A 111,303-nucleotide genomic window follows, 5' to 3' on the forward strand; every position below is an offset into this window, starting at 1 on the left:
GGCGCCTGCCGCGCCCGCTCCGGCTGCCCAGGCGGCCCCCGCCGCTCCGGCACGCACGGCGACGCTGACTGCGGAACGTCCGCAGGCGGAAGCCCCTGCTCCGCGTCCGCGCGAGACCGCCCAGCGGACTCCGCAGGGCGGCTGGGTGCGCGATCTCCTGTCCAACGCCTCCCGCGAGGAAGCGGCGCCCGTGGCGGTCGCCGAGGCCCCGCGCCCGGCGCCGGCGCCGACCCAGCGTTCGCCGTTGCAGGTGGTGGAGTCGCTGAACTCGCTGTCGGTCGACATCGCCCGGGCGATCGACCATGACGCGTCGATCGAGCTGTGGGACCGATACCGGCGCGGCGAGCGCGACGTCTTCACGCGCCGCCTCTACACGCTGAAGGGCCAGCAGACCTTCGACGACATCCGCCGCAAATATCAGTCGGACGGCGAATTCCGCGCCGCGGTCGACCGCTATTGCGAGGATTTCGAACGGCTGTTGAAGGACGTCGCCCGCAGCGACCGTGACAACGTCATGACGCAGACCTACCTGACGTCGGATACCGGCAAGGTCTACACCATGCTGGCCCACGCCGCGGGCCGCCTGCGCTAGACCGCAGAGCACAGGATAGAGAAAGGGCGGGGTCATCCCCGCCCTTTCTGCTTTTACGGGTGTCGCGTGTCACCCCTGCAACACTCACGCAGAACTGATGGCCATGGGACCAAACGCTTGGTGGCGCGCCGTCGTTTTCTTGCCTATGGGTTCTTTCCGAATCGCCCGCCGAGGCGGTGAATTCTCGAGACAATGCAAAGACATGCCTGAATCCAGAAGCCGGACACTGACGCGCCGGGCCTTCCTCTCCATCTCCGCCTCTATCTTCGTCGCCGGCTGCGAGACCACGTCAGGTCCGAACGCGCCGCCGCCCTCGCCCGCCAGGCCGAGCCGGCAGTTGCCGCTGGGCTTGGCGTCCGATGCGGAACTGGAGGCGCGCTACGCTGCGGTCGAGGATAGCGGCCACCTCATCCCCGCGGTTCCTTTCCGGGACATGGATCCGAAAAACTATCGCCAGCGCGTCGTCGATCCGACCGGCGAGAAGCCGGGAACCGTCATCGTCGACACCGCGAACCGGTTTCTCTACCTGACCGAGCCGGGCGGTACGGCGATGCGATACGGCGTCGGTATCGGCCGCGATGGCTTCGCCTGGCAGGGCGAAGGCATCGTTCACTGGCGACAGCCCTGGCCGCGCTGGAAGCCTCCGGCGGAGATGATCGCGCGCCAGCCCTCGCTGGAGAAATATTCCGTGGCGAACGGCGGCATGGCCCCGGGCATCGCCAACCCGCTTGGCGCGAGGGCGCTCTACATCTTCCAGAACAACCAGGACACGCTCTATCGCCTGCACGGAACGGCGGAATGGCGCTCCATAGGCAAGGCCGCGTCCGCCGGATGCGTCCGCCTGGTCAACCAGGACGTCATCGACCTTTATCGGCGCGTGCCCCATCACGCCCGCATCGTCGTGCATCAGTCGCCGCTGGCGGTATGAGAGGTCGTTAGAGGCCACATCGGCGCGGGCGATTTCAGCGCCCTCGCCGCGATACCCGACCGGCAGGCGGTCACAAACGCCAGGCCGGCAGCCCTTTTTGTGGCATTGTCGCCACAGGTCCGGCCTTTTGCACGCGCAACCCGGCGCTTCTGGCGTTGTGTTGTCACCGCATGCGCGTATGTTTTTTGGAATCATCCGGCTCGTCGATGCCAGTCTCGCCGGAGGGACTTGGGGCATCGCGCTGGCTGCGCCTGCCTGAAACGGGGGCCGAAGGAGGCCATATGCACGGCGCTGACCGTGCCGGCTTCTTGCCGCAGTCGGTCCCGGCCTGAGGGGGGCGGGTGCATGACGAAATTTCGGGGGGCCTTGTCCTGCGGCGTCGCGCTCGGCGCGCTGTTGGCGGCGGGCGGCGCATTGGCCGGCGATTTCACCGTAGAAAGCGGCGATACGGAAACCTCCACCCAGGAAATGCTCGACCCTGATGATGTCGGCTTGATCGAAGCCGGAGGCGCAATCAGCACTATTGATGGCAACGAACTCGGCGTCTCGATGGAGAACGCCAATCAAACCGTTACCAACGATGGCGATGTCACGACATTGGGAACGAGTGCCTTCGGCATCTCGTCCCAGGGAGCCGACGCCCGCATCAACAACAACGGTGACATCACGACGTCGGGCTTCGCGGCCGATGGCATCTTTTCCCTGGGAGCCGACGCCCGGATAGCTAACAGCGGCAACATTACGACGTCGAACGTTAGTGCCGACGGTATCAACACTGCTGGCGAAAACGCACAAATCAACAACAGCGGCGCAATCACCACTTCTGATGGCACCAGTCGCGGCATCGTATCCACAGGCGGCTACGTCCAGATTGCCAACACCGGCGACATCACAACGTCGGGGAGTTCAAGCTATGGCATTGTTTCCTCCGGGACCGACGCACAGATTAACAATAGCGGCGACATCGTCACTTCGGGGCTTAATGGGTTCGGCATTCACTCCTTCGGGGAAGACGCCCAAATCGCAAACAGCGGAAACATTACGACGTCGGGAACGGATGGCTACGGCATATACTCCCGCACCACCGCAACCAACGCCCAGATCGACAACAGCGGCGACATCACCACCTCGGGTGCTACCGCCTACGGCATCTTTTCCGCAGGGGCCGACGCCCTGATCACCAACAGCGGCGACATCACCACATCGGGTAGCGGAGCGCACGCCATCCAATCCACCGGGCAAGGCGTCCGCATCACCAACAGCGGCATCGTCTCTGCGGCTAGCGGCAATGGCATGTTCATCAGCGGCGCCGACGGCCGGATCACCAACAGCGGCAACATCTCGGGGACAGGCGGTGCCGGCATTTATGTCTATGACTCAGCCACCAACATCCAGATCACCAACAGCGGCGGCATCTGGGGGACGTACACCGGCATACACGCCCAAGGTAACGACGCCCGGATCACCAACAGCGGCGGCATCTCGGGCAACGTCGGCGTTTGGGTCTATGGTTTTGCCGACAATGTCCGAATCGCCAACAGCGGCAGGATCTCGGGAAATGAATACGGCGTCTTGGTCGATGCCAACACCACCGACGCCCTGATCATCAACAGCGGCACCATCATGACACCCGATGGACAAGGCATCGTGTCCCTCGGCGCAGCGCCCACCGTGACCAACTCCGGAAGGATCATCTCCAGCCTAAACACCTACGCGATTTTCTTCGCCCAGCAGAACGCCACGCTGAACCTGTTGGCCGGCAGCGTCATCCAGGGCGGCATCGGCTTCAGCAACGCCGAAGTCTCGGCCACGCTCAACATCGGCCCCGGCCTGAACATGGTGATGAGCTTTGCGGACGTTCCAGGGACCATCAATACCTTCGGCGCGCCCATGGCGGTCCAGGGGCCGCTGGTAGCAGTCGTCGATCCGACCGGCTTCTCGGCGCAGGACGAGATGCTGACCGATTTGACGCGGGCGATCGCCAATGCCGTCGACGGGCGCATCAACGCCGCCCGCTTCGGTTATGTGCCACCCGCCACCCCCCTTCTCTCCTATGCCGAGGCCGACGGCCCGGCGGACGCGGCAACCACCGCATTCGGCTATCCGGCGGGGACCGCCGGCGCGGCATCGCCGGGCCACGGTTTCTGGGCGGCCGGCATCGGCGCCTACCGCAACCAGGACGCCGATGGCCCTGACGTCGGCTTCGACACCGGCCTCGGCGGCCTGCTGGTCGGCTATGATGTGCAAGTGTCCGGCGGCACGCGCGTCGGCGGCTTCCTCGGCGCGTCGGCCTCCCGCTTCGAGACCGACGCCAACTCGCAGGAGATCGACGCCGACAGCTATTTCGGCGGCGTCTATGGCAGCTATTCCGGCCAGACCTATTTCCTCGACGCATCGCTGACCGGCGGCGTCACCCAACAGTCGAGCGACCGGACCGTCGCCAACAATCTTGTCATCGGCGGCATCGAGCACGCCAAGGCGGATTACGACGGCGTCTTCGTCAGCCCGTCGGCCACAATCGGCACCACCTATGCGATGTCAGGCGGCACGCTGATTCCGAGTTTCCGCGCCCGCTATGCCGGCCTGTTCCTCGACGGCTACGAGGAGCACGGCTCGGCAGCCGACATGACGGTCGACGACCGCGACGTCAACGTCTTCGATTTCCGCGCCCAGCTTGCCTATGCGCTTGCCGCAAGACCGCTGAACGGCGGCGTGCTGCACACCGCGTTCCGCTTCGGCGCCGACGCCACCTTCGCCGACAATGACGACGTAGAGGCCGTGCTGCTCGGCACGGGGCTCAACTTCAGCGTCAACGGCGGCGACACGCTGCGCGGCTTCGCCGGCGTCGACCTCTCCTGGCAGGCAGCCGGCGGCGCCGACTTCTTCCTCGGCGCCGAAGCCGGCTACGACAGCGGCGACGCCTTCACACTCGACGTGCTGGGCGGCCTGCGCATACCGCTTTGAGCTCTCGTGACGGGCGACGTCCCAGGCAGCGCTGCTCGGGTCGGAACGGCAGGGCCTGACCTGCGGCCCCATCGTCCCGAACGATGTAGTCGGCCGGCGCTGACGGCGGTTCAGATGATCTTGCCGGTCCAGTCGACGATCTCGACCGCCGCCTGCCCGAAGGCGGCGTCCAGCGCGCCGACATAGGCGTCGTTGCCTTCACCTCTGACGGGAGCCGTGGCCATGAAGGTCTTTTCGGCACGCACCGTGCCGTTGCGGTCGTTGAGCAGCCGCACGAACAGTTCCACGTCGGCGCGTGAGGCGCCGTCGACGCGCACCTGGAAGGCGCGGATCTCGACGATCACCTGGTAGTCGATCGCCAGCCCCTCGCCCGGCCTGCCCACGCCCTTGAATTCGCCCGAGCGCTGGAACGTCTCGGCCAGCCGCGCCTGCACGACCCTGGGCAGCCGGTCGGCCCATTGCGCGCCCTTGAGGTACTGGATGTTGCCCGGCGCAGGCGAGATCACGATGTTCTGCCCATCGAGCGCCTTCAGCGCGGAAGGCTCGGCAATCAGGATCTGGCGATGGCTGCGGCCGCGCCCGTCGCCGGCGGCAGGCGCGGTCAGCTCATAGGTGTCGAGCGGCGTCGAGCCGCCGCCAAGCAGTGCGCAGCCCGAAAGCAGGATCGACAGTGAAACGACCCCCGATATCAGTCCGACTGCTCTCAAAATGCGTCCCCGCATTGACGCCGTGCCGGAGCCGGCAATCCCTCTACCGGTTTCTTGCGGGTCACGGCCATCAATGTCAACGCCGGAGGCGGCCGTCATACTGCCGTACCGTGCCGTCCCCGCCGGTGATGATGCGCTGCGGGTTGCGTTCGAGGTCGCTGATCGCCTGCTCGATCCGGTTGACCGACCGGCGGCTGTCCTGCACCAGCGCCTCGACGTCGCGCAGGCCCTGCCCCGAGAATCGGCCGAGCCCTTCCATGATCGTGCCGAGCCTGGAATTCAGCGTGTCGGCGACCTGCCGGAACGCCTTCAGCGTCTCGCTGGCGTCGGCCATCACGCCTTCCGCCTCGCCGGAACCGAGCAGCTTGTCGACCTTGACCAGTATGCCGTCCACCCGCGTCGACGCCTGGTTCAGCCGGCCCGAGATCTCGCGGGCGTCGCTGATCACCTTGTCGATGTCGTCGGCGCGCGGGCTGAGCTTGCCGGTGAATTTCGATATGTCGGCTGCCGCCGCTTCCGCGCTGGCGCTTGCCTTCTCTATGTTGGCCAGCGCCTTGCGCACCGTTTCCGCGTCGACCCCTTCCAGCACGCCGTCCACCTTGGTCAGCGTCTGCTCGGCCTGCTGCGCGAAGTCGTTGATCGATCCCACCGCCTTGTCGACCCCGCCGACGATCTGGTCGAAGCGGGCGCTCTGCTCCTTCAGGCTGTTGGTGAACGTCTCGACATTGCCGACGATATTCTCGATCTTCTGGCGATCGACCGAATTCAGCAGCTCCTCGGCCGCCTTCAGCGTGCCGTCGAGCTTGCCGGAAACGCCAGCGAGCTCTTCGGACAGCGCCGACACGCTCGACAGGAACTTGTCGATCCCGTCCGCATTCGCCGCCAGCGCATCGGAGAATTTCTGCGCATTCTGGGCCGTCTGCGTCAGCGGCCCGCGCACGTCGCGCGTGAACCCCTCGAGGTCGGAGAGCACGTTGTCGGCGCGCTGGAAGATGTCCTGCGCCGTCTGCAGGAGGTTCGTCACCGCCGACGGATTGGCGGTGATCTCCGCGACGGTCTCGTCCCGCTCGGCCTCGTCGAGCAGGTTTGGCTCCCTGATATCGGCGCCCTTCAGCTCGATGTTCGACTGCCCCGTCAGGCCGGCGATGCCGATGTCGGCCTGCGTCGACTTGGTGATCGGGGTCAGCCGGTCGATCTCCGCATCGGCGATGGCGACGGTCGGATTGAGCACGTCGATATAGACGCGGCGGACATCGCCGACCCTGACGCCGTTGAAGAGCACGGCGCTGCCGCGCCCGAGACCCGACGCGGAGCCCGGGATGCGGACGCGCAGCAGGGCCGTCTCGCCGCGGTCGCCGATCGCCGCCGTCCAGTAGACGAAAATGAAGGCGGCGACGATTGCGACCAGCGTGAAAATGCCGACGATGACGTAATTGGCTCTGGTTTCCATTCCGGCCCTTGTTCTTCAGTCTCCGGCTCTTTCAGCCCTGCTTGCGCCCCGCAAGGTCGAGCTGGCGTGCCCGCTTGCCCCGGAAATAGGATTTCACCCACGGCTCCTCGCTGGCGAGCATATCCTCGATGGTCCCCTCGATCAGTACCTTCTTCTTGCCCAGCACCGCCACGCGGTCGCATGTCGAGAACAGGCTGTCGAGGTCGTGCGTCACCATGTAGACGGTCAGGCCCATCGTGTCGCGCAGCTTGACCACGAGTTCGTCGAACTCGGCCGCGCCGATCGGGTCAAGGCCCGATGTCGGCTCGTCGAGGAACACGATCTCCGGATCGAGCGCCAGCGCCCTGGCCAGAGCGGCGCGCTTGATCATGCCGCCGGAAAGCTCGCTCGGATATTTCCGCGCCGCGTCCGAAGGCAGGCCGACAAGCTCGATCTTGAGCAGCGCAAGCTCGTTCATCAGCGCCCGCGGCAGGTCGAGATATTCCCGCATCGGCACCTGTATGTTCTCCAGCACCGTCAGCGCCGAGAACAGCGCGCCGTGCTGGAACAGCACGCCGACGCGCATATCGAGCCGCAGCCGCTCCGCTTCGGTCGCCTTGTCGAGATCGACGCCGAACAGCTCGATCGTGCCCGAGCGTTTCTTGTTCAGCCCGAGCACGGTGCGCAGCAGCACCGACTTGCCGGCGCCCGATGCGCCGACGAAGCCGAGAATCTCGCCGCGCCGCACGTCGAGCGAGAGGTTCTCGAGCACGACATTGTCGCCGAAGGCGACCGTCACGTCGCGCACCGAGAGCACCACCTCCGATCCGGCCGTGGCCGGCCGGTCGTTGCGCGTCTCGATCTGGGCTGCTTCGCTCATGCCGCTTTCCCTAGAAATCGATCGCGGCGTAGAAAATGGCGAAGGCGCCGTCGAGGATGATCACCACGAAGATCGACTTCACCACCGAGGCGGTGACGTGGCTTCCGAGCGATTCGGCGCTGCCGCCGACCTTCAGCCCCTCCACTGCCCCGATGATGCCGATGATCAGCGCCATGAACGGCGCCTTGATCAGCCCGGCGAAGATGGTCGAGGTGTCTATGGCGATCCGCAGACGGTCGATGAACTGCACCGGCGCTATGTCGCTGTACAGCCACGAGACGAGGATGCCGCCGCCCAGCGCCGCGAAATTGGCGAGGATCGACAGGCAGGGCAGCGCCACGACCAGCGCCACCAGCCTCGGGAACACCAGCACGCCGATCGGGTTCAGCCCGATCACGGTCAGTGCATCGACCTCCTCGCGCATCTTCATCGAGCCGATCTCGGCGGTGATGGCGCTGCCCGAGCGGCCGGCGATCATGATCGCCGTCATCAGCACGCCGAGTTCGCGCAGCACCAGGATGCCGACCAGGTCGACGACGAAGATGTCGGCGCCGAAATAGGAAAGCTGGTAGGCGCCCTGTTGCGCCACGATCGCCCCGACGATGCCCGACATCAGCACCACCACAGGGATGGCGCCGACGCCCATGCGGTCGATCTGCGAAAAGATCGCCGCCATGTTGATGCTGTGGCCACGGCCGAGCTTCATCTGGCCGCCGCGAATGGTGGCGCCGAGTATGTTCATCGCGGCAAGGAAGTCGTCGCGCATCTCGTAGACGCGCTCGCCGATTCTCGCCAGGAAGCGGATGATGAGGCCAGGCTCTCCCTCCGCGCCGCGCCCGCCCGTCCTACCGGCAGCGTCGCCCACCGCGCCGAGCAGGATCTCCGAGACTTTGGTCTGCCCGTCGATGCGCGTCTCCAGGCCCTGGGCGCGCGCCGACGACAGCAGGCGCTCGATCAGCCAGGCGCCGGCCGTATCCATCCTTCCCACCTTGGAAAGGTCGACGACCAGCGTGCGGAATCCGTTGCGGGTCGGAATGGCGCGCATCGCCTTGTCGACCGCCGCCACCCGCCTGGTCGTCCAGTTGCCGGCCAGCCGGCAGGTCAGCACGTCGCCCTCGACGCTGCTTTCCACGCTCGGATCGAGGTTGGGCGCTTCGCCGCCGGCCGTCTCCGTTTTCCCTTTGGCGTTGATAAGCATGATGAATCGTCTTAACCCGTCGCGCCACCGCTGTCGATTTGACGGCCATCCCTTCGGGCCGCTCCGGAGCAGATAAACATGAACCGTGTCCTTTCGGTCGCCGAGGAACGTTTTCCTATCGCCGGAACCTTCACCATTTCACGGGGATCGAAGACAGAAGCCGAGGTTGTCGCCTGCACGATCGCCGAGGGCGGAAACTCCGGCCGGGGTGAATGCGTTCCCTACCGCCGCTACGGCGAGACGGTTGCAGGCGTCCGCGCCGAGATCGAGGCCGCCGCGGCCGCGGTTTCCGGCGGCATCACCCGCCGGGACCTGCTGAAGATCATGAAGCCTGGCGCGGCCCGCAACGCCGTCGACTGCGCGCTCTGGGACCTGGAAGCCAAGCTTTCCGGCGTCCGTGTCGCCGAAACGCTCGGCATTGCCTCCCCCGCGCCGCTCGAAACCGCCTTCACCCTCTCGCTCGCTTCGCCGGACGCGATGGCCGCGCAGGCCCGCGAAAACGCCGCGCGGCCCCTGCTCAAGGTCAAGATCGGCGGCGACGGCGACATCGCCCGCATCCGCGCCGTGCGCGATGCCGCGCCGAAGAGCCGGCTGATCCTCGACGCCAACGAAGGCTGGACCGGCGACAACATCCGCGAAAACCTCGCCGCCGCCGCCGAACTCGGCGTTTCGCTGGTCGAGCAGCCCCTGCCGGCCGGCAGGGACGCGATCCTGGCCCAGATCGACCGTCCCGTGCGCGTCTGCGCCGATGAGAGCGTGCACACCGCCGAGGGCCTGGAAACGCTCGTCGGCCTCTACGACGCGGTCAACATCAAGCTCGACAAGACCGGCGGGCTCACCGCGGCCCTCGAACTGCGCGACCGCGCCAGGGAATTGGGTTTCGGCATCATGATCGGCTGCATGGTCGGCACCTCGCTCGCCATGGCGCCGGCCGTCCTGCTCGCGCAGGGCGCCGATTTCGTCGATCTCGACGGGCCGTTGCTCCTGGCGCGCGACCGCGAGCCGGGCCTCATCTATCGCGGCTCGCTGGTATCCCCGCCGGAGCCCGCGCTCTGGGGCTAAGCGCTGCAGCAATAATTAGCCCGAGCCCCAGCACGGCGATAACCGCCATCACATAAAACCCGTCGCCACCGAGCCGCTCATAGAGCGGCCCGCAGGCCAGCGTCACCACGCCGGTCGAAAAGCCGTTGGCGAAATAGGCCACGCCCTGCGCGGCGCCGGTGCGCGCCTCCGGCACGGTCTCGCCGATCATCTTCTGCAGGCCGATCAGGAGCAGCCCCGTCGACAGCGCATGCAGCGTCTGCACCGCGAAGAAGCCCGGCACGCCGAGCCCGAGCGGCTCGATCATCGGAAAGGCTACCCAGCGCAGGACGGCGGCAGCACCCGCGATCATCAGCACCGCATTCGCCGAAACCCTGCCGAAAACCCGGTTGAACACCAGGAATACGCAGACTTCCGCCACCACCGACCAGGCCCAGAGGAAGCCGATCGTCGAATCGCTGATGCCGATATCCTTCCAGTAGATCGACGCGAAGCCGTAGAGCAGCCCGTGGCTGGCGACGATCACCCCGGTGCCGCTGACGAAGAAGAGAAAATACCGGTTGAAAAGCCTCGGCGCCGCCTCCTGCAGCCCGGCTGCCGACAGCGGCGAGGCGACGCGCGGCCTGCCCATGCGCGGCGTCACCAGCGCCGCCGCGAGTGCGGCGAACAGTCCGAAGGCGATCATATAGGGCACCGCGTCGGCGCTGGTCGCGGCAAGGATGATGCCGCCGAAGAAATTGCCGCCGAGGAAGGTCAGAGACCCCCAGATGCGCATCTTCGGATAGTTCGATCCGAAGCGCCTGACGCCCGACAGCGCCAACGAATCGGCCAGCGGCGATTGCGGCGTCCAGAACACGTTGAGCGCCAGCGTCACCGCCAGCACCACCGCATAGGTCGGCGACAGGAAATAACCGAGCGACAGCAGGAAGGCGGCCACCGAGATCGCGATCAGCACGTTGGCCCGGTCGCTTGCCCGGTCGGCCAGGCTGGAGATGATCGGCGTCGTGACGACGCGCAGGAAGATCGGCGCCGACAGTATGATCGCTATCTCTTCCGGCCCGAATCCCTTGGCCGCCAGCCAGAGCGGGAAATACGGCACGTTCACGCCGAGCGACAGGAACACTGCCGCGAAGATCAGCGATATCCTGAGTTCGAAATGGCGCGGCTTGACGAGCTGTTCAGGCTGGAGAGACGGCAAGGACATGGGGGACGGACGGTCCGGCTGGCGCTGCTCGGACCGGGCGCCGAGAGTCGAGCCCCCTTATCATGCAAGGCTTGCCGGCGGAACTGGCTGGACCAATCGTCGCGGGCGGCGGCACGGGCAGAGGTGCTGAGCCGAGCACGCCGAGCTTCGCCGCGTGGCGGTCGGCGGCCCGGTGGGGCCGGGCCACCGTCTCCATGAAACGGCGGGACGACTCGACGGCCGCCTTGCGATGTCCAGGCATCGTGGCGCCTCTCAGGCGGCTTCGACCGACCGTTCGATCAGCCGTGCGTCGATCGTCACCGGCACCAGCCTGTCCGGCGAGAGCGACGGCGTCGCCCTGATGTACGGCCAGTGGATGATCTCCATCGTGCCGTCGAAATGCTCGACCACGGCCGTGCAGCTTTCCACCCAGTCGCCGGTGTTGATGTAGCGGACATCGCCGAATGTCTCGATCGCCGCGTGGTGGATGTGGCCGCAGATGACGCCGTCCACGTCGGAGCGTCTGGCTTCCTCGGTCAGCACGTCCTGGAAAGCGCCGATGAAGTTCACCGCCTGCTTCACCTTGATCTTGGCCCAGGATGAGAACGACCAGTAAGGCAGCCCCATCCCCCGCCGCACGCGCGCCACCAGCCGGTTGGTCAGCATGGCGAATTCGTAGGCGCGGTCGCCCAGATAGGCGAGCCAGCGCACGTTCATCACCACGGTGTCGAACTGGTCGCCATGGATGACCAGATATCGCTTGCCGTCGGCGGCGATGTGGACCGCGCGGTCGGCGACCACGATGCCGCCGAAATGCGTGCCCTGGAACATGCGCAGGAACTCGTCGTGATTGCCGGCGAGATAGGTGATGCTGGTGCCCTTGCGCGCCTGGCGCAGCAGCTTCTGCACCACGTCGTTGTGCGTCTGCGGCCAGTGCCAGGACCGGCGCAGCCGCCAGCCGTCGACGATATCGCCAACCAGGAAGATCGTCTCCGCCTCGTGGTGCCTGAGGAAGTCGATCAGGAAATCCGCCTTCGCGGCTCTCGATCCGAGATGCACGTCGGAGATGAAAAGGGTGCGGAACTGCTTGGTGGCCTGGCCCTGCATGGTCGTCCAACCGTTGCGTTTTGAGGTGCCTATGCCCCGATTCATGCAACAGGCGTGTGACGGTTCCCCTTGAGAGGAGAGTGGTCGGTTGTGCATTCGGCCGAAGGCCGCAAGCTCGACCGTGCGTCGCGCGTTATGATGCGCCCCCGCGGAGGGCCAGCCGCCGGCAGGCGGCGAAAGGACGACACACCCCGTGAGCGCAAGACAGACGGTTGCGGCATCCACCGGCCACGGCTAGCTTCCGGGCCAAACACAGGAGAAGAAAAATGGACCTCGGCATTCGCGGAAAGAAAGCCATCGTCTGCGCATCGAGCCGCGGGCTGGGCAAGGGTTGCGCCGAAGCGCTGGCGGAAGCCGGCTGCGACCTCGTCGTCAACGGCCGCGACGAGGCCGTGCTTGCCCGCACCGCAACCGAGATTCGCGACCGTTTCGGCGTCGCCGTCACCGAGGTGCCGGGCGACGTCGCCGATCCGGCGATCCAGAAGCGGCTCCTCGCCGCCGCTCCGCAGCCCGACATACTGGTGAACAACAATGGCGGCCCGCCCTACCGGCCGTTCAGCGAGCTCGACCGCGAGGCGATCCTGAAGGGCGTCACCAACAACATGGTGGCGCCGCTGGAGCTCATCCAGGCGGTCATGGGCGGCATGGCGGAGCGCGGTTTCGGCCGCATCGTCAACATCACTTCGCTCTCCGTCTACATGCCGATCCCCGGCCTCGACCTCTCCTCCGGCGCGCGCGCCGGCCTGACCTCCTTCCTCGCCGGGGTGGGACGGACCGTTGCCGACAGAAACGTCACCATCAACCATATCCTGCCCGGCAAGCTCGACACCGACCGCCTGCGTGGCCCGCATGAGCCGGGCTCGGTCGAGGATCCGGCCGCCGCCGCCAAGCGAAAGGCCGAGCAGGCCGTCGGCATACCGGCCAAGCGTCTCGGCACGCCGCAGGAGTTCGGCCAGGTCTGCGCTTTTCTCTGTTCGGTGCACGCCGGCTACCTGACCGGCCAGAACATCCGCGTCGACGGCGGGCTTTATGTCAGCGCCTTCTGACCCCTGGCCTGAATCGATCTCGCAGCCGGCCCCACCAAACTGTTGGAATCGGCGGGTTTTTACCGGCCGCGTCCGATCGCCGCTTTTTGCTCCGACGGCCTCGCAAATCCGCCCGTGCATGATAGAACGCCATTGACGTGCCCAAGGGATGGAGCGGATCGGGATGGAGACGGACAAACAGAAAATCGCGCGCTTCGACCTCGACCAGGCCGCGCTTTTCTTCCACAAATACCCAAAACCCGGAAAGCTGGAGATCCAGGCGACCAAGCCGTTAGGCAACCAGCGCGACCTCGCGCTCGCCTATTCGCCCGGCGTCGCCGCGCCTTGCCTTGCGATCCGCGACGAGCCTGACCTCGCCGCCGACTACACCGGCCGCGCCAATCTCGTCGGCGTCGTCTCCAACGGCACGGCCGTGCTCGGCCTCGGCAATATCGGCCCGCTGGCCTCAAAGCCGGTGATGGAGGGCAAGGCCGTCCTGTTCAAGAAATTCGCCGACATCGACGTCTTCGACATCGAGATCGACGCACCCGACATCGAGCGCATGGTCAGCACGATCTCTGCGCTGGAGCCGACCTTTGGCGGCATCAACCTCGAGGACATCAAGGCACCCGAATGCTTCGAGGTCGAGGAACGCCTGAAGGCGGCGATGAGCATTCCCGTGTTCCACGACGATCAGCACGGCACCGCGATCATCGTCGCCGCCGCCGTCCTCAACGGGCTGGAACTCGCCGGCAAGAACCTCTCCGAGGTCAAGATCGTCACCTCGGGCGCGGGAGCGGCCGCCCTCGCCTGCCTGAACCTCCTCGTCTCGCTCGGCGCAAAGGTCGAGAACATCTGGGTCACCGACCGTTTCGGCGTCGCCTACAAGGGCCGCGTCGATGAGATGGATCGCTGGAAGGACCCCTTCGTCAAGGACACCCCGCACCGCACGCTTGCCGACGTCATTTCCGGCGCCGATGTCTTCCTCGGCCTTTCCGCCGCCGGCGTGCTCGGCCCCGATCTCCTGAAGGACATGGCGTCGAAGCCGCTGGTTCTGGCGCTTGCCAACCCCACCCCTGAAATCATGCCGGACGTGGCGCGCGCCGCCCGCCCCGACGCGATGATCTGCACCGGCCGCTCGGACTTCCCCAACCAGGTCAACAACGTGCTGTGCTTCCCCTACATCTTCCGGGGAGCGCTCGACTGCGGCGCGCGCGCCATCAACGAGGAGATGAAGATGGCGGCGGTGCGCGCCATTGCCGCCCTCGCCCGCGAGGAGCCCTCCGACGTCGCCGCCCGCGCCTACGCCGAGGAGACGCCGACCTTCGGCCCGGATTTCCTCATCCCCTCGCCCTTCGACCCGCGCCTCATCCTGCGCATCGCGCCCGCCGTCGCCAGGGCCGCCTGCCAGAGCGGCGTCGCCGCGCGCCCGATCGAGGATTTCGACGCCTATGTCGACAGGCTGAACCGCTTCGTCTTCCGCTCCGGACTGGTCATGAAGCCGGTCTTCTCCATCGCCAAGAGCGCACAGTCCAAGCGCGTCATCTATGCCGACGGCGAGGACGAGCGCGTGCTGCGCGCCGCCCAGGTGGTGCTCGAGGAAGGCATCGCCGAGCCGATCCTCGTCGGCCGCCCCAACGTCGTCGACGTCAGGCTCAAGCGCTACGGGCTGCGCATCCGCCCGGGCGTCGACTTCGAGCTCATCAATCCCGAGGACGATCCGCGCTACCGCGCCTATGTCGATCTCCTCATCGAGCTGATGGGTCGGCGCGGCGTCACCCAGGAGGCGGCCCGCCTCATGGTCCGCGGCAATCCGACAGTGATTGCGGCGCTGACCGTCAAGCGCGGCGATGCCGACGCCATGATCTGCGGGCTGGAGGGCCGTTTCGAGCGCCATCTGCGCAACGTCACGCTGATCATCGGCCGCCGCCCCTCGATCCAGGACCGCGACCTCTCCACGCTCTCCATGCTGATCGCCCAGCGCGGGGTGATCTTCCTCACCGACACCTATGTCACCATCGATCCCACCGCGGAGGAGGTCGCCGAGATGACGGTGCTCGCCGCCGAGGAGATCCGGCGCTTCGGCATCGAGCCGAAGGCCGCGCTGCTGTCGTTCTCCGACTTCGGTTCGCGCGACGCGCCGAGTTCGCGCAAGATGCGCCGCGCCGGCGAGATCCTGCGGGAGATCGCCCCCGACCTGGAGTTCGACGGCGAGATGCATGCCGACAGCGCGATGTCGGAACTGCTGCGCCAGCGCGTGTTTCCGCATTCGAGGCTGAAGGGCGAGGCGAATCTGCTCGTCTTCCCGAACCTCGACGCGGCGAACATCACCCTCAATGCTCTCAAGCAGATGTTGGATGCGCTGCATGTCGGGCCGATCCTGCTCGGCACCGCCAAGCCGGCCCATATCCTGACGCCCTCGGTCACCTCGCGCGGCATCGTCAACATGACGGCGCTGGCCATCGCCGAGGGTGCTCACAAGACGCAGGAGGCCGCGCAGGCGTGATCTCGCGCGCGGACGCGGGCGGCGACACGATCCGAACGAAGGATTAACCTCGCCGTCGCTAGATTTGCCAATCATCGATTCATGCGGCGGGAATGCAACGAATGGCGGTAAGACCGCAAAGTCTTGGCCGGCTTGCCGCATTGATTGCAGCGACCTTTGTCCTGGCATCTTTGTCCTTCGAGGCTATGGCGGCCAGTTCCCGCGTCTGCCGCCAGTTGGAAGCCGAGCTCGCTTCCGGCGGTGGCGGTGGCCGCTCCTCGGCGCAGTTGCGCAAGCAGGACGCATCGATCGCCCGGCAGCGCGAGCAGTTGCAGATCGCCAAGCGGGAAGCCCGCCGCGCCGGCTGCGGTTTCCGGCTCTTCGGCGGCTCCAATTCATGCAGTTCGGTCAATCTCAAGATCGAGAAGATGGAGCGCAACCTCCAGGCGCTTCAGCGCCGCCGCTCGGCCGATGCGGGCTCGGGGAGGTCGCGCTCCCAGATCATGGCGGCGCTGCGCGCAAACGGTTGCCGCGACGATGCCGCCGCCGAACGCCGCCCGCCGCAGATCCTGGACGGCCCGCGCAACCTTCTCGACCAGATTTTTGGAGGCGGCGTCCGCCAGCGCGGGTCGATAGAGGAGCTTGGCGAACCACCAGGCCGGCGAGATGACAACAGGAACGTCCGCCGTGCCCCGCGAGAGCCCGAGGGCGGCTGGGTGAACGATGGCGGCCGCATCCGCTATTCGGCGCCGCCCGGCAGCTACCGCACGCTCTGCGTGCGCACCTGCGACGGCTATTATTTCCCGATGTCGAGCGCTTCGTCCCCATCCGACTTCGAGCGCGACCAGGCCAACTGCCAGACGAGCTGTCCCGGGACGGATGTGCAGATCTACTACCACCGCCAGGGCCAGGAATCGGAAGCCATGGTCTCCGGGCTCTCCGGCCGGCCCTATGCCGACCTTCCCGCTGCCTGGCTCTACAAGCAGGCCGGGACGCCGAGCCCGGCCGGCTGCGGTTGCAATGTACCGAGAAATGGCGAGGCGAAGAACTACAGCATCATCGCCGGCAATCCGCCGGCCACACCACCCGCCGAAGAACCTGTCACGCCCCGCCCGACCGGCCGCCCCGATCCCGCCGCCGACCCCGAGACGCTGGACAACCTCGAAGGCGGGCTCGACGCCGAGGCCTTGCGGCGTGCGGCGCTGGCGCCGAAGGTCAACAGATCGAAGTCTCCGGCGGAAGAGCGCAGGATCAGGGTCGTCGGGCCTGTATTCCTGCCCGACCCAAAAGAGGCAGCAGATCCGCAAGCTCCGGGCCTGAATCCAATCCGGTGAGCGCGAGGCGGAGCGGAGCGTAGAGCATCTTGCCCTTGCGGCGCGTCTCTTCCTTCACCGTGTCGATCCAGCTCTTCCAGGTATCGCCGTCCCAAGGCTCCTGCGGCAGCAGGTCGAAGGCCTTCTGGACGAACTCCCGGTCGTTCTCCGAAAAGTCGGGCGGCACGTCGGGTCCCCGCTGCACGATGCGCCACCAGTTGGTGGCGTCCGAAAGCTTGTCGAGATTGCCGCGGACGGCGAGCCAGAACGGCTCCGCGTGGTCGCCCATGATGCCGAACGCCGCCAGCCGATCGCGCGCCTCGTCGAACGGCATCTGACGCAGCAGATCGCGATTGAGCGCATTCAGGTCTTCCGGGTCGAACTTGGCCGCCGATTTCGAGGTCGCGCCGAGCTCGAAACGCTGCGCCAGATCGGACATGGACGGCGCCGCCACCACGTTTTCGGAGGTTCCGGTGAGCACGGCGAGCGAGGCGACGGTCATTGGCTCCATGCCTGCTTCGCGCAGGCCGGCGATCGACAGCGCGCCCGTGCGTTTCGACAGCGCTTCGCCGGTCGATGTCGTCAGCAGATTGTGATGGCCGAAGGTCGGCGGCTCGGCGCCCAGCGCCTTGAACAGGGCGATCTGCACGCCGGTGTTGGTGACGTGATCATCGCCGCGGATGACGTGGGTGATGTCCAGGTCGATGTCGTCGACGACCGAAGGCAGCGTGTAGAGATAGGTGCCGTCCTCGCGGATCAGGATCGGGTCGGACAGCGAGGCCAGGTCGATCGTCTCCTCGCCGCGTACGAGATCGTTCCACTCGACCTCCGTCCGTTCGGGCTCCATCGGATCGTTGCGGAAGTTCGGCAGCAGGAAACGCCAGTGCGGCCTGCGCCCATCCGATTCATATTCGGCGATCTGGGCGTGCGTGAGCTGCAACGCCTCGCGTCCATAGACCGGCGGCAGTCCCCGTGTGCGGCGTATCTTGCGCCTGAGGTCCAGTTCCTCCGGCGTCTCGTAGCAGGCATAGAGCACCCCTGCCCGCTTCAGCCTGTCTACCGCGCCCTCATAGATTTCGAAGCGCCGCGACTGGTACTCGGTCGCGTCCTGGAAGATGCCGAGCCAATGCAGGTCGTAGAGGATTGCGTCGGCATATTCCTGCCGGGAGCGCGCCACATCGGTATCGTCGAAACGCTGGACGAAGTTGCCGCCGTTCTTCATGGCGAACAGCCAGTTGAACAGCGCCGTGCGGGCATTGCCGATATGGATATGGCCGGTGGGCGACGGGGCGAAGCGAACGGTAACGGTCATTGGCGGGCCGTAAACAAAGGTTCCGGAAGTTACAACACAAATCGCCTCTGCACCCGCCGGCGAGACATAAAGCATGCGGTCCGGCTTGGGAAGTGCCGGCTAACCTACGGGTACGGAAGAACTGCCCGGCTGCATATGGCAGCCGGGCAGCATGTCAGGCCAGGCCCTTGGTCAGCTCGAGGGCCTGCCGCTCGAACAGCCGGCGATAGATGCCATTCTCCTTGCGCACCAGCGCCTCGTGCCTGCCCTCCTCGACGATCTTGCCGCGGTCGAAAACCAGCAGCCGGTCGAGAGCTTTCACGGTCGACAGCCGGTGCGCGATTACCAGCGTCGTGCGGCCGGTCATCAGCCGTTCCATCGCCTGCTGGATCAGCACCTCCGATTCCGAATCGAGGCTCGACGTGGCCTCGTCGAGGATCAGGATCGGCGAGTCGGCCAGGAAGGCGCGTGCGATCGCCACGCGCTGGCGCTCGCCCCCCGACAGTTTTACGCCGCGCTCGCCGACCAGCGTCGAATAGCCCTTCGGCAGCCGCACGATGAAGTCGTGCGCGCTGGCGAGCTTCGCCGCATGTTCGATCTCCGCCTGGCTGGCGCCGGGCCTCCCATAGGCGATGTTCTCGGCCAGGGAGCGGTGGAACAGGATCGGCTCCTGCTGCACGATGGCGATCTGCGACCTCAGCGACGCCTGCTTGGCATCGGCGATGTCCTGCCCGTCGATCAGGATGCGGCCCTGGTTCACGTCGTACAGCCGCTGGATCAGCTTGACGAAGGTGGTCTTGCCGGATCCCGAATGGCCGACGAGGCCGACGCGTTCGCCGGGGCGGATCGACACCGAGAAGTCACGATAGAGCGGCGTCAGGTGACTGCCGTAGTGAAACGTGACGTTCTCGAACTCGATGCCGCCGGCGCCGATGCGAATCGGACGCGCGCCGGGCCGATCGGCGACGCCGTGTGGCTGCGCCTGCATGTCGACCAGCTCCTCCATGTCGTTCACCGAACGCTGCAGGTTGCGGATGTGCTGGCCGATGTCGCGCAGGTAGCCCTGCAGCAGGAAGAACGAGGTCAGCACGAAGGTGATGTCGCCCGCGCTCGCCTGCCCGCTAGACCACAGGAACAGCGCAAAGCCGATGATCGCCGCGCGCATGACGAGCAGCGTCGCGCCCTGGGTGGTGCCGTTGATTGTGCCGCGCGCCCAGGTGCGCCTCGTGCGGCCGCGCCATTTGGCGACCACCTTGGCGAAGCGCGTGTCCTCGCGGGTTTCCCCACCGAACGCCTTCACCACGGCATTGCAGCTGACGGCGTCGGCGAGAGAGCCGCCGAGCTTCGTGTCCCACGTATTGGCGAGCCGCGCCGCCGGCGCGACATAATACAGCGACAGCGCGGCCGTCAGCCCGATATAGGCGAGCGAGCCCGCCGCCACGATCAGGCCCATCGTCGGCCATGAGACGGCGAACAGCACCGTCGAGCCGATCAGCATGACCAGCGAAGGCAGCAACGCTATCAGGATCGTGTCGTTCAGCAGGTCGAGCGCCCACATGCCGCGTGTGATCTTGCGCACCGTCGATCCGGCGAAGCTGTTGGCATGCCAGTCGGTCGAGAAGCGCTGCACGCGGTGGAAGGCATCGGCGCCGATGTCGGCCATCATCTTCAGCGTCAGCTCGATGATGGCCATGAAGCCCATATGCCTGAGCAGCAGCGCCCCGATCGCAAGCCCTATCAGGGCCGTGAAGGCGGCGATGGCCGCATTCCAAGCGACAGGGTCGGACGCGCTGCCGCTCGCCACCGCATCGACGAGCCGGCCGGCATAGAGCGGCGTCAGCACGTCGGCGACGGTTGCGGCCAGGAACGCGGCAGTGATCAGCGAGAGCCGCACCGGCTGCCGCCGCCAGTGGGTCCAGGTGAATCCAAGAACGCTGCGGAAGGCGCCGCCGCGCAAATCGATGCGAAAACGAGACATGATGTGCTGGCGTCCGGTCGGGACGCCATCCTCGAAAAATCAGGCTGTGCAGGTCCGCGATGTCGCTGAAAACAGGCTTGATCGCGATGTGGAAGCGCCGCAAAGGCGCTTTTCAACCGTGCGGGATCAGTTCCCGGCGGTCAGGGAGGCGACGTCAAATTCCAGCATTCAGACCTCCCTGTTCGAGTCACGCGAGCGGCGCTTATAACCAGACGAGGCTGTCCCGCCAAGAGCGAAAACGCGAATTATGATCCGTCGGCAGCTGTCACCGGCCGGTCGAGCCGCATCTCGTTGCCGTCTGTCGTCGGCCTGAACCCGAAGCGCGCGTAAAGGCCGTGCGCATCGGAGGTGTTGAGCATCCAGGCGGACACCAACCTCAATTCGGGATGGTCGAGCAGCGCCTCGATGAGCGCCTTGCCGACGCCCTTGCCGCGATGCTCGGGCCAGACGATCACGTCGGATATACGCGCGAACACGGCGCGGTCGCCCGACGCGCGGGCGAAGCCGACTTGCCGTCCGTCGATCAGCGCTATGGCGCAGACCGAATTCTCGAAAGCACGCCGGTTCACCGCGTCCGTCCGCTGGCCGCCCCAATAGCTCGCCTTCAGCAGGTCGGAGGTCGCCTGGAAGTCGAGCCGCGCAAGATCGTGCGAGATTTCCATGGTCGGCCGGCGATGCGCTACTGCCCGTCGCGGAACCGGTTGGTGATCGGATAGCGCCGGTCGCGGCCGAAATTCTTCTTGGTGATCTTCACGCCGGGGGCCGCCTGCCGCCTTTTGTATTCGGCGATGTAGAGCAGGTGCTCGACACGCGCCACGGTCGCGCGGTCGTGGCCGCGCTCGACGATCTCGTCGATGCCCATCTCGTTCTCGACCAGGCACTCGAGGATATTGTCGAGGACAGGATAGGGCGGCAGCGAATCCTGGTCGGTCTGGTCGGGGCGAAGCTCGGCCGACGGCGCCTTGTCGATGATGTTCTTCGGGATGACCTCGCCGGAGGGACCGAGCGCTCCGGGCGGCACGGTCGTGTTGCGCCAGGCGGCCAGCGCATAGACCTGCATCTTGTAGAGGTCCTTGATGGGATTGAAGCCGCCGTTCATGTCGCCGTAGAGGGTGGCGTAGCCGACCGACATTTCCGACTTGTTGCCGGTCGTCACCACCATCGAGCCGAACTTGTTGGAGATCGCCATCAGGATGGTGCCGCGCGTGCGGCTCTGCAGGTTTTCCTCGGTGATGCCTTCCCCGGTGCCCTCGAAAAGCTGCGTCAGCGCATGCGAAAAGCCTTCGACCGGCTCGAAGATCGGCACGATGTCGTAGCGGCAGCCGAGCGCGCGGGCGCAGTCCTCGGCGTCCTTCAGCGAATCCTTCGATGTGTATTTGTAGGGCATCATCACGGCCCGCAGCCGCTCCTCGCCGAGCGCGTCGACCGCGAGCGCTGCGCAGATCGCGGAATCGATGCCGCCCGACATGCCGAGCACGACGTTCCTGAAGCCGTTCTTGTTCACATAGTCGCGCAGGCCGAGCATGCAGGCGCGATAGTCGGCCTCCTCCTTCTCGGGGATGCGCGACATCGGGCCTTCGACGCAGACCCAGCCGTCGCCGTTCCTCTTCCACTCGGTGACGACCAGCGCCTCCTCGAACTGGCTCATCTGGAAGGCGAGCGACTTGTCGGCCTGGATCGCGAAGGAAGCACCGTCGAAGACGAGTTCGTCCTGGCCGCCAAGCTGGTTGGCCCAGAGCAGCGGCAGGCCGCTCTCGATCACCTGGCGGATCGCCACCTGATGGCGCACGTCGACCTTGCCGCGATAATAGGGCGAGCCGTTCGGCACCAGCAGGATTTCCGCCCCGCTCTCGGCCAGCGTCTCGCAGACGCCGAGATCGCCCCATATGTCCTCGCAGATAGGGATCCCGAGCCGCACGCCACGGAAATTCACCGGCCCTGGCATCGAGGGACCGGCCTGGAAGACGCGTTTCTCGTCGAATTCGCCGTAGTTCGGCAGGTCGAGCTTGAAGCGCTCGCCGAGGATCTTGCCGCCATCGGCGACGATGATCGAATTGTGCACGCCGCTGGCCCGCTTGAGGGGCGTGCCGACGATGACGCCCGGCCCGCCATCCGCCGTGTCTTCCGCGAACCGGATCACGGCCCGCTCGCAGGCGGAAAGGAAGGAACGCCTGAGCACGAGGTCTTCAGGCGGATAACCTGCGATGAAGAGCTCCGTGAACAGCACGAGGTCGGCGCCCTGGCGAGCGGCGTCCGCCCTCGCCTCTCGCGCCTTGGCGAGATTGCCGGCGACATCGCCGACGATCGGGTTGAGTTGCGCGACGGCGATGCGCAGCACGTCTGGAGCGGTTTGCTTGGCCATGGCGAGCGATGTAGCGCGGCGCTCAACCGCCCGCAATGCCGATGGCCGCCGCTTCGCTTGGACCACCCCCGCCGCTATTCGCCCATATAGGCCTGCAGGACCTCCGGCGGATTGTTCTCGCCGATCGACATCGAAAGGATGCGCGAGATGTGCATCCGCGGCAGGCCGGTCTCCTTCACCCACGCATTGATCTGGTCCTGCACCTTCTTCAGGTCCTTCTTCGAGGTCGGCGCCTCGGCGATGTCGAGGCCGGCGTCGCGCAGCGCAGCCGCCATGTCCCGTGAAACGATGTAGGTGTCCCAACCGAGCCAGCGCAGCAGATACTGCCCCGTCGCGCCTCCGAGCCGGCTGCCATGCTTGCCGAGATAGGCGGTCAGGCCGATCTGGTCGTCGGCCGGCCACGCCGCCAGGAATTTGCCAAAACTGCCGTGCTCCTTCGAGACGCGGTCGACGAAGGCGGCGTTCTCGCGCACCGACATGATCTTCTGGCCGTTGCGCACGATACGCTTGTCCGAACTCAGCTCGTGCCAGAAATCCTCGGGCTGGAAGAGCAGCGTCCTCGGTTCGAAGCCAAGGAAGGCTTCCTCGAAGCCCGGCCATTTCTGCTGGATGACCCGCCAGACGAACCCGGCCGAGAATATGCGCTCCGCCATGGTGGAGAGAATACGGTCGTCCGGGACCTTGGCCAGCGCCGCATTGTCGGGCTTGGAGCCGAGCAGCCTGTCGAGCACCGCCTCGCCGCCCTTGCGCTTGGCGGCGCGCTCCTTGATCTTCTTGAAGCTTGGCATCGCTCGGCTCCTGCTTTTCCGACGGGCCGGCATACTCCTATAAGGAGCCGGGACTGCCAAGCCTGAGACGAGCATGGAGGAAGCCATGGCGAAAACCGTTGCCGAACTTGCCGGCCGCTGGCTGAAACGCCAGCCGGAAGCGCTGAGCGAGCAGGAGAACCGCGTCCTCGAAAGCACCGTGGAACGCAAGCCGATCTCGCGCGACGTGAACATCGCGGTCGCGCGCAGCGAGGGTTTTGGCGATTGGCTCGCCGACACGATCGCCCGTGTCGGCGGCTCCTGGAGCTTCATCATCTGCGCGATCGTTTTCCTGGCCCTGTGGACCTTCGGCAATGCCTGGCTGCTCGGGCGCGAGAACTTCGACCCCTACCCGTTCATTTTCCTCAACCTTTTGCTCTCCATGGTCGCCGCGCTCCAGGCGCCCATCATCATGATGTCGCAGAACCGCCAGGCGGAGCGCGACCGGCTCGACGCCTCGCACGACTACGAGGTCAATCTGAAGGCCGAGATCGAGATCATGGCGCTGCATGAGAAGCTCGACGAGATGCGCCACAGCCAGATCATGATGCTGCGCGACGACATGACGAAGCTGGCCGCCCAGCTCGACCGCATCGAGGCGACGCTGGTGAAAGCCAGTCCCGGCTAGGGCAGTTTCCGGACTAAAACGGTATTCCCGAGATCGTTTCGACCACCGCGAGGCCCCAGACGATCAGGGCGATCAGGATCGAGATCAGCACGGCGAGCGAGCCGCAATCCTTGGCGAGCTGGATGTCGATGTGGAATTCGCGCGAGACGGCGTCGCAGGCCGCCTCGATGCCGGTGTTCAGCACTTCGACCATGATCAGGAGCAGGATCGAGCCGACGAGCAGCCAGTAGCCGCGCCAGGAGGTCGACAGGAACCACGCGACGGGTATGGCAGCGGCGAGCAGCACGAGTTCCTGCTGGAACGCCTTTTCCGACGTGGAGAGCCTGCGGAAGGCGCGAACCGAATTCTGCCAGGCCTTGATCAGGCGTTCCATGAAATCCCCTCAAACGGACGGAAAGCGTCGCTTTACAGCATGAATCGCGAAAATGGGAACGGAATATGACAGCGAGCCGCCAGCCGCCGCAGCGTGCCGGGCTCAGTCGTCGGCCACCTTGATATCAGGCGTCGAGCGCTCGAACTGCGGCAGGCCGTCGGCGATGGCGTAGTAGTCGCCCTTGTCGGCGACGAAGATATGCGCCTCGGCCTTCAGCCCGCTCGGCTGCTCGAAGGCGCCGGCCATCACGGAAATCTCGTCCGACGTGTTGTGCTTCCAGAACAGCGCCGAGCCGCAGACGGAGCAAAACCCCCGCCTCGCGTAGGGCGAAGCCCGGTACCAAGTAATTTTTTCGGCACCTTCGATCGCCAGGTCGTCATCGGCGACATTGGTTGCGGCATAATAGTGGCCGGTCTGCTTCCGGCATTGGGAGCAATGGCAATAGACCACGCCTCTCAGCGCTCCTGAAGCAGCGAAGCGCACTGCGCCGCAAAGACACGATCCCTTGTGCGAAGTGGTCATGCATTACTCCTGCTGAACTCTCGCAATTCTGGCAGAATTCTTGCGGCCGTGCTGGAGATTTTGCGACAGCCGCGATCTGTGCCCGACATGCGTTGGCCGGACCCGGCGCCGCGCTGGCCTTCGCCCGGGCCATCACGCTCAAGCCGTTTCAAATTAAGGAAAACTTAGCTCGACCTTCCCTATAGTCGCCCGACGCGGAGATTGCTCGGGGGCGTGCAAATCTTCGCGGCATGGCCGCACTTTTCCGCTTGGCGCTCCCGAGTTCCGGCAGCTTGTTCGTCATCATCGCAACCCGTGATGGCGGCGGAGTTGTAGTGATGCAAGATGGAGTCGAGATGCAGCCTGCAAGCGCCGCGGTGGACCGGACTCCGGATCTGGCGAATTCCGTGCTCCTCACGATGCGCCAGCTCGGGGTGATCGCCCTGCCCCGCAACTATGAGATTTTCTATGAGGCGCTGTCGGGCTCCAACCCGGAGCTCAGCCTTGAGATCGTCTCGATGAGCAAGCGGCCGACACAGGATGAGCTCGACCGCATCGGCCGCAAATATTTCGCCGGCAACCATGCCAGCGGCATCGTCGAGCATGCCCGCGAGACCCTCGCCAACGAACTGGAGGAGATCGCCTCCATCATTCGCAACGAGCGCAGCCATGTCGAGAAATACGGCCGCATGCTCGACCAGACGGCGGAAGGCCTCAACGGCCGCCTCGTCAGCAAGAACGTGCTGCAGAAGATCGTCGAGGTGATGTCGGTCGCGACGACCTCGACCATCGACCACGGCAAGGAGGTGGTGAACGCGCTCTCCGACAAGTCGAACGAACTGGAGAGCGTGAAGTCGAAGCTCGAGGAATACAAGCGCCTCGCCAACACAGATCCGCTGACCCAGATATGGAACCGGCGCGCCTTCGACCGCGAGATCGCCGGCATCTACAACAGCAACCGCGGCGTCCTGTTCAAGGCGCTGATCCTTGCCGACATCGACCGTTTCAAGGCGATCAACGACCGTTTCGGCCACCCCGTCGGCGACAAGATCCTGCAGAGCGTCGCGGACATACTGCGCTCCTCGGTCCGCCAGGACATGTTCGTCGCCCGCACCGGCGGCGAGGAATTCGCGCTGATCGTCGAGGGCGCCAGCGAGGACGCCACTTTCGAGATCGCCGACCGCATCCGCCTGCTGATCGAGCAGACGCCCTTCGTGAACAGCCAGACCGGCCTGCACTACGGCTCGGTCACCGTCTCGATGGGCATCTGCATGGCCTCCGAGGCCGAAGGCCCCGAAGACCTCTACTCGAAGGGCGACCGGGCGCTCTACCGGTCCAAGGTGGCGGGCCGCAACCGCGTCACGCGGTTCTCGACACTGTCGGAGCGGGCCGGCAAGAGCTGGATGCTCTACAGGAAGGACTGAAGCACGACGGCGGCCTATATCGCCGCCACTCTTTCCTTATAAACTTTCATGTACTATATTTTCTCCAGAAATGGAGATTCGAATGCTTGAGCCAAAGGCCGGCTTGCGGCCGGCAGCCGAAGCAGGCGTGCTCACCGAGGCGGTCGTCCGCGCCGCGGACCAGCTCGGCGTGAACGCCAGGTCGCTGTCCGCCGTTCTTGGCGTGTCGGAAGCGACGGTGTCGCGCATGCGCCGCAAGGATTTTGTCCTCGAACGCGGCACGAAACCCTTCGAGCTCGGCGTGCTGTTCGTCAGGCTTTTCCGCTCGCTGGACGCGATTGTCGGCGGCGACGAGACGGTCGCCAGGGCGTGGATAAAGAACCCCAACGTGGCGCTCGATGCACGCCCGCTGGAAAAGATCATCACCATTGCCGGACTGATCGATGTCATCTCCTACCTGGACAGCCGCCGCGCTCTCGTCTGAAGCGGTCGGGCTGGAGGGCAAGGTCTGGCGCCTGGTCGAGGCCCAGCACCGCGTCTCCACGCTGAAGCTTGTCGACACGCTGGACGAGCAGGCGCTGCTCGAGGACCTGATCGAAGAGACCAAGCCGGCGATCCCGCCGGAGTGCCGCCATCTCGACTATCTGCTGGCCACGCCCTTCCGCTACGGCTCCGTCTATCCGCAGGGATCGCGCTTCCGCCGCGCCGGACGGACGCTCGGCGTCTATTATGCGGCGGAGCAGATCGCCACCGCCGTGGCCGAGATGGCCTTCTACCGGCTGCTCTTCTTCGCGGATTCGCCCGGCACGCCCTGGCCCGGCGATGCGGCCGAATACACCGCGTTTTCCGCCTCGGTCCGCACCGACAAGGCAATCGACCTGACAAAACCGCCTCTGTCGAAGGACAGCGCGCGCTGGACCGATTTCTTGGACTACGAGGCATGCCAGGCGCTCGCCGACACGGCGCGTGAGGCCGAGCTTCACGCCATCCGCTACCAGTCGGTGCGCGATCCTCAAAAACGCGCCAACGTCGCGTTGCTCACCTGCCGCGCCTTCGCGAAACCCAAGCCGGTCGACCGCCAGACCTGGCGCATCCGGCTTTCGGCGTCGGGCGTGCAAGCGCTTTGCGAATTTCCGCGCCAGCGCGTCGGTTTTGGCCGCACCGACCTCGCCGGCGATCCCCGTATTGCGGATTTGCGCTGGGAAAGAAGAGGCTGAAACGGCGGCCAGCGCGCGTCGCCATAGTCGATCGCTCGCCCTCCGCAGCGTGGAAAGACAAAAGGCGCCGGAGACCGGCGCCTTTTGTCATTGCAAAGCTTGCGGTGCTACTCCGCAGCGACCGTGTGCATCTGGTCGGTGTTCTTCTTCAGAAGCTCCGACACCAGGAAAGCCAGCTCGATCGCTTGGTCCGCGTTGAGGCGCGGGTCGCAATGCGTGTGGTAGCGGTCGTGCAGATCCTCGGCCGTGATGGCGCGGGCGCCGCCGGTACATTCGGTCACGTTCTTGCCGGTCATCTCGATGTGGATGCCGCCCGGATGCGTGCCCTCGGCGCGGTGCACCTCGAAGAAGGTCTGAACCTCCTTGAGGATGCGGTCGAACGGCCGCGTCTTGTAGCCTGCCGCCGTGATCGTGTTGCCGTGCATCGGGTCCGACGACCAGACGACGCTGCGCCCTTCCTTCTTCACCGCACGCACCAGCTTTGGCAGGTGCTCGGCCACCTTGTCGGCGCCAAAGCGGGCAATCAGGGTGAGCCGGCCGGGTTCGTTCTCCGGGTTCAGCTGGTCGATCAGCTGCAGGAGGCCGTCCGGCGTCAGCGACGGGCCGCATTTCAGACCGAGCGGGTTCTTGATGCCGCGACAGTATTCGACATGCGCATGGTCGGGCTGGCGGGTGCGGTCGCCGATCCAGATCATGTGGCCCGACGTTGCGTACCAGTCGCCCGAAGTCGAATCGACGCGGGTCAGCGCCTCCTCGTAGCCGAGCAGCAGCGCCTCGTGGCTGGTGTAGAAGTCGGTCTCGCGCAGCGAGTAGTTGCTCTCCGAGGTGATACCCACCGCCTTCATGAAGTCCATGGTCTCGGTGATGCGGTTGGCCAGCGCCTCGTAACGCTCGCCCTGCGGGCTGTCGGAGACGAAGCCGAGCATCCAGCGGTGCACGTTCTCGAGGCTCGCATAGCCGCCCTGCGCGAAGGCGCGCAGCAGGTTGAGCGTCGCTGCCGACTGCCGGTACGCCATCTCCTGGCGGGCGGGGTCGGGGATACGCGCCTTGGCGTCGAATTCGGTGCCGTTGATGATGTCGCCCCGGTAGGAGGGGAGCGTCAGGCCATCCTTGGTCTCGTTGTCGGACGAGCGCGGCTTGGCGAACTGGCCGGCGATGCGGCCGACCTTCACCACCGGCTGCGCGCCGGCGAAAGTCAGCACAACTGCCATCTGCAGGAACACGCGGAAGAAGTCGCGGATGTTGTCGGCGCCGTGCTCGGCGAAGCTCTCGGCGCAGTCGCCGCCCTGAAGGAGGAATGCGTCACCGGCAGCGACGGTCGCAAGCTGCTTCTTCAGCTTGCGCGCCTCACCTGCAAAAACGAGCGGCGGAAACGTCGCGAGACGAGCCTCGACATCCTTCAGCGCGGCGGCGTCCGGATAGGCCGGCACCTGCTGAACGGGCATTGCTCTCCACGAATTCGGCGACCACTTCGTCATTGTCTCGATCCAGAATCTTCGGCCGGCGTCTTCATGCGCCGGCTCCCTTTCGCTCCCAATATAGGGGATCGCGGCTCCTACCACGAACCCAAGCTGCTATTCTAGCCCGGATTCCCATGGAAATCGAATGGGCGGTGCGCCGTACACCTCCCTCTTGAGGGGAGGTCGGCGAGCAAAGCGAGCCGGGTGGGGTCATTGCGGCAGCCCGAGACGCTTCCATGAACGTCGAGCGCCGCCCCCCGCAACACCTCGAATTCGCATGTCTGCCTGCAACGCGTGGAACATAAACGCGCGCCGACAGTTGATTGCGCATGGTTCAAACGGCTGCCTTTCTGCGCAGTCTCGAGCGGCGCGACAGTCTCAGCGACGACGAGATCAGGACAATCAGCGAACTTCCCTCGCGGCCAGCGGTCTTCACCGCGGGCGAGGATATCGTGGTGGAAGGCTCGCGACTGAAAGAGAGCTGCCTCGTGACGTCAGGCTTTGCCGCGCGCAGCCAGTCGCTGCGGTCGGGCGAGCGGCAGATCACCGCGGTCCATGTGCCCGGCGACTTCGTCGACCTGCACTCGATGCTGCTGAAGGTGATGGACCACAGCGTGGTGGCGCTCGGCCCCTGCAAGGTCGCCTTCGTCCCGCACGAGGCGATCAGGGTGGTCACCGAAACGAGCCCGCACCTCGCCCGCATGTTCTGGCTCTCCACCGTCATAGACGGCGCCATCCAGCGCACCTGGATCACCTGCCTCGGCCGCCGTTCGGCTGAGCAGCATCTCGCCCATCTTATCTGCGAGCTCTACGTCCGCCTGGAAGTCGCCGGCGCCGCGTCGGATTTCATATTCGAGTTCCCCGTCACCCAGGCCCAGCTCGGCGACGTGCTCGGGCTCTCCGTCGTTCACGTGAACCGCAAGCTCCAGGAGCTGCGCGCCGCGGGACTGGTCGAATGGCGCGACGGCAAGGTGAAGATCCGCGACTTCGAGCGGCTGGCGCAGATGTCGGAATTCGACCCGACCTATCTCAGCCTCAGGCGTGAATCGCGTTAGCGTCGGCGCCCGGCGCGAGCCGGGCGAACCGCACTTTGAAGTGTGGCACACAGAAAAAAGCCGGGTTCTAGCCCGGCTTCTTCCGTGTCCCAATAGATCAATCGATCAGTTGACCGCGTCTTTGAGTCCCTTGCCGGCCGAGAATTTCGGCACGGTGCGAGCGGGAATCTTCACCGCTGCGCCGGTCTGCGGGTTGCGGCCCGTCGAGGCAGCGCGCTTGGAAACCGAGAAGTTGCCGAAGCCGACCAGGCGCACGTCCCCGCCCTTCTTCAACTCGCCGGTGATTACGGAGAACACCGCGTCGACCGCAGCCTGCGCCTTCCCCTTCTCGATGCCGGCCTCCTCAGCCACGGCGGCCACCAGTTCGTTCTTGTTCATAGAATTTCCCTTCTCTGAGAAACCGGACGAAAGACTCACTCCGGCAGGAAACGGACTTTAGAAAGAACCGGCTCCGCAACCAAGCGGTAAAAACGATAAAAACCTTGGAAATCCGGGCTTTTTTCACAAAAAAGCCGGGCGCGAGGCCCGGCTTTCATGTGCTGCAGCGCAGCAGACGACCAGCGGCTCAGTGAGCCAGCGACTTGCCGGTCTCCTCCGTCGCGTCGACGGCGGTGGCCGGCGGCGTCACGGGCTCGACCCATTCGATCGGCTCGGGCATCCGCACCAATGCGTGCTTCAGCACCTCGCCGACCCTGGAGACCGGGACGATCTCCAGCCCGCTCTTCACGTTTTCCGGGATATCCGCCAGGTCCTTGGCGTTGTCCTCGGGGATCAGCACCTTCTTGATGCCGCCGCGCAGAGCCGCAAGCAGCTTCTCCTTCAGGCCGCCGATCGGCAGCACCCTGCCGCGCAGCGTGATCTCGCCGGTCATGGCGATATCCGCCTTCACGGGAATGCCGGTGAGCACCGAAACGATCGCGGTGGCCATCGCCACGCCTGCGGACGGACCGTCCTTCGGCGTCGCGCCTTCCGGCACGTGAACGTGGATGTCGCGCTTGTCGAAGAGCGGTGGCTCCACGCCGAAATCGATGGCCCGCGAGCGGACGTAGGACGCCGCGGCAGAGATCGATTCCTTCATCACGTCCTTCAGGTTGCCGGTCACCGTCATGCGGCCCTTGCCGGGCATCATGACGCCCTCGATCGTCAGCAGCTCGCCGCCGACCTCGGTCCAGGCAAGCCCCGTGACCACGCCGACCTGATCGTCAGCCTCGACCTGACCGAAGCGGAAACGCTGGACGCCGAGATAGTCGGAGAGGTTCTCCGGCGTAACGTCGACCCGCTTCTTCTTCGACTTCAGGATCTCGGTGACGGCCTTGCGCCCGAGCTTCATCAGCTCGCGCTCGAGGCTGCGCACGCCGGCTTCCCGCGTGTAGGTCTGGATGATGGTGCGGATCGCCGCGTCGCTGACCGAGAACTCGTTCGGCTGCAGCGCGTGATCGCGAACCACCTTCGGCATCAGGTGCCGCTTGGCGATCTCGACCTTCTCGTCCTCGGTGTAGCCGGCGATACGGATGATCTCCATGCGGTCCATGAGGGGCGCAGGGATGTTCAGCGTATTCGCCGTCGTCACGAACATCACGCTCGACAGGTCGTATTCAACCTCGAGGTAGTGGTCCATGAAGGTCGAGTTCTGCTCGGGGTCGAGCACCTCGAGCAGGGCCGAAGACGGGTCGCCGCGGAAGTCCATGCCCATCTTGTCGATCTCGTCGAGCAGGAAGAGCGGGTTGGACTTCTTCGCCTTCTTCATCGACTGGATGACCTTGCCGGGCATCGAGCCGATATAGGTGCGGCGGTGACCGCGGATCTCGGCCTCGTCGCGCACGCCGCCGAGCGCCATGCGCACGAACTCGCGGCCGGTCGCCTTGGCGATCGACTTGCCGAGCGAGGTCTTGCCGACGCCGGGAGGGCCGACGAGGCAGAGGATCGGACCCTTGAGCTTCTTCTGGCGGCTCTGGACGGCTAGATACTCGACGATACGCTCCTTGACCTTGTCGAGGCCGAAGTGATCGGTGTCGAGCACCTCCTGGGCGAAGTTCAGGTCCTGCTTGACCTTGGAGTTCTTGCTCCACGGAAGCGACAGCAGCCAGTCGAGATAGTTGCGCACGACGGTCGATTCAGCCGACATCGGCGACATCGACTTCAGCTTCTTCAGCTCGGCCTCCGCCTTCTCGCGAGCCTCCTTGGAGAGCTTGGTCTTCTTGATGCGCGCCTCGATCTCGGCGGCCTCGTCGCGGCCGTCCTCGCCCTCGCCGAGCTCCTTCTGGATCGCCTTCATCTGCTCGTTGAGGTAGTACTCGCGCTGCGTCTTCTCCATCTGGCGCTTGACGCGCGAGCGGATGCGCTTCTCCACCTGGAGAACGGAGATTTCCGCCTCCATGAAGCCCATGGCCTTCTCGAGCCGCTCCTTGACGGAGAGCGTGCCGAGCATCTCCTGCTTCTCGGGAATCTTGATCGCGAGATGCGAGGCGACGGTATCGGCGAGCTTCGAATAGTCGTCGATCTGGCTGGCCGCGCCGACCACCTCGGGCGAGATCTTCTTGTTCAGCTTGACGTAGTTCTCGAAGTCGGAAACCACCGAGCGGGCGAGCGCCTCGACCTCGATCTCTTCCTCTTCCGGCTCGTGCAGCACCGTCGCGCGGGCCTCATGGAAGTCCTCGCGGTCGGTGAAGGAATCGATCCTGGCGCGCGCCGTGCCCTCGACCAGCACCTTCACGGTGCCGTCGGGCAGTTTCAGCAACTGCAGGACATTGGCAAGCGTGCCGACGTCGTAGATGCCGTCCGCCTCCGGATCGTCCTCGGCGGCGTTCATCTGCGTCGCCAGCATGATCTGCTTTTCGGCGCCCATCACCTCTTCCAGCGCCTTGATCGACTTCTCGCGCCCAACGAAGAGCGGGACGATCATGTGCGGGAAAACCACGATGTCGCGCAGCGGGAGCACTGCGAAGACGCCGTCGCCGGAAGTCCGGGATATCTTGGCCATTGACTTACCTTTCTTTCGCGGTCGCCTTTAGCCAACCGCGAATCTCATATTAACGGCCACGAACCGTCTCGCCTACCACGCTAACATGATATGTGGATTGCAGCACGAGATTAAGCCGAAGCCCGATTGTGGTTAATTGGATAGGAAGGCGGCAAAGATCAAGGGCGGGCCGGCGGGGTCGTGCATCCAGCGCATGGCTCGGATGCGGCGCGGCTTCCGCAGCCGCGGAAGTCGCCCTAATATGGGAACCCAATTTTAGGAAAGAACGTGCTCAATCAATGGGATCGGCCAGTGTCCTGTTGCATTGGTCCTGTTGCATCGGCGGGGAGTTATCTAGCGTGACCAACGTTGGTAGTCATGTCGGTTGACCGCCGCAGCCTGCTCACCGGCGGCGCCATTCTGGCCCTTGCCGCAACGGCACCCGCCGAGGCCGCGCCGGCGGCGGCAAACCCCAGCAAGAAGGACCTCGGGAACGTCGCTGTCTACGTGCCCGGCTATTTCCCCGACAGCGCCTATGCCAACGGCAAGCCGCTTACCGCAAACCGGCGTTTCAACCGCGCGATCAAGGGCCAGCCGGTATACAAGATGCTGACCCGCGTCGGCTTCGACGGCTCCGTCCGCCAGACCCTGCTGCCTGTCGCGGCTCACGACGTCGAGGTGGCGCCCGACCGCTCGATCGGCGTGCTCTGCTCGATGGACGGGGAGCAGCACACCGCCTTCGATCCGGAAACGCTGGAGCTTGCGGCGATCGGCCCCTCGCTCGGCGGCGGCTGGCGCGGCGGCGGCCATGCGGTCTATCTCGATGGCGGCAAGACCGTCATCCTCTCCGAGCGGGCCCCGTACCTGCCCTATCAGGGCAAGCTCGACCGGCATTACGGCCGGCTCACCATCCGCGACCCGAAGACGCTGAAGATAACCGAGACCTATTCGACGCACGGCATCGAGCCGCATGACATCAGGCTGACCGCCGACGGCAAATACATCGTGGCGGCGAACTACGGCTCGACCGTCTCGGCCAAGACCGGGGCATTCACCATTCCGCGCGACGTCGTGCAGGCCTCGATCACCGTGGTCGAGCTGTCGAGCGGCAAGCTGGTCGACAAGCGCGTCACCGGCCGCAGCGACACCGAGTTGCGCCACCTCGCCGCCGGCCGGCTCGACCGCATCTTCGCCATCCAGGCGCGCTACGGCAGCGACCATGACGACGCGCGCCAGCTCAAGGGCGAAAACGTCGCCTATGAAAGCGACGTCACCACCGACCCCGGCTACAATTACATGTCGGCGGCGACCCTGAAATACGACGCGGCACGCAACCGCCTCACCAGGATGGGCGACGCGAAGTCGATCAGGCTGATGCGGCACGGCCTGTCGATCCGCTACGACGAACGGCACGACGAGGCGATCGCGACCTACCCGACGACGCATCACGTGATGGTGTTCGACGGCGCCACCGGCGCGGTGTCCAACATGCTCGACACCCGCACCGTCGGCCTGCGCTACCCGGCCGGCGTGACCTTCCTGCCTGACGGCAGGCACTACGCCGTCACCGGCCACTGGGAAAACATGTTCGTCTTCGAGCGCGGCACGCACAAGCTGGTGCGGGAACTCTGCCTCTACCCGGTCTTCTTCGGTCACAGCCACATCACGGCGGCGTAGGCGATCCGGTTCGGCTTGCTATCTATACAGAATTTTGTATTTTTACGCTGGTGGGCAAGCCGGTTATTTTTTGCGGAACCTCGCGCAACGACCTTCGAGCGTTCCCGTCCAGCGCTCGACGCATGGCCGGCTTTCAGATCGATCAGGTGCAAGAGGGTCACGATCCCGATGACTGGAAACCGATGTCCTCTATCGGGCCTGGTGTTCGGGAAATTCGCATACGCGACGAAACCGGCACGTTCCGAGTGATCTATATCGCGAAGCTCGCAGAGGCTGTGTACGTACTGCATTGTTTTCAGAAAAAGAGCCAGAACCGATATCGATCTGGCTCGTAAACGGTATCACGACTTGCAGAGGGAAACGGCGAGATGACAAGCGAACGTTTTGACAGCGTTTGGGACGCCATCGAGGACGATCCGGCGCAAGCTGAAAATCTCAAGCTCCGGTCGGCATTGATGACGGCGCTGAGGAACCACATAAAACGGCATGGATTGAGTCAGGCTGAGGCGGCAACCCTGCTCGGTGTGACCCAGCCGCGCATTTCGGATCTGATGCGCGGAAAGATCGACCTCTTCGGTCTCGATACCCTGGTCAATATGGTTGCAGCGGCCGGGATGCACATCGACCTGAAGATACGGGACGCGGCATAAACAAAAACGGCGCCCGAAGGCGCCGTTCGCAACTCTTCCGATTGGAAGGCGGTCAGGCGCTGACCGGGCCCTTCTTCTCCTTGGTCTCCGCGTAGATGTAGAGCGGCCGGGCGTTGCCCGAGACCACTTCCTCGGAGATCACCACTTCCTGCACCCCTTCCAGCGCCGGCAGCTCGAACATCGTGTCGAGCAGGATCGATTCCATGATCGAGCGCAGGCCACGCGCGCCGGTCTTCCGCTCGATCGCGCGCTTGGCGATCGCCGACAGCGCGTTCTCGTGGAAGGTCAGGTCGACGTTCTCCATCTCGAACAGGCGCTGGTACTGCTTGACCAGCGCATTCTTCGGCTCGGTCAGGATCTGGATCAGCGCCGGCTCGTCGAGGTCCTCGAGCGTCGCCAGCACCGGCAGACGGCCGACGAATTCGGGGATCAGGCCGAACTTCAGGAGGTCCTCGGGCTCGACCTGGCGGAACAGGTCGCCGGTGCGGCGGTCCTCAGGCGAAGCCACCGTGGCGCCGAAGCCGATCGACGTCTTGCGGCCGCGATCCGAGATGATCTTGTCCAGCCCGGCGAAGGCGCCGCCGCAGATGAACAGGATGTTGGCGGTGTCGACCTGCAGGAACTCCTGCTGCGGGTGCTTCCTGCCGCCCTGCGGGGGCACGGAGGCGACCGTGCCTTCCATGATTTTCAGCAGCGCCTGCTGCACGCCCTCGCCGCTGACGTCGCGGGTAATCGACGGATTGTCCGACTTGCGGCTGATCTTGTCGATCTCGTCGATGTAGACGATGCCGCGCTGCGCCCGCTCGACATTGTAGTCGGCAGACTGGAGCAGCTTCAGGATGATGTTCTCGACATCCTCGCCGACATAGCCCGCCTCGGTCAGCGTCGTGGCGTCGGCCATGGTGAAGGGCACGTCGATGATGCGCGCGAGCGTCTGCGCAAGCAGCGTCTTGCCGCAGCCGGTCGGGCCGATCAGCAGGATGTTCGACTTCGCCAGTTCGACGTCGTTGTTCTTCCCGGCATGCGCCAGGCGCTTGTAGTGGTTGTGCACGGCGACCGACAGCACGCGCTTTGCGTAGGGCTGGCCGATCACGTAGTCGTCGAGGACCGTCAGGATCTCCTGCGGGGTCGGCACGCCGTCGCGCGCCACCTTCATCGAGGTCTTGTTCTCCTCGCGGATGATGTCCATGCACAGTTCGACGCATTCGTCGCAGATGAACACCGTCGGGCCGGCGATCAGCTTGCGCACTTCATGCTGGCTTTTGCCGCAGAACGAGCAGTAGAGCGTGTTCTTGGAGTCGCCGCCGCTGCTGTTGCCGACCTTGCTCATCGTGTCCTGGTCCTTTCCGTGACGTCGTCCGTTAAAGCGTGGCGACGCCCTTCATGCGATATATGGCGGATACCCCGCCTTTGCCAGCAGCCTGGTCACGCACGCCTCCCCGATCGACGAGACACACCCCGCGAAGACGTGACAGCGATTCGCGGCCACCCGCCCGAAAGCTAAGCCGCCGAAAATCAATTTAGGCTTAACGTAGGCGGTGGCGCCAGCCGAGGAAACAGCTAATTGTGTCCGAAATGCCGCAGAGCACGTCAAAAATGCGTCATTCCACCACCTGCCGCGGCGTCATGTGATCAGCCGGCCGCTGCCGTCTCCATGGCTTCGCGCGAGGTGATGACCTTGTCGATCAGGCCGAAATCGCGTGCCTCCTCGGCAGTCATGAAGTGGTCGCGGTCCAGCGTCTTCTCGATCGTCTCGTAGTCCTTGCCGGTGTGCTTGACATAGACCTCGTTGAGGCGCCGCTTCAGCTTGATGATGTCCTGCGCATGGCGCTCGATGTCGGATGCCTGGCCCTGGAAGCCGCCGGAAGGCTGATGCACCATGATGCGGGCGTTCGGGGTCGCAAAGCGCATGTCCTTGTGGCCGGCCGTCAGCAGCAGCGAGCCCATAGAGGCCGCCTGGCCGGTGCACAGCGTCGAGACCGCCGGCTTGATGAACTGCATGGTGTCGTAGATCGCCATGCCTGACGTCACCACGCCGCCGGGCGAATTGATGTAGAGGTTGATCTCTTTCTTCGGGTTCTCCGCCTCGAGGAAGAGAAGCTGGGCGCAAACCAACGTCGCCATGCCGTCCTCGACCGGGCCGGTGATGAAGATGATGCGCTCCTTCAGGAGGCGCGAGAAGATGTCGTAGGCGCGTTCGCCGCGGTTCGTCTGCTCGACCACCATCGGCACGAGGTTCATGTAGGTTTCGACGGGGTCTCTCATCGCTGTCCCTTCAGGCTGGGATTCCGGCGCCCGGAGATGCAATGGGGCAGAATCGGTTCTTTGGCGTTGGTTTCGTAGATAGGATGCGCCCTCTGCCTTGTGCAAGGCCGACCTTGCGCTAACGTTACCGCCGCGCCCTCGTCATCCTGACACAAGCTGCCGTGGCATCACGCGGTTTCGGCGCGCAGCCAGCTTTTCAGCCCGGCAATGTCGCCGTCGCCGACCGCCGCCGCGACCCGCCGACCGACCGCAGCGCCGAACTTGTAGCCATGGCCGGAGCAGGCCGACACCACCAGCGCCCTGCCCTTCTCATGCGCGAAAAAGCGCTCGTCATCGGTGAAGGTGTAGGCGCAGGTGACGACCTCGGTGATGAGATATTCCTGGATGCGGGCGATCGGCGGCGAGAACAGGTTGCGGATCGCCTCGCCTTCGCCCTCCACCGGCTGCCGGTTCCAGTCGGCGTCGCTGGTCGGCACCTTGTGCAGGCCCGAGCCGAACTTCATCCCGGCGCCGCCGGATGGCGGGACGATGTAGCCGTCGGTCTTGCCGCCGACGTCGAGGATGACGGGCGCCGCCTCCCAGGCCGCCTGCAGGTCGGCGGGCGGCTCAACATAGGCGAGCGCGGTCCGGTAGGTCTTCAGCTCGCCCGACAACTCCGGGAAAAGTTTCAGCACCCAGGCGCCGGCAGCGATGATCACGCGATCGCCCTCCAGGGTCTCGCCGGTTTCGAGCCCGACACGGCCCTCGTCGGCATCGATCGAGACGACCTTGCTGCCGATGTAGACGTTCGCGCCGCTCCTGCGCAGCCAGTCGGCGAGCCCCGCGGCGATCCGGCGGCAGTGGAGCGCCCCGCCGTCGGCCGAGAAATAGGCATAGCGAAAGCTGCCCGGTTCAAGGAAGGGCCAGCGCTTCACGGCGTCGGCGGGATCCAATATGTCGATCGGCCAGCCGCCGGCCTCCATGCCCTCGCGATACTCTTCCGCCTCGTCGCCCGGCTCGCGCGAGACACAGATGAAGCCTCTGGGATCGAGATGGCTTTGGCCGAGGTCGCCCCACATTTCCGACCACGCGTCATAGGCCTCGGTGATCAGCCCGCCATAGCCGGTCGAGGCTCGGTAGGCGCGGCGGATGATGCGGTGATGGTCGCCGGACGCGGCGAGCGGATTGGGGATGGTCGCGCCCTGCTCCAGGAGCGTCACGGCATGCCCTGCCTTGACCAGCGACCAGGCAGTCGACAGGCCGGCGATGCCTGCGCCAACGACGATGATGTTCATGAAGCCTCGTGATGGAGCAATATGCGTTGGCGAACAATAGGCACTGGTCCGGGCTTGGCAAGGCGGGTTAATGATCCGCCATGAACGCCAGCACTCCCCCGCCAGCCTACCTCTCTTTCGATGCCTCGACCCGCCGGCTGCGGCTCGATCCGCGCGAGCCTCGCTTCTACCAAAACCCCTACGAGGCCTATGCCTGGCTGCACGGACAGGGCTCGACCTTCTTCTGGGAGGCGTTCGGCCACTGGTGTTTTGGCGGCTACGAGGACGTGAACCGCCTGCTGCGCGACCGCCGCTTCGGACGGCAGAATCCCGCAGGCATACCCGACAGCCGCGGCGCTGGAGCCGACCGCTCGCATCTGAAAAGCTTCGACGCCATCGAAGCCAACTCCATGCTCGAGCTCGAGCCGCCCGTCCACACCAGGCTGAGGACGCTGGTCAACCGCGCCTTCGTCTCCCGGCAGGTCGAGAGGCTGAGGCCGCGCGTCGAGGCGCTGTCAAACGAACTGGTCGACGGTTTTCCGAAAGACGAGGTTTTCGACCTCCTGCCCGCTTTCGCCGCACCGCTGCCGATCACCATCATCTCGGAGATGCTCGGTGTGCCTGTCGAGATGGGGCCGCAACTGCTCGACTGGTCGCACGAGATGGTCGCCATGTACACGCATGGCCGCACGCGCGAGACCGAGGAAAGGGCCAACCGCGCCGCCCGCGAATTCTCGGACTTCCTGCGCGGCTACATCGCCGAGCGGAAGAAGAGCCCGGGCGACGACCTGCTGTCGCTGCTGATATCAGCGCAGGAGGACGGGCAGAAGCTTAGCGAGGACGAACTGGTTTCATCCACCATCCTGCTGCTCAATGCCGGCCACGAAGCAACTGTCCACCAGGCCGGAAACGCCGTGCGGGCGATCCTGGCCGAAGGCGGCGATCCCGGCCGGTTCTTCGCGACGGCGGAGACGACGGCTGCGACGGTGGAAGAATGCCTGCGCTTCGACGCGCCGCTCCACATGTTCACGCGCTACGCGTATGAGGACATCGAGATCGCGCCCGGCGTGACCGTCAAGCCGGGCGAGCAGATCGGCCTTCTGCTCGGCATGGCGAACCGCGATCCCGCCGCCTTTGTTGAGCCGGATACCTTTCGTCCGGACCGCAGCGACCAGAAGAATGTCTCCTTCGGCGCCGGCATCCATTTCTGCATCGGCGCGCCGCTGGCGAGGCTGGAGCTTCAGTCGGCGCTGAAAGTGCTGTTTTCACGCCTTCCGGAACTGTCGCTGGCGGAAGAGCCGCACTTCCGCGACAGCTGGCATTTTCATGGGCTGGAAAGGCTGATGGTCACATCCTGAGTTTGGACGCCACGATGGGGCGCGGTCGGAGCGGCGCTCCCGGAACGCATTCCAGCTGCTCACGGTCCCAGCCGCCAAGATCGGCGGCCGCACGGTAGGTCGCATCCAGGAAAGCCAGGAGCATCGCCTCGGGATCGCTCGAACGACGCACGGCATCATATGGGAGCAGGAACTCGCCCAGGCTCTTTTCGAAATAAGCGGCTTTCGGCGAGACCTGCGCTTCGGCAAATCCGTCCGGCGTCGGATAAGCGTAGGAATAGAACGCGGGGAAGTCGACAGCGCCTCCCCCAGGCCAGAAGCCGGCAGAAGAGACCTCGTGGCTATAGGCTTCCCGTGTCACCTCGTCCGGCAGGGCCGGAACTCCACCCCTATGCAAAGGCGCCGGACGTCCCGAAAAGCGGGTCACAGCCAGATCGAAGCTCCCCCAGAACAGATGCACCGGGGAGACTTTCCCAAGAAACGCCGTGCGAAACTGCTTCAGGACTCGGTCGACCACAACACAGGCCTGGAAGAAGCGCGCGACCGCATCGGCATCGTAGGGGCGCCCAGCACGGTCCTCCTCGAACCTCACTGGATCAGGTATTTCGTTCGGACAGCCGTCGAAATCGCTCGTGCCGCCCAATTTCCGCACCATGTCGACGAACCGTGTGTGAAAGTCGGCGACGGACATCGGACCAAGGGCTATCCGCGCTGTCCTCCCGTCGGTCCCCGTTCCGACGACTGCATGCTCGATAAAATCGAAAACGATCTCGATGCCACCCGGTCCGTCAGGAACGATCGACGTCGTCAAACCGCGCGCATCGATATAGAAAGCCGCGTGCCAGGAATGATTGATCCAAGGGGTGCGGGCAAGCCGGTATTTTCCGACAATCTGCGCATAAAGGTGCAATGCCGAGCAGGTGTCCCGCCAGGGCTCGTAGGGAATATCGGGCCACTGAACCTTCAAGCGATCACCTCCCAGCTTACACCCTTATCACATATTCCTTGCGGGTCGTCTCGAGCACTTCCCAGGTGCCCTTGAAGCCGGGTTTCAGGACAAAGCTGTCGCCGGTGCCGACAGTGCGCGTCTCGCCGCCGTCCTCCGAAATGACGGAAACGCCGGCGAGGATGTGGCAGAATTCCCACTCGTCATATTCGATGCGCCATTTCCCGGGAGTCGCCTCCCATATGCCGGCGTAAAGCCCGCCCTCCTCCTCGTCGAGGTTCCAGGTCCGGAACTTCGGCTCGCCGGAGATCAGGCGGTCGTCGGCGGGAGCGCCATGCTCGGGCTCCGCGAGTTCGGCGTCGATGTCGACGAAATTCCCCATTGTCCCTCCGAACGAAAATGAGCCCCGGCAGCGGGCGCTGCCGGGGCTCATCTTGCATGGCTGGTCAGACCTTGGCCAGCGACTGTTCGATATCGGCGATGATGTCCTTCACATCCTCGATGCCGACCGACAGGCGCACCGTGTCGGGCGCCGCGCCGGCCGCAGTCTTCTGCTCGTCGGAGAGCTGGCGGTGCGTGGTCGAGGCCGGATGGATGACCAGCGACTTGGTGTCGCCCATGTTCGCCAGATGCGAGAAGAGCTCCAGCCCGGCGACGAACTTGATGCCGGCGTCGTAGCCGCCCTTGAGGCCGAAGGTGAAGACGGCGCCCGCGCCCTTGGGCGAGTACTTCTTCTGCAACGCGCTGTTCTTGTCCGAAGGCAGGCCCGGATAGGAGACCCAGGCGACCTTGGGATGCGCCGCGAGCCATTCGGCGACGGTGGCGGCATTGTCGCAATGGCGCTGCATCCTGAGCGGCAGCGTCTCCAGCCCGGTGAGGATCAGGAAGGCGTTGAAGGGCGAGATGGCAGGGCCGAAGTCGCGCAGGCCGAGCACGCGCGCGGCGATCGCGAAGGCGAAGTTGCCGAAGGTCTCGTGCAGCACGATGCCGCCATATTCGGGCCGCGGCTGCGACAGCATCGGATACTTGCCCGACTTCGACCAGTCGAAGGTGCCGCCGTCGACGATCATGCCGCCGATCGAGTTGCCGTGGCCGCCGATGAACTTGGTCAGCGAATGCACGACGATGTCCGCGCCATGCTCGATCGGGCGCACGAGGTAAGGCGTCGCCAGCGTGTTGTCGATGACCAGCGGGATGCCGTGCTTGTGCGCGAGGTCGGCGAGCGGCTTCAGGTCGATGAACTCGCCGTTCGGATTGGCGAGGCTCTCGGCGAAGATGAACTTGGTCTTGTCGTCGATCTGCTTCTCGAAGGTCGAGATGTCGTTCGGATCGCCCCAGCGGACCTCCCAGCCGAAGCTCTTGAAGGCGTGACCGAACTGGTTGATCGAGCCGCCGTAGAGGCGGCGGGCGGCGAGGAAGTTCTCGCCCGAGGTCATAAGCGTGTGGGCGACCAGCATCTGCGCGGCGTGGCCGGAGGCGACGGCGAGCCCGGCGGTGCCGCCTTCGAGCGCCGCGACGCGCTCCTCGAGCACCGCCTGCGTCGGGTTCATGATGCGGGTGTAGATGTTGCCGAAGGCCTTCAGCCCGAACAGCGAGGCGGCATGGTCGGCGTCATCGAACACGTAGGACGTGGTCTGGTAGATCGGCGTGGCGCGGGCGCCGGTCGCCGGATCAGGCTTGGCGCCGGCATGGATTGCGAGCGTATTGAAGCCCGGTGTTTGCTGGGACATTTTTTCCTCTCCAGGATGTTTTTGTGAAATCTGCTGCCAAGATTGCGGGACACTAAGGCCAATTGCAAAGAAGAAAATGTCGCCCAGGGCCGCGGACTGAAACGGTAAGGATACAAACTCCCGCTTTTCTGGAACGGTCGTGCTATTTCTGCCGGATGCCGAAACTCTGGAAGCCGGACCGCATGATCGGCTTCTTCGACGACAGCACGCCGGAATTGACGCCGTTCCAGGCGATCTCGCCCGACAGCCGTCCATACTCGATCTTCGGGCAGCGGTTCATGACCACCTTGATGCCGGCGGCTTCCGCCCGTGCGGCCGCCTCGTCGTGGCGCACGGTGAGCTGCATCCAGACCACCTTGGGAAGCGGATCGAGCTGCAGGACCTCGTCGACAATAGCGGGGACCGCCGCCGAGGCGCGGAAGATGTCGACCATGTCGAGCGCGACCGGAATGTCGGCAAGCCGCGCGTAGAACTTCGTGCCCAATATATCCTTGCCGGCCTGCCCCGGATTGACCGGATAGACGTCGAAACCCTTGTTCAGCATATATTGCAGCACGAAGAAGCTCGGCCGCACGTCGTTGGCCGAGGCGCCGACGATGGCGATGGTCTTCACCGCATTGAGGATGCCGGAAATATATGCGTCGTCGTAGGAATCGTGATTCATGCGTGTCTTACAGAGGCGTACGTGAAAGATACCGAAATTGGTTGAACTGCTCGTAACATATATGGAGGCGTTGTCGCCTCCCCCGTATGCGCCACTCCCAAAACCGATCGAAGATGCCGAAGTCCGCAGGGCCTTCCCGGATCGCGCCAGCTATCTGGACCTCTATGCAGCGATAGGCAAGCCGCTGCAATGGGATCAGCGACTGCGCATGCCGCCGGCCGATCTCGAGACGCTGCTCGCGCTGCCTTCTTCTTTCGTGTTCGTGCTGATGCTGCAGGGAAAATCGGTCGGCATGTGCGAATTCAACGGCGTCGGCAACGCCGACGTCGAGCTCATGCATTTCGGGCTTGTGCCGGAAGCCCAGGGCCGACGGCTCGGACCGTTTCTGCTTGACTGGTCGCTGCGCCGGATCTGGGCGGAGGGCGCGAAGCGCATCTGGCTGCACACGGACACCAACGACCACGCCAGGGCGCAGTCCGTCTATGGGCGAGCCGGGTTCGCTGTATTCGACCGAAGGCTCGAAACGTTTCCGGACTAGGGGCCTGTATCGGGCGGCAGCGCGATGTTGCCGTCCGCGTCGATCGGGAAGGCAGGATTGTGCGCGACCTCCCAGACGTGCCCGTCGGCATCGGCGAAATAACCGTACCAGCCGCCCCAGAAGGCGCGGCCCGCCGGCTTGACGATCCGCCCGCCCGCCTTCTCGGCGGCGGCCAGCACTTCGTCCACCTCGGCTTCGGACCGGGTGTTGTAGGCGAGATAGACGGCGGACGGCGCCCCGGCGAAGGCGATGCCGGAATCGGCCTCGGCGTCCTTGCGCGGAAAGAGCCCGAGAATGACGCCCCCCATCTGGAAGAAGGCCACGCCCTCGGTGATGCCGGCGTGCCGCTTCAGGCCCATCGCCTCGTAGAAGCGCACGGCGCGGTGGAGATCGTCGGTGGCGATGGTGACGATGGAAATGCGCGGTTCCATCGACCGCCTACTCCGCCTTCCACTCCGGCTTGCGCTTCTCGATGAAGGCGCAGATCCCCTCCTTCGCCTCGCCGCCGAGCAGGTTCTCGACCATGACGCGCGAGGCGTAGTCGTAGGCGTCGGCCAGCCCCATCTCGGCCTGGCGGTAGAAGGCTTCCTTGCCCAGCTTCACCGTTAGCGGCGGCTTGGAAATGATGGTCTCGGCGTATTTCGACACGATCTGGCTCAGATATTCGCGCGGCACGACGCGGTTCACCAGGCCGAAATCCTTGGCGGTCGCCGCGTCGACCATCTCGCCGGTAAGCAGCATCTCCATGGCGTGCTTCGGCTTCAGTCCACGCACCAGCGCGACGCCCGGCGTGGTACAGAACAGCCCGACATTGATGCCGTTGACGCCAAAACTCGAATGGTCGGAGGCGATGGCGAGGTCGCAGGAGGCGACGAGCTGGCAGCCGGCGGCGGTGGCGATGCCGTCGATCTCGGCGATGACGGGCTTCGGATGGCTGACGATGGATTGCATCAGCTTCGAGCAGACGGCGAAGGTCTCCTCGAAGAAGGCCTTTCCGCCATCCGGATCGGTGCGATGCGCCGTCATCTGCTTGAGGTCGTGGCCGGCGCAGAACAGCTTGCCGGCCGCCGCGATCACCACCACGCGCACCGCATCGTCGTCACGCGCGCGGTCGAGTTCCGCCTGCATATCGCGCATGACCTCGATCGACAGCAGGTTGGCCGGCGGGTTGTTGAGCGTGATACGCAGAATGCCGCGATCGGGTGACGCCCCAGGCTCGCCGGCCTCGCGCTCCCCGGTCTCGCGCCTCAACGAAACGACATCGGCCATTTTCCGTCTCCCATGCTGGTCCTGCGGCGATCCGGCGCCGCATCCGAAGCTAGCATATAAACTAGCGCGGGGGCGATTGAAGAACAGCTTCTGCCTGTGCTTTGTCGTCGGGCCAGGAAAACAGCCGTGCCGCGGGACCGCCCGCCGGAGGAGGAACGATGCCCGAGCAGGCCAATCTCACGCCGGTCATGAACGCCGGCGAAATCAACGACCTGCTGGCCAGGGTCTTCCCCCAGCTCAACGGGCAGCATCGCTTCTACGAAGCGATCGACATCTTCCCCGGCGGCTGCACGGTCAGGCTGAATGCGGACGAGAGCCATCTGCGTCCGGGCGGCACGGTTTCTGGGCCGGCGCTCTTTGCGCTCGCCGACGTCGGCGGCTATGTCTGCGTGCTCAGCCATGCCGGGCCGAACGCGCTCTCGGTGACGACCAACCTAAACATCAACTTCGTGCGCAAGGCCGAGGCCGGCCCGATCGACGGCCATTGCCGCATCCTCAAGCTCGGCAGGAACCTGATGGTGTTCGACGTCGACATGGTCGCCGGCCCCGATCGCCAGACGGTCGCCCATGCAACCGGCACCTATTCCATCCCGCCGAAGTAAGCTCGAAGATCAGACCGGTTCGCCCAAGGTCACTCGTCGCCGGGCAACGGATCGACTACTTTGCCGAGTGTTGCAACCGAGTAACAACCTCGCCGTCAGTTGCGTGCTATGGCTCGCGGGAGAGGATTTGATCACGAGAGGCCAAGATGAAGCCGACTTTCCTTGCCGGAGCGATGCTGCTTGGACTGGCTTCCAGCGCATTCGGCGCGGATGCCATCATAGATGAAGTCGTTGTCGTCGACACAGCCTACAACTGGTCCGGGGTCTATGTCGGCGCCCAGGTCGGCTATGCCTGGGGCGACAGCGACGTGGATTTTTCGGATATCCCCGTCACCTCGAATCCGGAACCCAACGGCATCCTGGGCGGCGCCTACCTGGGCTACAATGCCCAACTGAGCAACGGAATTGTCGTGGGCGTGGAGGGCGATTTCGCATTCACCGACCTGCATGACAGCGATGGCCTCACCGCTCCCGCCCCGCTCCCAGGCCAAAGCTTCGAGGTGGATGTGAACTGGACCGCGGCCGTGCGTGCCCGGCTCGGTTATGCGGTCGGCCGCTTTCTGCCCTACCTTGCAGGTGGCGTCGCCTTCGCCGACGTGGACCATGAAGGCTTCTCGGCCCCCAATGCCAGCGCAGGCACGGGCAGCGATACGTTCGTCGGCTGGACGATCGGAGCCGGTGCTGAATACGCGTTCACCGACAATCTGATCGTGCGGGCCGAATATCGCTACACCGATTTCGGCAGTGAGGACTACGCCGCAACGCTTAATTTTCCCGCGCACAGCGTCGACCTGAAGACCAACGACATTCGCCTCGGCGTTTCCTACAAGTTCTGATCGAGGTCTGCTCTCGGGCACATACGAACCCGGCTGCGAGCGGGTTCGCCGCATGCCCGGCTCGAGAAAATAATGAGGTAAAATAATACCTCTTCGTCAAGCCATTGAAAAGCCTAGGTTTCTCCGGAAGGCACCGGCTTGACGCTCGCGGCCTCGCCCGCATATAAGCCTCTCCGAAACAGCGGCCTTGCGGGCCGCCGTTTTGTTATTGGCAGCCTACCCGCCAATCCAAGCAACAAAAAACGCCTTCCCGCCTCCCGGCGGAAGGTCCGAAACAGAAAGCAGAACCATGGCAACCTTTTCGCAGAAGCCTGCGGACGTGGTGAAGAAGTGGGTGCTGATCGACGCCGAGGGTCTCGTCGTCGGCCGGCTCGCCACCATCGTCGCCAACCGTCTCCGCGGCAAGCACAAGCCGACCTTCACCCCGCATGTCGACGACGGCGACAACGTCATCGTCATCAATGCCGACAAGGTCGCCTTCACCGGCAAGAAGTACACCGACAAGGTCTATTACTGGCACACTGGCCACCCCGGCGGCATCAAGGAGCGCACTGCGCGCCAGCTGCTCGAGGGCCGTTTCCCCGAGCGTGTCGTCGAGAAGGCGGTCGAGCGCATGATCCCGCGCGGTCCCCTCGGACGCCGCCAGATGAAGAACCTGCGCGTCTACGCCGGCACCGAACATCTGCATGTCGCCCAGCAGCCCGAAACGCTCGACGTTGCGGCGATGAACTCCAAGAACAAGAGGGCCAAGTAATATGGCTGACCTGACCTCCCTCGCCGACCTGGGCACCGCTACTGCGGCGGCCGAGCCGGCCGCGCCGGTCCACGTCCAGAAGCTGGACAAGCAGGGCCGCGCCTACGCCACCGGCAAGCGCAAGAACGCCATCGCCCGCGTCTGGGTGAAGCCCGGCTCCGGCAAGATCGTCGTCAACGACAAGGAATTCGCGGCCTATTTCGCGCGTCCGGTCCTCCAGATGATCCTGCAGCAGCCGATCGTGGCGACCAACCGCAACGGCCAGTTCGACATCATCGCCACCGTCGTCGGCGGCGGCCTGTCGGGCCAGGCGGGCGCCGTGCGTCACGGCATTTCCAAGGCGCTGACCTACTACGAGCCCGGCCTGCGCGCCGTGCTCAAGAAGGGCGGCTTCCTCACCCGCGACAGCCGCGTGGTCGAGCGTAAGAAGTACGGCAAGGCGAAGGCCCGCCGCAGCTTCCAGTTCTCGAAGCGCTAAGCGAACACTCCGAGCGATCGGAACGAAAGGCCGCCTCCGGGCGGCCTTTTTTGTTTGCGTCAAGGTGTGGACGGCACGGTTGCCTTGCCGGGGCGGCTTGCCAGCAGAACGACAAGGCAAGAGAGGCAAGCCCGACTTCGATCAGGAACGTCCTGTGCAGGACGAAGCTGACGATCCAGTGCTGAAATCAACGAGTGGAATGCGGTTGAATTGCGATGCCGTCTCGGCTCGTGGTTGACAGAGTCTTCCCGTCGAAGCATAGGGCCGCGTTCACAACCGACAGGAGGCGACCATGCCACGCAATCGCGACTTCGCCGACCAGCCCTGCATTCGAGACGACCAGCAAGCGGCGTAAGGGCTACCCGTCCGAGACACAGGTCAAACGTGGCCTGCGCTTTGTCCACGGCGACAAGGAACTGATCGAAAAGCTCGGCCGCAACGACCCCTGCCCCTGCGGCTCAGGCCAGAGATTTCAAACGGTGCTGCCTCGCAACGGGCCGCTTTCGACGGCGCCGAACGCAAGGACTATTGGCGCGACTAGAACCGCTGCTGGAACCGCTAGTTGCTGGCCGCAATCTCGGCGACCGGCTGCGGCTCGGCGGCGTATGGCACGCGATAGTCGTTCGCCTCCAGCCACTCGATTGCTGCCCTCGGCTCGTCGGTCTGGATGATCGTCGCGCCACGGTCGACCCAGAAGCCGTAGGCCTCGCCGGGCATGGAGGCGACCGTCGCCAACTGGTCGCCTCGCCCGCCGGACAGCATGCCGGCCGGCTTGTTGACGATGGCGTAGGTGTTGACCCAGAGATGCCAGTCACCGCGTGCGGCGACCGCCCTCGCCCGCGCTCCAAACAGCGGCCCGCCATTTTCGGTCATGGGTTCGCCGCCCCTGTGCCAGGCGATCAGTTCCACCGCGTCGGCCGCGAAGGCGCTCGTTGCGGCTTCGAGAAACTCTGCATCCCGCACCGCATCGTCGGCGATGATCGGCATGAAGACGACGCCGGGAGCCGTGCGTTGAAGAAGGCGCTTCATCTCGTCGACCTTGCTGGCGCTCCAGAGATTGCTCTTGATGATAATCTCGTCCGCCATGCCCATGCGTTCGGCCACCGCCACGATCTCGGGCAGTTCATCGGCCGGCAGCTTGTTGTCGATGTTGATGAAAATCCGCCCCCTGGCGACGGCAAGCATTTCCACCAATGTCGGAACCGCTTCGTCCGTCGCCTCGCCCGTGCCCTCGATCACCAACCGGCATTGTTTGAGCTCGGCCAGAGTGCGCTTCGCCAACTCGCCCTTGCAGGTCGAGGTGCGGTCGAGCCAACTGTCATGGAAGACGACGAAGACGCCGTCGCGCGACTTCTGGATGTCGAGCTCGACCATCTCGGCGCCGAGCGCGATGGCATTCCTCACCGCCGCAACGGAATTCTCCGGAAAAAGCTTCGCGCCCTGAGCCAGCCCGCCGCCGCGATGCGCCACCACCATCACGTGATCGCGCCAGTGGTTGGCATGCTGAAGTCGCTGTCGGATTTCGTCTATGTGGCTGTTTTCGCCGGCAAATGCCGTCGACTGCGCGGCCGCCAACGTCAAGACTGCCGCTGCAAGGGTGGCTTTCCACATGAGAATCGCTTCCGCCTGCCGGTTCGTGGCGGAGCGATAGAGACGGCGCATGACATGCCCGTGAACGCAGCCGGCTTACGGTGGTGTTGGGCGGGACCGGTCAGCTTCCCTCGATGGACGAGTCGCCAGCGCCAAACATCCCTCGATAAGAATTTTTAACGACATGAAATCAATGGCTTGTTAGATTTTTTCTTTCTCCGGCATTTTGCTTTTTCCACACCCCCTCCGACCTCCCGCATACTCCGTCTCAGCAGCTTGCTTGTGGGAACGGGTGTGCACGACCTCCATCCAGGCAAGTGTGGCGCTGGATCGCGTCCCGTGTTGGTCACATGGGCGGCTCCGGTCCCGATGCTGGCCTGCGCGCCCGCTCCTCCAGCCTATCGGAAGGGGATGGGCCGGGCACGGCACCGGGAAAAACGCCGGCGGCGCATGGCTGCGCGTCAACTAGATTACTTAGAAGACGTCGCAGCCATGCGCCGCCTCCCACAATGGCCAGACTGCGAAAGCAGGGCGTGGCAACGATCACGCACGCCGCAAGCCCGCCGGAAACCGGCAGCGGTAACGTCCCGAGAGCGAAAAAGAAACCGGCGTGGCGACGCCCACGCACGCCACCAGCAGATATTGCAGTGCAAAAAGGGGGTCGCATTTGTGAAAATAATGTCGAATAAGGATGCCCCGCAGTCAAAGAGAGGGTGCCCCATGCCAGCACGCACGATGGACCACGCCTTTACCGCGACCAAAAATGTCGGTCGCGCCGACGATCCGACCTATGCCGGCGCACTGTCCTTCATGCGACGGCGATACACCAAAAACGTCAGGGGCGCCGATGCGATCGTGTGGGGCATTCCCTTCGACGCCGCCGTCACCAACCGGCCGGGCGCGCGCTTCGGGCCGCAGGCGATTCGTCGTGCCGCGGCGATCTTCGACAACGACCCGCAATATCCGTTCAACCGCCAGCTCTTCGAGACGATGGAGGTGGTCGACTATGGCGACTGCCTGCTCGACACCGGCAACCACCAGAAGACACCGGCCACCATCGAGCGCGAGGCCGCCAAGCTCCTGAAGTCCGGCGCGTTCCTGCTCTCGCTCGGCGGCGACCATTTCGTCACCTGGCCGCTGCTCAAGGCGCATGCGGCGATCCACGGGCCGCTGGCGATGGTGCAGTTCGATGCGCACCAGGACACCTGGCCCGACGACGGCAAGCGCATCGACCACGGCTCCTTTGTCGCCCGCGCAGTGAAGGACGGCATCATCGATCCCGACCGCTCGATCCAGATCGGCATCCGCACCCATGCGCCGGCCGATTGTGGCATAAAGATTCTCTACGGCCACGAGATCGAGGAGATGCGCGCCGCTGACATCGCCTATTCGATCGTCGAGCGCACCGGCGGCAAGAAGACCTACCTCACCTTCGACATCGACTGCCTCGATCCGGCCTTTGCGCCGGGCACCGGCACGCCGGTCGCCGGCGGCCCCTCCTCGGCAAAAATCCTGTCCGTGCTGCGCCAGCTCACCCAGATCGATATCGTCGGCGCCGACGTCGTGGAGGTTGCGCCAGCCTACGATCATGCCGATATAACGGCCATCGCTGGCGCCACCGTCGCCATGCACTATCTCGGCCTGCTTGCCGAACGAAAGGCGCGGCAGGAGAATATGAGCAACCACAACGGCGCCGAAGCAGACCACGCAGGTGGCATATGATGGACGGCGCAGGACAATCGCGGGACTTCTGACCGGCATGAAACCGAAGATCTTCATCGATGGCGAACACGGCACCACGGGCCTGCAGATCAGGGCGCGTCTGGCCGGCCGCGACGACATCGAGGTCATCTCGATCCCGGTCGAGCGCCGCAAGGACGCGGCCGCACGGGCCGACTTCCTGCGCGCCGCCGACATCGCCATCCTGTGCCTGCCTGACGCCGCCGCCAAGGAAAGCGTCGCGCTGATCGGCGACGCCGGCACGCGGGTCATCGACGCCTCGACGGCGCACCGCGTCGCCGACGGCTGGGCCTACGGCTTTCCCGAGATGGACCGCGAGCAGGCGAAGAAGATCGCGGCCGCAAAACTCGTCGCAAATCCCGGCTGCTGGCCGCAGGGGCCGATCGCGACGCTGCGGCCGCTGATCCAGGCGGGGCTCATCCCGGCCGACTTCCCGGTGACGATGAACGGCATCTCCGGCTATTCCGGCGGCGGCCGGCAGATGGTCGAGGACTATGAGGCGAAAGGCGACGACGCGCCTGAGTTCCTGCCCTACGGGCTCACCTTCCAGCACAAGCACGTGCCGGAACTGAAGCTCTATTCCGGACTGACGCGCGACCCGCTCATGCAGCCGGTCGTCGGCGATTTCGCGCAAGGCATGATGACGGCGGTGCCCCTGCAGCTCGGCACGCTGGATCGCATACCCACCGGCGCTGAGCTTCATGCCGCGATCGCCGACCACTATGCTGGACTGCAGGATTCCGTCGTCGAGGTCGCGCCCTACGAGGCGGTCGAGCGCACCGCCGAGCTCAATCCGGAGAGCTACAACGACACCAATCGCATGCGGCTCCACGTCTTCGCCAATGACGACAGGGCGCAGGCGATGCTCGTCGCCGTCTACGACAATCTCGGCAAGGGCGCGTCCGGCGCCGCAGTCCAGAATATGGACCTCATGCTTGGGCTGAAGCACTGACGGCTCCGGAATTCCCGGCGGATTGGAACGCCAGCGACCCGGTTCTCGTCACCGAGACCTTCTCGAGCCGCATCTGGAAGGTGCGGCTTGCCGACGGCAGACCCGCTATCGTCAAGGACCTGAAGCCGTTTGACGACGTCGCCGACGAACTGCGTGGCGCGCACTATCTCGCCTGGCAAGGCGGCAAGGGCTCGGTGAAGCTGCTCGGCTTCGAGGGCCGGCAGATGCTCCTCGAATATGCCGGCGGCACGATGCTGCAGGATTTGGTCGACTCGCAGGGCGACCGGAAGGCAACCGAGATCGCCGCCGGAGTGATGGAGGAATTGCTGTCACCCTCCGGACACCCCTATCCCGCTGACCTGCAGCCGCTTCGCGAGCGCTACAAAAGCCTGTTCGCGAAAGCCGAAGCCGACCGCAAGGCGGGGCGGCCAACCTTCTATGTCGAGGCCGCGGAGATCGCCGAGCGGTTGCTTTCGAACCCCTTCGAGGTGAAGCCGCTGCATGGCGACCTGCACCATGAGAATATCCTGCTTGACGAGCGCGGCTGGCTGGCCATCGACCCGAAGGGTGTGCTCGGCGATCCCGGCTTCGACGCCGCCAACATGTTCTACAATCCGCTGCACCGGCACGACCTGACGCTCGATCCGGAACGCATCGCGCATATGGCAGACGTTTTTGGCCGCGTGCTCGGGCAACCGCCCGTCGCCATCCTCGACCATGCCATCGCCTGGGGCTGCCTGTCGTCCTCCTGGCATGCCGAGGACAACAACGAGACGGAGGAAAACAGCGAACTTGCCGTCGTCGCCGCAATTCGCGCCATGCGCGCTAGCTTCTGACCACAATCTCCGTCGGCAGCGGATAGGCGCCTTTCGTGCCGCGCCAGTGCGCCGCCGCGAAGCCGAGCACGACCAGCGCGAAGCCCTGGTGCAGCAGCGCCCAGTGCAGCGGCATATGCATCAGCAGCGTGACGATGCCGATGGCGGCCTGCACCAGGACGAGGTGGAAGAGTACCAGCGCGCGGCGCGCATGCGTGGTGCCGCGGTAGCGGCGTCCGGTCGAAATCATGTGCCAGAGCACGAGCCCGAACAATGCGTACGCCCCTACCCGGTGTGTGAACTGCACGGTCTTGACGTTCTCGAAGAAGTTCACCCAGGCCGGCCGCATGATGAACAGGTCGCCCGGCACGATCGCGCCGTCCATCAGCGGCCAGGTGTTGAAGCTCAGCCCCGCATTGGTGCCCGCGACAAGGCCGCCAAGAAAAACCTGGATGAGCACTGCCAGCACGAGGAAGCCCGCAAAGCGCTGCGTGCCCTCGTCGGCCGGCGCCTCCGAGTGCGGCGCAAGTCCGCGCGCCACGACCATGACAGCAACGAAGATGATGCAGGCGAGCGTCAGGTGAATGGCCAGCCGGTACTGGCTGACGTCGGTGCGTTCGATGAGGCCGGAAGTCACCATCCACCAGCCGACCGCACCCTGCAAGCCGCCGAGCAGCAGCAGCCCGACCAGCTTTGGCGAGAGCCCGCGCTCGACCCTGCGGGTCGCCCAGAAGAAGACCAGTGGCAGCGCGAAGACGAAGCCGACGCCCCGCGCCAGCAGGCGGTGCGCCCATTCCCACCAGAAAATGTACTTGAATTCCTCCAGGCTCATGCCCTTGTTGACCTGCTGGTACTGGGGAATCTGGCGGTAGAGATCGAATTCCTCCTGCCACTCCGTCTCGCTGAGCGGCGGGATGACGCCGTGGATCGGCTTCCATTCGGTGATCGACAGGCCGGAATCGGTAAGCCTTGTCGCGCCGCCGACCAGCACGAGGGCGAACAGCATCAGCAGGATGACGTAGAGCCAGCCGCGCACCAGCGCGCGGTTGGCGAGCTGCCGCTCGTGTTCGCCGCGTACCGCACGGGCGCTTCCGGTGTTCAGGGCCTGTTCCATGGCGGCGATTGGTGGACCATCGGCGGCGTGCTTGCAAGGCTGCAACCCTCGCGACAAGCGGTCGCGTCGGCGAGCGTCATGGCATCGCGGCGTTGCGCCGCCAGCCTCGAAGCCTTAAGCGGATGCCTCAAAGGAACGAATATGCCCATTCGCCTGAAGAAGCTCATCGGCACGATACTTTTGGTCGCACTGGTGATCATCTACGCGCTGGTCGCAACCACGGTCGCGGTGGCGCGGCTTGGCGAGTCTGGCCCGCTCGTGCACCTCGCCTTCTTCCTTTTCACCGGCGTCCTGTGGGTCCTGCCGGCCATGGGCATCATCAAATGGCTGATGCTGCCGCCAAGGCCGAAGAACTGACGCATACGCCGGAAAGCCGTGGCCCCTCCGGACCAGACCCTCAAACCGTGACGAGCATCTTGCCGCGATTGGCGAGCGGCGTGGTGATGCCCGACAGCATCGTGCGGATATGCGCCACCCGCTGGTAGCGGCCGTTGACAGAGATACGCGGCAGCGCAAGCAGATGTCTGGCATGCTCGGCGCGCAGCACGCCATGGCGCGTCGTCACCGCAGTGACGTAGCCCGCTTCTTCCGCAAGCTTCACCTCGCGGCAGCCGACCGCGCTGGCATAGCCGTAGGGATAGGCCATGTGCCGCGGCGCCTCGCCCAGTTCGGACCTCAGAAGCGTCACCACATCGGTCATCTCGCGCCTCGCCCTCTCCTCGGGCAGCCGCTTCAGATTGTAATGATTGACCGTATGCGCGCCGATCGAGACCAGCGGATGCGCCGCGATGCCACGGATCTCGTCCCAGTTCATCAGCGTCTTGCGGCCGGGTTCACCGGGGTCGACGCCCGCTACGGCAGCGAACTCGCGCAGCGCTGCGCGCTGGTTCTCCTCCGGCACTTCCAGCGTCAAGTGGTTATAGAGTTGCACCAGGGCGCCGGGCGCCGCGCAATCCAGCGTCTCCGCCCCACCTGCCCGCTTCAGCTCCAGCTTGCGGCCAGCGTTGACGATGTCGTCGATGACGTCCCACCAGAGGTCGGCGGTGCCATCGATCAATGCCGGTGCGACATAGATCATCAGCGGCGCGCCGTGCTTCTCCAGCACCGGCAACGCCTCTGTCAAATTGTCGCGATAGGCATCATCCGCGGTGATCGCGGCGAACAGACCGTCCGCTCCGCCGCGCTTTATCCGCTCGACGGCTTCGTCCATCGAAACAAAGGCGTAGCCGGAAGCCTTCATGTCAGTAATGACGGCATCCAGGAAGGCGGGCGCGATGTTGAGGTGGCGATTGACGCCGAGCGGCTTCTCGGGAACAGCGGTGACGCGGTGAAGCATCAGGATCGCGCCTATGCCGCCGACCAGCGGCCGGGCGAGCGGCGCAAGACCGGAATACCGGGCCACGTTGAGGGCCAGCTTCCGGATGACTTCGCCCCCGTCGATCATTCGTTCACCTTTTGCGCCTAGCGTATGGTCCTGATACGCAGGCGCTGTGTGGGACCAGCCCCCTGCAATACGCCCCAAGAATTGAAGGATGGTTGACGCGGCCATGTCATTTCGCAGCCAGCCGGCGAGCGTCGTGGCTCCTGCCCTCAAGCCGCAGGGCAGAGGTTCCGGACTTGCCGTATCGGTCCTGCCGGAAACCGATCTTGTCACCTATGGCGAGCTGGCGAGGAGGAGCCTCCGTGCGCCCGCGCAGGACCCTCTCTGGATCGAGGAATGGGTCGCCAACGTCGAACCCGACGGGTTCGTCGCCGTGGTCGAGCAGAACGGCCGCGCGGTCTATGCGCTTGCGCTCGAAGTCGTCCGGACGGGGCCTTTCCGCATCGCTCGCTTCATGAGCGGACGCCACGCGAACGGCAATTTTCCGGCGGCCGATCCGGCCTTCCTGAAAGCGGAACCGTTCGACACCGCCGCACTGCTTGCCGCGATCCGGGTCGCCCGGCCGGATGTCGACGCGCTGGCCCTAGAAAGGCTGCTCCCCGAATTGAATGGTGTTGCAAACCCGCTTCTGGCGCTGCCGCATTTTCCGAGCCCGAACGTCGCGCTCGCCGTCCACCTCGAAGGCGGCTTCGAGGCGTTGCTCTCGCGCGTCAGCGGCAAGCGCAAGAAGAAGAAGCATCGCTCGCAGACGCGCAAGTTCGAGGCAGCCGGCGGCTTCCGCCGCATCGAGGCAGGGACGCCAGAAGAAGTGTCGCGCATCCTCGACGCCTTCTTCGCCATGAAGGAATTCCGCTTCCGCAAGATGGGCATCGCCAATGTCTTCGGCGACATGGAAGTGCAGAACTTCTTTCGTTCGCTGTTCCGCGACGCGCTCGGCGAAAACCCGCGGCCCTTTGTGCTTCACGCGCTGGAAGTCGACGGAACGCTGCGCGCGATCACCGGATCAAGTCTCTCGGGCAAGCGGCTGGTCTGCGAATTCGGCGCCATCGCCGAGGATGATCTGGCGCACACCAGCCCCGGCGATTTCCTCTTCTTCGAGAACATCGGCGCGGCGTGCCGTGAAGGGTTCGAGATATTCGACTTCAGCGTCGGCGACGAACCTTATAAGCGGCTGTGGTGCGATATCGAGACACGGCATTTCGATGTGGTCTTACCCTTGACCGCCAAGGGTGTGCTGCTCGCCCGCGCCCTGCGGCTCAAGGCCGGTGCCAAGGCCTGGGTCAAGAACAGCCCGACGATGTGGAAGCTCGCCAAGCTCCTCCGGAGAAGCGCTGCCGGCCAGCGGCAGCCGGCCGACGAGGACTGAACGTCATCTCGATTCGAGCACCGGATTCGTCCGAAACCGCTGCGTACTTTCCGGTCCGATGTTCTAGGCCGCCGAGCGTCCGGGCGTCGGCGCATCCGGCGAGTTGTGGTTCGCAGGCGACACAAGCATCACACGACCGTACCCGCGCGCCTTCAGCGCCGCCGCCATCGCGGCGGTCTCGCCGTCCGGCTCGATCACGCTGACCATGATCTCGGTTCCGTCCGCCACCAGGCGGCGAATGCCTTCCGCATCCGACGCCCCGCATTCGACCACCACGACGTCGTAGGCGGTGGTCAGCGACTTCATGATAACCGGCAGCCTGTCGGCAGCCTTCATCGCACGGACCGGATCGGCCGTGCCGACGGGCATGACGTGGCAATCGGAATAGCGATCGGTGTGTATGGCGTCGGTGAACTGGGCTTCCGACGCCAATAGGTTGGTGACCCCCGGGAAAGACACGCTGTCCAGCATGGGCCGCGAAGCGGCGCCCGAGGCGGTGAGATCGATCAGCAGGACGCGCAGCCCGGAATCGGCGACCTCGCGAGCCACCATCACGGCGGCGGCGGCGCCCTCGTCGCCTTCCGGCGACACGAAGATGGCGCGGGTCGCGCCGCCGGCGATCAGCATTTCGGCGGCGCTCTCCACGCCTACCTCGCCCATGTCCGTCTCGACGGGTTCGCTTGTTTCGGGCGCAGGCTTCCTGCGTGCGAACGGATTGCGCATGACCGGTTCCTTCTCGACCTCTTGATCTTCGGGTTCATCATATTCGGCCGGATTGTCCTCGACCGGTTGAGCCTCGTGTCGGCCAGCGTCCATCATGCTTCTGTGCCGTGCCCAGGCCTCGCTGAAGGATTCGCGCTCGACCTTCATTTCCGGCAATGGCTCGTGCTTGACCGGTTGGATCGCGCTCGGCGCCGGCAGGATGTCGGTTGCAGGACTCGTCGGAGCCGCCACCGTCGGCAGTTCCATTTCTTCTGCGAGTGCAGGCTTCGGCTCAACCGGAGCGGGCTGAGAAATACCGGCGGCTTCCGCCTCCGGAACCACGGCGGGCTCGACGGTCGCCGGATTGTCGTGCACAACCTCCTCGACGACAACCGGCTCTGCGTACAGCGGTTCGTCCTGCGTTTCCGCCTCCAGTCGCGAGCCCGCCGCCGGCCGCATGGCGCGGCCCGAGAACAGTTCCTGCAGCAGCGTGACGATGGCCATCACCAGCAGCGAACCTATGAAGGCCGCCCCCGCGATCGGCAGCGGTTTCGGGTAATAGGGCTCGGCCGGCACGATCGCGCGCGAAAAGATGCGAGCATCCGCCGGCAAATAGTTGCCGTCCCTGCGCGAAGACGCTTCGCGATAGCGCGACAGGTAGGATTCCAGAAGCTCGCGTTGCGCGTTGGCCTCGCGCTCCAGCGCCCTGAGTTCCACCTCCTCCTCGCCGGCGCGCGCCGATTCGGCCTTGAGCTCGTTGAGATCGGCGACGAGCTGCTGCTCGCGCAGCTTTGCGGCGTTGGCTTCCGTGCCAAGGCTCTTCAGCACGTTCTCGGCCTCGGCGCGGATCTGGCGATCGAGGTCGGCAAGCTGCGAGCGCGCCGCGCGGATGCGCGGATGATTGTCCAGCAATGTCGTCGACATGTCGGCGATGTCGGCCCTGAGCTGCACCTCGCGCTCGCGCAGGCGCTGGATGAGCTGCGACGACAGCACCTCCGGCAGCGAATCCAGCGACGCGCCGCTCTGAAGCACGGCGCGTACGCTCGCGGCATTCGCCTCGGCCGCGCCGCGATTCGCCCGGACCCGCGACAGCTCGGTCGACAGCTCCGAAAGCTGCTGCGTGGCAAGCACGGAATTGTTCTGGCCGATCAGGAGATCCGATTGCGCGCGGAAATTGGCGACGCGGGCCTCGGCGGCCTTCACCCGCTCTGAAAGGCTGGCGATCTCGGGCTCCAGCCAGTCGGTAGCGTCCGAATTGGACTGCAGCTTCGCTGCGCTTTGCACGGCGATGTAGGCATCCGCCAGCGCATTCGGGATCTCGGCGGCAAGCTTCGGATCCTCAGCCGACATCTCGATGACGATGACGCGCGAATTCTCGACGCGATAGACGTTGAGCTTCTCGCGGAAGACCTTCAGCACGCGCTCTTCGGGCGGAATCTCGTTGGGATCGCTCTTCAGGCCGGCAACGACCAGGAACCGGGACAAGGCCGACATATTGGCCGCCGCATCGAACTCCGGCAGGCGCGCGAGGTCCAGCTTGCGCGCTACCTCCTTCAGCAGGTCGGTCGAGGTGATCACCTGCACCTGGCTGGTCACGCCCTCCTCGTCGAGCAGCGGACGGTCGTCGCTGCCCGTCTGCGGACGGGTGAATACGGATTCGCGCGTCTCTATGAGGATGCGCGTCTCGCCTCTGTAATGCGGCGTGGCCAGCCAGGCGTATGCCAGCGCCATCCCGGTGACTGCCAGCGCGACGAACAATATGCGCTTCCACCGTACGACAAGGCTGCCGAACAGCCTCCCGAGGTCGACATCGATGTCACTGGCCGATGACTGTACGCCTGACATGCATCCGTGCTCCGAACTATCGGAAACGCACCGTAAAGAACTATGGTAACCCAGCCGTTAAGATGCGGCAGCCCTTCGGCTCCAAGAACCTTGCGTCGCTTTGCAAAAGCCGCGCCGACTTTACCGGCCATTAACCCTAACAGGATGATAACGGCGCAATCAGAAGCCTGCCGGGCACGTATCCGGCAAGCCAAGTCGAAGGTTCGCGTCGATCCATGAAAAGGCTTTCGCTCATCTCTGCGCTGCTGGCCGGGCTCGTCCTTTCGGGCTGCTCGGGCTACCGCCCTGCCCCGGCGGCGTTTCACGAGATGCTCGACCAGCCCTACAGACTCGGCGCCGGCGACCGCATCCGCGTCACCGTCTTCGAGCAGGAAGGCCTGACCAACACCTACAGCATCGACCAGTCGGGCTATTTCGCCTTCCCGCTCGTCGGCTCGGTGCCGGCCCGCGGCCATACCGTCAAGCAGATCGAGGCCAGCCTCGCCGCCAAGCTGCGCGAAGGCTACCTGCGCGATCCGGACGTGTCGGTCGAGGTCGACCGCTATCGTCCGATCTTCGTCATGGGCGAGGTCGGCGCGGCCGGCCAGTATTCCTACGTGCCGGGCCTCACCGTCCAGAAGGCGATCGCGGTGGCCGGCGGCTTCACACCGCGCGCCAACCAGGGCAGCGTCGACATCACACGCGACATCAACGGCAAGGTTATCACCGGCCGCGTGCGCACGTCGGACCCGCTTCTTCCCGGCGACACCGTCTACGTCCGCGAACGCCTCTTCTGATCGATGACCGCAGGCAGGCCGTGACCCAGAAATTGCGGATCGTCCATTGTTTCAGGTCGCCTGTCGGAGGCATCTTCCGGCATGTGCGCGACCTGACCGAGGCCCAGGCCGCCGCCGGCCATCAGGTCGGCATCGTCTGCGACTCGACCACTGGCGGCGATTTCGAGGAGCGCCTGTTCGAGGAGTTGAAGCCGAGCCTCGCGCTCGGCGTCTCGCGTACCCCGATGCAGCGCCACATCGGCCCCGGCGATATCGCCTCGGCCTGGCGCGCCTACGGGATCATCAAGGAATTGCAGCCGGACATACTGCACGGACATGGCGCCAAGGGTGGCGTCTATTCGCGCATGTTCGGCTCACTGTTGCGGGTTTTCAGGTTTCGCGTAGCCCGCCTCTACACAGCGCACGGCGGAAGCCTGCATTACGACGAGAGGACAGCGACGGGAAAGCTGTTCTTCGGGCTCGAGCGGCTGATGGCGCGCTTCACCGACTACATCCTCTTCGTCTCGGAATATGAGCGAGACGCCTTCCACCGCAAGGTCGGCGAGCCCGACCGTCCCAGCGCGTTGGTCTACAACGGCCTGCGCAGGGCCGAATTCGAGGAAGTTCCGGCGGCATCAGATGCCGCCGATTTCCTTTATATGGGCATGATGCGCGATCTGAAGGGACCGGATCTCTTCATCGACGCACTGGCGCAGGTGGAGATGCGGCTCGGCCGCAAGGTCACTGCCGTCATGATCGGCGACGGCGAGCACCTCCCCCGCTACAAAGCCCAGGTCAGGCGGCTGGGACTGGAAGACCGCGTCCGCTTCCTGAAGCCGATGCCGGCGCGGCAGGGCTTCGCGCTGGCCGCCATCGTCGTCGTGCCCTCCCGCGCCGAGGCGATGCCCTACATCGTGCTCGAGGCGCTGGCGGCAGGCAAACCCATGATTGCGACGGCTGTCGGCGGCATACCGGAGATCTTCGGCGCCGGATCGGCAGCCGTCGTGCGGCCGGACGCCGGCGAGCTTGCCGCCATCATGGCCGATGCACTTGCCGACCTTGCGGCCTTCTCCGCAAAGATGCCGGATGCCACCGAGCTCAAGGCACGTTTCGGCGTCGACGTGATGGCCGCTGAGATCGAGAAGGCCTATTTTGAGGCGCTCGGACGCTGATCCGCGTACAGACGTCTCGAATGTAAGGACTGCATTCAAGGCTTTCTTAGCTATCTTCTGCTACCCGGAGCCCGTACATACGGGTCGGCGGAAGTGATGAACAGAATGGATCCGGCGAACCGCTTCTCTCCGGAAGCGGTTCGAAAGCATGACGGCGGCGACAAGAGCCAGGCGGAGGATCAGGCCGGGCGGCTCAACGACACCGCCAGACAGGTGGCCGCGCAGTACCGGCGCGACACCATGTCCCCGATCATGGTCAGCGGCGTGCTGCGCTTCGTCGAGCTTGCGCTGCTCCTCATCTCCGGCGGGACCCTCTTCGTCTATTACGTCGGGCTGGGGACCGATCTCGACTGGCATTATCCAATCGCCATCGGCCTGGTGTCCGTGCTGACGATCACCCTTCTCGACATCACAGACTGCTATCAGCTTCCGGCTCTGATGCGGCCAGTGTCCAACATCACGCGCATCGCGATGGTATGGGCGGGAACGCTGGCGCTCTTTGCGGTCGCCGGTTTCTTCCTCAAGCTCGCCGACGATTTTTCGCGGGTCTGGTTCGGCGGCTGGTTCGTCGCGGGTCTGGTGCTGCTGATCGGGCCGAGGCTCCTGCTCGCGCATATGATCAAGCGCTGGGCGCGCAACGGCACGATCGAGCGGCGCGCCGTCATCGTCGGCGGCGGCAAGGCGGCGGAAGCCCTGATCCGCTCGATCGAGCAGCAGCCCTACAACGACATCCGCATCTGCGGCATCTTCGACGACCGCGACGATAGCCGCTCGCCGCCACTGGTCGCCGGCTACCCGAAGCTCGGCACGATCTCCGAGCTGATCGAATTCGCACGTATTGCGCGCATCGACATGTTGATCGTATCGCTGCCGCTGACGGCTGAGACGCGCGTGCTCTCCCTGCTGAAGAAGCTCTGGGTTCTGCCGGTCGACATCCGGCTCTCGGCGCACTCCACCCAGTTGCAGTTCCGACCGCGCTCCTATTCCTACATCGGCTCGGTGCCGATGCTCGACATCTTCGACAAGCCCATCAACGACTGGGACTCCGTCGCCAAGCGCATCTTCGATGTGGTGTTCAGCCTGATCGGCATCGTCCTGCTCTCTCCGGTGATGATCGCCACCGCGATCGCCATAAAGCTCGACAGCAAGGGTCCGGTGCTCTTCAAGCAGAAGCGGCACGGCTTCAACAACGAGGTCATCGAGGTCTACAAGTTCCGCTCGATGTACACCGACCAGGCCGACCCCACCGCCATCCGCCCGGTCACCAAGGGCGACCCGCGCGTGACCCGCGTCGGCCGCTTCATCCGCAAGACCTCGATCGACGAGTTGCCGCAGTTCTTCAACGCGCTGTTCGGCTCCCTTTCCCTGGTCGGCCCGCGCCCGCATGCGGTCGCCGCGCAGTCGCACAACCTCCTCTACAACGAGGTGGTCGACGGCTATTTCGCCCGCCACCGCGTCAAGCCCGGCGTCACCGGCTGGGCGCAGATCAACGGCTGGCGCGGCGAGATGGACACCGATGAGAAGATCAAGATGCGCACCGAGTACGACCTCCACTACATCGAGAACTGGTCGCTCTGGTTCGATCTCCAGATACTGTTCCTGACGCCGATCCGCCTGCTCAATACGGAAAACGCCTATTGAGCGCGATCACGCACGAGCTACCGGCGGCCGCGGTCAACGCCAAACTCGTCCAGTTGATCTCGTCGGCCGCCGTCGTGCTCGGCGTCTTCCTTTCGGGCTTCGTCATTCGCGAGCCGGCGCCATACGAAATCTACATGGCCGCGCTCATCGCCGTCTGGGCGCTGTTCGGCCTGCGCATCTCGCGGCCGGTCACGCCGCTGCTGGTGCTTCTTGTCCTCTTCAACATCGGCGGCATGATCTCGATGACGCAGATGTCCAAGCTGATGGACACGCCGCTATATCTCGCCGTGTCCTTGTTCCTCGCCTTCACCGCGGTGTTCTTCGCTGCTGTGACGGAAGCGCAGCCTTCGCTTTACCGGCTCATCTTCCGGGCCTGGGTCGCCGCCGCCGTCATCACCTCCACGCTAGGCATCATCGGCTATTTCGGCCTCATGCCGGGCGCGCAGATGTTCACCAAGTTCGAACGCGCGGCCGGCGCATTCCAGGACCCGAACGTGTTCGGCCCTTTCCTGGCGCTGCCGGGCATCTACCTGCTCTACCTGGTGCTGACAGGCAATCCCTTGAAGATGATGCTCTACGCCATTCCACTGCTGATCGTCGTTGCCGGCATCTTCCTGTCCTTCTCGCGCGGCGCCTGGGGTTTGTTTGGCGCGGCCGCGATCATGCTGATCGCCGCGCTCTTTCTGCAGAGCAACAGCGGCAGGTTTCGCCTGCGCATCGTCATCATGAGCCTTGTCGCGGTGGCGCTGCTCATCGTGGCCTTCGTGGTCGTGCTGCAGATACCGGGCGTCGCCGACATGTTCACCCAGCGCGCCCAGCTCGCGCAGGACTATGACTCGGCGCGCCTCGGCCGCTTCGCGCGCTACACGATCGGCCTGCAGATGGCGATGGAACATCCGCTCGGCATCGGGCCGCTGGTCTTCGGCCAGCTGCTCGGCGAGGACACGCACAACATCTGGCTGAAGTCGCTGCTCGACTACGGCTGGCTGGGTTTCGCCTGCTGGGTAATCATGATCGGCTGGACGATTGCGGCCGGCTTCCGCATTCTCTTTCGCAACCGGCCGTGGCAACCCTTCCTGCTCTGCGCCTATGTCGTCTTCCTCGGCCATGTGGCGCTCGGCACCGTCATCGACACCGACCACTGGCGGCATTTCTATCTGCTGATCGGCCTGATCTGGGGCGCCATCGCGCTCGAATACCGCCACCAGCGCGGCCTGACTGTCTCGTCGACGGGTCGTATCGCGCCGGCCTGACCTTCCGGTCCGGTGCGTTTCACGAAGAAATCACAGAGCTGCAATCAGACTGTCATCTGACATCCGTACTGATCGTCCCGAAACAACTGCGATGACAGGGGATGATCATGCGGATCCATGCCATTCTGGCGGCGGCGTTTGCCTTCGCCGCGCCCATCTCTGCACAGGCCGACAATTTCAAGCTGGCGATCACGGACGTCGAGGGCCTGGAGCGCCTGCAGACCGAATGGGGTCCGTTCAAGGCGGCGCTGCAGCAGGCTTCCGGCCACACCTTCGAGTTCTTTCCCGTGAACAACCGCACCGCCGCGGCCGAAGCGCTGCGCGCCAAGCGCGTCGACTTCGTCATTACCGGTCCGGCGGAATACGTCGTCATCCAGAAGATGGCCGATGCGAAATCGCTCATCGGCCTCAGCCGCCCGGACTATTTCTGCGCCATCGTGGTGAAGGCCGATTCCCCGTTCGTGAAGCCGGCCGATCTCAAGGGCGAGAAGGTTGCGCTCGACGATGTCGGCTCGACCTCCGGCCATCTCTGCCCCTCGCAGCTTTTCGCCGACTACGGCCTCGACCCCAAGTCGGAAATCGGCGTCACCCACACCACGCGGGCGGTGGCTCACGAAGCGCTGAAGCGCGGCGACGTGGCCGCAATCGGCGTCAACTACACCAGCTGGACGAACGGCGTGCGCGACAAGGACACGTCGACCCCGCCCGGCGCCTTCCGCGTCATCGCCCGCTCCGGCGACCTGCCAAGCGACCTCTTGGTCGTCGGCGCGCATGTCGATCCGGCTGTGAGCGCATCGATCCAGGCCAAGATGGTCGAGAACAAGGCTTCCGTCATCGACGGCATCATTTCGGCGGGCGGTGAAAACGCAAAATACCAGGGCATGGACCTCGTCGCGATCGACGATGCCGCCTATGCGCCGGTCCGCTCGATGTACGCCACGATTGGATATCCGCAATATTCGGAATTCATCGGCGAATGACCGTCGCCGCGGTCCGCCTCGCCGAATTCGAGCCGGTAGCGCCCCGGACCGTCGACCTCGCGGTCGACGGTCTCGCGGCTTGCTACGCGAAGCGCGATCCGGTGTTTTCCGGCGTCAGCTTCACGGTGGGTCGTGGCGAGGCGGTCGCACTGGTCGGCGCGAACGGCGCCGGAAAGTCGACCTTGCTGAAGTGCCTGATGGGCTTCGTCTCTCCGGCAGACGGCAAGGTTTCGATCTTCGGGCGCGATCTTTCGAGCCTCAAATCAGGCGAACTCCGCCAGTTGCGGTCGGGCGTCGGTTTCGTCGCGCAGAAGCATAATCTGGTGCCGCGGCTGACCGCTCTCTCCAATGTCGTGCACGGCATGCTGGCGACGAGCTCGGGACCGCGCAACTGGTTGCAGGCGCTAGCGCCGGCCGAGTCCCGCCGGTGCGCACTGGCCGCACTCGATCGCGTCGGCCTGGCCGACTTCGCACTCCGGCGGGTGGACAGCCTGTCGGGCGGGCAGTCGCAGCGCGTGGCAATCGCGCGGGCGCTCGTCGCCGAGCCTCGCCTGGTGCTGGCGGATGAGCCCGCCGCAAGCCTCGATCCCACTGCCGGCGAAGAGGTCATGGAGGTTTTCGCCCGCGTCGTGCGTGACACCGGTGCCACTCTCATCTTCACCACCCACAACCTCGGCCATGCCCTCGCACATGCCGAGCGCATCGTGGGCCTGCGCGGTGGCAAGCTGGCGCTGGACGCGCATACCCGGGGCATGGTGGCCGCCAGGCTGCGTGGCCTCTATGACTGACCGCACACGCACGTCGCCAGTCCCCGCCCGGCTGGAATGGCCTTCGCCCCTGGCGTTCATCGCATATGCGCTCGGCATCGCCGTGCTTGTCTGGTCGCTCGACGGCACCGGCTGGTCGTTATCGGAACTGGCTACCGGCCTGCCGGCACTCGCCGATTTCTTCTCGCGCGCCTTTCCGCCGAGCCTGGAGCGGCTGCCGTCGCTGTCCACCGCGTTGGTCGAGACCTTCCAGATGGCGATCGCCGGAACCACGGTCGGCGCGCTGATATCCGTCCCGCTCGCGATCTTCTCCGCGAGAGGCCAACTCGGCACCCGCTGGATCAACACGCTGGCGCGAGGAACCGTCGCAGTCTTCCGGACCGTACCGGACCTCGTCTGGGCGCTCATCTTCGTGATCGCCGTCGGCCTCGGCCCTTTCGCCGGCACGCTGGCGATCGCCGTCGATACCGCCGGCTTCTGCGGTCGCTTCTTCGCCGAAGCGATGGAGGACGTGGACAAGGGCCCGGCCGAGGCGCTGCAGGCGCAGGGCGTGCGCCGCATCGACACGATCTTCTGCGCCGTCATCCCCGCCGCGAGCCCGGCCTTCATCACCACCACGCTTTTCGCACTCGAAAAGGCCGTGCGCTCGTCGGTCGTTCTCGGGCTAGTCGGCGCCGGCGGCATCGGGCTTGAGCTCAAGGTCGCTATGGACATGTTCGACTACCCGACCGCCGCGACCATCATCCTTTTGATATTCGGCCTCGTCGTCATCATCGAGCAGGCTGGAAACTACACGCGCAAGCGCGTGCTGGACGGCCATTGAAACACCCCCGAAGGGATCACCGACCATGAAGACCGACACCGCGCATCTTGCCTGGAACGACCGCTGGAGCACCCCGCATGGCAGGGCCGAGTGGCTGACGCCCGAGCCAGATGTCGCGGCCTTCGCCGCACAGCTGGCGACCGGTTCTGCCAAGAGGGTGCTGGACCTCGGCTGCGGCGTCGGGCGGCACGCCCTCGCCTATGCGAGGCTCGGGCTGGAGGTAACCGCGGTGGACATGGCACAGTCGGGCATTTCGGAACTCCGGCGCTCCGCGGCGGCCGAAAATCTCGAAATCACGACGATGATTGCGGCGATGACGGAATTGCCATTCGCAGACCACACCTTCGACCACGTCCTGTCGTTCAACGTGATCTACCACGGCGACCCCTTGATCGTCGGCGCGGCTGTCAGGGAGATCGCCAGGGTGCTGAAACCCGGCGGCACCTATCAGGGCACGATGCTGTCGAAACGCAACGCCAAATACGGCAAGGGCGAGGAGATTGCGCCGAACACCTTTGTAGAAGACGCGGTCGAGCCCGAAGATTCGGACAAAATCCATCCGCATTACTATTGCAACGCGGCCGAGCTGGTTGAACTTTTCAGCGACTTCGAACTGCTCAGTCTGATCGACCGGGAGCACGTCAAGCCGGGCAGCTGGCACTGGCACATGCTGGCGGAACTGCGCTAGACGCACCGCCCAAAAGGAAATGCACCGGCCAGAGGTGGCGCGCTGCCAGCGAGCCACCTCGCCATCGCGGTAAACGACCTACCAGACGAACGCGTCGTGCATCCGGCTGAACATGCCCGGCCGTTTCCCGCTCAAGACCGCCCGCACATGACGGGCGACCGTCGCGGCGCTCACCGTCTCGCCCAGATGGCAATAGCAGATCACCTCGTGCAATTGCCCGTCCGTCAGCTCGAAGAACCGCCGCGCCTCTCCGTAGCTGTCGTCTTTCAGCCCTGCATCGCGCAGAACCTGGTCCTGGAAGGCGATCGAAATCGCGCTGCCGTCCTCGCGCAAAAGCGCACGGACGCCCTCGGTCTGATATTCGGTCTCGCGCAGAGTCCTGAGGCGTTTCTGGGGATCCTGCTCGAGAAGCTGCGCCCAGCGCTCGAGGCGTTCACTTCGTGACATTGCCCGGCGCAGGTAGTCCTGATCCACCTTCGCGACGGCCTGCAATTTTTCCAGAGTTTGGTGTTCCATGTCGGTTCCTCCAATTCGGATGAAGCCGACCCCCAATTTCTGGCATCAGCGTGACTCCGACAAAGCCAGAAGTCCAATCACGATGTTTCGCATGCACGTCGCTCGCGAACCTCTCATTCGTTGAGGTTTTGCTGGCGACCGTTGCCAGAACGGCACCGCCGCCGGGCATTTTTTACAGTAAAGGGCACGGCCTCGACCGAAAACCGGTTCCCACTTTCCGGGATCATGCTCTACCGTCGCGACATGGCCAAGCTGCAAGCCTACCGAGCGAAACGGAATTTTGCCAAGACGCCCGAACCGTCCGGCGCCGCGTCCGCCGACGCGGGCAACCGCTTCGTCGTCCACAAGCATCACGCGACCGCCGACCACTACGACCTGCGCCTTCAGGTCGGCGACGTGCTGAAGAGCTGGGCGGTCCCCAAGGGGCCCTCGCTCAACCCAGCCGACAAGCGCCTCGCGGTCGAAACCGAGGATCACCCGCTCGAATATATCGATTTCGAGGGTGTGATCCCGAAGGGTGAATATGGCGGCGGGCCGATGATCGTCTGGGACCGCGGCACCTGGGCGCCGATGGACGATATCGAGAAGAGCCTGAAGTCCGGCTCATTCAAGTTCCGCCTTGCCGGCGAGAAGCTGAACGGCGGATGGATGCTGGCGCGGCTGAAAGGCAAGCCGGAAGACAAGGGAAAAAAGAACTGGCTGTTCTTCAAGGAGCGCGACCTCGCATCCGACGAGAAGGCCGACATCCTCGCCGAGCGGCCGGAAAGCGTGAAGTCGGGAAGGCGCATCGAAGAACTGGTCGAGGAACCGAAGCCGGCCCCGACCAAGCCCGTCCGGCTGAGGCCCGGCGCGCTTCCGGGCGCCAAACGGGCGGACGCGCCACGCATCGTCGAGCCACAGCTCGCAACCCAGGTTGCAAACCCACCGGACGGCAAGCTGACCAGGGACAGCTGGCTGCATGAGATCAAATTCGACGGCTATCGCACCATGGCGCATGTCGAGAATGGCGCCGTGCGGCTGGTCACGCGCGGCGGGCTCGACTGGACGAAGCGCTACGGCGATCTGCCGGAAGCATTCCGCCGGCTGTCCTGCCGTGAGGCCGTGATTGACGGCGAGGTCGTCGTGCTCGACGAAAAAGGCATCAGCCGTTTTGATCTGCTGCAGGACGCGCTGTCGGAAGGCGCCGGCAACAGGCTGGTCTTTTACGCCTTCGACCTGCTCTACCTCGATGGCTGGGACCTCCGGCAGGCGCCACTCGTCAGGCGCAAGGCGCTGCTCGCGCAGCTTCTGTCGGGACACGCGACCGGCCGTTCGGCGATCCAGCTCAGCGACCATGTGGAAGGCGACGGCCGGCCGCTCTACGAACGCGCATCCGAACTTGGTCTCGAAGGCATCGTCTCCAAGCGCACTTCAGCGACCTATCAGAGCGGCCGCTCGAAGACATGGACGAAGACCAAGGCTCTCGCCACCGGCGACTTCGTCATTGCCGGCTACACGACATCGCAGCGGGCTGAAGGACTGGCCTCGCTCGCCCTTGGCGAATGGGAACATGGCGAACTTCACTATCGCGGCAAGGTCGGCACCGGCTTCGACAGCGCCACGCTGCAGGCCTTGCTTGAACGGCTGGAAGCGTTGCATGCGGGAGCCGTTCCGCTGGATGGCGCGCCGAAGGACATTATCTGGGTCCGGCCGGTGCTTTCCGCCCGCATCCACTACGCCAACCGCACGAGCGACAACCTGCTCCGCCATTCGGTGTTCAAGGGGTTGAGGGATGTCGAACTGTCTGCCCCTGCGACCACCGTGCAGCGCAAGCGGCTGATCTCCGAGGCCGACCTCGCCACGATCTGGGTCACCAACCCGACCCGCAGGCTGTTCGGCAAGTCGGGGCCGACCAAGCTAGATATCGCGGTCTACTATGCCTTCGTCGGTGATTTGATGCTGCCGCACATCATGGGGCGCCCGGTGTCGCTGGTGCGCTGCCCAACCGGCCGGCCGCAGGACTGCTTCTTCCAGCGGCACGCCTTCACCGGCATGCCGGCATCAGTCGAGACCTTCGAGCTGGCGAACTCCGAGGGCGAGGACAAATCCTACCTCTCGGTCGAGGACGCCAAGGGGTATCTCGCGCTGGCGCAATTCGGCGTGGTCGAGTTCCACACCTGGGGCACGACGCGCAAGCGGCTGGAAAAGCCCGACCGCGTCACCTTCGACCTCGATCCCGGCGAAGGCATCGCCTGGCGCGAGATCGTCGAGGCCGCCATTCATATCCGGGGCGAGCTGGAAGCTTTGAAGCTGACGCCTTTCGTCAAGACGTCGGGCGGCAAGGGTCTGCATGTCGTGGTGCCGATCAAGTCCAAGCTCGGCTGGAAGGCGGTGCATGACGCGACCGGCAAGATCGCCGCCAAACTGGCGGCCGCGCAGCCGGACACGTTCACCACCAATATGGGAAAGACGCATCGCAAGCGCCGGATTTTCATCGATTTTCACCGCAACGCGCGCGGCCACACCTCGGCTGCGCCCTATTCGCTGCGCGCCCGCACCAACCTGCCCGCCTCGACGCCGGTCGCCTGGGCCGATCTCGAATCCATCGACGCCCCGGAGGATTTGAATTATTCTTCGCTCCCGGGCCTCCTCCAGATGTCAGGAGACCCGTGGGCGGATATTGACGAATTTGCTAAAGATTTGCCGGTATTGTCCGCTGCGAAGTGAGTAGTGTTGCTGCGTAGGAGACAATCATGGCGCCCCGTGCAAGCTGGAAAGGCTATCTCAAACTCAGTCTCGTAAGCTGTCCGGTCCGGCTTTATCCGGCCACCAGCGCCAGCGAGCGCATCAGCTTCAACCAGCTCCACAAGAAGACCCACAACCGCATCAACATGAAGCCGGTCGACCCAGAACTCGGGCTGGTCGAGCGGTCCGACCTCGTCAAGGGTTACGAGTACGAGGACAAGCAGTACATCATCATCGATGAGAGCGATCTCGAGGCGGTGCGCATCGAGTCCAACCACACGATGAACATCGAAGCCTTCGTCGATGAGGACTCCGTCGACGTCATCTACCAGGACGCGCCCTACTACCTCGCGCCCGACGGGGCGATGGCGGAAGAGACCTTCATCGTGCTGCGCGAAGCGATGCGCAAGGCGGGCAAACTGGCGATCGCGCGCATCGTGCTGTCGAGCCGCGAGCGCGTGATCACCATCGGCGCGCGCGAGACCGGCATGTTCGTCTGCACCTTGCGCAACCCCAACGAGGTGCGTGGCACGGCCGAATATTTCGGCGCCATCCCGACCGGCACGCCAGATCCCGAGATGCTGCAGCTCGCCGAGGCGCTGATCAAGCAGAAGGAAACCACCTTCGATCCGAAGAACTACGAGGATCGCTATGAGGCGGCGCTGATGACCATGATCCGCGAGAAGCTGAAAGGTCACAAGCCGATCATCGCGGCCGCGCCTGAGCGCGGCAATGTCATCAACCTGATGGATGCGCTGAAGGCGAGCCTGGCGCAATCGAAGCCGCCGGCGAAGAGCAAGACCAAGGTCGAAGCCGAGGCGCCGCCGGCCAAGGTCGCGGCGGCAGGCGGCGGCCGTAAGGCAGCCGGCAAGGGCAAGAAGTGACAGAGCGCTCCGGCAAAGTCTTCGGAACCTACGGAGCGTTTGCCGCACTGCCGCACCGCCTGCTCGCAAAAGAGGCAAAGCGCCAAGGCATCCTGCTGAAGCGCGGAACCTCGCGGCGCACGACGAGGCTCGTCTTTGGCCGCAAGCTTCTCGAAACGGCCGCCGAGACCGCCATCGACGAGCGTCACGACGCGGAGTTGAAAGCAGGCCACCGGCCGCTCAGCGAGAATGGGTTCTTGCGCCTGCTCGGCCTCGCCAAGCCCGCTGAGCCCGCGGAACTCAGCCGCCAGTCCCTGCTCGATCAGTCGCATCTCGAGCCGAGCCTCTTCGACCTGCTTTCCCTTTTCGACGCCTTCGAGCATGACGAGGAACCCTATTCTTTCCGCGACCTGATCCTTGCCCGGAAATACGCCGGGCTGGTGGCAAGCGGCGCGAACTGGAGCGCCATCGCCCGCTCGATCCATCGCTCCGGGCCCGTGGAATCGCTCACTGCGCTGTCGCTCCACGCCGCGGACGCCGAGACGATCTATGCCCTCTCCGCCGAAGGCGTCAGCGAGCTCAGCGGCCAGCTCGTTCTCGACCTCGACACGGCCGACGACGCCAGGCTGGAAGAGCTGTTCCTCACGGCTGAGGAAGCCGAGGCCGACCACCGGCATGATGAGGCCGCAGCACTCTATCAGCGTTGCCTCGCCATCGATCCGTCAGACGCTGTCGCCGCCTTCAACCGCGCGAACTGCCTGCGCGCTGCCGGCCGCCATGCGGAAGCGGCGCACGACTATGCCCGCGCGATCAAGCTCGACGGCTCCTTCGTGGAGGCCTGGTTCAATCTCGCCGGCATGATGGCAGAGGACGGCCGCGTCGACTCCGCCCGCCGCCATCTGCGCAAGGCGATCGCCGTCGACGCCGACTATGCTGACGCCGTCTTCAACCTGGCGCGACTGGAGTTCGAGGCCGGAGACGGAACCGAGGCCCGGCGCCTCTGGATGCGCTATCTGGAACTGGACGACAAATCGAACTGGGCGAAGATCGCCTTGCGCGGCGTCCAGTTGATCGATCTTCAGGCCTTGCAGAAGTCGGCCGGCTGATGAATTTTCTCTTCGACGGGCCGAAGGATGCCCCCATCACCATCCTGCTCGCGCATGGCGCGGGCGCCCCGATGGATTCGCTGGCCATGAACGCGATCGCGGCCGCGCTCGCCGGGGTGGGCTTCCGCGTCGCGCGCTTCGAATTCGGTTATATGGCGAGCCGCCGCACTGACGCCGGCCGCAAGCCGCCGCCGCGCGCCGAAACGCTGATCGGAGAATACAAAACCGCCGTCGAGACGCTAGGTGCGACCAGCCCGCTGGTCATCGGCGGCAAGTCGATGGGCGGCCGCGTCGCCAGCATGCTGGCCGACGAGCTTTTCGATGCCGGCAAGATCGCAGGCCTGCTCTGCCTGGGCTATCCGTTCCATCCACCCGGCAAACCGGAGCAACTGCGCACAAAGCACCTCGCGGAACTGAAGACCCCTACCCTCATCTGCCAGGGCGCGCGCGACGTCTTCGGCAGCCGCGACGAAGTGGCGAGCTACCGGCTATCGAAGCAGATCGAGATCTTGTGGCTTGAGGACGGCGACCACGACCTGAAGCCGCGCAAGGGCATTTCCGGCTTCACCCCCGCCGACCACCTGAAAACCCTGGCCGACAAAGTGAAGGCCTGGAGCGCACAGCAACCCGCACTGCCTGATCAAGGTGATTAAACGTCATTGAGGGCGCGGCCCGGCGGCGCCGTGCGGTGTGGTTTTGTGGGGTTCGGCACAGCCGGGCCGCCCATGAGCTGGATCCCGAGCTCATTTTATAAGCATGTGCTAAAATTAATTCCTGTTCCAGTGCATATCGCGCTATTCGGTCAAATCGTCCGGCCGTGCGCCTGTCCCGTAAGACTCCGGAACTCACAGAGCCTGTCGGCCGTTTCTTTGTCGAGCGGGCGTGTGGGTTACGGCAACGATCGCGCCACTCTGGAGCGCGAGGCCGAATAAGCTTGTATGCTGACAACGATAACCGGATCGCAGAGCCCACCAGCATCTGGCGAGAAGCCCTTTTCGTGGCCGCAGTTGCGTGCACCTACTTCAGCATCTTGATTGCCGCTTGGCTTGTTGCGGCTCTGCTCCTGCCCTGAACCGCTTCAATCGTACGGACATTTAGGGAAGGAAGAATACCTAGCGGAACAACTAACTTTCCGGCTTGACCCAGCGACCGATCTTCCCGGCAAAGTCCATGGGCACATAGAGGCACGACCTGCCCTCGGCATCTGTGGCCTCTATTGCAGCCGGAAACGTATTCTGGCCATGCTCCAACGTTTTGAATGACCAGCCGGTTGCGTCTCCGAGCGGATCACGCGGCAAATCTTCCGGCTTCGTCTCGGTGAACTTAGGCGGCTTGAACGCCGGCATCGGTTTTCACTGGGGGCTTCATGGGGCGAAAATAGCAGACGAACGGCCAGCGTCCATTATCGTATGTTATAGCCCGGCGGCGCCATCGATGTAGCGTGGCTTTCGGGGTTCGACATGGTTACCCACGAGCCGGTGCGGTTAACGAGCCCAAACCCCACCGCGCCGGCTCGCCGCAAACTTCCCGGTCTAGACTGATCCGGATATAGGTTTTTGTCCGGCACCAAGAAGAACACGCGCCTCGTTAGTCGGGGCTTTTCTGCACTTCGGGCGCCGAAACAGGCGCTTTGAGCACCTTCCGTTTCGAATTCAGACCAAGGCACAAGAACGTGCCTTCGGAAAAGACTAGAGATTTCAAGGGATTGATGGTCGGAGTGGCGGGATTCGAACCCACGACCCCTTGACCCCCAGTCAAGTGCGCTACCGGGCTGCGCTACACTCCGGACCGGAAATTGCCTTATAGTTTCGGGGGTTGGGTGGCAAGCGCTAAATCCGCCCTGGAGGATAGAAGCCGATCATTCTGGGTAAAACTCGACCTTCCCCAACGAAAAGTCCCACGGATGCTGGCAAGCCGAGCCTGTCGTGCTCCACCGCCTCGAGTGATCAACCGGAGCCGGCGAGAAATCCTTCGCTTGAAGTGGCGCGAGACGCGGGCCGATTATGAGGGTATCCTTCGACGCCCTGGCTAGGAGACGTCACGATGAAGCGCCTTGCAACTTTGCTCGCCATTCTTTTGTGCGCGGCGGAACTCTCCGGTTGCGCAAACACCGCACGAGGCGCCGTAAAAGACGTCACGACTACAGTCGACGCTGCGGTGGAATAGCCGGCGCGAGGATAGCGACCAGCCGTTCCGACATATCGTATGTTAATGCCGACCGACGCGGTTGCACCTACCATCGCCCGTGGTGGTCCGACATGGCTACCTGGAGCCGGTGCGGTGCAGAGCCCAAAGCCAGCCGCGCCGGCTCGCGGTCGGCAACTAGGCCGAGGTGGGCCTATCAGCACGACGATCGCGCCGAGGTTCCCTTCCCTTTTCCCGGCGCAGGAGCGCCGCAAGCAAAGCCCGCTGCCTGAGGGGAGAGCAGCGGGCTTTTTCGGGCGTGAGCCCATGATCACCCGGGCGGTGACCGCATGCTTAACGGGGGAGGATTCGAATGGTTCCCGAGGCAGCGGCGACGTCAAACCGCCGCGTCGGACCGCCATGACATCGCAGACGCTTCAGGCGCCACGCGATGATCGAAGACGACCGCCATGGTCCTACCAGTTGCGATCCGAACGACGGATTCAACGATCGCGTCGTCGGTCTCCAGACTGGCCGGGGCGGTACCGCGGAAATCCGCCAGGACGGAACGCGTCGAAACAGGCTGGCCGAGCGGATGTCCCGAAAGCAGAGCGGAAACAATGTCGTCGCAGGTGGGAACCCGGTCGGTGTTGAAAGTGGCGGCGCCCATGCGTCCAAACTCCAGGGGACGGACATCACGAAATCGATGCTACGCCTTTTGCGGGCTTTAGCGAGCGCTTTTGTGGTCGGACCACCCTGTGGTGCGATTACGCTGCGTCAACGATAGCCGGTCGCGTCGGCAGACAGGCCGGCCTCCTGCACCTCCACTATATAGCGCCAAGCGTCCGGCTGCGATCCATCGAGATCGGTGAAGCCGTAGACCTTGGCCAGGCCGCCGCTGGAGAGCGACTGGCCATTGAAACGCGCGCGATTGGAATCGGCGGCGAGGGCGGCCACCGCGCGGCCGACGAAGCGCGGCGTCTCCGAGATGACGAAGTGCGGCACGTTCTTCGTGGCGTCCTGCCAATTCTCCTCCTTCACTCCGAAATGCTCGAGCATCATCTCGGACCGCAGCCAGCCGGGCGTGATCGACATGGCGGTCGCGCCGTGCTTTTCCAGGTCCTTCGCATGAGCCCACGCCATGCGGTTCACGGCGACCTTGGCGAGGTCGTAGAAGGGCGACAGCCGGTAATGGTCGGCATTGTACTCAGCCGTGCCGTCGGTCACTTCGACAAGCAGACCGCCGGGCTCCTCGATGAGCAGCGGCAGCGCGTGGTGCGCGGTGATCAGATGCGTGTCGATGCCGAGACGCAGCAGGCGCAGGCCGTTCTCCAGATCATGCTCCCAGACCGGCTTGTCCCATTCGAAGAGAAGCTCGCCGCCCCAGACGTCGTTGACGAGGATGTCGAGACGTCCCTGCTCGGCTCGGATGCGGTCGACGAGCGCCTTCACCTCGGCAGAGACGAGATGGTCCGTCGGCACCGCGATCCCTTTGCCGCCGGCGGCGGTGACGAGCTCGGCGGTTTCCTCGATCGTCTCCGACGACCGCCTGTACTCGGATTGGCGTTCTCGCGTCGTGCGGCCGGTGACATAGACCGTAGCGCCGGCGGCGCCGAGTTCCACCGCGATTCCCCTGCCCGCTCCGCGGGTCGCACCCGCGACCAGGGCCACCTTGCCTTCGAGGGTCATGCGCGTTCCTCCCATGGTTGCGGACGGCTTGGCGTCGGACTCTAAATCATTTATAAACAACTATTCACTTATAAATGAGAGTCAATATGCCCCGAAAAAAAACGCTCTCCGACCAAGAGGTGCTGGTCACGGCCCACAGGCTGATGCACGAGGCTGGGCCGGAGGCGCTGACCTTCGACGCACTGGCCAAGGCCTGCGGCCTGTCGCCGGCGACGCTGGTGCAGCGCTTCAAGACCAAGGCGGGACTCAAGCGCACCACGCTGATGCAGGCTTGGGACCAGCTCGACGAGAAGACGGCGAGCCTCGCCGACAGTTCGCCGAGGACGCCTGATGGCGCGGTTGAGATGCTGGTGGCGCTGTCGGGAAGCTATGGCGGCATAGAGGCCTACGCCGAGGGCCTGATGGTGTTGCGCGAGGATTTTCGCGATCCGGACTTGCGGGCGCGAGGCGCCGCCTGGAAGAAGGCTCTGTCAGCGGCGCTCGACGAACGCTTTGCAAACATGCCCGGCGCGCCGCGCGACATCGGGCTGTTGCTCGCGACGCACTGGCAAGGGTCGTTGCTCTGGTGGGGTTTCGAGCCTACGGAAGAGATTGGAGCATACATCGGCAAGGCGCTGAAGCGCTTCATCGAGAGCCTCACGCCGGGTGGCGCCAAAGCTAGGCCTCGATAGCGGCCTTGTCGATGACGGACCACGCCATGATGTCGTTCCGTCCTCCGCAAACTATTCCGACGCCGGGCAGTTCGACGCCGAGAATTCCACGGCCCGAGTGTAGTGCAAGCCAGGCTTCGGTCCGTTCTAGCGGGTATTGCGTCGTCACCTGCCTTCGGCGATGCTCACCATCGAGGGAGGACCACAATGATGAAAAAAATGCCAGCACTCCTGCTGCTTCTGGCAGCGGCGGCCTGCACGTCGGCGCCGCAGGCATCGAAACCTTCGGCAACGGGCGGGTCCGGCGCCGGAAGCTCGGTGACACTGACGGATACCGATCGCGGGACCATCGAGGCGGCCGTGCGCGCCCGCGCCGGACAGCCATCTGCCACCTTCCGCACCATGATCGCCCAGCGGGACGCCGGCGGAGCGGTGACCGTCTGCGGCTATTTCAATCCGGGAGCTGGCGACACGCCTTTCGTCGGCACGCTGGTTCAGGGCGGTTTCATCGTGACGGATCTTGGCGGCCCGACGGAGCGCACGATAGCCGTGCAGCAAGCCTGCCACGGGCGCGGCATCTACATCTGAGTTGAACGCCGGTGCGAGCCAAGCCGCTTCGAACGCAGCGCCCCTAGCGCACGGATGCGCCACACTCAACGATCAAATTGTGTGATTTGTCCGACAATTCGTGATTGACTCCGTTCCAGAGGTCCGTTTAGCTGACCTCGGAAACTCGAATTCTGGCGGATAAGGACGGCGCGTTGGAGGGCGCGCCACGGGTTTCGCACCGGGAGTTCCCATCGGCCTCCCCTTCGCCTTTACCTGCCCTATATGCCGCTGCGTTTCCGCAAACGAACAACGGAAAAGGGAGGAATTCATGAAGCTCGGACTTGCAAGCGCCCTGCTGGTGACTGCCGCATTGCTGGCGACCGGCGCCGTGGCGCAGGAGAAGAAGCAGCTTGCCTTCGTGGTGAACGGCGCGTCGGACTTCTGGAAGCTCGCCGAGGCCGGCGTGAAGAAGGCACAGGACGAACTGCCGAACTACGACCTTTCACTGAAATATCCCGAACAGGCCGCCGCTGCCGTGCAGCAGCGCCTGATGGAGGACCTGGTGGCGGGCGGCGTGTCGGCCATCATGGTGAGCGCCGTCGATCCGAAATCGTCAACGGATTCGCTGAACAAGATCGGCAGCCAGGTGCCGCTCTTCACCACGGACAGCGACGCTCCCGACACCAACCGCATCGCCTATATCGGCTCGTCCAACACCGACGCCGGCAAGCAGGCGGGCGAGATCGCCCTGAAGGCCCTGCCCGAAGGCGGCAAGTGCATCGGATTCGTTGGGTTGCCGGGCGCCGACAATGCGCGCGAGCGTATCGAGGGCATGAAGTCGACCATCGCCGGCTCGAAGGTCGAACTGATCGACGTGCGCGGCGACGACATCGACCAGACGCGCGCCAAGCGCAACGTCGAGGACGCGCTGGCCGCCAACCCCGACATCGACTGCATGGTCGGCTTCTATTCCTACAATCCGCCGCGCATCTACGAAGTGCTGAAGGAGAGCGGCAAGCTCGGCCAGGTGACGGTCATCGCCTTCGACGAAGACCCGATCACGCTGGGCGGCGTGCGTGAAGGCACCATCGCCGGGACGGTCGTGCAGGATCCGTACGAATGGGGCTACCAGGGCATGAAGCTGATGGCGAAATATCTGGAAGGCGACAAATCGGTCGTGCCAGAGAACAAGCTAATCATCGTGCCCACCAAGATGATCGACAAGTCCAATGTCGACGCGTTCGAGGCGGAACTGAAGTCGCGCATCAGCGGCGGCTGACGCCTTGGAGCGAACAGGCCGGCCCATTCTCCCAGCCGGCCTGTTCGGCGCGTATTGTTATCCGACGAACCAATCAGCATAGTTCGCCGATGCCAGAGCCGTTCCTGAAGATGACGGGAATCTCGAAGGTGTATCCCGGCATCAGGGCCGTGGACGACATCAGCCTTTCCGTCAGCCAGGGCGAGGTGATCGGTCTCGTCGGAGAAAACGGCGCCGGCAAGTCGACGCTGATGAAGATCCTCGGCGGCGTGGTCGCGCCGAGCGCCGGCTCGATCGAGCTCGACGGCTTGGCGATGGAGCGGCTCACCGTCGGCGGCTCGATGCGCGGCGGCATAGCCTTCGTGCACCAGGAACTGAACCTCTTCGAGAACCTGACCGCCGCGGCGAACATCTTCATCGGCCGCGAGCCGCTGAAGGGCGGGCCGCTCAGGCTGATCGACGAGGAAGAACTGAACCGGCGGGCGGAGCCCTATCTGAAGCAACTCGGTGCGGATTTCGCCCCGGAGACGCCGGTCGCGAGATTGTCGCTGGCGCAGATGCAGCTGGTCGAGATCGCCAAGGCGCTTTCGCTGAAAGCGAGGCTTGTCATCATGGACGAGCCGACATCCAGCCTGACCGCGTCGGAGACCGAGCGGCTGTTGAAGATCATCGCCCGGCTTAAGGCCGAAAGTGTGTCGGTGATCTTCATCTCGCACCGCCTCGCCGAGATAGAAGGTTGCGCCGACCGGGTCGTCGTGCTGCGCGACGGCAGGCGCGTCGCAGAACTCGGCAAGGTTGAGATCCATGCCGAGACGATGATCCGCCATATGATCGGTCGCGACCTCAAGACCCTCTACCGCCCGCCGGCCAATCCGCCGGGAGAGTCCATCCTCGAACTCACCGGCGTCAGGACAGCCTACCGCCCGGAGCAATCCGTCAGCCTGTCGGTGCGGCGGGGCGAGATACTCGGGCTCGCAGGACTTGTCGGCTCCGGTCGCACCGAGCTTGCGCGCACCATTTTCGGCCTCGAGCCGCTCGAGGGCGGCTCGATCACGATCAAGGGCGTCGCAGCACCGATCGCCTCGCCGAGCGCGGCGATCGCGAGAGGACTTTATCTGGTGCCGGAAGACCGGAAGCGCTCTGGTCTGATCGTCGATTTTCCAATCCGCGAGAACATCACGCTCGCCAATCTGGAAGCGCATGCGAAGCGCGGATTGATCGACTTCGACGCCGAGGAGAAAGACGCCTTGAAGCAGCGCCAGCGATTGGACATCCGCTCCCGCGGCGTCTCGGCGCCAGCCAGTTCGCTGTCGGGCGGCAACCAGCAGAAGGTGGTGCTGGCGAAATGGCTGTCTATGGAACCGCAGGTGCTGATCTTCGACGAGCCGACGCGCGGCGTCGACGTCGGGGCAAAAAGCGAGATCTACCGGCTGATGCGGGAGCTTTCCGACCACGGCGTAGGCATATTGATGATCTCCTCCGACATGGAGGAGGTGATCGGCGTCAGCGACCGTGTCGCGGTCATGCACGAAGGACGCATCGCCGGTTTCCTGGAACGCGGCGAGCTTTCGGAACAGTCTATCCTGTCGCTGGCGGTCGGAAGGATCGCGGCATGACGTCCCTGCCCCGCCTCACCGGAAAACGCACCCGATGATCAACCGCAAGGATCTGTGGCTCCTCATCCTCATCATCATCGTCGGCACGGTGGTCGCGATCATCAATCCGCGGTTCTTGTCACCGATCAACCTGTCAAACACAGCGAACCTGATCGGCCTCTTCGGCATTTTCGCCGTCGCGCAGGCCTTCGTCATCATCTCCGGCGGCATCGAGCTGTCCGTCGGCTCGATCATCGCGCTGCTCGGCGTGGTCTTCATCGACCTTGTCGCGAGCGAGGCCGTGAACCCGGCCCTTGCCTTCGTCATCGTGGTGGCGATCGGTTGCCTGATCGGCCTGCTGCACGGTTTTCTGGTCGCCAAGCTCGGACTGCAGCCCTTCGTGGTCACGCTCTGCGGCCTGCTCATCTACCGCGGCATCGCGCGATATTACACGGAGGATGCAACGGCGGGCTTTCCGTTCGGCGCAAGCTTTCCGACGCTGGAATGGCTGACCGCGGGTCGCTTCTACGGCATTCCCCATAGCCTGATCGCGTTCATCGTGATTACGCTCGTAATGGGCGTGGTGCTGCACAAATCGGTGTTCGGGCGCTACCTTTTTGCTGTCGGCAAGAACGAGGAAGCGGCACGCTACAGCGGCATCCACACAGCCCGCATTACCATAGCCGCCTATGTGATCTGCTGCGGTCTGACGGCGGTCGCTGCGGTCTTCATCGCCATGTACACGCGCTCGATCTCGCCTTCCTCGCACGGCAATTTCTACGAGCTTTACGCGATTGCAGCGGCGGTGCTTGGCGGTTGCTCGCTGCGTGGCGGCGAAGGTTCGATCGTCGGCGTGGTGCTCGGCACCGTGCTGCTGCAGGTGCTGCAGAACCTCGTCAATCTGCTCGGCATCCCGAGTTCGCTGAACTTCGCCGTGATGGGCTCGGTCATCCTGATCGGCGTGCTCGCCGACCAGCAGATCTCGCGGCGGGCGGCACGCGTGAAGGCGCCGGCTGGTTAGAGCTTTCGTGGCAATTCTGGACAGAAACTGATCCTGCCCTCACGTAATTTAGCAGGTGGTGCGGACGCCGTCCTTCACCAGATAGGTCGGCTTATACATGGTGACGAGTTCTTCCGCGGCGGTCGGATGCACTGCCATGGTGCGGTCGAAGTCATCCTTGCTCAGTCCGGCCTTCAGCGCGATGCCGAGGATCTGCGCCATCTCGCCAGCGTCCGGCCCGAGGATATGGGCGCCGAGCACCCGCCGCGTGGCGGCGTCGACCACAAGCTTGGTCAGCATCCGCTCCTGCCGGCCGGACAGAGTGTGCTTCAGCGGCCGGAACGAGGCGCTGTAGATTTCGAGGTTGGCGAAACGTTTCGCCGCTTCGTCTTCCGCAAGCCCAACCGTGCCGATCTCGGGCTGCGAGAAGACGGCGGTGGCAATGCAGTCGTGATCGGGCTCGGTCGGATTGTTCTTGAACGCCGTCTCGACGAAGCACATCGCCTCGTGGATCGCCACCGGCGTCAGTTGCACGCGATCGGTGACGTCGCCGATCGCCCAGATGTTCTCGACATTGGTGCGGGAAAAGGCATCGATCAGCACTTCGCCCCTGGCGCCTGTTTCCACACCGGCGGCTTCCAGCCCAAGGTCCTCGGTGTTGGGGATGCGGCCGATGGCGAGCATGATCTCGTCGGCGAAAAGAACATCGCCGCTGTTGAGTGTAGCGGCGAGCATACCGTCGTCCCGCTTTTCGATACGCTCGAAGATGGTGTGGCAGCGGATGCGGATTCCCTTCGCGGTCATTTCCTCATGCAGCCGGCTCCGCAAGTCCATGTCGAAGCGCTGCAATATCTCCTTGCCGCGATAGACGAGCGTGGTGTCGACGCCGAGCCCGTGAAAAATATTGGCGAACTCTACCGCGATGTAGCCGCCGCCGGCGATTGCAATCGACTTCGGCAGGCGCGGCAGGTCGAAGGCCTCGTTGGAGAAGATACAGTGTTCGTGTCCGGGAAGTGCCGCGTGCGGATTGGGGCGGCCGCCGGTGGCTATCAATATATGCTCCGCGGTGACGGTGCGGTCCTCGCCTTCGAGACGGATCGTGTGCGCGTCGACAAGCGTGGCGCGGCTGTGAAACGTATCGCCGCCGGCCTTCTCGACCCCGCTTTCGTAAACGCTGGAGAGCCTGGCGATCTCCTTGTCCTTGTTGGCGATCAGGGTCGGCCAGTCGAAGCTCGCCTCGGGCACGGTCCAGCCATAGCCCGCAGCGTCGGCAAAATGCTCAGGGAACTGCGAGGCGTAGACGAACAGCTTCTTCGGCACGCAGCCGCGGATGACGCAGGTGCCGCCGAATCGGTACTCCTCCGCAATCGCCACGCGCTTGCCGAGCGCGGCGGAGACGCGTGCGGCGCGCGTACCGCCGGAACCGCCGCCGATGACAAAAAGATCATAGTCGTATCGGGGCATGGCTCTGGTCTCCGCGGAAGGTAGCGAATGACAGTTAGGAGGGGGCGGCCAAAAAGAAAAGCCCGGCACTTGGCCGGGCCTTGGTCCACGCGAAAGGCGCGGCTTACTCGATCGGCGCGTCGAGCCCCTGCAGCAAGGGCGCTTCGCCCTCCGGAGCAGTAGCGCCACCTTCGGGAGCGGGCGCCGGCGCGGCCGCGCCATCCTGCTGTGCCGGAGCGGGATTGCCGCCGGCCGCCTTCACCTGCGCGTCGACAATGTCCGAAATCTGCTTGCCGACTTCCGTAGCCAGGTCGCGGGAGATGCCGCGCTGCCAGATCTCGGCGGCCTTGACCACCTCGCGGGCGACGATCGGGCCCGAGGCGAGCAGCTTCTTGCCGGCATCGCTGGTGTAGAAGGCGGTAATGGCCTTCAGCTCGGCCTCGCTGAAGATCTTGGCGTAGGCGATCGCCGCCTCGCGCTCGAGGTCGGCGCGGCGGCCGGCAAGCCCGAGCGCCTTTTCGTCGACGGTCGCGATGATCACTTCCGTCAGATCGGGATTCTGCTGGATGAGTTCCTGCTTGAGCGTCTGCGCAGCAGCGGGAAGGATGACGTCGTAATTGTCGGTGGCATTGACCGCATCGATGGTCGCGCGCGCGGCCGCGAGATGCGACTCGGCGATCTCCTGCGCATGGGCCTGCGATGCGGCTGCGACAAAGGCCGACGCTGCCAGGACGGCGGCGATGCGGCGAGCGCGGTTGATCAACTTCATGATCGGAAGAACTCCCTGGTTTGTCAGTTTGCCTGGACGGTCCTGATGCCGTCGGCGCCCGCAATGATCGCCAGCTTGGCCAAGCCCAGGAACAGTCCGTGCTCGACGACCCCCGGAATGGCGTGAAGAGCATTCGACAGCGCTCTTGTATCCGGAATGCGGCCAAAAGATGCATCCAGGATCAAATGCCCGCCGTCTGTAACAAAAGGCTGGCCGTTCGTCACCCTCAATGTAAGCGGCCCGGACAGGCCGAGTTCGCCGGCAGCGCGTACGATCGCAAGCTCGGTCGCCTTGAGGCCGAAGCGATTGACCTCGATGGGCAGCGGAAAGCGACCGAGCGCCGGCACCAGCTTGCTGTCGTCGGCAATCACGATCATGCGCGCCGATGCGGCCGCGACGATCTTTTCGCGGAGCAGCGCCCCGCCGCCGCCCTTGATCAGGCTGAGTTCCGGCCCGATCTCGTCGGCACCGTCGATGGTGAGGTCGAGTTCCGGCGTTTCGTCCAGCGTCGAGAGGCCGACGCCAAGCTCGGCGCAGAGAGCCGCGGTCCGTTCGGAGGTCGGCACGCCGATGATCTTCATGCCGGCCGCGACCTTTTCAGCGAGCAGACGGACAAACTCGGATGCGGTTGAGCCGGTGCCGATGCCAAGCCGCATGCCGTCCCGGACATGCGCAAGCGCAGCCCGCGCCGATTCGATCTTCAATGCCTTCGGATCCATGCCAGTTCGCCGCCCTGAAATCGTCGGGCGCTCCTAGCATCTTTGGCTCGGACAGCAAAGGCCGCCGACCCAGCCACATCGATAGGAGCGGCAAAAGGTCGGCTTGCGCAGCAATTCGGCAGAAGGTATCGGCCAACCATCGTCGAATTCTCCCGCAGCACTTTCAACAGGCAGGACCGGCATACGATGGGCAAGCCGATTATCGTTTTCGACCTCGACGGGACGCTGGTCGACACCGCACCCGACCTGCTGGACAGCCTCAACCACACCCTGGATGCCGGCGGCATCGCCCGCACCGACGCGGCGGGCTTCCGCCAATTCGTCGGCCATGGCGGCCGCGTGATGATCGAGCGCGCCTACCAGGCGCAGCGCCGCGCCCTGCCCGTGGACGAGCATGACCGGCTGTTCGCCCTGTTCCTCGCGCACTACGGCTCGAACATCCCCGGCCAGTCAAAACCCTATCCAGGCGTTGTCGAAGCCCTGGAGCGCTTCCGGACCGCCGACTATCTGCTCGCGGTCTGCACCAACAAGACGGAGGACTTCTCCAAGCGCCTCCTGGTGGAACTGGGCATGAGCGGCTATTTCGCGGCCATCTGCGGCCAGGACACGTTCGCCCATCGCAAGCCCGACCCGCGCCATCTGACCGAGACGATCGGGCTCGCCAGTGGCGACGCAGCCAAGGCTGTCATGGTAGGCGATTCCCGAACCGACATCGACACGGCGAAAGCGGCAGGCATCCCCGTGGTGGCGGTCGACTTCGGCTATACGGACCGTCACGTACGGGAGTTCGAGCCGTCCAGGGTTATCTCGCATTTCGACGAACTGACCCTTGAACTCGCCGAACGCCTGATCGCGGCGGCGCGCGGCTGAGGCAACTTGACTTCGAAGGCGGCCGCAGCCTATATCGCGGCGCGCTACGGCCTCAGGGTCGACGGCGGGCGATTAGCTCAGCGGGAGAGCACACCCTTCACACGGGTGGGGTCGCAGGTTCAATCCCTGCATCGCCCACCATGATCTCGCAAAGAAATCAGCCAGATATAAATAGCGGCTTTCCAGCAGCGGCAGCCGTCCACTATCGAACCTTGATCGTGCCCGTCATGTTCGGGTGGAAGCGGCAGTAGTACTCGACCGTATCTCCGGCCTGCACGATTCGGGTGGCCACCTGGCCGGCCGGAATGACGATATCCCAGCCTCCCTTGACTGTTGCGGTGTGATCGAACGGATCACGGTTCGTCCATTCGATGCGATCACCTACCGCTGCTTCGATATTCGCCGGGACGAACGCCAGATTCTCGATGCTGACATGGATCGTCCCGTTGTGGGCGCGCGATCTGCCTCCTGAGGCGAGGACGACAGCCCCCGCCGCAAGGAAGACGCGCCGGTTGAGCGCGCGCGTGGTCATTTCAGGCTGGCCGCCACGTGTTCGGCATGCTGCTGATGGCCCTGGAAGAGCTTGAGCCCCGTTTCCAGCAGGCTCTTGAGTTCGGCGTTCTCGGCTGACGGGATGAGCAGCGTCTGCAGCGCGTCATTGACCTGCTTGTGGTAGGCGACCTCGTTGTCGATATAGGCCTTGTCGAACGCGGCGCCTTCAAGCTTGCCGAGTTCGGCGCGCTTCTCTTCGGCCGCCTTCGTCAACGCCTGGCTCGTCGGATTGTCCTCCGGCGTCACGTTCAGCTTCTTGACGAGGTCGAGCGCCTGCACGTTGACGGCCTCGTGATCCTTGACCATCGACTGTGCGAACTCGACCACTTCGGTGTTCTTGGATTTCGAGATCGCAAGCTTCGCCGCCTCGATGTCGATCACGCCTGCGGTATAGGCGATGTGGGCGATCTGCGGATCGGACGGCTTGTCCTGAGCCGGCGCGAACTGAGCGAGGACAAACAGGAAGGCGCCACCCAGCGCGGCCTTTAAAATGGTTTTCATGGACGTTCTCCTTGGCGCCGGGACCGGCGCATTGAGTTACATCCATTGGATGCCAGCAGAGGCCGATGGTTCCCGGATCGTTTCAGAGGCCGAGTTTGCCGAGCACGGCGGCTGTCAAACGATCGCAACGCTTTCCAGCAAAAGGAAACGCGTCGAGGAGAACCGGCCCGATCTCGTCCTCGAGTCGCTGCCTGACCAGTTTTCGCGCCCGATGAAGCCGGGTTTTTACGGTCGTAGGCTGGATCTCGAGAAGATCGGCAGTCTCCTCCACGCTCAGACCTTCGACCACCCGCGCCACAAAAACGGATCGGAACGGACCAGCCATATCGTCGATCGCCCGCTCGACCAAGCGGAGGAGTTCACGCTGGGCGGTCAGGCGTTCGGGATCGAACTCGGTCACGTTTCCGGGGAAAGGTATTATCCGTGCGTCATCGTCGATGGCTTCCACGGTGATGCCTCTCTGGCTGAGCCGCTTGCCCTTCCGCAACCGGGTCAGCGCCTCGTTTATGGTGATGCGCGACAGCCACGTGGAGAGCGTGGAGTCGCCGCGAAAACTCTCCAGATTCGAGAAAGCGCGGAGATATGCTTCCTGAAGGACGTCCTCCGCCTCCTCGTCGCGTTTGACGATTGCACGAGCCAGCCGGTACAGTCGCTGGTTGTGGGATTTGATGATCGTCCCGATAGCGCCCCGATCTCTTTGCGCCGCCCGCCGCGCAAGGTCGATGTCGTTGGTTTGGCGTTTTTCCGCAGTTGCAGTCGAAACAGGCATCGGTCCACTCCGTCCGTAAGCCTATTTGACGGCAGCGTATCGAAAAGGTTCCCGCCAAGCCCAAGCGAGAAACCTTCAGGGTTGCGCGGTCCCTAGCCTGAACGGCGTTAGCTGCTCGGGACGCGGACGGCGTCCGTCTTCTCCAGCGCGAGTTCGACGCGGGCGTCACGCTCGTAGACGTCGCCAAAATATTCCACCTTGCCGTTCTTGTCCGGCCAGGCGGTGAAATAAGCGACATAGACCGGTATCTTCAGCGTGGTCTTCTCCATCGAGTGACCCTTCTTCAGCTTGTCGGCGATGTAATCGACCGACTTGCCGAGCACCGCGGCGGCCATGCCGCGCGGATCCTGAAGCCGCACGCAACCATGGCTGAAGGCGCGCTCGTCGCGACTGAAGAGCTCTTTCTGCGGCGTGTCGTGCATGTAGATTGCATGCTTGTTCGGGAACAAGATCTTCAGTTCCCCGAGCGCATTGGCCTCGCTCGGCGTCTGGCGAACATTGTAGGGCACCTTGCCGCCATAGGCCCACCAGTTGATCGACGACGAGGAAATCCGGCGCCCCTTGGAGTCGGTCACCTCATAACCGGCGCGGTCGAGATAGCCCGGATCGTTGCGCAGGCGCGGCAGCATCTCGTTGACGATGATCGACTGCGGCACGCCCCAGTACGGGTTGTAGTCGACCTGCTCGATCTCGTCGTAGAAGAAGCTCGTCTGGTTGGACGGCTTGCCTATCACGGCCCGCATGTTGAGCTTCTCGACGCCATGGTCGATGAAGCTCGCCGTATAGGCCGGCTGATTGATGAAGACGCGCGTCTCGCCGAGGTCGTGCGGCAACCAGCGCAACTGCTCCAGCGCCACCAGAACCTTGTCGATACGGTCGGCTTTCGAGGCGCCGGCAAGCGCGGCGACCGTACGCGGCCCGATGACGCCGTCCGGTTTCAACCCGGCCTTGGCCTGGGCGGCCTTGATCACCGGCACCAACTCCTCGCCATATGTCTCGCCGCCGATGGTCCGCGCGAGCAATTCGCCGTAGTCGCCGCCCATCTCGTCATCGAGGTCGCGGGCAATGAGATGCAGGATCTTGGCAAGCTCCGGGTTGGACTCGCCCGGCTGGAGCAACAGCTTCGGATCGACGACGATTTCGTTTTCGGCGCTGGCGTTCAGCGCCTCGAGTTCGACCCGCAGCGCCTTGTATTCCGGGCTATCGGGATGGCGCGCCTCGAGCCAGCCGCGTACGTCGGTGGCCAGCGACAGGATTTTCAACGCCCCTACCCTGTCGAACGGCTTCTCTGGAAAATCATGATAGCCGGAGAGCTTGTTGGGATTGATTCGCCCGGCCTCGGCGTCGCGTGCATAACGCAGGACGCGCGCCGACAGGGCCATTTCGAAGCGGATAAGCTCGCGCTTGCGCGGGGCGGCATCGGCGTCGGAGCGGCTGCCTGAAGGTACGACTACGGCGTAGTCGGCCGGCGACAATCCATGGCTCGCCGCCTCGCCCAGCACCCGCAATGCATCACGCGCGCGCTCGTTGACCTCGTTGTCGGCGACCCAGATGAAATCCGGATTGGCGGAATAGAATTCCACCAGCGCCTTGGCGATCTCTGGCTCCGCATAGAGTTCGTAGCCCGTAAGGCCGGCAACCGCCTCGCGGAAATCGGTGCCGGAGGTCGCCTGGTCGAGCGAGGCGGACTGGCCGATTGCAGCAAGCGCCGTGAAATCCACGGCCTGGAGGGCCACAGCCTTGTAATTGTAGTAGGAGGGAGCGCTGATCTTGGCGATCGCTGCGGGCTTGCGAGCGACCGGACGGCTGGGCCGCTTGCCGGCCCCGTAGCTCTCGCCGTCGCGGTATTGCCGACTGCCGTCAAGGCGACCCGAGCGCGAGCTTTGGCCGCTGCTGTCCAGGCGCTGGCTGCGCACGCCGCCGCCGAAGAGGCTGTCGAACAGCGATTGCGCCTCCGCCTGGGGCATTCCCACGGCAATCGTCCCCGCAAGCATTACGGGAAGCAGAAAAACGTTCCTCGAGGAGAGTTTCATCGATGATCCATTTCGAGTTCGCCGCATGAATGCATCATCCGACCCAAGGCGGATGTAGGGCGGACATTACCGATTCATACCGATATCGTTAAGGTCCCATAAATTTCGCAACGAGTGTTGCGGCAGGGTTTCACATCCTTGTGACCGTCTCAAGCTTCTTGGCATCCGTGCATGCCGGGCGGCTTGTTCGTTTCTACGGTTCATCGACAAGCTTCTCACCCGAATCGCTGTCGCGGACGGAGTCGCCATCCTCGTCGGTCGTCCACCCACCCTGCTGGCGTCGCGGATCGTCGTTCGCGTGCTGCTGGCGACGACCGGGCATTTCCTCCCGCCGCGCCTTCTGCCGTTCGGCTTCATTTTGCTCGAGACGGCGCGATTGATCGCGCTCGCTATCGGTCTGATCGTATTTCTTGTTCACGGCCATACCTCCATCGTCCTTTGCGATTGTCACGGGGTGACAACGCGGCGGTGCCGGTTTCGTTTCACCAATGCAACCGGAGGTGGTTTGGCGACGGACTCAGTGAAGTTGAGTCTGGTGGGCCACGAAGCCCAGCGCATCCTTCACGATTGCGGGATCTGAAAGGATGCGGCGGTGACCGAGGCCAGGCGCCCAGCGAAGGCGGACATGGTCCCCCGCGGTCGCAAAAAGCCTGGCATGGTCGGCCGGCACCTCCCGGTCGTCGGGCGCGTGGAGAACAAGCGTCGGCACCGGCGTTTCGGCCAATTGCCTGGAGCCGACGAATTCGTCCAGCGGACGCCCGGCTATGCGGCGCACTTCTTCGGCAAGCGCTAACCTGACACGCGGGCCAAGCTTCAGGATGTGGCCGAAATTCTCGAAGAGGACCGGCAGGGAACTCGGCGCGGCGATCAGCACCAGCTTGGAGGCTGCAAGCGGGGGAACGCCGACCACCGAACCGGCGACCGCGTTCACCGCAACCGCCCCGCCGAAGGAATGGCCGACCACGGCGGCGAAGGGACCGAACCATTCGCCGACGGAGTGCACGGCCGTGACGGCGCTTGCCAGGTTGAGACGTCGTCCGGCAGAGCCGCCGTGGCCCGGGAGATCGAGCGACATGACGCGATAACCGGCGTCGCGATAGGCTTCGATCAGGGCCTTCATGTATTCGGTGCGGGAGCGCCAGCCGTGCAGAACGAGCACAGTGCCGGCATTGTCCCTGCCCCCACGCGGGCGGAACTCGTGCACCATCACGCAGCGTCTGCCAAGCACCAGCCGGTGATGCCTTGCCCCTTCCATGAATTCCGCAGCGCGGTTGACAGCCCGCCTTTCGCCATCGGAAAGACGCCTCGGATTGGGGGTCCGGCAGAACAGTTCGAACGCTGCCTTGCCGCCAACGCGCGGCGCGATGCGCTCGGCGGCGCCGAACAGCCCACGGATGACCTTGACGCCGATTGATGCCATGATAGCTATCCGCCTGCAGATTGGTTCAAGCATGAACATAATAGTTCAAAGATGAACAATAAACAAGAGCTTTCCCAGAACCTTCCTTGGGATAATCCCCGCTTCCGCAACTGGGTCGCGGTCGCGCGCGCCTGCCATGCGGTGGAGCGCGCGGTGGCGGCGGCGCTTGCACCGCTCGACCTGAAGCCGGCGCAACTCGACGTGCTGATGAACCTCTACCGGCATCCCGGCATGTCCCAGCACGATCTCGCACGCAAACTGCTGGTCGGCCGCTCCAACATCACAATGCTGCTGCCGCAGATGGAGAAGCGGAAACTGCTGAAACGCGAGGGCGACGCGAAGGACAAGCGCGTCCTGAGGCTTACCCTTACCGCCGAAGGCGAGAAGCTGTTGATGAAAGCCTTGAAGGTGCACACGGCGCTCATCGAGAAGGCGATGAGCCAGTCGACGCCTGCCGAATGCGATGCGCTCGGCGAGCAGATGCGGCGGGTCGAGGACGTACTGAAGACCGACTAGCCGGCTACTTTGCTCCGGCAATTCCGGACCGAAATCCAGTTCTCACTATGCCGGAATAGCTATGCAGTCGCCCCCGCCGCTCTGCGGCCGCGAGCGGGTTCGTTCCTGCCGAACCAAGGCCTGACCAGCGCAAGAAGCGTGACCCCGAGCCCGGTCGCAAGCACCCACCAGGCGGGCCTGATCGAGAACGAGAACTGCAGGTTGGCGGCGAGCACCCGGCCAGGAGGCACGCCGGTCGCGATGCCGTACCAGGCATATTCGATCGCCGCCGTGCCGAGCGCAGCAAGGACGGCGATCGCCACCAGCACCAGTGGTGAGGTCAGCGCGAAACCGCGCCAATGGGCAAGGCGATAGAACATCAGAAGCAGGAAGAAGCCGGCCATCAGCGTCGGCTCGTAGACGTCCGCCTTCGACTGGATGAAGAAGTGGAAGGCGGCAAGCACGCCGATGACGTAGACCATGCTGTGCAAGCGATTCCAATTGCGGCCGCCTAGCCGCTTGATCGCCGCGTCTGTGGAGGTGGTGCCGAGCGCGATCAGGCCGGCGAGCGCCACGAAGCCGATGGTGAGGTAGAAGCGCAAAGCGATCTCGGAAACGATCCGCAGGAGATCGAACTTGAGATCGACGGCATAGAGCGTCAGGTGCATCAACGCATAAAGGAGCGCGGTGACGCCCAGCATGCGCCTGACCAGGATGAGCTTCGGCCAGTTGGCGATGCGGCGGAGCGGCGTGACCGCCAGTGAAAGCCAGAGGAAGCGGATCGCCCAATCCCCGGCCTGATGGATCGCCTCGGTGATCGGTCGCGCGCCCAGCAGGCCGACCGGGGCGGCCGACGCCAGCGCGCCGCTCGCAGCCGCCCAGGCGAGCCACAGCGCCGGCAGGCAGGCTCCTAGAAGCACGGCGGCCTTGAGGGGCGAAAACTTTCCAGATCTGTCGGTCCAGGGCGTCATGCGGCGATTCCGTCCAATGCCGCGATATACGGTCAATCGATCGAGCTTGTTACAGCGTGCGCATCACATCAAGGTGAGCGCACCTTTACGTAACCTCGGTCAACCGCGCGACAGGCCCTTCTGCTCCAGCGAAGCGAGATAGGCGGCCCAGACTTCGTCCTTGTCGTGGCCGAGCCGGTGCAGATAGTCCCAGGTGAAGATGCCGGTATCGTGGAAATCGTCGAAGACGATGCGCACCGCATAATTGCCGATCGGCTCGATCCTGGTGATCGTCACGTTGCGTTTGCCGGGCACAGTGACGCGCTGGTCGGGCGAATGGCCTTGCACCTCGGCTGAAGGCGACGTGACGCGCAGCAGCTCGGCTGGAAGCTCGAACGGCTCATGGTCGTGATAGGCGACCGTCAGCGTCCGCCGGTCCTTCGATACCCTGAGTTCCTTCGGCGCGCTCATCGGCTCAATCCCCTTGTCAAACGGCTCTCTACGCCGCTTCCCGCATCGGCGAAACCCCGGAAAACAGCCAGAGGTGGCGCTGGAGCCTTGAACGGATAGCCAGATCGTATCACATGGCTGTATATAACGCTCAGCCCGGCACGCATTGGGCGGCGTCGGCAGACAGTGCAGGCAACTGGAAATGCAGCGATGGACATGATCGACCCGTTCGGCCGCGCGATCACCTATCTGCGCGTATCGGTCACCGACCGGTGCGACTTCCGCTGCACCTATTGCATGGCCGAGGACATGGCCTTTCTGCCCAAGAAGGACCTTCTGTCACTGGAAGAACTCGACCGCCTGTGCAGCGTCTTCATCGAGAAAGGCGTCCGCAAGCTGCGGCTGACCGGCGGCGAGCCGCTGGTGCGCAAGAACATCATGCATCTGGTGCGCCAGATCTCCCGCCACCTGAAGAGCGGCACGCTGGACGAACTCACCCTGACGACGAACGGCTCCCAGCTCGCCCGGTTCGCCGGCGAACTGGCGGATGCCGGGGTGAAGCGGATCAACGTGTCGCTGGATACACTGGATGCAGGCAAGTTTCACACGATCACCCGCTGGGGCAACCTCGCCAAGGTGATGGAAGGCATCGACGCGGCCCAGGATGCGGGGCTGGCAATCAAGATCAACGCGGTCGCGCTGAAGGGCTTCAACGATCACGAAATACCCGACCTGATGCGCTGGGCGCATGGCCGCGGCATGGACCTGACGGTGATCGAAACGATGCCGATGGGCGAGATCGACGCCGACCGGACCGACCAGTATCTGCCGCTGTCGCTGCTTCGGGCTCAGTTGGAGCGGCAGTTCACGCTGGAAGACATTCCTTACAAGACCGGCGGACCGGCGCGTTATGTGGAGGTGAAGGAAACGGGTGGAAGGCTCGGCTTCATCACGCCGATGACCCATAATTTCTGCGAAAGCTGCAACCGCGTCCGGCTCACCTGCACAGGCACGCTCTACATGTGCCTCGGCCAGGAAGATGCGGCCGACCTGCGCGCGCCGCTGCGTGCCTCAGAGGGCAACGAACTGTTGTCGGAAGCCATCGACGAGGCGATCGGCCGCAAGCCGAAGGGCCACGATTTCATCATCGACCGGCGCACCAGCCGGCCGGCCGTCTCGCGCCATATGAGCGTGACCGGCGGCTGACCGCTCCCCTTCCTTTGGACCGGGCCGCATTGGCCCAAAGCTTTCCGTTTGCGCGCCCGCAGGTGCCTGATACATGCGGAGCTGTCGCAATGACGGAATGCTTCCTTGCCGCTCTCCCCCAACATGCGTGCTGCGCTGTTCATGACGGTGTCCTTGGCCGGCTTCACGGTCAATGACGCCATCACGAAATATATGGCGGAGACGATGAACATGGGCCAGGTGATGTTCGTGCGCGGCGTCTTCGCCACGCTGTTCATCGCAGCACTTGCCTGGCATCAGGGCGCGCTTGCCAATCTGCGTCTCGCCCTGCACCCGATGGTTCTCGTCCGTGTCGTCGGCGAGGTCGTGGCGACGGTTACCTTCCTGATCGCGCTCGCGCAGCTGCCGATCGCCATCGTTTCGGCCGTGCTTCAGGCGCTGCCGCTCGCCGTCACCATGGGTGCGGCGCTGATCTACGGCGAAACGGTCGGCTGGCGCCGCTGGATGTCGATCATCGTCGGCTTTGCGGGCGTCGCGATCATCGTCAGGCCAGGTTTCGAAGGCTTCAGCGTCTATTCGCTGGTGGCGCTGGTCTGTGTCGCCTTCTGCACCGGTCGCGATCTCGCAACCCGACGCATACCCGAGCGGATACCGACCCTGCTGATCTCGACCGCCACCGTCCTGGCCGTCTCGATTTGCGGGGCGTTCCTCGTCCAGCCGATGGGCGGATGGACGCATCCCAACACGTTCGACCTTTTCCTGCTTGCATGCGCGGCGGGACTCCTGCTTGTCGGCTATCAGTTCATCACCATCTCCCTGCGCACGGGCGATATTTCGTTCGTGGCGCCTTTCCGCTACACGGGCCTGCTCTTCTCGATCCTGCTTGGTTTCTTGATCTTCGGCGATATTCCCGACTTCCCGATGATCGCAGGCTCGGCGGTCATCGTCGTCTCCGGCCTCTACATGCTCTACCGCGAACGCGTCGTCGGCCGCTCGAAGGCGGCCAGTGAAAGCGTCGGGCCGAGCATGGCGCCCGACGGTTTGTGATGGCGGCCGGACAAGGGGCAGCGCCGCATCTGGTGACGCTGGTGATGGCGGCGGCCGTCGGCTCGCTCGCCATGAACATCTTCCTGCCGTCGCTGCCCGGCATGGCGCACTATTTCGACAGCGACTACGCTATCATGCAGCTCGCCGTGTCCCTCTATCTGGCCGCGACGGCAGTGCTGCAGCTCTTCATCGGCCCGGCCTCCGACCGTTTCGGGCGCAGGCCGGTGATGCTCACCTGCTTCGCGATCTTCCTCGTCGGCACGCTCGCTGCCGTCTATGCGCCGACGGTCGAGGTGTTGCTGGCCTGCCGGCTGCTGCAGGCCTTTTCCTCAGCCGGCATGGTGATCTCGCGCGCCGTGGTGCGCGATACGGTGAGCACGGCCGAGGCGGCAAGCCAGATCGGCTACATCACCATGGGCATGAGCGTCGTGCCGATGATCGGTCCGATGATCGGCGGCTTCCTCGACGAACTCTACGGCTGGCAGGCGAGCTTCTGGCTGACGCTGGCCTTCGGGGTGGTGGCGTTCGTGATCGTCCTTGCCGATCTCGGCGAGACCAACCGCAACCGTTCCGAAAGCCTCGCCGCGCAGTTCCGGGCCTATCCGCAACTGTTGGGATCCCCGCGTTTCTGGGGCTATTCGCTGACGGCAGCCTTTACCACCGGCGCCTTCTTCGCCTTTATCGGCGGCGGGCCCTATGTGGCCTCCGAGATGCTCTATCTCACCCCATCGCAATACGGCTTCTATTTCGGCATCATCTCGCTCGGCTACATGTTCGGCAATTTCCTGTCGGGACGTTACGCCGGAAGGATCGGGATCAACCGTATGATGCTGTCGGGGAACATCGTCGGCGCCGCAGGCATGCTGTTGTCGATCGGCCTGTTCGGCGCGGGGGTCCATCACCCGCTGTCGCTGTTTGGTCCGGTCTTCTTCACCGGAATAGGCAACGGCCTCACGCTGCCCAGCGCCAACGCCGGCATCGTAAGCGTCAAGCCGCATCTGGCTGGCTCGGCTTCGGGGCTGGGTGGTGCCCTGCAGATCGGCGGCGGCGCGGCCCTGTCGGTGCTAGCCGGCGCGCTTCTGACCCCGCAGACCGGCCCCTTCCCTCTGCTTTGGGTCATGCTGCTGTCGTCGGCAGCCGCGGCTTTGTCCACCTTCTACGTGATCCATGTGGCGCGGCGCGAGAGGCTGGATCCATGAGCGGGGCGGAAAAGCCATGAAGCAGCGGGTTTTCGGCATCACCGGATGGAAGAATTCCGGCAAGACGACGCTAACCGAGAAGCTCGTCGCCGAACTGACGCGGCGGGGCTGGAAGGTCTCGACCGTCAAGCACGCCCATCATGGCTTCGACATCGACAAGGAAGGCACCGACAGTTTCCGGCACCGGCAGGCCGGCGCCAGCGAGGTCGCCATCGTTTCCGGCCGGCGCTGGGCGCTGATGCATGAACTGCACGGCGAGGATGAGCCAACGCTGGACGAGGTGCTGAAGCGTCTGGCGCCATGCGACCTAGTCCTCGTCGAAGGCTACAAGCGCGAGGGCCACAAGAAGATCGAGGCGCGGCGGACAGGCACGAAAGACACCACGCCGCTCAGCGATGGCGACCCGTCGATCCTGGCGATAGCCGCCAACCATACGGTGCCGAATAGCGCCCTCCCGGTCTTCGATCTCGACGAAATCGGCCCTATCGCAGATTTCATCGAAAGCGCGACCGAGCTGACCGGGAAGTAACCCCACGTCAGCCATCGCGGGAAATCGACGCCTTCAGGCGGATTTGTCTCCAGGCGCCCAGACACGCGCAATATCTTTGTTCGGCTCATATCGTTTGGGATTGCTTTTTCCCGAAAAAGAGGCGGATTATCGGCCTCTGGCGCGGCAAGGCCGCAGCCCCGTCGCCGGCGCTTGGCCGGAGACGAACGCGATGAGGGGTCTTAGATGTTTACGATGAAACGCCTGACGTTGGCAGCCTCGGCCGCAGCACTTGCGCTGACGCTCGCCGCCTGCTCGCAGGAAGAAAAGCCCGCCGAACCGGCGCCCGCTCCGGCCGCGCCCGCTGAACCAGCTCCGGCCCCGGCCGAGCCAGCACCTGCACCCGCCGAGCCCGCCCCCGCTCCGGCCGAACCGGCACCCGCTCCAGCCGCACCTGCTCCGGATACGCAGGGCGCTGCACCGGCAGCCCCCGGCGCCTCACAGACGGCGCTGAAGATCGGCACGGAGGGCGCCTACCCGCCCTTCAACAACCTGACCCCCGACGGCAAGCTCGAAGGCTTCGATATCGATATCGCCAACGCGCTCTGCGCCGAGATGAAGGTGACCTGCGAGTTCGTCACGCAGGATTGGGACGGTATCATCCCGGCCCTGCAGGCCGGCAAGTTCGACGCGATCATCGCATCCATGTCGATCACGCCGGAACGCGCCGAAAAGGTCGACTTCACCAACAAGTACTACAACACGCCCTCGGCGATCGCCGGTCCAAAGGACTCGACGATCCCCGCCACCCTGACCAAGGCGGATCTCGCCGGCAAGACGATCGGCGTCGCCACCTCGACGACGCACTTCAACTACGCCTCGCAAACCTACACGGACTCGACGATCAAGGGATATCCTTCGAGCCAGGAGTTCCTGCTCGACCTCGCCAACGGCCGTGTTGACGCCGTCGAGGACGACATCAGCGTGCTCGAGGAATGGCTGAAGACCCCCGACGGCGCCTGCTGCAAGATCATCGGCCAGCCCTCTCCGCAGCCCGTCGAGATCTTCGGCCCCGGCGCCGGCATCGCCATACGCAAGGGCGAGACCGACCTGGTCAACAAGTTCAACGACGCCATCAAGGCGATCCGTGCCAACGGAAAATACAAGGAAATCAACGACAAATACTTCAGCTTCGACGTATACGGCGCCGAAAGCTGATTGATCTGGGAGGCGGTCGTCTCAGCGCGTCCGCCTCCCGTTTTGGCTGAAAGCCGAAAACGGAGCCGCCCAGCCTGATGAAGAGCATCTGGACTCTGCTGAGTTGGGGCTCTGAAGGATGGCTCGACGAAATAGCCTACGGCGTCTTCGTCACCGTCTCGCTGGCCGCGGCGACCCTGCCGTTCGGATTGCTGATTGGCTTTTTCGTTGCCGTTGCCAAGCAATCCAGCGAACCGTCGCTGCGACTGGCGGGAAACATCTACACGACCATCTTCCGCGGGCTGCCGGAACTCGTCACGCTTTTCCTGGTCTATTACGGCGCGCAGATCGGCATCCAGGCGCTGATCCGGACGATCCAGCCGGGCGCGACCGTCGACATAAACAGCTTCATCTCCGGCATGGTTGCCCTCGGTGTCGTGTTTTCGGCCTATGTCAGCGAGGTGTTCCTGTCGGCCTTCCGCGCCATACCACGCGGACAATATGAAGGCGGCTACGCGATCGGTCTGACCAAGGGGCAGACGATGCGGCTGGTGGTGCTGCCGCAGTTGATCCGCATTGCACTGCCCGGCCTCGCCAATCTGTGGCTCATCCTTCTCAAGGATACCGCGCTCGTCTCGGCGATCGGCCTCAACGACATTCTGCGCTGGACAGGCGTGGCTGCACGTGTCGAACGCGAGCCCTTTGTCTTCTACAGCTTCGCGATCCTGATCTACCTTGTGCTGACGATCATTTCTTCGTTCGGCATCAACAAGATAGAGCGATCGGTCGGTGAGCGGGAGCCGGCACGATGAGCACCAGCCCGGTTGCAGTCGAATTGGCTCCGCCCGCGCCGCCGCGCGGTTGGCCGCGGGAGCGCGTCATCGGCTACCTTCTGGTCGGACTTTGGATCCTCGCCGGTATCGGCATGCTGGCCTACCTGGCGGCCGTCTGGAACCCCGCCTGGTTCGAGAAATACATCCCGACCTATATCTCCGGCCTGAAGGTGACCATGTCGCTGGTGGTCGTCTCGACGGTCCTCGGCGCGATCGTATCGCTGCCGGTCGCCTACGCGCGGATGTCGAAGAACAGGATCCTGTCGGCGCTCGGCTACGGCTACGTCTACTTCTTTCGCGGCACGCCGCTCCTGGCGCAGACATTCCTGATCTACTACGGCGTCGGTTCCTTCAGGCCGCAACTGGAAGCGGTCGGCCTGTGGCCGTTCTTCCGCGAGGCCTGGTACTGCGCGGTCCTGGCTTTCACTCTGAACACCTCCGCCTATCAGGCCGAAATCCTGCGCGGCGCGATACAAAGCGTTCCGCGTGGGCAGTGGGAGGGCGCGGCCTCCCTTGGCCTGCACAAGCTGCAGACGCTGTGGAAAGTGATCCTGCCGCAGGCGCTGATCGTGGCGCTCAGGCCCTACGGCAACGAAGTGATCCTGCTGATCAAGGGCTCCGCAGTGGTTGCGCTCATCACAGTCGCCGACCTGATGGGCGAGACACGGCTCGCCTTTTCGCGCAGCTTCGACTTCCAGTCCTACATCTGGGCGGCGATCATCTACTTGGCGCTGGTCGAGACGCTGCGCAACGGCATCGAATGGATCGAGCGGCGCATCACGGTCCATCTTCATCGCTGACTCCAATCCATTGAAGCTTTGCGCTAAGGAAGCCGGACCACCGGACTGAAAGGATTCATGAAAATGGCATCGGTTGCTTTCCTTGGACTTGGCGTGATGGGCTATCCTATGGCCGGACACCTGAAGAAGAAGGGCGGCCACGACGTCACCGTCTACAACCGAACCACCGCCAAGGCCGAGAAATGGGCAGCCGAACATGGCGGCGCCTTCGCCAGGACGCCGGCCGAGGCTGCAGAGGGCAAGGACTTCGTCTTCACCTGCGTCGGCAATGACGACGACCTGCGCTCCGTCACCGTCGGCGCCGAAGGCTGCTTCCAGTCGATGAAGAAGGGCTCGACCTATATCGACAACACCACTGCTTCCGCCGAAGTCGCGCGGGAACTCGCCGAAAAGGCTGAGGCAGGCGGCTTTGCGGCGCTCGACGCGCCGGTCTCCGGCGGACAGGCCGGCGCAGAGAACGGCGTATTGACCGTGATGGTCGGCGGCGATGAGCAGACATTCGACAAGGCCAGGCCGGTGATCGAGGCCTATGCGAGGATGGTCGGCCTGATGGGACCGGCGGGCGCCGGTCAGCTCACCAAGATGATCAACCAGATAGCCATCGCCGGCCTGGTGCAGGGGCTGGCTGAGGGTCTGCATTTCGGCCGCAAGGCCGGGCTGGACCTCGAAAAGGTGGTCGAGGTCATCTCCAAGGGCGCGGCAGGCTCCTGGCAGATGGAGAACCGGCACAAGACGATGATCGCAGGCAAGTATGATTTCGGCTTCGCCGTCGACTGGATGCGCAAGGACCTCGGCATCTGCCTCGAAGAGGCCGACCGCAACGGAGCGAGGCTGCCGGTCACCGCGCTGGTCGATCAGTTCTACAAGGAAGTGCAGCAGATAGGCGGCAGCCGCTGGGATACGTCTTCCCTCCTGGCTCGTCTCGAGCGCTGAGAGCATCGGGGCCGAAAGTGGAAACCGGCAGTCGGGATGTTCCGATGCGCGACCGGAGCTTCCAATGACCGCTGAACTCTCGCCATCCTTCACCGCCGCCGAGGTGATCGCGTATCTGCGCTCGCTCGGCTCGGAGGAGAAGCGGCAGGGCATGCGGCGCTACGGAATCAGGATCGACCGGACGCTCGGCATCTCGCATGGCGTGCAGCGCGACATCGCCAGGAAGATCAAGCGCAACCACGAGCGCGCCTTCGAACTCTGGGAGTCAGGCATCACCGAGGCGCAGTTCATCGCGTCGGTGACCGCCGACCCCAGGCGCTTCACCAAGGCGGATGCGCGGCGATGGGCGGGCGAGTTCGATTCCTGGGACATCGTCGACGGCGTGTCCGACCTCTTCGTCGAGACCGATCACTGGCGCGAGCTGATCGAGGAATTCGCTGCCGACGATCGCGAGTTCGTCCGGCGCACGGCTTTCGCGATGATCGCCTGGTCGGTGGTGCATCGGAAGAAGGAGCCGAACGAGACTTTCCTCGCCTTCCTGCCGCTGATCGAGACGCATGCAAACGACGAGCGCAACTTCGTGAAGAAGGGCGTGAACTGGGCGCTGCGCTCGATTGGCAAGCGCAACGCGAAGCTCAACGCGGAAGCGCTTGCGCTATCGGAACGACTGGCAGCCACGGACGACCGCACGGCGCGCTGGATCGGCAAGGACGCGATCCGCGACCTTACCGGCCCAAAGACTCTGGCGAGGCTCGAAAAGCAGGCCGCGAACAAGCGCTAATCATTCCAGGGGCAATCGGCTTTCCGTCCTGAGTTTGCAGCAACAGAAAGTCAGATTCCCGCGCCGGCGTGAACATTGCCGTCCTTCTCGACCATCATGTAGTCGAGCGGCATTTCGGTCGTGTATTTGATCTGCTCCATCGCGAAGGACGACGACACGTCGCGGATCTCGATCTTGGCGATGAGACGCTTGTAGAAGGCGTCGTAGGCGGCGATGTCAGGCACCACGACGCGCAGCAGATAGTCGACATCGCCGCTCATGCGGTAGAACTCGACCACCTCGGGAAAGTCCTGGATCACCTCCGAGAAGCGCCGCAGCCATTCGTGGCTATGCACATTGGTGCGGATCGACACGAAGACGGTGACCCGGGCATTGATCTTTGCCGGGTCGAGGATAGCCACGCGGCGCTTGATGACGCCCTCTTCCTCCAGCTTCTGGATGCGCCGCCAGCAGGGCGTCGTCGACAGGCCCACTTTCTTCGCGACGTCGGCGACGGCGAGCGTGGCGTCTTCCTGCAGCAGGCGCAGGATCTTGCGGTCAAGGCGGTCCATAGGAAGCTCCAACAGGAAATTTCGCCTATTTTCCCGATATTCCCAGCATAAAACAAGAAAGGAATTCTCTAAACACCTTAAACGGCGAGTATTATTTGCTCGTCATTCAGCCAAGGCGGCTCCGAATTTCCGTTTTCAAGAAAGGCAGCAAATCCATTTCAAACCAGGGATGCTTCTTCAGCCAGCTTGTGTTGCGCCAGGAGGGATGCGGCAGCGGCAGCACGACCGGCCGCGACGGCGCGGCAAAAATCTCGCGCCAGTTCATCACGGTTTCGGTAAGCGATCCGCGCCGCGTCTCGCCCATATGCCAGGCTTGGGCATAGAGGCCGATCGTCAGCACCAGTTCGATCTGCGGCATCGCCGCCATCAGCGGCTTGCGCCATGCCGGGGCGCATTCGCGGCGCGGCGGCAGGTCGGCGCCCCTGGCGTCCTGGCCCGGGAAGCAGAAGCCCATAGGCACGATGGCGAACTTCTTGGGGTCGTAGAACTCGTCCGGCGTGACGCCCAGCCAACTGCGCAGCCGGTCGCCCGACGCATCGGTGAAGGGTCTGCCGGAAAGATGCACCTTGGTGCCCGGCGCCTGGCTGGCGATCAGGATCCGCGCCTGCGAGGACGGCTGAAGTACCGGTCGCGGCTCGTGCGGCAGCGGCTTTCCGACCGGCTGCTCGACACAAATCCTGCAAGCGCGGATCCGCCGCGTTATGTCGTCCAGGCTCTCTGACATGATCAGGCCGATGCGCTCGGCCGGGCAGCCAGCGCGCCATGCCAGCGCGTCACATTGGTGAGTTCGGGGGGCACGCTGATGCGCGCCGGCTTCATGAAGTCGATCGCTACCAGTCCGGTGATGTCGGCGATGGAGAACGCGTCGCCGGCGGCGAATTCGCGCAGCGACAGTTCGGCGTCGAGCAGGACGAGGAAGTCGAGCGCCTTGGACTTGTTGGCCTCGCCCCACTCCGGCACCTGCGGCTTTTCCCATTCCTTCATCGCCGGGTGGACGTGCCGGAAGGCATGACTGACGGGCTGAAAGAGATTGAACTCGATCCGGCGCTGCCACATCTCGACCTTCGCCTTGCCGAGCGCGCCGCGCCCGAACAGCGGCGGTTCGGGCTGCAATTCGTCGAAGTAGCGGCAGATCGCGACCGACTCGGTGAGTACGGTGCGATCGTCCAGTTCGAGCACTGGCAGACGCTGCAGCGGATTGCGCGAGGTCACCTCGCCGCCGCGATGCTCCATCGCGCCCATGTCCACGGGGACAAGTGGCACCGAAATGCCCTTCTCGGCGAGGAAAATACGCACACGGCGCGGATTGGGCGCCCGGCCTCCATCATAAAGCTTCATGCACCGACATATAGCGCGGGCGTCACCAAAACCGAAGTACCTGGCGCAGCCAATCGATGATGCTGCCGGGCGACATATGCTCGCTCTCCACCATGCCGCCATGCATCTCGCGCCAGTCGCGCGGACGATCGAACGAGCCGGCCCAGAGCCCCGCACCGTTTTGGCGTGCGGCGGCCTCCTCCGCGCGATAGTCGCCGTAAGCCACCGCCCAGCCGGCTTCCACTTGGCTGCGGTTGAGATCGCGCCCGCCGGCCGTGCAGGTGGCAAGCAACCGGTCGTACTTGTCGCGCTCCCAGCCGGAGCACGACACCGGCTGGCCGCCGATCAGCGTCGAGAGCGAGTCGCGGGCTCGACGGCCACAGGGATAATCGGTTCCGTCGCTGCGGCAGGTCTGGCCATATTCCGGCGCATCTATGCCGCGCAGTCGGATGCGTTCAGTTCCGATCGTCAGTGAATCGCCGTCATTGACGACGACACGGCCTTCGAGGGTGCGTGTCTCGGTCCGGTCGAGCCTTGCAGCCAGAACGACGAGAAGTCCAAGGATCGCGAAGGTGAGCAGCCAGTCCCAGGCCCTCCGCCAACGGCTGCGCGGACGCGCGACGCGGCCGCCCCGGCTGCGCCTGGCCGGGCGCATTCTCATCATATGGCAAACAATGTCTTAATGATTCCGCCGTAGCCTTGCGCAGACATGCTTGTGGTGCTTGCGTAAGTTGAAGTTTTCATGCCGTTGCTAAGTCCAAACACGGCCGACAAGATCATTGTGGACCGCAGGAAACCGCATCGCAACAGCGACGTGGCGCGTGCGGTGCGCAGGACACGCGACCAGCTTACACACCGGCCTGGCAACCTCACCTTCGACCGGGAACTTCTGAAGCTCCACGCACGCGCTACGGCGCGCGTCGCCCTGGCGGTGCCTATCCTGGTTCTGGCCATCGCATTCGCCGGCTTTTCCCTCCACATGAAGGACGAGATCGTCACCTGGACGATCGTCGCCCTGGCCGGCTATTCGGCTCTGGCGGTGGTTGCCCGCAGCACGGATCGCACGGAGGCATCGCGTCTCGACGTGAACGCGACGCGGCTCAACTTCCTCGTCGCGCATTTCGTCAGCGGCCTCGGCTGGATCTATTTCGCACTGATGCGCTGCGCTTCCTGCCAGGTGGACGACTTCACGGTCGTCAAGGGCATCGTGCTTCTGCTCGCCATCGCCGCGACCGCGCTGATTGCCTCTTCGTTGCGCGGAGCTCTGTCGGCGACCTTCGCTCTGCCCGTGGCCTCCTATGTCTTCCTGACGGAACATAGCTGGACGGTGGTGGAGATCATGGTGACGGCGCTGCTCGTCATGTCGCTGCCGCTCTTTGCCTATGTCGCAGGGCAGATGAACCGCGCCTCCCTGACGCTCCTCTCCTTCCGCTCGGAAAAGGACGCGCTGATCGCCGAGGTCGACACGGCGAAATCGATGTCCGACGAGGCGCGGCACCGCGCCGAAGAGGCCAACCTCGCCAAGTCGCGTTTCCTAGCGTCGATGAGTCACGAATTGAGAACCCCGCTCAACGCCATACTCGGCTTTTCGGAGGTGATGGGCAACGAGGTCCTCGGCCCGATGGAGAACGACACCTATCGCGACTACGCCAAGGACATCCACACCTCGGGTCAACACCTGCTCCATCTGATCAATGAAATCCTCGATCTGTCGCGCATCGAGGCGGGCAGATATCAGCTCAACGAAGAGCCCCTGATCGTGACCGGCATCGTCGAGGATTGCTGCCACCTGATGGAGCTCAAGGCACGCAACAAGGACATTCGCATCGTCGAGCAGTTCGAGAACGACCTGCCGAGACTGCTTGCCGACGAGCGGGCGGTGCGGCAGATCACGCTGAACCTGCTGTCGAACGCCGTGAAGTTCGCCACGCCCGGTACCGAGGTGCTGGTGCGTGTCGGCTGGACGGCAGGCGGCGGTCAGTACATCTCGGTGAAAGACACCGGCCCCGGCATACCGGCCGACGAGATTCCCGTCGCCCTGTCGGCTTTTGGCCAGGGTTCGATCGCCATCAAGAGCGCCGAACAGGGGACCGGCCTCGGCCTGCCGATCGTCCAGGGCCTTGTCGCATTGCATGGCGGCGAATTCGAGCTGCACTCCAAGCTGCGCGAGGGGACCGAGGCGATCGCCATATTCCCGCCGTCGCGCGTCATGGAAGCCCTGCCTGCGGTGCCCACCCCGAAAAAGGCCGGCAAGCGGGCCTGAACCGGCCCGCCCGAATGGAGGAACCGGCTCAGGCCCTGGTTGCCGCCGCCATGCCGGAGCTGAGCAGAGCGGCCGTCCTGACGACGCCGGCGGCAAGTGCACTGCCTACCCCCTCTCCATGCGCCAGCCCGAGATCGAGCAGCGGCTGCAATCCGAGCCGTTCGACCGCCCGCGCCAGGCCGGGATCGGTCGGCTTCTGGGCGATCAGGCATTGGCCGAGAATGGCAGGATTGACGGCGTGCAGCACCGACGCAGCGGCGATGCCGCCGAAGCCGTCGAGGATGACCGGCACCTTCTCGGCGCGCGCGGCGATGATCGCGCCGGCAATCGCCGCGAATTCGCGCCCGCCGACGCGGCGCAGCACCTCGAACGGGTCCCCTCGGTGGCTGCCATGCAGCGCGACCGCCGCATCCACCGCCGCGGCCTTGCGCGCCAACATCGCCGCATCGGCGCCAGAGCCCGGCCCAACCCAATCGGCGCCTTCGCCGCCATAGAGCATGCAGAGGATCGCAGCCGCGACCGTCGAATTGCCCACCCCCAGATCGCCGAGGCAGAGAAGATCGGTGCCGCCCGCGACTGCCTCCATGCCGAACGCCATGGTCGCCGCGCAGTTGCGCTCGTCGAGCGCCGCTTCTTTCGTGATGTCGCCGGTCGGCAGGTCGAGCGCGAGATCGAAGACCTTCAGCCCGAGATCGTATGAAAGGCAGATCGGGTTGATCGCCGCACCGCCGGCCGCGCAAAGCTCGACGGCGCGCGCCGTCGCCTCGACCGGGCGCGGCGAGATGCCCTGCCCGGCCACGCCGTGATTGCCGGCGAAGATCGCGACCAGCGGACGGTTGATCGCCGGCGGTGCGCGACCCGACCATTCGGCCAGCCATGCGGCGACATCCTCCATGCGGCCGAGCGAGCCGGCCGGCTTTTCCGCCCTGGCGAAGACCGCGCGCACACTGTTCGCCGCCGTCTTGTCGCCACCGGGCAGAGCCTGCATCAAGCTGCGGAAATCGTCGAAGGGAAGCGCGCTCGTCATCGGAAACCTGCGGGACCGTATTCTCCGGGGCGGCATAGCCGCGATGGCGCGCCGGCACAATGGCGCGTCGGCCTCAGGCTTGCATTGGCCTTCGCTCTGTCCCATGTGATGTCGAGCAAACGGAACCCTTGATGGCGGCGATCGAATCCCCCTGCATCCTCGTCTGTTCGGTGGACATGAAGACGGGCTATTGCTTCGGCTGCGGTCGCACCCGCGACGAGATCGCCGGCTGGCTCGACATGACGCCTGAGACCCGCCGTGAGATCATGGCAACGCTGCCGGCGCGGCTGGAGACGGTGGAGCGGCGCCCGCGCCGGGAAACCCGCCGTTCGCGCATGGCGCGCGAGCGTGGCACGGCCTGAGGACGCGCATGGGGCGGCTTTTCTGGATCGTGGCGGCATTGGTTGTGGCCGGACTGATCGTGCTCGTCATGGCAGATTCCAGCGGCCAGGTGCTCGGCCTCGATACCGACAGCTTCGGCTACCTCATCTATCTCGGCGCTCTAGGGGCGCTGCTGGCAAGCGGCATCCTGGCGTCTGGCCAGCGTTTCGGGCAGACGGTCCGTACTCTTGCCATCTGGTTGCTGGTCATATTGGTCTTCATGGCCGGTTATGAATACCGCTACGAACTGCAGGACGTGGCAAACCGGGTCAGCGGCGGGATCGTTCCCGGCAGCCCGCTCTCCGCCACCGATGGCGACGGGCGGGCGATCGTCACGCTGCGGCAGCGGGCGGACGGGCATTTCGAGGCGAACATCGACGTGAACGGCAGCACGATCCGCGCGATGGTCGATACCGGCGCGACATCGACGGTATTGACCGCTGCCGATGCCGAACGGGCGGGCTTCGATCCCTCGGCGCTCGCCTTCAACATCCCGGTGTCGACGGCCAACGGCACGTCGACCGCTGCTCGCGTGGTCGCCGACGAGGTAGCCATCGGCGGTATCGTGCGCAAGAACATGCCGCTGCTGGTGGCTGAATCCGGCCGGCTGGAGCAGAGCCTGCTCGGCATGAACTTCATCGGCACACTGTCGGGTTTCGATGTGCGCGGCGACCGGCTGGTGCTGAGAGACTAAGCCGCTTCCAATTCGGCGCCGAACTCTACCGCCGCGAAGGCTTCGCGGAGCACGTCTGATCCCGCACCGGGCTTCACGGCTTCCGTCGACAGTATCTGCCGGTAGCGGCGCGCACCTGGCTGGCCGTGGAAGAGGCCGACCATGTGGCGCGTGACGTGGCCGAGCTTTCCGCCGGCCGCGATGTGGCGCTCGGCATAGGCTGACATCGTCTCCAGCAGCGCCTCCGGATCGGACGGCCGCTCGGCCTCTCCGTAGAAGGCTGCATCGACGGCCGAAAGGATGCCCGGCGTATGGTAGGCGACACGCCCCAGCATGACCCCGTCGACGTGAGCGAGATGCCCCCGCGCCTCCTCGATGGAGCGGACGCCGCCATTGATGCCGATGAAGCGATCCGGGTATTTCTGCTTGAGCCGGTAGACACGACCATAGTCGAGCGGCGGGATGTCGCGGTTCTCCTTGGGCGAGAGCCCTTCGAGCCAGGCCTTGCGAGCATGCACCCAGAGCGCGTCGGCGCCGGCCGCAAGGACGTCCGCCGCCAGCGTGTCGAGCGCGACCTCGGGATCCTGGTCGTCTACTCCGATGCGGCATTTCACCGTTACCGGGATTTCCACCGCGCCCTTCATGGCGGCAACGCAGTCGGCGACCAGCGTCGGCGTCTTCATCAGGCAGGCGCCGAAGGTGCCGGACTGCACGCGGTCGGACGGACAGCCGACATTGAGGTTGATCTCGTCATAGCCGAAACCCTCGCCGATCCTTGCCGCCTCAGCGAGTTTCTGTGGATCGGAGCCGCCGAGCTGCAGCGCGACAGGATGTTCCTCGGCGTCGAAGCCGAGCAGCCTTTCGCGCACGCCACGGATCGCCGCATCCGCCACCACCATCTCGGTGTAAAGCAGCGAACGGCGCGTCAGCTGGCGATGGAAGAACCGGCAATGCCGGTCCGTCCAGTCCATCATCGGTGCAATCGCAATCTTTGGCCCGTAAGGGGTTCTGACACCCATCCCCAAAATCCAGAGGCAGTGATCTTTTGGCCGCAAGCGGCACGTTCGACCGCTCAGATGGCGCGGATCGCTGCGGGAAGCAAGGGTAAGGCTGATTCAGTCGCCGGTGGAATAGGGCCTGTTTTCCTCCAGCGGCAGGCCCGCCCTTTCCCAGCCGTCCGCTCCGGGCGGATACCAGATCACCGAGCTGTAGCCCCATTCGACGGCTCGTTTTGCGGCGTTCCACGACATCCAGCAATTCGTCATGCAGTAGAACAGGATCGGCTTCGACTTGTCCGACGCAGTACCCGCCTCGAGGCTTTTGCGGAAATATTGGGCGGTCTCCTCGGGGATCGCCCCATAGCCCACATTCGCCAGCCAGATGCTATCGGGGATATCCTCCCTGACCTTGTCCTTCCATATCGTTCCGGCGGGCAGGTTGGCGGGCTTCGGCGTGTCAGGCATCACGTCGAAGAAGACGGCTTTCTTCTCCCGCCAGAGCGCTTCGGCTTCCTTGGTGCCGATCACCTTCGCCCCTTTCAGCGTATCCGGCACCGGGGCCTTGTATTCTTCCATCCGGTAGTCGGCCGGCTCCTGGACGCCTTCAGCCCACGCCGGCGCGCCAAAAGCCAGGATCGCCGCCGCCAGAGGCAATGCCAGACAGCTTCTTCGCATATCCGTCAAAGGCCCGTGGGGTCGAGCGGCCACTTGTCGGTGAAGACCTTGCCGTCGGTGTCGACGGCTTCGACCTGTATGTCGTCGGTGCCGTGCACGGCGAAGTCGAAGCGGAAGTTGGGGTCTTCCGAAATGGAGATGCCGCCTTCCATGGACAGGATCAGCCTGTCACCCTGCGAGATCGACAGGTTCTGCACGAAATGCGCCGGGATGAAATATTGGGTCAGCGGGTCGCGCTGCAGGCCCGAATTGTTCGGATGCCGGATCATCAGCTGCAGTTCCTGCGCCTTGGTCATCGATTCCTTCGGCGGCGCGAACTGACGCAGCTTCATCTGCCCCATCGAGGCCAGCGCTTCCTTCGAGTTCTTGACCGCCGGGGCTGAGCAGCCGCCGGATGCCTTGACGAAGGTCTGCGACATATGGAGCTCGCCGCTGTCGGTCTCGGCGATCACGCGCAGCCAGGAATAGTCGTTGACGCGCACGCGCGTCGCCAGATGCGTGACTCCGGAGTCCCTGCCGAGCTGGAACGTCGCCGCCACCGGCGCCGGATTGACGTCGATGACCATCGTCACCGTTTTGACCCCGGCAGCCTTGGCCGGGTCGATATAGATATCGACAGGCACGAGCGCGGCGTCCTGCGCGCGCTTCGGTGCCTCGATGCGGATGAGCCCGGTGTCGAGGAGAATCGGTCGGTCGCCGAGAACGTCGCCCTTTAGTGCGTTCCAGATCTTCTCCGAGCCTGCCATGCTCTGCTGCGCCGCCGCCGGCCCCGCAAAGACGAGCACGCCTCCTGCCGCAGCCGCAAAAAGAAGCGCTGCCACGGAACGCCGCAGCTTACAGAAGATATTGGATCGCATCGGTGCCTCCACCGGTTCGAAGGTGGTGCCCTGGCACACGCCAAGGATACTACCGGTCCCGCCCGATGGCAAACTTCGCCATGCGTTGCCGGCTATTCCCATTCCAGCTCGGCATAGGCAGCCGTGGCGTTGCGCTCGTTGTAATCGTCGAACAGCGCCCAGTTGGGTGCTTCGCTGCGGCCCGCGGTCTTGACCGCCTCAGCGAGCGGCGTCCCCTCCTTGATCGCCTGGCGGAGATCAGCGGCAAGCGCCTCGAAATAGCGCCGCTCGGGCTCCAGCGCGGCCGGCCATTCGCTCGATATGGGGCCGTGACCCGGCACGACGCGCCGGGCATCGACTGCTGCCAGCGCATCCATCTGGCGTAGCCAGCCGAGCAGCGAGCCGTCGATCGTCGGCAGGTGCCCCATGAAGACAAGATCGCCCGCGAAAAATGTCCCGCTGGAAGGATCGAGAACGGTCAGGTCATTGTCGGTATGCGCGGCTTCCCAGGCCTTCAGCTCGAGCACACGTCCGCCGAGGTCGAGTTCCAGCGTGTCGTCGACCAGCAGCGTCGGCGGCACGATTTTTATGCCTTCCATGAGCTTTGCGCCGAGCTGTTCCCGGTAGCTCCGCAGATAATATTCCCCGCGCGCTTCGAGCGCCGCCGGCAGGTTTTGGTGACCGACGATCTCAGGACCGAGCGCCTGGAAGGCCGCATTGCCGAAGATGTGGTCGGGATGCACATGAGTGTTGATCAGGTAGCGCACCGGCTTGGCTGTGACCTCGGCAATCGCATCGATGAAGGCCTGCGCCTCGACGAGGCTGCCGCCGCTGTCGATGACGGCGACGGCATCGGCGCCGACCACGACGCCCAGATTGCAGATCGCCCCCTCATTCTCCGGATGCATCAGCTCGTTGACGCCCTGGAAGGCGAAGACGCCGTCGGCGATTTCGCGGAGTGCGAAGTCGGCGTCGGCCGCGGCAAATGCCCGACGGGCGATGCCGCACGACAAGGCAGCAACGCCGCAGGAAGCGAGCCCTTTCATCATTCGGCGTCGAACTGGATCGATCGGCATCTTTCGACCTCAGGCCGGGAACAGTATCTCGCCGAGGCCGAGGGCGGCATTGTCGCCGCCATATCTGCGCGGCGCCCTCCCGAGAAGCGGCCGTTTTAGGATATCCTCGGTGACGAGATGGCGGTCCATGAGCGCGGCGAAGACGCTGTCCGGCGCTCCGCATTCGACGAAGCTCGGCGACAGGCTTTTCGGCGCGCGGTCGAGTAGGATCGAGCCGCGCCGCATCAGGTAGCCTGGCATCTCGCCGGCACCGCCGGTCACCACGAGCGTGCCGGCGATCATGCGGCTGCCCGCGTGATCGCCGCAGCCTTTCAGCACTGCGATCAGCCCACGTCGCATGCGATCGGCCGCGAAGGCGCCTGCCCTGCCACGCACGATCAGCACCCCGCCATTCATGCCGGCGAGTTCGCCTGCCAGCGGCGCGCCGAGATGATCACCAGCACTACCGATGATTTCCAGCCTGCCGCCCCGCATGCCCGATCCAGCATGAGGGCCGGCATCGCCTTCAATCGTAAGCTGCCCGCCACGCAT

General features: G+C 64.5%; 110 protein-coding genes, 2 tRNA genes and 2 pseudogenes (1 of these 114 only partly in view). 59 read left to right on the forward strand and 55 right to left on the reverse strand.

The genetic code is table 11. The features are described from left to right. From D8676_RS23325 to D8676_RS23335, 3 genes and pseudogenes are all read left to right on the forward strand, one after another. Window positions 1-592 (forward strand): annotated as a pseudogene (locus D8676_RS23325) (hypothetical protein); the annotation flags it as partial. A 202-nt stretch (window positions 593-794) separates the two neighbouring features. Then, entirely contained in the window at window positions 795-1,520 is a 726-nt protein-coding gene (locus D8676_RS23330; RefSeq protein WP_121583498.1) for a L,D-transpeptidase, read from the forward strand. A 366-nt stretch (window positions 1,521-1,886) separates the two neighbouring features. After that, complete coding sequence (locus tag D8676_RS23335; RefSeq protein WP_183097217.1) at window positions 1,887-4,484, forward strand: autotransporter domain-containing protein; 2,598 nt, start codon at window positions 1,887-1,889, stop codon at window positions 4,482-4,484. Window positions 4,485-4,594: 110 nt separating this feature from the next. On the opposite strand, the gene D8676_RS23340 is transcribed toward D8676_RS23335, so the two are convergent. From D8676_RS23340 to D8676_RS23355, 4 genes are all read right to left on the reverse strand, one after another. Further along, a complete protein-coding gene (locus tag D8676_RS23340) occupies window positions 4,595-5,206 on the reverse strand; it encodes an ABC-type transport auxiliary lipoprotein family protein (RefSeq protein ID WP_121583500.1) in 612 nt (203 codons plus the stop codon). 61 nt (window positions 5,207-5,267) lie between these two features. After that, window positions 5,268-6,641: an MlaD family protein gene (locus D8676_RS23345; RefSeq protein ID WP_121583501.1), complete on the reverse strand. Its 1,374-nt coding sequence runs from the start codon at window positions 6,639-6,641 to the stop codon at window positions 5,268-5,270. A gap of 31 nt (window positions 6,642-6,672) precedes the next feature. After that, complete coding sequence (locus D8676_RS23350) at window positions 6,673-7,500, reverse strand: ABC transporter ATP-binding protein (RefSeq protein WP_121583502.1); 828 nt, start codon at window positions 7,498-7,500, stop codon at window positions 6,673-6,675. A gap of 10 nt (window positions 7,501-7,510) precedes the next feature. After that, window positions 7,511-8,698, reverse strand: a complete 1,188-nt coding sequence (locus D8676_RS23355; protein WP_121583503.1) for an ABC transporter permease — start codon at window positions 8,696-8,698, stop codon at window positions 7,511-7,513. Window positions 8,699-8,776: 78 nt separating this feature from the next. On the opposite strand from D8676_RS23355, the gene dgcA reads away from it, so the two are divergent. Next, a complete protein-coding gene (gene dgcA / locus D8676_RS23360) occupies window positions 8,777-9,760 on the forward strand; it encodes an N-acetyl-D-Glu racemase DgcA (protein ID WP_121583504.1) in 984 nt (327 codons plus the stop codon). Here the strand turns inward: dgcA and D8676_RS23365 are convergent. Both D8676_RS23365 and D8676_RS23370 read right to left on the reverse strand, forming a co-directional pair. Beyond that, window positions 9,708-10,943, reverse strand: coding sequence for an MFS transporter (locus tag D8676_RS23365; RefSeq protein ID WP_121583505.1), 1,236 nt, complete (start codon window positions 10,941-10,943; stop codon window positions 9,708-9,710). The genes dgcA and D8676_RS23365 overlap by 53 nt on opposite strands. 252 nt (window positions 10,944-11,195) lie before the next feature. After that, window positions 11,196-12,029 carry a UDP-2,3-diacylglucosamine diphosphatase gene (locus D8676_RS23370; protein WP_121583506.1) on the reverse strand — a complete coding sequence of 278 codons (834 nt, stop codon included), beginning with the start codon at window positions 12,027-12,029 and terminating at the stop codon, window positions 11,196-11,198. A 266-nt stretch (window positions 12,030-12,295) separates the two neighbouring features. Here D8676_RS23370 and D8676_RS23375 point away from each other — a divergent pair, with 266 nt between their 5' ends. The 3 genes from D8676_RS23375 to D8676_RS23385 all read left to right on the forward strand — a co-directional run bounded on the left by D8676_RS23375 (window position 12,296) and on the right by D8676_RS23385 (window position 16,873). Next, window positions 12,296-13,075: an SDR family oxidoreductase gene (locus tag D8676_RS23375; RefSeq protein ID WP_121583507.1), complete on the forward strand. Its 780-nt coding sequence runs from the start codon at window positions 12,296-12,298 to the stop codon at window positions 13,073-13,075. Window positions 13,076-13,238: 163 nt separating this feature from the next. Continuing rightward, window positions 13,239-15,560, forward strand: coding sequence for an NADP-dependent malic enzyme (locus tag D8676_RS23380; RefSeq protein ID WP_121583508.1), 2,322 nt, complete (start codon window positions 13,239-13,241; stop codon window positions 15,558-15,560). 185 nt (window positions 15,561-15,745) lie between these two features. Next, window positions 15,746-16,873: a DUF2865 domain-containing protein gene (locus D8676_RS23385; RefSeq protein WP_245427103.1), complete on the forward strand. Its 1,128-nt coding sequence runs from the start codon at window positions 15,746-15,748 to the stop codon at window positions 16,871-16,873. Here the strand turns inward: D8676_RS23385 and gltX are convergent. The 5 genes from gltX to D8676_RS23415 all read right to left on the reverse strand — a co-directional run bounded on the left by gltX (window position 16,791) and on the right by D8676_RS23415 (window position 23,271). Continuing rightward, window positions 16,791-18,164, reverse strand: coding sequence for a glutamate--tRNA ligase (gene gltX / locus D8676_RS23390; protein WP_121583510.1), 1,374 nt, complete (start codon window positions 18,162-18,164; stop codon window positions 16,791-16,793). The genes D8676_RS23385 and gltX overlap by 83 nt on opposite strands. 154 nt (window positions 18,165-18,318) lie before the next feature. After that, window positions 18,319-20,121 (reverse strand): ABC transporter ATP-binding protein, encoded by a 1,803-nt coding sequence (locus D8676_RS23395; protein ID WP_121583511.1) that lies wholly within the window; start codon window positions 20,119-20,121, stop codon window positions 18,319-18,321. A 245-nt stretch (window positions 20,122-20,366) separates the two neighbouring features. Beyond that, window positions 20,367-20,783, reverse strand: a complete 417-nt coding sequence (locus tag D8676_RS23405; protein ID WP_121583513.1) for a GNAT family N-acetyltransferase — start codon at window positions 20,781-20,783, stop codon at window positions 20,367-20,369. A gap of 17 nt (window positions 20,784-20,800) precedes the next feature. Then, entirely contained in the window at window positions 20,801-22,483 is a 1,683-nt protein-coding gene (locus tag D8676_RS23410) for an NAD+ synthase (RefSeq protein WP_121583514.1), read from the reverse strand. A gap of 74 nt (window positions 22,484-22,557) precedes the next feature. Next, on the reverse strand, window positions 22,558-23,271 hold the full coding sequence (locus D8676_RS23415; protein ID WP_121583515.1) for a DNA-3-methyladenine glycosylase I: 714 nt from the start codon (window positions 23,269-23,271) through the stop codon (window positions 22,558-22,560). An 85-nt stretch (window positions 23,272-23,356) separates the two neighbouring features. Here D8676_RS23415 and D8676_RS23420 point away from each other — a divergent pair, with 85 nt between their 5' ends. Further along, window positions 23,357-23,917, forward strand: coding sequence for a DUF1003 domain-containing protein (locus D8676_RS23420; protein WP_121583516.1), 561 nt, complete (start codon window positions 23,357-23,359; stop codon window positions 23,915-23,917). Window positions 23,918-23,930: 13 nt separating this feature from the next. Here D8676_RS23420 and D8676_RS23425 read toward each other — a convergent pair whose 3' ends face one another. Next, entirely contained in the window at window positions 23,931-24,290 is a 360-nt protein-coding gene (locus D8676_RS23425) for a diacylglycerol kinase (RefSeq protein WP_121583517.1), read from the reverse strand. A 102-nt stretch (window positions 24,291-24,392) separates the two neighbouring features. Further along, window positions 24,393-24,812, reverse strand: coding sequence for a GFA family protein (locus D8676_RS23430; protein WP_121583518.1), 420 nt, complete (start codon window positions 24,810-24,812; stop codon window positions 24,393-24,395). Between the two features lie 317 nt (window positions 24,813-25,129). On the opposite strand from D8676_RS23430, the gene D8676_RS23435 reads away from it, so the two are divergent. The 3 genes from D8676_RS23435 (at window position 25,130) to D8676_RS23445 (ending at window position 27,411) form a co-directional block, all read left to right on the forward strand. Then, entirely contained in the window at window positions 25,130-26,215 is a 1,086-nt protein-coding gene (locus D8676_RS23435; RefSeq protein WP_245427104.1) for a GGDEF domain-containing protein, read from the forward strand. 82 nt (window positions 26,216-26,297) lie between these two features. Further along, entirely contained in the window at window positions 26,298-26,678 is a 381-nt protein-coding gene (locus D8676_RS23440) for an antitoxin Xre-like helix-turn-helix domain-containing protein (protein ID WP_121583519.1), read from the forward strand. Beyond that, window positions 26,638-27,411 (forward strand): RES family NAD+ phosphorylase, encoded by a 774-nt coding sequence (locus tag D8676_RS23445; protein ID WP_121583520.1) that lies wholly within the window; start codon window positions 26,638-26,640, stop codon window positions 27,409-27,411. Before D8676_RS23440 ends, D8676_RS23445 begins: the two co-directional genes overlap by 41 nt. 107 nt (window positions 27,412-27,518) lie before the next feature. Here the strand turns inward: D8676_RS23445 and D8676_RS23450 are convergent, their stop codons facing one another. Beyond that, the gene (locus tag D8676_RS23450) at window positions 27,519-28,889 is read right to left on the reverse strand and encodes a 3-deoxy-7-phosphoheptulonate synthase class II (protein ID WP_121583521.1); all 1,371 of its coding nucleotides are present in this window, start codon (window positions 28,887-28,889) and stop codon (window positions 27,519-27,521) included. A 311-nt stretch (window positions 28,890-29,200) separates the two neighbouring features. Between D8676_RS23450 and D8676_RS23455 the strand changes: the two genes are divergently transcribed. After that, entirely contained in the window at window positions 29,201-29,926 is a 726-nt protein-coding gene (locus D8676_RS23455) for a Crp/Fnr family transcriptional regulator (RefSeq protein WP_121583522.1), read from the forward strand. Window positions 29,927-30,031: 105 nt separating this feature from the next. On the opposite strand, the gene D8676_RS23460 is transcribed toward D8676_RS23455, so the two are convergent. Both D8676_RS23460 and lon read right to left on the reverse strand, forming a co-directional pair. Continuing rightward, the gene (locus tag D8676_RS23460) at window positions 30,032-30,304 is read right to left on the reverse strand and encodes an HU family DNA-binding protein (RefSeq protein WP_121583523.1); all 273 of its coding nucleotides are present in this window, start codon (window positions 30,302-30,304) and stop codon (window positions 30,032-30,034) included. A gap of 187 nt (window positions 30,305-30,491) precedes the next feature. Next, the gene (gene lon, locus D8676_RS23465; RefSeq protein ID WP_121583524.1) at window positions 30,492-32,906 is read right to left on the reverse strand and encodes an endopeptidase La; all 2,415 of its coding nucleotides are present in this window, start codon (window positions 32,904-32,906) and stop codon (window positions 30,492-30,494) included. A 357-nt stretch (window positions 32,907-33,263) separates the two neighbouring features. On the opposite strand from lon, the gene D8676_RS23470 reads away from it, so the two are divergent. The 3 genes and pseudogenes from D8676_RS23470 to D8676_RS23480 all read left to right on the forward strand — a co-directional run bounded on the left by D8676_RS23470 (window position 33,264) and on the right by D8676_RS23480 (window position 35,212). Continuing rightward, on the forward strand, window positions 33,264-34,562 hold the full coding sequence (locus D8676_RS23470) for a DUF1513 domain-containing protein (RefSeq protein ID WP_121583525.1): 1,299 nt from the start codon (window positions 33,264-33,266) through the stop codon (window positions 34,560-34,562). A 122-nt stretch (window positions 34,563-34,684) separates the two neighbouring features. After that, window positions 34,685-34,934 (forward strand): annotated as a pseudogene (locus D8676_RS23475) (type II toxin-antitoxin system RelE/ParE family toxin). Beyond that, window positions 34,931-35,212 carry a helix-turn-helix domain-containing protein gene (locus D8676_RS23480; RefSeq protein ID WP_121583526.1) on the forward strand — a complete coding sequence of 94 codons (282 nt, stop codon included), beginning with the start codon at window positions 34,931-34,933 and terminating at the stop codon, window positions 35,210-35,212. The pseudogene D8676_RS23475 and the gene D8676_RS23480 overlap by 4 nt, the downstream one beginning before the upstream one ends. 52 nt (window positions 35,213-35,264) lie before the next feature. On the opposite strand, the gene clpX is transcribed toward D8676_RS23480, so the two are convergent. The 3 genes from clpX to D8676_RS23495 form a co-directional block, all read right to left on the reverse strand. Next, on the reverse strand, window positions 35,265-36,542 hold the full coding sequence (gene clpX / locus D8676_RS23485) for an ATP-dependent Clp protease ATP-binding subunit ClpX (RefSeq protein WP_121583527.1): 1,278 nt from the start codon (window positions 36,540-36,542) through the stop codon (window positions 35,265-35,267). Window positions 36,543-36,844: 302 nt separating this feature from the next. Beyond that, complete coding sequence (locus tag D8676_RS23490; RefSeq protein WP_121583528.1) at window positions 36,845-37,477, reverse strand: ATP-dependent Clp protease proteolytic subunit; 633 nt, start codon at window positions 37,475-37,477, stop codon at window positions 36,845-36,847. A gap of 167 nt (window positions 37,478-37,644) precedes the next feature. Continuing rightward, window positions 37,645-38,751 (reverse strand): FAD-dependent oxidoreductase, encoded by a 1,107-nt coding sequence (locus D8676_RS23495; RefSeq protein ID WP_121583529.1) that lies wholly within the window; start codon window positions 38,749-38,751, stop codon window positions 37,645-37,647. 80 nt (window positions 38,752-38,831) lie between these two features. On the opposite strand from D8676_RS23495, the gene D8676_RS23500 reads away from it, so the two are divergent. Further along, window positions 38,832-40,088 carry a cytochrome P450 gene (locus D8676_RS23500; RefSeq protein ID WP_121583530.1) on the forward strand — a complete coding sequence of 419 codons (1,257 nt, stop codon included), beginning with the start codon at window positions 38,832-38,834 and terminating at the stop codon, window positions 40,086-40,088. Here the strand turns inward: D8676_RS23500 and D8676_RS23505 are convergent. From D8676_RS23505 to D8676_RS23520, 4 genes are all read right to left on the reverse strand, one after another. Next, window positions 40,078-41,034: a DUF5996 family protein gene (locus tag D8676_RS23505; protein WP_121583531.1), complete on the reverse strand. Its 957-nt coding sequence runs from the start codon at window positions 41,032-41,034 to the stop codon at window positions 40,078-40,080. The two genes, D8676_RS23500 and D8676_RS23505, sit on opposite strands and share 11 nt — an antisense overlap. Window positions 41,035-41,050: 16 nt before the next feature. Continuing rightward, window positions 41,051-41,395, reverse strand: a complete 345-nt coding sequence (locus tag D8676_RS23510) for a cupin domain-containing protein (protein ID WP_121583532.1) — start codon at window positions 41,393-41,395, stop codon at window positions 41,051-41,053. 64 nt (window positions 41,396-41,459) lie between these two features. Next, window positions 41,460-42,743: an O-acetylhomoserine aminocarboxypropyltransferase gene (locus D8676_RS23515; protein ID WP_121583533.1), complete on the reverse strand. Its 1,284-nt coding sequence runs from the start codon at window positions 42,741-42,743 to the stop codon at window positions 41,460-41,462. Window positions 42,744-42,885: 142 nt separating this feature from the next. Then, window positions 42,886-43,407, reverse strand: coding sequence for a CoA-binding protein (locus D8676_RS23520; RefSeq protein ID WP_121583534.1), 522 nt, complete (start codon window positions 43,405-43,407; stop codon window positions 42,886-42,888). A 37-nt stretch (window positions 43,408-43,444) separates the two neighbouring features. Between D8676_RS23520 and D8676_RS23525 the strand changes: the two genes are divergently transcribed. Next, a complete protein-coding gene (locus D8676_RS23525; RefSeq protein ID WP_121583535.1) occupies window positions 43,445-43,945 on the forward strand; it encodes a GNAT family N-acetyltransferase in 501 nt (166 codons plus the stop codon). Here the strand turns inward: D8676_RS23525 and D8676_RS23530 are convergent. Both D8676_RS23530 and D8676_RS23535 read right to left on the reverse strand, forming a co-directional pair. Continuing rightward, window positions 43,942-44,376, reverse strand: coding sequence for a VOC family protein (locus D8676_RS23530; RefSeq protein ID WP_121583536.1), 435 nt, complete (start codon window positions 44,374-44,376; stop codon window positions 43,942-43,944). The two genes, D8676_RS23525 and D8676_RS23530, sit on opposite strands and share 4 nt — an antisense overlap. Before the next feature lie 7 nt (window positions 44,377-44,383). Then, window positions 44,384-45,214 carry an enoyl-CoA hydratase gene (locus tag D8676_RS23535; protein ID WP_121583537.1) on the reverse strand — a complete coding sequence of 277 codons (831 nt, stop codon included), beginning with the start codon at window positions 45,212-45,214 and terminating at the stop codon, window positions 44,384-44,386. A 158-nt stretch (window positions 45,215-45,372) separates the two neighbouring features. Between D8676_RS23535 and D8676_RS23540 the strand changes: the two genes are divergently transcribed. The 5 genes from D8676_RS23540 to D8676_RS27555 all read left to right on the forward strand — a co-directional run bounded on the left by D8676_RS23540 (window position 45,373) and on the right by D8676_RS27555 (window position 48,555). Next, on the forward strand, window positions 45,373-45,816 hold the full coding sequence (locus D8676_RS23540; RefSeq protein WP_121583538.1) for a PaaI family thioesterase: 444 nt from the start codon (window positions 45,373-45,375) through the stop codon (window positions 45,814-45,816). Between the two features lie 146 nt (window positions 45,817-45,962). Continuing rightward, complete coding sequence (locus tag D8676_RS23545) at window positions 45,963-46,652, forward strand: outer membrane protein (RefSeq protein WP_121583539.1); 690 nt, start codon at window positions 45,963-45,965, stop codon at window positions 46,650-46,652. Between the two features lie 289 nt (window positions 46,653-46,941). Then, window positions 46,942-47,406, forward strand: coding sequence for a 50S ribosomal protein L13 (gene rplM / locus D8676_RS23550; RefSeq protein ID WP_121583540.1), 465 nt, complete (start codon window positions 46,942-46,944; stop codon window positions 47,404-47,406). Between the two features lies 1 nt (window position 47,407). Continuing rightward, window positions 47,408-47,884, forward strand: coding sequence for a 30S ribosomal protein S9 (gene rpsI, locus D8676_RS23555; protein WP_121583541.1), 477 nt, complete (start codon window positions 47,408-47,410; stop codon window positions 47,882-47,884). A gap of 215 nt (window positions 47,885-48,099) precedes the next feature. After that, on the forward strand, window positions 48,100-48,555 hold the full coding sequence (locus tag D8676_RS27555) for an SEC-C metal-binding domain-containing protein (RefSeq protein ID WP_121583542.1): 456 nt from the start codon (window positions 48,100-48,102) through the stop codon (window positions 48,553-48,555). Here D8676_RS27555 and D8676_RS23565 read toward each other — a convergent pair. Further along, window positions 48,443-49,495 (reverse strand): glycerophosphodiester phosphodiesterase family protein, encoded by a 1,053-nt coding sequence (locus D8676_RS23565; RefSeq protein WP_121583619.1) that lies wholly within the window; start codon window positions 49,493-49,495, stop codon window positions 48,443-48,445. The two genes, D8676_RS27555 and D8676_RS23565, sit on opposite strands and share 113 nt — an antisense overlap. Window positions 49,496-50,194: 699 nt before the next feature. Between D8676_RS23565 and speB the strand changes: the two genes are divergently transcribed. Genes speB through D8676_RS23580 form a run of 3 tightly spaced genes read left to right on the forward strand, consistent with a single transcriptional unit; the run spans window position 50,195 to window position 53,002 of the window. Further along, the gene (gene speB / locus D8676_RS23570; protein WP_121583543.1) at window positions 50,195-51,196 is read left to right on the forward strand and encodes an agmatinase; all 1,002 of its coding nucleotides are present in this window, start codon (window positions 50,195-50,197) and stop codon (window positions 51,194-51,196) included. Window positions 51,197-51,233: 37 nt separating this feature from the next. Next, complete coding sequence (gene argC, locus D8676_RS23575; protein WP_121583544.1) at window positions 51,234-52,166, forward strand: N-acetyl-gamma-glutamyl-phosphate reductase; 933 nt, start codon at window positions 51,234-51,236, stop codon at window positions 52,164-52,166. Continuing rightward, window positions 52,163-53,002, forward strand: a complete 840-nt coding sequence (locus tag D8676_RS23580; protein ID WP_121583545.1) for an aminoglycoside phosphotransferase family protein — start codon at window positions 52,163-52,165, stop codon at window positions 53,000-53,002. Before argC ends, D8676_RS23580 begins: the two co-directional genes overlap by 4 nt. Here D8676_RS23580 and D8676_RS23585 read toward each other — a convergent pair. Next, complete coding sequence (locus tag D8676_RS23585; protein WP_121583546.1) at window positions 52,992-54,095, reverse strand: COX15/CtaA family protein; 1,104 nt, start codon at window positions 54,093-54,095, stop codon at window positions 52,992-52,994. The two genes, D8676_RS23580 and D8676_RS23585, sit on opposite strands and share 11 nt — an antisense overlap. 141 nt (window positions 54,096-54,236) lie before the next feature. On the opposite strand from D8676_RS23585, the gene D8676_RS23590 reads away from it, so the two are divergent. Then, on the forward strand, window positions 54,237-54,452 hold the full coding sequence (locus D8676_RS23590) for a DUF2842 domain-containing protein (protein ID WP_121583547.1): 216 nt from the start codon (window positions 54,237-54,239) through the stop codon (window positions 54,450-54,452). A 40-nt stretch (window positions 54,453-54,492) separates the two neighbouring features. Here the strand turns inward: D8676_RS23590 and D8676_RS23595 are convergent, their stop codons facing one another. Further along, complete coding sequence (locus D8676_RS23595) at window positions 54,493-55,539, reverse strand: polysaccharide deacetylase family protein (protein WP_121583548.1); 1,047 nt, start codon at window positions 55,537-55,539, stop codon at window positions 54,493-54,495. A 103-nt stretch (window positions 55,540-55,642) separates the two neighbouring features. Here D8676_RS23595 and D8676_RS23600 point away from each other — a divergent pair, with 103 nt between their 5' ends. Next, a complete protein-coding gene (locus D8676_RS23600; protein WP_245427106.1) occupies window positions 55,643-56,842 on the forward strand; it encodes a GNAT family N-acetyltransferase in 1,200 nt (399 codons plus the stop codon). 63 nt (window positions 56,843-56,905) lie between these two features. On the opposite strand, the gene D8676_RS27765 is transcribed toward D8676_RS23600, so the two are convergent. Next, window positions 56,906-59,389 (reverse strand): exopolysaccharide transport family protein, encoded by a 2,484-nt coding sequence (locus D8676_RS27765; RefSeq protein ID WP_245427107.1) that lies wholly within the window; start codon window positions 59,387-59,389, stop codon window positions 56,906-56,908. Between the two features lie 215 nt (window positions 59,390-59,604). Here D8676_RS27765 and D8676_RS23615 point away from each other — a divergent pair, with 215 nt between their 5' ends. The 8 genes from D8676_RS23615 (at window position 59,605) to D8676_RS23650 (ending at window position 67,468) form a co-directional block, all read left to right on the forward strand. Beyond that, window positions 59,605-60,165, forward strand: a complete 561-nt coding sequence (locus D8676_RS23615; protein WP_121583550.1) for a polysaccharide biosynthesis/export family protein — start codon at window positions 59,605-59,607, stop codon at window positions 60,163-60,165. 20 nt (window positions 60,166-60,185) lie between these two features. Next, window positions 60,186-61,316, forward strand: coding sequence for a glycosyltransferase family 4 protein (locus D8676_RS23620; RefSeq protein WP_121583551.1), 1,131 nt, complete (start codon window positions 60,186-60,188; stop codon window positions 61,314-61,316). A 96-nt stretch (window positions 61,317-61,412) separates the two neighbouring features. Next, on the forward strand, window positions 61,413-62,957 hold the full coding sequence (locus D8676_RS23625) for an undecaprenyl-phosphate glucose phosphotransferase (RefSeq protein WP_121583552.1): 1,545 nt from the start codon (window positions 61,413-61,415) through the stop codon (window positions 62,955-62,957). Continuing rightward, window positions 62,954-64,210, forward strand: coding sequence for an O-antigen ligase family protein (locus D8676_RS23630; protein WP_121583553.1), 1,257 nt, complete (start codon window positions 62,954-62,956; stop codon window positions 64,208-64,210). Before D8676_RS23625 ends, D8676_RS23630 begins: the two co-directional genes overlap by 4 nt. A gap of 107 nt (window positions 64,211-64,317) precedes the next feature. Beyond that, window positions 64,318-65,190, forward strand: a complete 873-nt coding sequence (locus D8676_RS23635; protein ID WP_121583620.1) for a PhnD/SsuA/transferrin family substrate-binding protein — start codon at window positions 64,318-64,320, stop codon at window positions 65,188-65,190. Continuing rightward, the gene (locus D8676_RS23640; protein ID WP_121583554.1) at window positions 65,187-65,978 is read left to right on the forward strand and encodes an ATP-binding cassette domain-containing protein; all 792 of its coding nucleotides are present in this window, start codon (window positions 65,187-65,189) and stop codon (window positions 65,976-65,978) included. The genes D8676_RS23635 and D8676_RS23640 overlap by 4 nt, the downstream gene beginning before the upstream one ends. Next, a complete protein-coding gene (gene phnE, locus D8676_RS23645) occupies window positions 65,971-66,780 on the forward strand; it encodes a phosphonate ABC transporter, permease protein PhnE (protein ID WP_121583555.1) in 810 nt (269 codons plus the stop codon). The genes D8676_RS23640 and phnE overlap by 8 nt, the downstream gene beginning before the upstream one ends. A gap of 25 nt (window positions 66,781-66,805) precedes the next feature. Continuing rightward, entirely contained in the window at window positions 66,806-67,468 is a 663-nt protein-coding gene (locus D8676_RS23650) for a class I SAM-dependent methyltransferase (RefSeq protein ID WP_121583556.1), read from the forward strand. 78 nt (window positions 67,469-67,546) lie between these two features. On the opposite strand, the gene D8676_RS23655 is transcribed toward D8676_RS23650, so the two are convergent. Further along, entirely contained in the window at window positions 67,547-67,984 is a 438-nt protein-coding gene (locus D8676_RS23655; RefSeq protein ID WP_121583557.1) for a hypothetical protein, read from the reverse strand. 243 nt (window positions 67,985-68,227) lie between these two features. Between D8676_RS23655 and ligD the strand changes: the two genes are divergently transcribed. Genes ligD through D8676_RS23675 form a run of 4 tightly spaced genes read left to right on the forward strand, consistent with a single transcriptional unit; the run spans window position 68,228 to window position 73,330 of the window. Further along, window positions 68,228-70,690 carry a DNA ligase D gene (gene ligD / locus D8676_RS23660; protein WP_121583621.1) on the forward strand — a complete coding sequence of 821 codons (2,463 nt, stop codon included), beginning with the start codon at window positions 68,228-68,230 and terminating at the stop codon, window positions 70,688-70,690. A gap of 26 nt (window positions 70,691-70,716) precedes the next feature. Then, complete coding sequence (locus D8676_RS23665; protein WP_121583558.1) at window positions 70,717-71,592, forward strand: Ku protein; 876 nt, start codon at window positions 70,717-70,719, stop codon at window positions 71,590-71,592. Then, on the forward strand, window positions 71,589-72,677 hold the full coding sequence (locus tag D8676_RS23670; protein ID WP_121583559.1) for a tetratricopeptide repeat protein: 1,089 nt from the start codon (window positions 71,589-71,591) through the stop codon (window positions 72,675-72,677). The genes D8676_RS23665 and D8676_RS23670 overlap by 4 nt, the downstream gene beginning before the upstream one ends. Further along, window positions 72,677-73,330 carry an alpha/beta family hydrolase gene (locus tag D8676_RS23675; protein WP_121583560.1) on the forward strand — a complete coding sequence of 218 codons (654 nt, stop codon included), beginning with the start codon at window positions 72,677-72,679 and terminating at the stop codon, window positions 73,328-73,330. Before D8676_RS23670 ends, D8676_RS23675 begins: the two co-directional genes overlap by 1 nt. A 471-nt stretch (window positions 73,331-73,801) precedes the next feature. On the opposite strand, the gene D8676_RS23680 is transcribed toward D8676_RS23675, so the two are convergent. The 4 genes from D8676_RS23680 to D8676_RS23700 all read right to left on the reverse strand — a co-directional run bounded on the left by D8676_RS23680 (window position 73,802) and on the right by D8676_RS23700 (window position 76,490). Next, complete coding sequence (locus tag D8676_RS23680; protein ID WP_121583561.1) at window positions 73,802-74,023, reverse strand: hypothetical protein; 222 nt, start codon at window positions 74,021-74,023, stop codon at window positions 73,802-73,804. Between the two features lie 363 nt (window positions 74,024-74,386). Next, a tRNA-Pro gene (locus D8676_RS23685) sits at window positions 74,387-74,463 on the reverse strand. 735 nt (window positions 74,464-75,198) lie between these two features. Next, window positions 75,199-75,471 carry a hypothetical protein gene (locus tag D8676_RS23695; protein ID WP_121583563.1) on the reverse strand — a complete coding sequence of 91 codons (273 nt, stop codon included), beginning with the start codon at window positions 75,469-75,471 and terminating at the stop codon, window positions 75,199-75,201. Between the two features lie 107 nt (window positions 75,472-75,578). Then, a complete protein-coding gene (locus tag D8676_RS23700; RefSeq protein ID WP_121583564.1) occupies window positions 75,579-76,490 on the reverse strand; it encodes an SDR family oxidoreductase in 912 nt (303 codons plus the stop codon). An 86-nt stretch (window positions 76,491-76,576) separates the two neighbouring features. Between D8676_RS23700 and D8676_RS23705 the strand changes: the two genes are divergently transcribed. The 5 genes from D8676_RS23705 (at window position 76,577) to D8676_RS23725 (ending at window position 81,563) form a co-directional block, all read left to right on the forward strand. Beyond that, window positions 76,577-77,161 carry a TetR family transcriptional regulator gene (locus tag D8676_RS23705; protein ID WP_121583565.1) on the forward strand — a complete coding sequence of 195 codons (585 nt, stop codon included), beginning with the start codon at window positions 76,577-76,579 and terminating at the stop codon, window positions 77,159-77,161. Window positions 77,162-77,347: 186 nt separating this feature from the next. Next, a complete protein-coding gene (locus tag D8676_RS23710) occupies window positions 77,348-77,728 on the forward strand; it encodes a hypothetical protein (RefSeq protein WP_121583566.1) in 381 nt (126 codons plus the stop codon). 289 nt (window positions 77,729-78,017) lie between these two features. Next, a complete protein-coding gene (locus tag D8676_RS23715; protein WP_121583567.1) occupies window positions 78,018-78,968 on the forward strand; it encodes a sugar-binding protein in 951 nt (316 codons plus the stop codon). Between the two features lie 89 nt (window positions 78,969-79,057). Beyond that, window positions 79,058-80,563 carry a sugar ABC transporter ATP-binding protein gene (locus D8676_RS23720; RefSeq protein WP_121583568.1) on the forward strand — a complete coding sequence of 502 codons (1,506 nt, stop codon included), beginning with the start codon at window positions 79,058-79,060 and terminating at the stop codon, window positions 80,561-80,563. Window positions 80,564-80,600: 37 nt separating this feature from the next. Then, entirely contained in the window at window positions 80,601-81,563 is a 963-nt protein-coding gene (locus D8676_RS23725) for an ABC transporter permease (RefSeq protein ID WP_121583622.1), read from the forward strand. A 48-nt stretch (window positions 81,564-81,611) separates the two neighbouring features. On the opposite strand, the gene gor is transcribed toward D8676_RS23725, so the two are convergent. The 3 genes from gor to rpiA form a co-directional block, all read right to left on the reverse strand. Continuing rightward, a complete protein-coding gene (gene gor, locus D8676_RS23730; protein ID WP_121583569.1) occupies window positions 81,612-83,006 on the reverse strand; it encodes a glutathione-disulfide reductase in 1,395 nt (464 codons plus the stop codon). A 103-nt stretch (window positions 83,007-83,109) separates the two neighbouring features. Beyond that, a complete protein-coding gene (locus D8676_RS23735; RefSeq protein WP_121583570.1) occupies window positions 83,110-83,754 on the reverse strand; it encodes a DUF2059 domain-containing protein in 645 nt (214 codons plus the stop codon). A 23-nt stretch (window positions 83,755-83,777) separates the two neighbouring features. Further along, window positions 83,778-84,473 (reverse strand): ribose-5-phosphate isomerase RpiA, encoded by a 696-nt coding sequence (gene rpiA / locus D8676_RS23740; RefSeq protein WP_121583571.1) that lies wholly within the window; start codon window positions 84,471-84,473, stop codon window positions 83,778-83,780. A 186-nt stretch (window positions 84,474-84,659) separates the two neighbouring features. On the opposite strand from rpiA, the gene D8676_RS23745 reads away from it, so the two are divergent. Both D8676_RS23745 and D8676_RS23750 read left to right on the forward strand, forming a co-directional pair. Continuing rightward, a complete protein-coding gene (locus tag D8676_RS23745) occupies window positions 84,660-85,343 on the forward strand; it encodes an HAD family hydrolase (protein ID WP_121583572.1) in 684 nt (227 codons plus the stop codon). Window positions 85,344-85,409: 66 nt separating this feature from the next. Next, window positions 85,410-85,484: transfer RNA gene (locus tag D8676_RS23750), tRNA-Val, on the forward strand. 61 nt (window positions 85,485-85,545) lie between these two features. Here the strand turns inward: D8676_RS23750 and D8676_RS23755 are convergent. The 6 genes from D8676_RS23755 to D8676_RS23780 form a co-directional block, all read right to left on the reverse strand. Continuing rightward, window positions 85,546-85,875, reverse strand: a complete 330-nt coding sequence (locus D8676_RS23755; protein ID WP_121583573.1) for an amicyanin — start codon at window positions 85,873-85,875, stop codon at window positions 85,546-85,548. Beyond that, window positions 85,872-86,396, reverse strand: coding sequence for a DUF4142 domain-containing protein (locus D8676_RS23760; RefSeq protein ID WP_121583574.1), 525 nt, complete (start codon window positions 86,394-86,396; stop codon window positions 85,872-85,874). The genes D8676_RS23755 and D8676_RS23760 overlap by 4 nt, the downstream gene beginning before the upstream one ends. An 82-nt stretch (window positions 86,397-86,478) precedes the next feature. After that, complete coding sequence (locus D8676_RS23765; protein WP_121583575.1) at window positions 86,479-87,165, reverse strand: RNA polymerase sigma factor; 687 nt, start codon at window positions 87,163-87,165, stop codon at window positions 86,479-86,481. Window positions 87,166-87,272: 107 nt separating this feature from the next. Then, the gene (locus D8676_RS23770) at window positions 87,273-89,198 is read right to left on the reverse strand and encodes a murein L,D-transpeptidase (RefSeq protein WP_121583576.1); all 1,926 of its coding nucleotides are present in this window, start codon (window positions 89,196-89,198) and stop codon (window positions 87,273-87,275) included. Window positions 89,199-89,391: 193 nt separating this feature from the next. Continuing rightward, entirely contained in the window at window positions 89,392-89,616 is a 225-nt protein-coding gene (locus D8676_RS23775) for a hypothetical protein (protein ID WP_147448246.1), read from the reverse strand. Window positions 89,617-89,715: 99 nt separating this feature from the next. Then, window positions 89,716-90,618: an alpha/beta fold hydrolase gene (locus D8676_RS23780; RefSeq protein WP_121583623.1), complete on the reverse strand. Its 903-nt coding sequence runs from the start codon at window positions 90,616-90,618 to the stop codon at window positions 89,716-89,718. A 51-nt stretch (window positions 90,619-90,669) separates the two neighbouring features. Between D8676_RS23780 and D8676_RS23785 the strand changes: the two genes are divergently transcribed. Then, window positions 90,670-91,134, forward strand: coding sequence for a MarR family transcriptional regulator (locus D8676_RS23785; protein ID WP_121583578.1), 465 nt, complete (start codon window positions 90,670-90,672; stop codon window positions 91,132-91,134). 59 nt (window positions 91,135-91,193) lie between these two features. Here the strand turns inward: D8676_RS23785 and D8676_RS23790 are convergent, their stop codons facing one another. Next, window positions 91,194-92,084 carry a protein-methionine-sulfoxide reductase heme-binding subunit MsrQ gene (locus D8676_RS23790; protein WP_121583579.1) on the reverse strand — a complete coding sequence of 297 codons (891 nt, stop codon included), beginning with the start codon at window positions 92,082-92,084 and terminating at the stop codon, window positions 91,194-91,196. 99 nt (window positions 92,085-92,183) lie between these two features. After that, entirely contained in the window at window positions 92,184-92,534 is a 351-nt protein-coding gene (locus D8676_RS23795) for a DUF971 domain-containing protein (protein WP_121583580.1), read from the reverse strand. Window positions 92,535-92,723: 189 nt separating this feature from the next. Between D8676_RS23795 and moaA the strand changes: the two genes are divergently transcribed. The 9 genes from moaA (at window position 92,724) to D8676_RS23845 (ending at window position 100,975) form a co-directional block, all read left to right on the forward strand. Beyond that, window positions 92,724-93,719, forward strand: a complete 996-nt coding sequence (moaA, locus tag D8676_RS23800; protein WP_121583581.1) for a GTP 3',8-cyclase MoaA — start codon at window positions 92,724-92,726, stop codon at window positions 93,717-93,719. Between the two features lie 105 nt (window positions 93,720-93,824). Then, window positions 93,825-94,745, forward strand: coding sequence for a DMT family transporter (locus D8676_RS23805; RefSeq protein ID WP_121583582.1), 921 nt, complete (start codon window positions 93,825-93,827; stop codon window positions 94,743-94,745). Continuing rightward, window positions 94,745-95,944 carry a multidrug effflux MFS transporter gene (locus D8676_RS23810; protein WP_121583583.1) on the forward strand — a complete coding sequence of 400 codons (1,200 nt, stop codon included), beginning with the start codon at window positions 94,745-94,747 and terminating at the stop codon, window positions 95,942-95,944. Before D8676_RS23805 ends, D8676_RS23810 begins: the two co-directional genes overlap by 1 nt. Window positions 95,945-95,960: 16 nt before the next feature. Then, the gene (gene mobB, locus D8676_RS23815; RefSeq protein WP_121583584.1) at window positions 95,961-96,473 is read left to right on the forward strand and encodes a molybdopterin-guanine dinucleotide biosynthesis protein B; all 513 of its coding nucleotides are present in this window, start codon (window positions 95,961-95,963) and stop codon (window positions 96,471-96,473) included. A 204-nt stretch (window positions 96,474-96,677) separates the two neighbouring features. Further along, the gene (locus D8676_RS23825; protein ID WP_245427109.1) at window positions 96,678-97,649 is read left to right on the forward strand and encodes an ABC transporter substrate-binding protein; all 972 of its coding nucleotides are present in this window, start codon (window positions 96,678-96,680) and stop codon (window positions 97,647-97,649) included. Between the two features lie 77 nt (window positions 97,650-97,726). After that, window positions 97,727-98,440 carry an ABC transporter permease gene (locus D8676_RS23830; protein WP_121583585.1) on the forward strand — a complete coding sequence of 238 codons (714 nt, stop codon included), beginning with the start codon at window positions 97,727-97,729 and terminating at the stop codon, window positions 98,438-98,440. Continuing rightward, window positions 98,437-99,261: an ABC transporter permease gene (locus D8676_RS23835; protein ID WP_121583586.1), complete on the forward strand. Its 825-nt coding sequence runs from the start codon at window positions 98,437-98,439 to the stop codon at window positions 99,259-99,261. Before D8676_RS23830 ends, D8676_RS23835 begins: the two co-directional genes overlap by 4 nt. A gap of 63 nt (window positions 99,262-99,324) precedes the next feature. Then, window positions 99,325-100,194: an NAD(P)-dependent oxidoreductase gene (locus tag D8676_RS23840; protein ID WP_121583625.1), complete on the forward strand. Its 870-nt coding sequence runs from the start codon at window positions 99,325-99,327 to the stop codon at window positions 100,192-100,194. Between the two features lie 64 nt (window positions 100,195-100,258). Further along, entirely contained in the window at window positions 100,259-100,975 is a 717-nt protein-coding gene (locus tag D8676_RS23845; RefSeq protein ID WP_121583587.1) for a DNA alkylation repair protein, read from the forward strand. A gap of 50 nt (window positions 100,976-101,025) precedes the next feature. On the opposite strand, the gene D8676_RS23850 is transcribed toward D8676_RS23845, so the two are convergent. The 4 genes from D8676_RS23850 to D8676_RS23865 all read right to left on the reverse strand — a co-directional run bounded on the left by D8676_RS23850 (window position 101,026) and on the right by D8676_RS23865 (window position 103,507). Further along, complete coding sequence (locus D8676_RS23850; RefSeq protein ID WP_121583588.1) at window positions 101,026-101,526, reverse strand: Lrp/AsnC family transcriptional regulator; 501 nt, start codon at window positions 101,524-101,526, stop codon at window positions 101,026-101,028. A 106-nt stretch (window positions 101,527-101,632) separates the two neighbouring features. Continuing rightward, window positions 101,633-102,250 (reverse strand): uracil-DNA glycosylase family protein, encoded by a 618-nt coding sequence (locus D8676_RS23855; protein WP_121583589.1) that lies wholly within the window; start codon window positions 102,248-102,250, stop codon window positions 101,633-101,635. A 2-nt stretch (window positions 102,251-102,252) separates the two neighbouring features. Then, window positions 102,253-102,864: a glutathione S-transferase gene (locus D8676_RS23860; RefSeq protein WP_121583590.1), complete on the reverse strand. Its 612-nt coding sequence runs from the start codon at window positions 102,862-102,864 to the stop codon at window positions 102,253-102,255. 22 nt (window positions 102,865-102,886) lie between these two features. Then, a complete protein-coding gene (locus D8676_RS23865) occupies window positions 102,887-103,507 on the reverse strand; it encodes a thermonuclease family protein (RefSeq protein WP_245427111.1) in 621 nt (206 codons plus the stop codon). 78 nt (window positions 103,508-103,585) lie between these two features. Here D8676_RS23865 and D8676_RS23870 point away from each other — a divergent pair, with 78 nt between their 5' ends. Beyond that, window positions 103,586-105,106 carry a HAMP domain-containing sensor histidine kinase gene (locus tag D8676_RS23870; protein WP_121583592.1) on the forward strand — a complete coding sequence of 507 codons (1,521 nt, stop codon included), beginning with the start codon at window positions 103,586-103,588 and terminating at the stop codon, window positions 105,104-105,106. A gap of 28 nt (window positions 105,107-105,134) precedes the next feature. Here the strand turns inward: D8676_RS23870 and D8676_RS23875 are convergent, their stop codons facing one another. Beyond that, window positions 105,135-106,133 carry a nicotinate-nucleotide--dimethylbenzimidazole phosphoribosyltransferase gene (locus D8676_RS23875; protein ID WP_121583593.1) on the reverse strand — a complete coding sequence of 333 codons (999 nt, stop codon included), beginning with the start codon at window positions 106,131-106,133 and terminating at the stop codon, window positions 105,135-105,137. Between the two features lie 131 nt (window positions 106,134-106,264). On the opposite strand from D8676_RS23875, the gene D8676_RS23880 reads away from it, so the two are divergent. Beyond that, a complete protein-coding gene (locus D8676_RS23880; RefSeq protein WP_121583594.1) occupies window positions 106,265-106,495 on the forward strand; it encodes a DUF1289 domain-containing protein in 231 nt (76 codons plus the stop codon). A gap of 8 nt (window positions 106,496-106,503) precedes the next feature. After that, window positions 106,504-107,208 (forward strand): TIGR02281 family clan AA aspartic protease, encoded by a 705-nt coding sequence (locus D8676_RS23885; RefSeq protein ID WP_121583595.1) that lies wholly within the window; start codon window positions 106,504-106,506, stop codon window positions 107,206-107,208. Here D8676_RS23885 and dusA read toward each other — a convergent pair. The 5 genes from dusA to D8676_RS23910 all read right to left on the reverse strand — a co-directional run. Continuing rightward, window positions 107,205-108,206 carry a tRNA dihydrouridine(20/20a) synthase DusA gene (gene dusA / locus D8676_RS23890; RefSeq protein ID WP_121583596.1) on the reverse strand — a complete coding sequence of 334 codons (1,002 nt, stop codon included), beginning with the start codon at window positions 108,204-108,206 and terminating at the stop codon, window positions 107,205-107,207. The genes D8676_RS23885 and dusA overlap by 4 nt on opposite strands. Window positions 108,207-108,302: 96 nt before the next feature. Continuing rightward, window positions 108,303-108,860, reverse strand: coding sequence for a PQQ-dependent catabolism-associated CXXCW motif protein (locus D8676_RS23895; protein ID WP_121583597.1), 558 nt, complete (start codon window positions 108,858-108,860; stop codon window positions 108,303-108,305). Between the two features lie 5 nt (window positions 108,861-108,865). Next, complete coding sequence (locus tag D8676_RS23900) at window positions 108,866-109,717, reverse strand: quinoprotein dehydrogenase-associated SoxYZ-like carrier (RefSeq protein WP_121583598.1); 852 nt, start codon at window positions 109,715-109,717, stop codon at window positions 108,866-108,868. A gap of 92 nt (window positions 109,718-109,809) precedes the next feature. Beyond that, the gene (locus D8676_RS23905) at window positions 109,810-110,742 is read right to left on the reverse strand and encodes a quinoprotein relay system zinc metallohydrolase 2 (RefSeq protein ID WP_183097221.1); all 933 of its coding nucleotides are present in this window, start codon (window positions 110,740-110,742) and stop codon (window positions 109,810-109,812) included. 39 nt (window positions 110,743-110,781) lie between these two features. Continuing rightward, window positions 110,782-111,303: the 3' portion of a formylmethanofuran dehydrogenase subunit C gene (locus D8676_RS23910; protein WP_121583600.1), read on the reverse strand. It continues 288 nt past the right edge of the window; only the last 522 of its 810 coding nucleotides appear in the window; its start codon lies beyond the right edge, outside the window; its stop codon occupies window positions 110,782-110,784.

Origin of the sequence: Mesorhizobium sp. YM1C-6-2 (assembly GCF_003666685.1) — a bacterium.
Lineage (GTDB): Bacteria > Pseudomonadota > Alphaproteobacteria > Rhizobiales > Rhizobiaceae > Mesorhizobium_K.

Excerpts from the sequence above, each read along its gene's own strand:
- D8676_RS23330 (WP_121583498.1), top strand. The coding sequence starts at position 795 with ATGCCTGAATCCAGAAGCCGGACACTGACGCGCCGGGCCTTCCTCTCC.
- D8676_RS23340 (WP_121583500.1), bottom strand. The coding sequence starts at position 5,206 with ATGCGGGGACGCATTTTGAGAGCAGTCGGACTGATATCGGGGGTCGTT.
- D8676_RS23345 (WP_121583501.1), bottom strand. The coding sequence starts at position 6,641 with ATGGAAACCAGAGCCAATTACGTCATCGTCGGCATTTTCACGCTGGTC.
- D8676_RS23350 (WP_121583502.1), bottom strand. The coding sequence starts at position 7,500 with ATGAGCGAAGCAGCCCAGATCGAGACGCGCAACGACCGGCCGGCCACG.
- D8676_RS23355 (WP_121583503.1), bottom strand. The coding sequence starts at position 8,698 with ATGCTTATCAACGCCAAAGGGAAAACGGAGACGGCCGGCGGCGAAGCG.
- dgcA (WP_121583504.1), top strand. The coding sequence starts at position 8,777 with ATGAACCGTGTCCTTTCGGTCGCCGAGGAACGTTTTCCTATCGCCGGA.
- D8676_RS23365 (WP_121583505.1), bottom strand. The coding sequence starts at position 10,943 with ATGTCCTTGCCGTCTCTCCAGCCTGAACAGCTCGTCAAGCCGCGCCAT.
- D8676_RS23370 (WP_121583506.1), bottom strand. The coding sequence starts at position 12,029 with ATGCAGGGCCAGGCCACCAAGCAGTTCCGCACCCTTTTCATCTCCGAC.
- D8676_RS23375 (WP_121583507.1), top strand. The coding sequence starts at position 12,296 with ATGGACCTCGGCATTCGCGGAAAGAAAGCCATCGTCTGCGCATCGAGC.
- D8676_RS23380 (WP_121583508.1), top strand. The coding sequence starts at position 13,239 with ATGGAGACGGACAAACAGAAAATCGCGCGCTTCGACCTCGACCAGGCC.
- D8676_RS23385 (WP_245427103.1), top strand. The coding sequence starts at position 15,746 with ATGGCGGCCAGTTCCCGCGTCTGCCGCCAGTTGGAAGCCGAGCTCGCT.
- gltX (WP_121583510.1), bottom strand. The coding sequence starts at position 18,164 with ATGACCGTTACCGTTCGCTTCGCCCCGTCGCCCACCGGCCATATCCAT.
- D8676_RS23395 (WP_121583511.1), bottom strand. The coding sequence starts at position 20,121 with ATGTCTCGTTTTCGCATCGATTTGCGCGGCGGCGCCTTCCGCAGCGTT.
- D8676_RS23405 (WP_121583513.1), bottom strand. The coding sequence starts at position 20,783 with ATGGAAATCTCGCACGATCTTGCGCGGCTCGACTTCCAGGCGACCTCC.
- D8676_RS23410 (WP_121583514.1), bottom strand. The coding sequence starts at position 22,483 with ATGGCCAAGCAAACCGCTCCAGACGTGCTGCGCATCGCCGTCGCGCAA.
- D8676_RS23415 (WP_121583515.1), bottom strand. The coding sequence starts at position 23,271 with ATGCCAAGCTTCAAGAAGATCAAGGAGCGCGCCGCCAAGCGCAAGGGC.
- D8676_RS23420 (WP_121583516.1), top strand. The coding sequence starts at position 23,357 with ATGGCGAAAACCGTTGCCGAACTTGCCGGCCGCTGGCTGAAACGCCAG.
- D8676_RS23425 (WP_121583517.1), bottom strand. The coding sequence starts at position 24,290 with ATGGAACGCCTGATCAAGGCCTGGCAGAATTCGGTTCGCGCCTTCCGC.
- D8676_RS23430 (WP_121583518.1), bottom strand. The coding sequence starts at position 24,812 with ATGACCACTTCGCACAAGGGATCGTGTCTTTGCGGCGCAGTGCGCTTC.
- D8676_RS23435 (WP_245427104.1), top strand. The coding sequence starts at position 25,130 with ATGCAAGATGGAGTCGAGATGCAGCCTGCAAGCGCCGCGGTGGACCGG.
- D8676_RS23440 (WP_121583519.1), top strand. The coding sequence starts at position 26,298 with ATGCTTGAGCCAAAGGCCGGCTTGCGGCCGGCAGCCGAAGCAGGCGTG.
- D8676_RS23445 (WP_121583520.1), top strand. The coding sequence starts at position 26,638 with ATGTCATCTCCTACCTGGACAGCCGCCGCGCTCTCGTCTGAAGCGGTC.
- D8676_RS23450 (WP_121583521.1), bottom strand. The coding sequence starts at position 28,889 with ATGACGAAGTGGTCGCCGAATTCGTGGAGAGCAATGCCCGTTCAGCAG.
- D8676_RS23455 (WP_121583522.1), top strand. The coding sequence starts at position 29,201 with ATGGTTCAAACGGCTGCCTTTCTGCGCAGTCTCGAGCGGCGCGACAGT.
- D8676_RS23460 (WP_121583523.1), bottom strand. The coding sequence starts at position 30,304 with ATGAACAAGAACGAACTGGTGGCCGCCGTGGCTGAGGAGGCCGGCATC.
- lon (WP_121583524.1), bottom strand. The coding sequence starts at position 32,906 with ATGGCCAAGATATCCCGGACTTCCGGCGACGGCGTCTTCGCAGTGCTC.
- D8676_RS23470 (WP_121583525.1), top strand. The coding sequence starts at position 33,264 with ATGTCGGTTGACCGCCGCAGCCTGCTCACCGGCGGCGCCATTCTGGCC.
- D8676_RS23480 (WP_121583526.1), top strand. The coding sequence starts at position 34,931 with ATGACAAGCGAACGTTTTGACAGCGTTTGGGACGCCATCGAGGACGAT.
- clpX (WP_121583527.1), bottom strand. The coding sequence starts at position 36,542 with ATGAGCAAGGTCGGCAACAGCAGCGGCGGCGACTCCAAGAACACGCTC.
- D8676_RS23490 (WP_121583528.1), bottom strand. The coding sequence starts at position 37,477 with ATGAGAGACCCCGTCGAAACCTACATGAACCTCGTGCCGATGGTGGTC.
- D8676_RS23495 (WP_121583529.1), bottom strand. The coding sequence starts at position 38,751 with ATGAACATCATCGTCGTTGGCGCAGGCATCGCCGGCCTGTCGACTGCC.
- D8676_RS23500 (WP_121583530.1), top strand. The coding sequence starts at position 38,832 with ATGAACGCCAGCACTCCCCCGCCAGCCTACCTCTCTTTCGATGCCTCG.
- D8676_RS23510 (WP_121583532.1), bottom strand. The coding sequence starts at position 41,395 with ATGGGGAATTTCGTCGACATCGACGCCGAACTCGCGGAGCCCGAGCAT.
- D8676_RS23515 (WP_121583533.1), bottom strand. The coding sequence starts at position 42,743 with ATGTCCCAGCAAACACCGGGCTTCAATACGCTCGCAATCCATGCCGGC.
- D8676_RS23520 (WP_121583534.1), bottom strand. The coding sequence starts at position 43,407 with ATGAATCACGATTCCTACGACGACGCATATATTTCCGGCATCCTCAAT.
- D8676_RS23530 (WP_121583536.1), bottom strand. The coding sequence starts at position 44,376 with ATGGAACCGCGCATTTCCATCGTCACCATCGCCACCGACGATCTCCAC.
- D8676_RS23535 (WP_121583537.1), bottom strand. The coding sequence starts at position 45,214 with ATGGCCGATGTCGTTTCGTTGAGGCGCGAGACCGGGGAGCGCGAGGCC.
- D8676_RS23540 (WP_121583538.1), top strand. The coding sequence starts at position 45,373 with ATGCCCGAGCAGGCCAATCTCACGCCGGTCATGAACGCCGGCGAAATC.
- D8676_RS23545 (WP_121583539.1), top strand. The coding sequence starts at position 45,963 with ATGAAGCCGACTTTCCTTGCCGGAGCGATGCTGCTTGGACTGGCTTCC.
- rplM (WP_121583540.1), top strand. The coding sequence starts at position 46,942 with ATGGCAACCTTTTCGCAGAAGCCTGCGGACGTGGTGAAGAAGTGGGTG.
- rpsI (WP_121583541.1), top strand. The coding sequence starts at position 47,408 with ATGGCTGACCTGACCTCCCTCGCCGACCTGGGCACCGCTACTGCGGCG.
- D8676_RS27555 (WP_121583542.1), top strand. The coding sequence starts at position 48,100 with ATGCCGTCTCGGCTCGTGGTTGACAGAGTCTTCCCGTCGAAGCATAGG.
- D8676_RS23565 (WP_121583619.1), bottom strand. The coding sequence starts at position 49,495 with ATGTGGAAAGCCACCCTTGCAGCGGCAGTCTTGACGTTGGCGGCCGCG.
- speB (WP_121583543.1), top strand. The coding sequence starts at position 50,195 with ATGCCAGCACGCACGATGGACCACGCCTTTACCGCGACCAAAAATGTC.
- argC (WP_121583544.1), top strand. The coding sequence starts at position 51,234 with ATGAAACCGAAGATCTTCATCGATGGCGAACACGGCACCACGGGCCTG.
- D8676_RS23585 (WP_121583546.1), bottom strand. The coding sequence starts at position 54,095 with ATGGAACAGGCCCTGAACACCGGAAGCGCCCGTGCGGTACGCGGCGAA.
- D8676_RS23590 (WP_121583547.1), top strand. The coding sequence starts at position 54,237 with ATGCCCATTCGCCTGAAGAAGCTCATCGGCACGATACTTTTGGTCGCA.
- D8676_RS23595 (WP_121583548.1), bottom strand. The coding sequence starts at position 55,539 with ATGATCGACGGGGGCGAAGTCATCCGGAAGCTGGCCCTCAACGTGGCC.
- D8676_RS23600 (WP_245427106.1), top strand. The coding sequence starts at position 55,643 with ATGTCATTTCGCAGCCAGCCGGCGAGCGTCGTGGCTCCTGCCCTCAAG.
- D8676_RS27765 (WP_245427107.1), bottom strand. The coding sequence starts at position 59,389 with ATGTCAGGCGTACAGTCATCGGCCAGTGACATCGATGTCGACCTCGGG.
- D8676_RS23615 (WP_121583550.1), top strand. The coding sequence starts at position 59,605 with ATGAAAAGGCTTTCGCTCATCTCTGCGCTGCTGGCCGGGCTCGTCCTT.
- D8676_RS23625 (WP_121583552.1), top strand. The coding sequence starts at position 61,413 with ATGAACAGAATGGATCCGGCGAACCGCTTCTCTCCGGAAGCGGTTCGA.
- D8676_RS23635 (WP_121583620.1), top strand. The coding sequence starts at position 64,318 with ATGCGGATCCATGCCATTCTGGCGGCGGCGTTTGCCTTCGCCGCGCCC.
- D8676_RS23640 (WP_121583554.1), top strand. The coding sequence starts at position 65,187 with ATGACCGTCGCCGCGGTCCGCCTCGCCGAATTCGAGCCGGTAGCGCCC.
- phnE (WP_121583555.1), top strand. The coding sequence starts at position 65,971 with ATGACTGACCGCACACGCACGTCGCCAGTCCCCGCCCGGCTGGAATGG.
- D8676_RS23650 (WP_121583556.1), top strand. The coding sequence starts at position 66,806 with ATGAAGACCGACACCGCGCATCTTGCCTGGAACGACCGCTGGAGCACC.
- D8676_RS23655 (WP_121583557.1), bottom strand. The coding sequence starts at position 67,984 with ATGGAACACCAAACTCTGGAAAAATTGCAGGCCGTCGCGAAGGTGGAT.
- ligD (WP_121583621.1), top strand. The coding sequence starts at position 68,228 with ATGGCCAAGCTGCAAGCCTACCGAGCGAAACGGAATTTTGCCAAGACG.
- D8676_RS23665 (WP_121583558.1), top strand. The coding sequence starts at position 70,717 with ATGGCGCCCCGTGCAAGCTGGAAAGGCTATCTCAAACTCAGTCTCGTA.
- D8676_RS23675 (WP_121583560.1), top strand. The coding sequence starts at position 72,677 with ATGAATTTTCTCTTCGACGGGCCGAAGGATGCCCCCATCACCATCCTG.
- D8676_RS23680 (WP_121583561.1), bottom strand. The coding sequence starts at position 74,023 with ATGCCGGCGTTCAAGCCGCCTAAGTTCACCGAGACGAAGCCGGAAGAT.
- D8676_RS23695 (WP_121583563.1), bottom strand. The coding sequence starts at position 75,471 with ATGGGCGCCGCCACTTTCAACACCGACCGGGTTCCCACCTGCGACGAC.
- D8676_RS23700 (WP_121583564.1), bottom strand. The coding sequence starts at position 76,490 with ATGACCCTCGAAGGCAAGGTGGCCCTGGTCGCGGGTGCGACCCGCGGA.
- D8676_RS23705 (WP_121583565.1), top strand. The coding sequence starts at position 76,577 with ATGCCCCGAAAAAAAACGCTCTCCGACCAAGAGGTGCTGGTCACGGCC.
- D8676_RS23710 (WP_121583566.1), top strand. The coding sequence starts at position 77,348 with ATGATGAAAAAAATGCCAGCACTCCTGCTGCTTCTGGCAGCGGCGGCC.
- D8676_RS23715 (WP_121583567.1), top strand. The coding sequence starts at position 78,018 with ATGAAGCTCGGACTTGCAAGCGCCCTGCTGGTGACTGCCGCATTGCTG.
- D8676_RS23720 (WP_121583568.1), top strand. The coding sequence starts at position 79,058 with ATGCCAGAGCCGTTCCTGAAGATGACGGGAATCTCGAAGGTGTATCCC.
- gor (WP_121583569.1), bottom strand. The coding sequence starts at position 83,006 with ATGCCCCGATACGACTATGATCTTTTTGTCATCGGCGGCGGTTCCGGC.
- D8676_RS23735 (WP_121583570.1), bottom strand. The coding sequence starts at position 83,754 with ATGAAGTTGATCAACCGCGCTCGCCGCATCGCCGCCGTCCTGGCAGCG.
- rpiA (WP_121583571.1), bottom strand. The coding sequence starts at position 84,473 with ATGGATCCGAAGGCATTGAAGATCGAATCGGCGCGGGCTGCGCTTGCG.
- D8676_RS23745 (WP_121583572.1), top strand. The coding sequence starts at position 84,660 with ATGGGCAAGCCGATTATCGTTTTCGACCTCGACGGGACGCTGGTCGAC.
- D8676_RS23755 (WP_121583573.1), bottom strand. The coding sequence starts at position 85,875 with ATGACCACGCGCGCGCTCAACCGGCGCGTCTTCCTTGCGGCGGGGGCT.
- D8676_RS23760 (WP_121583574.1), bottom strand. The coding sequence starts at position 86,396 with ATGAAAACCATTTTAAAGGCCGCGCTGGGTGGCGCCTTCCTGTTTGTC.
- D8676_RS23765 (WP_121583575.1), bottom strand. The coding sequence starts at position 87,165 with ATGCCTGTTTCGACTGCAACTGCGGAAAAACGCCAAACCAACGACATC.
- D8676_RS23770 (WP_121583576.1), bottom strand. The coding sequence starts at position 89,198 with ATGAAACTCTCCTCGAGGAACGTTTTTCTGCTTCCCGTAATGCTTGCG.
- D8676_RS23780 (WP_121583623.1), bottom strand. The coding sequence starts at position 90,618 with ATGGCATCAATCGGCGTCAAGGTCATCCGTGGGCTGTTCGGCGCCGCC.
- D8676_RS23785 (WP_121583578.1), top strand. The coding sequence starts at position 90,670 with ATGAACAATAAACAAGAGCTTTCCCAGAACCTTCCTTGGGATAATCCC.
- D8676_RS23790 (WP_121583579.1), bottom strand. The coding sequence starts at position 92,084 with ATGACGCCCTGGACCGACAGATCTGGAAAGTTTTCGCCCCTCAAGGCC.
- D8676_RS23795 (WP_121583580.1), bottom strand. The coding sequence starts at position 92,534 with ATGAGCGCGCCGAAGGAACTCAGGGTATCGAAGGACCGGCGGACGCTG.
- moaA (WP_121583581.1), top strand. The coding sequence starts at position 92,724 with ATGGACATGATCGACCCGTTCGGCCGCGCGATCACCTATCTGCGCGTA.
- D8676_RS23810 (WP_121583583.1), top strand. The coding sequence starts at position 94,745 with ATGGCGGCCGGACAAGGGGCAGCGCCGCATCTGGTGACGCTGGTGATG.
- mobB (WP_121583584.1), top strand. The coding sequence starts at position 95,961 with ATGAAGCAGCGGGTTTTCGGCATCACCGGATGGAAGAATTCCGGCAAG.
- D8676_RS23825 (WP_245427109.1), top strand. The coding sequence starts at position 96,678 with ATGTTTACGATGAAACGCCTGACGTTGGCAGCCTCGGCCGCAGCACTT.
- D8676_RS23830 (WP_121583585.1), top strand. The coding sequence starts at position 97,727 with ATGAAGAGCATCTGGACTCTGCTGAGTTGGGGCTCTGAAGGATGGCTC.
- D8676_RS23835 (WP_121583586.1), top strand. The coding sequence starts at position 98,437 with ATGAGCACCAGCCCGGTTGCAGTCGAATTGGCTCCGCCCGCGCCGCCG.
- D8676_RS23840 (WP_121583625.1), top strand. The coding sequence starts at position 99,325 with ATGGCATCGGTTGCTTTCCTTGGACTTGGCGTGATGGGCTATCCTATG.
- D8676_RS23845 (WP_121583587.1), top strand. The coding sequence starts at position 100,259 with ATGACCGCTGAACTCTCGCCATCCTTCACCGCCGCCGAGGTGATCGCG.
- D8676_RS23850 (WP_121583588.1), bottom strand. The coding sequence starts at position 101,526 with ATGGACCGCCTTGACCGCAAGATCCTGCGCCTGCTGCAGGAAGACGCC.
- D8676_RS23855 (WP_121583589.1), bottom strand. The coding sequence starts at position 102,250 with ATGTCAGAGAGCCTGGACGACATAACGCGGCGGATCCGCGCTTGCAGG.
- D8676_RS23860 (WP_121583590.1), bottom strand. The coding sequence starts at position 102,864 with ATGAAGCTTTATGATGGAGGCCGGGCGCCCAATCCGCGCCGTGTGCGT.
- D8676_RS23865 (WP_245427111.1), bottom strand. The coding sequence starts at position 103,507 with ATGATGAGAATGCGCCCGGCCAGGCGCAGCCGGGGCGGCCGCGTCGCG.
- D8676_RS23870 (WP_121583592.1), top strand. The coding sequence starts at position 103,586 with ATGCCGTTGCTAAGTCCAAACACGGCCGACAAGATCATTGTGGACCGC.
- D8676_RS23875 (WP_121583593.1), bottom strand. The coding sequence starts at position 106,133 with ATGACGAGCGCGCTTCCCTTCGACGATTTCCGCAGCTTGATGCAGGCT.
- D8676_RS23880 (WP_121583594.1), top strand. The coding sequence starts at position 106,265 with ATGGCGGCGATCGAATCCCCCTGCATCCTCGTCTGTTCGGTGGACATG.
- D8676_RS23885 (WP_121583595.1), top strand. The coding sequence starts at position 106,504 with ATGGGGCGGCTTTTCTGGATCGTGGCGGCATTGGTTGTGGCCGGACTG.
- dusA (WP_121583596.1), bottom strand. The coding sequence starts at position 108,206 with ATGGGTGTCAGAACCCCTTACGGGCCAAAGATTGCGATTGCACCGATG.
- D8676_RS23895 (WP_121583597.1), bottom strand. The coding sequence starts at position 108,860 with ATGCGAAGAAGCTGTCTGGCATTGCCTCTGGCGGCGGCGATCCTGGCT.
- D8676_RS23900 (WP_121583598.1), bottom strand. The coding sequence starts at position 109,717 with ATGCGATCCAATATCTTCTGTAAGCTGCGGCGTTCCGTGGCAGCGCTT.
- D8676_RS23905 (WP_183097221.1), bottom strand. The coding sequence starts at position 110,742 with ATGAAAGGGCTCGCTTCCTGCGGCGTTGCTGCCTTGTCGTGCGGCATC.